We start from the raw sequence: 89667 nt of genomic DNA on the forward strand, positions 1-89667 counted from the left end.
TGGCCGGCTCCCTATCCGCGCGCAAAGTGCTGAACCAACCCGACCCCACCCCGCAGCCGCTCACCGCCTGGCATGCCCTGGATCCGGAGATCGTCTACTCCCGGCTGGCCGGTTCGGCGCGGCCGCTGGCCGCCGAGATCGGTCCACCAACCTGGCGCCGCACTCTGGAAGACTTCGCCGATCATCCGGTGCTGGCACCGCTACGCGCCCCGGCCACCCGGGTGGGCAAACTGCTGGCCGCCACTCGCGAAGAGCTCGCCGATCCGCTGACCCCGATCCTGGCGGTCGGCGCGGCGGCGTCGGCGATCTTCGGCAGCAACATCGACGCCCTGCTGGTCGCAGGTGTGATGGCCGCCAATGCCCTCGTCGGCGGGACACAACGGCTGCGCGCCGAAGCGGCGATCGCCGAACTCTTCGCCGAACAGGACGCGCTGGCCCGCCGCGTGGTGCTACCCCCGGTCGCAACGACGCAGCGGCGCCTGGATACCGCCCGCAACGGCCGGCGCACCGTCACGCTGAGGGCGAAATCACTTCGCCCCGGCGACGTCATCGACCTGGCCGCCTCCGATGTGGTGCCTGCTGATGCCCGCCTGCTGACCGCAGAGGACCTCGAGGTCGACGAGTCGCTGCTCACCGGTGAGTCGCTGCCGGTGGACAAGCAGGTCGACCCGGTCGCCGTCGGCGACCCGGAGCGGGCCAGCATGCTGTTCGAGGGCTCCACGATCGTCGCCGGGCACGCCCGGGCGATCGTGGTCGCCACCGGTGCGGGCACCGCGGCGCGCCGGGCGCTTTCGGCGATCGCCGACGTCGACACCGCGGCTGGGGTGCAGGCCCGGCTGCGCGAGCTGACCGCCAAGGTGCTGCCGCTGACGCTGGCCGGCGGCGCCGCGGTGACCGGCTTGGCACTGCTGCACCGCGCATCGCTGCGGCAGGCGGTCGCCGACGGGGTGGCGATCGCGGTGGCCGCCGTTCCGGAGGGCCTGCCGCTGGTGGCGACCCTGGCCCAGCTGGCCGCCGCCCAACGGCTGTCCAAACATGGGGTGTTGGTCCGAACCCCGCGCGCCGTGGAGGCGCTGGGCCGCATCGAGACCGTGTGTTTCGACAAGACCGGCACCCTGACCGAGAACCGCCTCAAGGTGGTGCGCTCCGTACCACCGACGGCCACAGCCGACGACACCGGCAGCCTGGACACCCGGACGCTGCGGGCCGCGGCGCGGGCGTGCACCCAGCCGCGCGACGGCCAGGGCCACGCCCACGCCACCGATGAGGCCATCCTCACGGCGGCGGCCGCACTAGCCGATGAGGCTGATTCGGCATGGACGGTGCTGGCCGAGGTGCCGTTCGAGTCCAGCCGCGGCTACGCCGCCACCATCGGGCGAACCGACACCGACGCCCCGATGCTGCTGCTCAAGGGCGCCCCGGAGGTCATCTTGCCGCGCTGCCGGTTCGCCGACCCCGACGGCGAATACGACCGGGCCGAGGCGCTGGTGTCCGGCCTGGCTGCGCAGGGGTTGCGCGTGCTCGCGGTGGCTCAGCACCGCTGGGACCTACCGATCGCCGAGGAGTCCGACACCGACGCCGACGCCGTCGACGCTGCCGCACACGATTTGCAGCTGCTCGGCTTCGTCGGGCTGGCCGACACACTGCGGCCCTCGGCGCGACCGCTGATCGAGGCACTGGTCGAGGTCAACCACAAGGTCGTGCTGATCACCGGCGACCATCCGATCACCGCCCGGGCGATAGCCAAGCAGCTGGGGCTGCCGCCGGACGCCCCGGAGGTCACCGGGGCGGAGTTGGCGGTACTCGACGAGGAGGGGTTCACCAAGCTGGCCGCCGGCGCGCAGGTTTTCGCCCGGGTCACCCCCGAGCAGAAGGTGCAGATCGTCGCCGCGCTGCAGCGCAGCGGGCAGGTCACCGCGATGGTCGGCGACGGCGCCAACGACGCCGCGGCGATCCGGATGGCCGACGTGGGTGTCGGCGTCAGCGGTCGCGGTTCGTCGGCGGCGCGCGGGGCCGCCGACATCGTGCTCACCGAAGACGATCTGGGGGTGCTGCTCGACGCGTTGGTCGAGGGCCGCGGCATGTGGACCGGGGTGCGCGATGCGGTCGGCGTCCTGGTCGGCGGCAACGTCGGCGAGGTGTTGTTCACGATCATCGGGACCGCGCTGGGTTCCGGGCGCGCGCCGGTGGGCACCCGGCAACTGCTGCTGGTCAACCTGCTCACCGACATGTTCCCCGCGCTGGCAGTGGCCGTCACCCCGCAGTACCCGCAACCCGACGAAGACGAGGAACCCGACCGGGCGGAGGAGGAGGCCGAACGCGCCCACCAGCGCGCGATCCTCTCAGCGCCGGCGCCCTCGCTGGATGCGTCGCTGATGCGCCACATCATCACCCGCGGCGCGGTCACCGCGGCGGGGGCAACCGGCGCCTGGGCGATCGGGCGGTGGACGCCCGGCACCGAACGGCGCACGGCCACCATGGGGCTGACCGCCCTGGTCGGAACGCAGTTGGTGCAGACGCTGCTGACGCGGCGGCACAGCCCACTGGTGGTGGCGACCGCACTGGGCAGCGCGGTGGTGCTGGTCGGAATCGTCCAGACCCCGGTCATCAGCCAGTTCTTCGGGTGCACGCCACTGGGTCCGGTCGCCTGGGCCGGGGACGGCGCGGCTACCGGCGCGGCCACCGCCCTGTCGCTGCTGGCGCCGGCCGCGCTGGCGAAAACGATCGGAGTCGCCGACGTCGATTCCGGTTAGCGGCCCCGCAGCAAGACAACCGCCCCGCGGCTACCCCAGCACCTTCCCGTAGGTCTGCCGGCCCATCAGATAGGTCGCCTCGACCGCGACGTCGCGCAGGTCGGTCGGGGCGACCCGCCGTGGATTCTGCGAGAGCACCACCAGATCGGCGTACTTGCCCTGCTCGAGGCTGCCGATCTCGGTGTCCAGCCGCAGCTGCCAGGCAGCGTTCAACGTCTGCGCCCTAAGCGCCGCGTCGACACTGATGCGCTGCTCGGGGGCCAGCACCCGGCCGCTGCCCTTGGCGAACCGGTTCACCGCGGTGGCGATGTTGCCGATCGGGTCGGGCGGGGTGACGGTGCCGTCGTTGTGGAACGAGGCGCGCAGCCCGGCGTCGAAAGCCGAGCGCGCCGACATCCAGTGCGCCCCGTGATCGGCCCCGAACAGCTTGTCCACCAAGACATCTCCCCAAAAATAGATGTGCTCGATGAACAGGCTCGGGGTGACACCCAGGCGAGCCGCGCGGGCGAACTGATCGGGCCGCATGGCGCCGACATGTTCGAGCCGGGGCCGCAGCGCCGGCGGCACCTGCGCCTGTTCGAAGGCGTCCAGCACGACGTCGATCGCGGCGTCACCGTGCACATGGCAGGAGACCTGCCAGCGCTGCTCGATGAAAGCCCTCGCCAGCTGCTGGATCTGCTCGGGCGGGTAATTCATGCCGCCGCGGTGGTCGGGGCCCAGCCCCATGCGCGCCGTGGTGGCGTTGGTCAGGTACGGGAACGTGGTGAAGATGTTGCCCTGCCACGGCGATCCGTCCGCCCAGATCTTCATCCCGATCTTGTCGAACAGCACGTCCGCGCCGGCCCGCTTGCCGCGCACATTGTTCGAATCCTCGGCAAGCTCGGCCGTCCCGATCTCGTAGGCACGCACGCGCACCGGGCAGTCGGACTGCTGGGCCAGCTTGGCGAACACCTCGGATTGCGAACGCGCATCGTAGGAATGCTCGGTGGCGGTCGCGATACCCGCGCGGGCCAGCTGGGCGTAGGCCCAGCGCAGGTTGTCGCCGGCATTGGCCATGATCGCACCGGAGAACGGCGCGGTCAGCGCCATCAGCGCCGCCGCCTCGCGCACCTCGCCGCTCAGCTGCCCGTCGGGGCTGTGCAGATACTGCGCCCCGGCCGGGTTGGGGGTGGTCTTGGTGATCCCGGCGGCGGCGAACGCGGCGGTGTTGGCGTAGCCGGCGTGGCCGCTGTTGGTGATGATGACGACGGGGTTGTGCGGGGCCAGCCGGTCCAGCTCGGTGCGGGTGAACGGTCTCAGCCCGGTCTGCAGCAGCGGATCCACCCCGTTGAGCAGGATCGGCTGGCCCTTGGGGGTGTCGGCTACGGCCTCGTTGAGCTTTTCGAACACGCCGCCGGCGGTCGAGACCGTGAACGGCCGCACATCGATGGCCGGCGGGGCCAAGGTGGTGCCCATCTCGAATGGGTGGCCGTGCGGTTCCACGAATGCCGGCAACAACGCCCGCCCGCGCAGGTCGACGACCTTGGTCTCCGACCCTCGCAGCCCCAGCACCTCATCGGCCGTACCGACCTTGCTGATCCGCGCTCCGGTAACCGCGAGTGCCTCGGCCTCAGGACGCCCCGGCGCCACTGTCACCACCGGACCGCCGATGAAGATGGTGTCGGCGCCCGGGCCGCGCGATCCGCATCCCGCGAGCCCGCCGACTGCCGTGCCGGCCGCCGCAGCGGCCATCCCCGCCAGGAACCGTCGCCTGCTCGTCGTCACCGTGTGTCTGTTCTTCCTCAGTCGCAGTCGACCGCCGCCGCCCACGGCCTTACGCGGTTCACGCGACGAGTATGGCAGCGACCCGCCTGCTTCCACCGACCAGCCACCTGGGGGCGGCATCAGGTCAGGTCGTCGTGGTCACCGCGCGCCCACGCGGCGTGCCGGTCCGCCGAGAACCGGACCGCGGCGGCGCCGTCGGTGTCGATAGCGTTGTCCACCAGCCCGTAAATGCGGTCGAAGCGCAGGTCTGCCAGGGTGTCGGCCATCCGGTGCGCCACCGCCGCCGACAACGGAATCCGGTTCGGATAGCTGCGCAGGAAGGCCACGGTGCGCCGGTCCGGGTTCGGGAAGATGGTGTCGCCGACCAGCAGCACGCCGCGCCCGTCGGCGCCGTCGTCCCAGCAGGCCACCGCACTGCCGGGAAAGTGGCCGCCGACCTGCACCACCGCCAGCGTCGGCGTGAGCTGCAACCGGCCCGACCAGTAACTGATCACCGGGTCCGGTCGCATCACCCACTGCGCGTCGGCGGCGTTGACGTACACCGGCACCCCACCGAGCCGGCGGCTCCACTGGACCTGCGCGCCGAACATGTGCGGATGGCTCGCGACGATTCCGGCGACCGGGCCGCGCTCGGTCACCGCGGCCACCGCGGCATCGTCGAGGAAACCCGAGGGATCCCACAGCACGTTTCCGCCCGCCGTGCACACCAGCTTGCCCAGCTGGCCGATACCGACCGGCGGGGTGCTGCCGATCGCGATCAGCCCGGGTTCCAGGGTGGTAACGGTGGATCGCACACCCTCGGCGGCCAGCTCCTCGAGCGTGGCCCACTGCTGACCCGCCGCCGGCACCCACTGCCGCTCGTCGGCGCAGATCGCGCAGACATCCGGCGTGGCATCGTGCTCGACGCCGCATGTCCGGCACAGCCAGAACACGCGGCCGGCTCCGCTTTAGACCGTGAAGCCGACGGCGCGCATCATCTCGCGGCCCTCGTCGGTGATCTTGTCCGGTCCCCAGGCCGGCTCCCACACCCAGGACAGGTCGAGCTTTTTGACCAGGCCCGCGCCGACGGTCGCGTTCTCGACCTGCTCGGCGATCATGTCCTGCAGCGGGCAGGCCGGCGAGGTGAGCGTCATGGTCACCACGGCGGCTGACCCGTCCTCATCCTGGCGGATCGACAGGTCATAGACCAGTCCCAGGTCCATGACGTTGATGCCGATCTCGGGGTCGATGACATCGTGCATCGACTCTTCGACCTCGGCGAGCAGCTCCTCGGGTGCGGTTTCGCTCATTGCTTCATCTCCTGGGTTGTCACACTGACGGATGCCAGCGCGTGTTCTTCCGTATTCGTAAGCGCCTGCGCCAGCGCGTCTTTGAACGCCATCCAGCCCAGCAGCGCGCACTTGACCCGCGCCGGGTACTTAGCCACCCCGGCGAACGCGACGCCGTCGCCGAGCACGTCCTCGTCGCCCGCCACGGTCCCCCGCGACGAGATCATCTCGTGGAACGCGTCGAACTTCGTCAACGCTTGGGGCACAGTCAATCCGATCACCTCGGAAGCCAGCACCGAGGTGGCCGCCTGCGAGATCGAGCAGCCCTGGCCGTCATAGGAGATGTCGGCGATCTGCTCACCGCCGGCCGACAGCGCCACCCGCAGCGTCAACTCGTCACCGCAGGTCGGGTTGACGTGGTGCACCTCGGCTCCGTACGGCTCCCGCAGACCGCGGTGCTGCGGGTGCTTGTAGTGATCGAGGATCACTTCCTGATAGAACTGCTCCAGACGCATCCGGTCACGCTCCGCCGAAGAATTTCACGGCCCGGCGGATTCCCGCCAGCAGTCGCTCGACCTCGTCGTGGGTGTTGTACACCGCGAACGACGCCCGGGCGGTGGCCGCCACATTGAACTTGCGGTGCAACGGCATGGCGCAGTGGTGGCCCACCCGCACCGCGACACCGTCGTCGTCGAGCACCTGCCCGACATCGTGGGCGTGCACGCCGTCGATCACGAACGAGACGGGCGACCCGCGGTCGGTCATCGTCGTCGGCCCGACGATGCGCACCCCGTCGATTTCAGCGAGGCCGTCGAGGGTGGCGGCCACCAGCTCGTGCTCGTGAGCCTCCACCACGTCCATCCCGATCGCGTCCAGGTAGCGCGCGGCCGCGGCCAGCCCGACCACCTGCGAGGTCATCGGCGTACCGGCCTCGAAACGTTGCGGCGGCGGCGCGTAAGTGCTAACCGACATCGTCACGGTCTCGATCATCGATCCGCCGGTGAGGAACGGCGGCAGCGCCGCCAGCAGCTCGCGGCGGCCGTAGAGCACCCCGATGCCGGTGGGGCCCAGCATCTTGTGACCCGAGAACGCCGCGAAATCGACACCGAGTCCATGCAGGTCGACCGGCTGGTGCGGCACCGACTGGCAGGCGTCCAACACGGTCAGCGCGCCGACGGCCTTGGCCCGCGACACCAGTTCGGCGACCGGCGCCAGCGCGCCGGTCACATTCGATTGATGGGTGAACGCAACGACTTTCACCCGCTCATCGAGCTTGAGCGAATCCAGGTCGATACGGCCGTCGGGCGTCACCTCGTACCACTGCAACGTCGCACCGGTGCGCCGCGCCAGCTCCTGCCACGGAATCAGGTTGGCGTGGTGCTCCAGCTCGGTGGTGACGATGACGTCGCCCGGGCCGACCGCGTTCTCCAAGCGGTCGTCGCCGAGCGCATACGACACCAGGTTCAGCGATTCGGTGGCGTTCTTGGTCAACACCAACTCGTCGGGGTCGGCGCCGACGAAACGCGCGATAGCCGACCGGCCGTCCTCGTAGGCGTCGGTGGCCTCTTCCATCAGCTGATGCGCCCCGCGGTGCACCGCGCCGTTGGAGTTCAGCAGAAACTCCCGCTCGGCGTCGAGCACCTGCAGCGGACGTTGCGAGGTGGCCCCGGAATCCAGATAGGCCAGCCGGCTTCCGCCGCGCATGACCCGATTCAGGATCGGGAAATCCGCCCGAATCGCGTCCAGACCCGGCGGCGCCGGACGGCTGACCGAAAGTGTCATATGTCAGGACTCCGCCACTGCCGCCTCGGCGGTGAACCGCTCGTAGCCGTTCTCTTCCAGCTCGTCGGCGAGCTCCGGTCCGCCCGACTCGACGATCCGCCCACCGGCGAAGACGTGCACGAACTGCGGCGCGATGTAACGCAGGATCCGGGTGTAGTGCGTGATCAGCAGGATGCCGGCGTTCTCCGCCTCTTTGAAGCGGTTCACCCCTTCGCTGACCGCGCGCAGCGCATCGACGTCCAGGCCGGAGTCGGTCTCGTCGAGGATCGCGATCTTGGGCTTGAGCATGCTCAGCTGCAGAATCTCGTGGCGCTTCTTCTCACCGCCGGAGAAACCCTCGTTGACGTTGCGCTCGGCGAAGCCGGAGTCGATACCCAACTCGGTGAACGCCGCGCGCTGCTCCTTGATCCAGGCCCGCAGCTTCGGGGCCTCGCCGCGCACGGCGGTCACCGCGGTGCGCAGGAAGTTCGACATCGAGACCCCGGGCACCTCGACCGGATACTGCATGGCCAGGAAGAGACCCGCCCGGGCCCGTTCGTCGACGGTCATGTCCAGCACGTTCTGACCGTCGAGGGTGATCGACCCCGACGTCACGGTGTACTTGGGGTGACCGGCGATCGCATACGACAGGGTGGACTTGCCGGATCCGTTCGGCCCCATCAGGGCGTGCGTCTCACCGGAGTTCACCGTCAGGTCGACTCCGTGCAGGATCGGGATCGCGGCCGTGACCTCATCCCCGACGCCGCCCGGCGCCACACTCACGTGCAGGTCCTTGATTTCCAGTGTGCTCATTGCTGATTCGTGTCCTTAACTGATGCTTTCGGGTTTATTTGTTCTCGGTGACCGCGAGCTCCCGCTCGACGGCATCGGTGAGGCGCTCCTGCACGAACGGCACCGGGATCCTGGAGATGATCTCCCCGAAGAAGCCCCGCACGATCAGGCGCCGGGCCTGATCCTCCGGGATGCCGCGGGCCTGCAGGTAGAACAGCTGCAGGTCGTCGAACCGCCCGGTCGCGCTGGCGTGGCCGGCTTGGATGATCTCCCCGGTCTCGATCTCCAGGTTGGGGATCGAATCCGCCCGGGCACCGTCGGCCAGCACCAGGTTGCGGTTCACCTCGAAGGTGTCGGTGCCCACGCCGGCCGCGCGGATCACCACGTCCCCGACCCAGACGGTGTGGGCGTCCGGCAGTGCCGAATTCGGTTCGCCCTGCAGGGCGCCCTTGTAGAGCACGTTGGAGCGGCAGTTGGGCCGGCTGTGGTCGACCAGCAGCCGCGACTCCAGGTGCTGACCGTCGTCGGCGAAGTACAGGCCGAGCAGCTCGGCGTCACCGCCCTGCCCGTCGAAGCGGACCCGCCCGGTGAGCCGCACCAGCTCGCCGCCCAGCTGGACGGCGGTGTGGCGCAGCACCGCATCCTTGCCCAGTGCCGCGTGATGCATGGTGACGTGAACCATGTCCGCGGCGGCGTCGGCGATCCACACGACGGTCAGCTGCGCACTGTTGCCGACAACGAATTCGACGTTGTCGGCGTAGGTTCCGCTGCCCCGCACGTCGATCACGACGGTGGCCTGTGACAGTTCCTCGGCGCGCACCTGCAGATGGCCGTAGGCGGTCGCGTCCGGACCCGGCCCGGTGATGGTGATCTGGATGGGCTCCGCGACGGCAACCGCTTTGGGCACGGTGACCACCGTTGCCTCGGGGAAGGCCGAGAATGCCTGGGCGGCAACCCGATCCGCGGGAACACCGGCGGCGCCCAGCCGATCGTCGCCGCGCTGCACGGTCTCGGTCCGCACCGCCGCGTCGGCCGACACCTCGATGGAGGGGGCCCCGTCGGCGACCGCCGAGCCGTCGTGCAGGCCGCGCAGCCGGCGCAGCGGAGTGAACCGCCACGCCTCGTCGCGGCCGTGCGGAACCTCGAATGCCGCCACGTCGAACGAGGTGAACTGCTCTCCCTTGTTGAGGCCTTCGGCCGCCTCGGTCAGGTTGGCAGCCGGGTTTGGACTCAAACCAGTCGAAGCCACTAGCCCACCGAGCCTTCCATCTGCAGCTGGATCAGCTTGTTGAGCTCCAGCGCGTATTCCATCGGCAGTTCCTTGGCGATCGGCTCGACGAAGCCGCGCACCACCATCGCCATTGCCTCGTCCTCGGAGATTCCCCGGCTCATCAGGTAGAACAACTGGTTCTCGCTGACCTTGGACACGGTGGCCTCGTGGCCGACGGTGACGTCGTCCTCACGGATGTCGACGTAGGGATAGGTGTCGCTGCGGCTGACGTCGTCGACCAGCAGCGCATCGCACTTCACGCTGGACTTCGACCCGTGCGCGCCCTTGTGGATCTCGACCAGCCCCCGGTAGGAGGACCGGCCGCCGCTGCGCGCCACCGACTTCGAGACGATGTTGCTCGACGTGTTCGGCGCCAGGTGCAGCATCTTGGCCCCGGTGTCCTGATGCTGGTCCTCGCCGGCGAATGCCACCGAGAGCACCTCGCCCTTGGCGTGCTCGCCGGTCATCCACACCGCCGGGTACTTCATGGTGACCTTGGAGCCGATGTTGCCGTCGACCCATTCCATGGTGGCGCCCTCTTCGGCGCGGGCCCGCTTGGTGACCAGGTTGTAGACGTTGATCGACCAGTTCTGGATGGTGGTGTAGCGGCAGCGGCCGCGCGGCTTGACGACGATCTCCACCACCGCCGAGTGCAGCGAGTCGCTCGAGTACACCGGGGCGGTGCAGCCTTCGATGTAGTGCACGTAGGCGTCTTCGTCGACGATGATCAGGGTGCGCTCGAACTGGCCCATGTTCTCGGTGTTGATCCGGAAGTAGGCCTGCAGCGGGATGTCGACGTGCACACCCTTGGGCACGTAGATGAACGATCCGCCGCTCCATACCGCGGTGTTCAGCGCCGAGAACTTGTTGTCTCCGGCCGGAATCACGGTGGCGAAGTACTCCCGGAACAGCTCCTCGTGCTCTTTGAGCGCGGTGTCGGTGTCCAGAAAGACCACGCCCTGGGCTTCGAGGTCCTCGCGAATCTTGTGGTAGACCACCTCGGACTCGTACTGGGCCGCCACCCCACCGATGTAGCGCTGCTTCTCGGCCTCCGGGATGCCCAGCCGGTCATAGGTGTTGCGGATGTCCTCGGGCAGGTCCTCCCAGGTCTGGGCCTGCTTCTCGGTGGACCGGACGAAGTACTTGATGTTGTCGAAGTCGATGCCGGACAGATCCGACCCCCAGTTGGGCATCGGCTTCTTCATGAACGTCCGGTAGGCGCGCAGCCGGGCCTCGAGCATCCACTCCGGCTCGTTCTTCTTCGCCGAGATGTCGCGCACGACGTCCTCGGAGATGCCACGCTGGGCGACGGCACCGGCGGCGTCACTGTCCGCCCAACCGTATTCGTAGCTGCCCAGCGACGCGATGGTCTCGTCCTGGGTGCTCGGCTCGACCGCTGCTGCGGTGGCTTCCGGTGTGAGTGTCATGGTGACGCTCCTTCAGTGCTCGTGATGGCTTCGGCGCAGGCGGTGCGCCGAAGGTCGATCGGTGCTACTAGTGCTGTTTTTCGGCGGTCCCCGCCTTGCCGGCTTTGGCGGTCTTGCCGGCCCGGACGGACTTGGCGCTCTTGTTGATCAGCGGTACGTGGGTGGTGCAGACGTAGCCGCCGTCGGCGATGGTCGCCAGCCGCTGCACGTGAGTGCCCAGCACTTCGGCCATCGCCTGCCGCTCGGCCCGGCACAGTTCCGGGAACTCCTTGGCGACATTGGCCACCGGGCAATGGTGCTGCAGGATCTGCACCCCCGGCACACCGCCCTCCACCCGCGCGGTGGAGGCGGCGAAGCCCGCCTCGGTCAGCGCCGGGGCGATCCGGTCGGCGGTGACCTCCAGATCCTCGTCGGCGTCGGTGTCAGCACCGGCGGCAACCTCGGCGACCTCGGACAGGATGGTGTCGATGCGCTGGCGGGCGAAGGCGACCACCGCGTCCTCGCCGCCGATCTCGCGCAGCTGACGCATCGCGGCCACCGCGAGGTCGTCGTAGCGGTGGCCGAGCTTGCCTCGGCCGGCGGCGGTGAGCTGGAACCGCTTGGCCGGACGCCCGCGTCCCACTTGCTGCCAGGACGCCGGCGCGTGCGCCTCGGCGTCACCCATCTCGATCAGGGCATCGAGGTGGCGCCGCACCCCGGCGGCCGACAGCCCCAACCGGGCGCCGATCTCACCGGCGGTGATCGACCCGGACTCCATCAGCAGACGCACCACGGCCTGGCGGGTGCGGCCCTCGGGTGAATCATGGCTACCGGTGAGGTCCGCCGCCGGCTGAGGCGCAGGCAATACCGCACCGCCGGGACGGTGCCCGGCGGATTCGGTGGCGGCCTTCGCCTCAGCTTTGAATTTCACAACACCAGTGTGACGCAATTCGGCGGCCGGGTCCAGAAAGGGTTACCTCAGTTCGGCCGGAATCGGCCGTTGCGCTGGTCACACCCGCTGTTATCGGACGGGCCCGAGGATCTCGGAGACGGGCCGTTACGCTGCTGGGATGGCAGCCCGCCGGCACTCGCTGAGCACGTCGATCGCGCATTTGCACGGCGACGAGCGCACCGTCGGCACCCCCCTCAACGCCGCGGAACTGGTCGCGCTGCGGCGCACTCGCCTGTTCGGCGCGGCCGGCACCGTGCTGATGGCGATCGGTGCGCTGGGAGCCGGCGCGCGCCCGGTGATCCAAGACCCAACCTTCGGGGTACGGCTGTTGAACCTGCCGTCGCGGCTGCAGACGGTGGCGCTGACCATGACCACCACCGGGGCGGTGATGATGGCGCTGGCCTGGCTGATGCTGGGCCGGTTCGCCTTCAGCGGACGGCGCCGGATGTCGCGCAGCCAGCTCGACCGCACGCTGCTGCTGTGGATGCTGCCGCTGCTGGTCGCGCCACCGATGTACAGCAAGGACGTGTACTCCTACCTGGCGCAGAGTCAGATCTCCCGGCTGGGACTGGACCCCTACCGGGTGGGCCCGGCGCCGGCCCTGGGGCTCGACCACGTGTTCACCCTGTCGGTGCCCAGCCTGTGGCGGGAGACACCGGCTCCCTACGGGCCGCTGTTCTTGTGGATCGGCCGCGGAATCTCCGCGCTGACCGGGGAGAACATCGTCACCGCGGTGTTGTGCCACCGGGTCGTGGTGCTGCTCGGTGTCGGGTTGATCGTGTGGGCGGTGCCGCGTCTGGCCGCACGCTGCGGAGTGGCCGAGGTCAGCGCCCTGTGGCTGGGCGCGGCCAATCCGCTGCTGCTGATGCACCTGGTCGCCGGTATCCACAACGAAGCGTTGATGCTCGGCCTGATGCTGACCGGCACGGAGTTCGCCCTGCGTGGGGTCACCGTGGCCAAACCCCTGCTGCCGGGTCTGCGCCGGCCGCCGCGAGAGTGGGTGCCGCTGGCCGAGTTGATCCTCGGCGCGGTGCTGATCGCGCTGTCGTCGCAGGTCAAGCTGCCGTCGCTGCTGGCGCTCGGGTTCGTGGCGATGGCCCTGGGCTGGCGCTGGGGCGGCGACGTGCGGGCGTTCGTGCTCGCCGGGGCCGGGAGCAGCGCGCTGGCGGTGGCGGTGATGGGCCTGGTCGGCTGGGCCAGTGGGCTGGGCTTCGGCTGGGTGTTCACCCTGGGCACCGCCAACGTGGTCCGCAGCTGGATGTCACCGCCGACCCTGCTTGCACTGGGCACCGGTCAGGTCGGGATCCTGCTGGGCCTGGGCGACCACACCACCGCGGTGTTGTCACTGACGCGTGGCATCGGTGTGCTGATCATCGCGGTGATGGTGATCTGGCTGCTGCTGGTGGTGTTCCAGGGCCGGCTGCACCCGGTCGGTGGGCTCGGCGTCGCACTGGGCATCACGGTGCTGCTGTTCCCGGTGGTGCAGCCGTGGTATCTGCTGTGGGCAATCATCCCGCTCGCCGCCTGGGCGACCCGCCCCGGCTTCCGGATCGCGGTGATCGCGGTGACGCTGGTGGTCGGCATCTTCGGCCCGACCGCCAACGGCGACCGCTTCGCGCTGTTCCAGATCGTCGACGCCACCCTGGCCAGCGCTGTCGTGGTGCTGGCGCTGTTCCTGCTGACCTACCGGCATCTGCCGTGGCGGGAGTTGCCGGACGAGCCCGGTGGTTCAGCGAGGCGCGACGGAGGAGATGCGAAGCTGGAACCGTCGCATGGATCCGGCCGCGCCGGCGATGCGCCGACGCCGGGACAGACCCCGCGCTCCGCCACCGTCGCCGACGCTTACGCTGATTCCCCGTGAGCTCAGCTGTCGCGGTGCGGTTGCGCGGAGTGCGCAAGCGTTACGGGGCCGGTCCAGCAGCGACCGAGGCGGTCGCCGGCCTTGATCTCGAGGTGCACACCGCCGAAATCTTCGCGCTTCTCGGCCCCAACGGCGCCGGCAAGACGACGACGGTCGAGATGTGCGAGGGCTTCGTACGCCCGGACGCCGGCAGCATCGAGGTGCTCGGGCTGGACCCGGTCGCCGACAACGCCCGGCTGCGGGAACGCATCGGGGTGATGCTGCAGGGCGGCGGCGGCTACCCGGCGGCCCGCGCCGGCGAGATGCTCAACCTGGTCGCGTCCTACTCGGCGAACCCGCTGGACCCGCAGTGGCTGCTGGAAACTCTCGGCCTCACCGACGCCGCCCGCACCACCTACCGCAGGCTCTCGGGCGGCCAGCAGCAGCGGCTTGCCCTGGCCTGCGCCCTGGTCGGGCGCCCCGAGCTGGTGTTCCTCGACGAGCCGACCGCCGGCATGGACGCCCACGCGCGCCTGCTGGTGTGGGAGCTGATCGACGCCCTGCGCCGCGACGGCGTGACCGTGGTGTTGACCACCCACCATCTTCGGGAGGCCGAGGAGCTCGCCGACCGGCTGTTGATCATCGACCACGGCGCGGCGGTCGCCGCCGGGACGCCGCAGGAGTTGACCCGCAGCGGCGCCCAGGGTCAGGTGCGGTTCACCGCCCCGCCGCGCCTGGACCTGTCGTTGCTGCTCACCGCGTTGCCGGAGGGCTACCGAGCCAGCGAGGTGCAACCCGGCGAATACCTCGTCGAAGGGCGGGTCGACCCGCAGGTGCTGGCCACGGTGACCGCCTGGTGCGCCCGCCTCGACGTGCTGGCCACCCAACTGCGGGTGGAGCAGCGCAGCCTGGAGGACGTGTTCTTGGAGCTGACAGGACGGGAGCTACGCGCATGACCACCTCGTTCCCGCCCGGAACCTTCACCCCCGACCCGCGGCCGGCCAGCGTGCCGGCCATGCTGGCCGCCCAGTACCGGCTGGAGCTGACCCTGCTGCTGCGCAACGGCGAGCAGCTGCTGTTGACCATGTTCATCCCGATCACCTTGCTGATCGGGATGTCGCTGCTGCCGCTGGGCCCGTTCGGCGAGGGCCACGCCCAGCGCGCCAGCACCCTGCTGCCGGTGATCATGTCGCTGGCCGTGATCGCCACCGCCTTCACCGGCCAGGCGATCGCGGTGGCATTCGACCGCCGCTACGGCGCACTGAAACGCCTGGGCGCCACCGCACTGCCGGTGTGGGGCGTCATCACCGGCAAATCACTGTCGGTGGCGACGGTGGTGCTGCTGCAGTCGGTGCTGCTCGGGCTGATCGGCGTCGCGCTGGGCTGGCGGCCGACGCTGATCGGGCTGGGCCTGGGGGCGGTGGTCATCGCGCTGGGCACGGCGTGCTTCGCGGCGTTGGGCCTGCTGCTCGGCGGCAGCCTGCGGGCCGAGATCGTGCTGGCCGTGGCCAACCTGCTGTGGTTCGTCTTCGGCGGGTTCTCGGCGCTGACGGTGGAGACCGACCTGGTCGCCGACCCCATCCGGTGGCTCGCCCGGCTCACTCCGTCGGGGGCGCTCACCGAGGCGCTGGCGCAGGCCCTGACCGTCTCGTTCGACTGGTTCGGCATCGCGGTGGTGGCGGTGTGGGGGCTGCTGGCCGGCGTCGGCGCGCTGCGCTGGTTCCGGTTCAGCTGAGCCGCCCACGCCCGAGCTACTACATGGTGTAGTTCCCGATCCTCTACGATCAGCCCGTGCGACGCTTCCTGATGCGCCTGGTGGACCTGCTGCCGGACCCGAGCCTGCGCACCCAGCGACTGCTGGCCGCCGCTGTCGTCTTCACTCAGGGCTTCATCTCTGTCACCGGTGTGATCGTCCGCGTCACCGCCTCCGGGCTCGGTTGCCCGACCTGGCCGCAGTGCTTCCCGGGCAGTTACGTCCCGGTGGCGGTCTCCGAGGTACCGCGAATCCATCAGGCCATCGAGTTCGGCAACCGGATGGTGACCTTCGCGGTGGTCATCACCTCGGCGCTGGCGGTGCTGGCGCTGATCCGGGCGCGGCGGCGGCGCGAAGTGCTGGTCTACGCCTGGTTGATGCCGGGCTCCACGGTGCTGCAGGCCGTGATCGGCGGTATCACGGTGCGCACCGGGCTGGCGTGGTGGACGGTGGCCGTGCACCTGCTGGTCTCGATGCTGATGGTCTGGCTGGCGGTGCTGCTGTTTGTGAAGGTCGGCGAACCCGACGATGCGGTGGTGCGCCAGCGGGTGCCGGCGCCGCTACGCACTTTGACGGGGCTGTGCGCCATCACGCTGGCCACGGTACTGGTGACCGGCACCCTGGTGACCGGCGCCGGACCGCACGCCGGCGACAAGAGCGCTACCCGCACGGTGGCCCGGCTCAAGGTCGAGGTGGCCACGCTGGCCCACCTGCACGAGTCCCTGCTGATCGCGTTCCTGGGGCTGCTGGTGGGCCTGGCGTTCGGGCTGGTCGCGGTGGGGGCGGCCAAGCCGGTGACCCGCCGGCTTGCCGTGGTCATCGCCCTGACCTTCGCGCAGGGGCTGATCGGCGTCGTCCAATACTTCACCGGGGTGCCCGCAGTGCTGGTCATCCTGCACGTGGCGGGCGCCGTGCTGGTCACCGGCGCCAGCGCAGCCCTATGGGCGTCGCTGCGCGAGCGGACCGAGCCCGAGCCGCTCTAACGCCGCGGAGACCTCGACGGCGAACCGGCGCTGCGCCAGCTCACCTTCGCCGGCCTGGAGTTCGCTGAATCCCAGTTGCGGCGCAACGAGATCCAGGCTGACCAGCCGAGCGTCGGCGGCGGTTCCCGAGATATCGGCGCGCGCGTAGAGCAACTCCTCGATGCGGATGCTCAAGCGTTCGGCAGCCGCGCGCAGGGCGGCGCGGCCGACATCCCACAGCTCGAAGTCCGGGTCGGGCCCGGCAGCGCCGAATGCGTGCGACCGGCCGGCGCCGAAGAACACCAGCGCGGTGTGGCCCGTCCCGCCGGACGCGGTGGGCACCCCGTCGCATTGCAGGTCGGCCAGGTAGCGCGGGTCGGCGTTCCACGCGACCACTTCCGGCGGGTTCAGCAGGTGGCGCACCCGCGTGGTCCAGGCCGCGAACTCGGTGCGCCGGTCCGGGTCGCCGCCGGCCGAACGCAGGATCACCAGGTCGGCCTCGAGGGTTTCCGGGTCATCCCACGGCAGGAGGCGGGACTGCAGCCCCCGGTGCCGCAGCGCGGCGAGCAGGCCGGCGTCGTCGGGGGACTCCTGGTGCCGGCGGCGCGGATCGCCCGCCAACACGATGCGCGGGTGGAAGATATCGGGCCGGGCCAGCTTCATGCAGACCTCACATTCGGAGATGATAGTCACCATGTATGCCGTGGAAATCGCCGCGACCGGCGGCCCGGAAGTCCTGAACCTGGTCGACCGACCGCAGCCCTCCCCCGCCGCCGGCGAGGTGTTGATCCGGGCGGAGGCGATCGGGGTCAACTACATCGACACCTATTTCCGCTCCGGGACGTACCCGGCCGAGCTGCCGTTCGTGATCGGCAGCGAAGCCGCGGGCACCGTGGTCGAAGCGGGCCCAGAGGTGACGACGCTGAGCCCGGGTGACCGCGTGGTGACCGCTGCCGCCAACGGGGCCTATGCGCAATACTTCACGGCGCCAGCATCTTTGGTGGCGCCGATCCCCGCCGGGGTCGACTCGGACGTGGCGGCGGCCGTACTGCTCAAGGGCCTGACCGCGCACTACCTGATCACGTCGGTATATCCGGTGCAACGCGGCGACACCGTCTTGCTGCACGCCGGCGCCGGCGGAGTGGGCCTGATCTTGACCCAGTGGGCCACGGCGCGCGGCGCCCGGGTGATCACCACGGTCTCGACGCCGGAGAAGGCCGAGCTGTCCCGACGGGCCGGCGCTGCCGAGGTGCTCGACTATCCCGGCTCGGACGCCGCCGCGTTCGGCGCCCGCATCCGGGAGTTGACCGACGGCGCCGGCGCTGCCGCGGTATACGACGGCGTAGGTGCGACGACATTCGACGCCAGCCTGGCCAGCCTCGCGGTCCGGGGCACGCTGGTGCTGTTCGGTGCGGCCAGCGGACCCGTCCCGCCGGTGGATCCGCAGCGGCTCAATGCTGCGGGGTCGGTGTATTTGACCCGGCCGAACCTGGCTCATTTCACCCGCTCGGCGCAGGAATTCTCTTGGCGCGCGGGAGAGTTGTTCGACGCGATCGCGGCAGGCTCGATCGAGGTGACGGTGAGTCGGCGATACCCACTGGCTGAGGCGGCCGACGCGCATCGGGATCTGCAGGCCCGCAAGACCACCGGTTCGATCGTCCTGGTGCCCTAGCCGGCCTTCCAGCCTTCGGGCAGCAGTGGCAGCCGCGGGCTTTCGCCGAATTCTGCCCCGGCCAGCCGGGTCAGCCCGGCTGCATTGACGCCCGGCGTTACGCTCCCGCTGCTCCCCAGCGGCCCCGCCCCTTGATCCGAGGCGTCGGCGCCGACTTTGATCACCGCGTCACCGTGGTCGCGCTTGATCGCGCGCCGTCGGCGGCGTGCGCGTGCTCGTGCGGCGGCTTCGGCCGCGACGGTGGCGAGATCCGGCTCCGCTGCTTTTCTGCTGGCGCTCGCCGGGGCGCTCGCCCCCGCGCCGGTACCGACCCGCGGGGTGGCGCCGGGCCCGCCACCGACCAGATACGGGTAAGCGAATGCCTGGACAGCCGGGGGCGGTGTCGGGGCCGGTGGCGGGCTCGCCGGCGGGCCGGCCGGCGCCGCGGGCGAAGCCGTTGCCGGAGCGGCTGCGGCGGGGACCGCCGGGGCGCTGCTGACGACCGTCGGCAGGGCTGACGCCGACGGGACGGGCGCTGCCGCTGCGGCCACTGCCTCGGGAGGTGCGGGCAGGCTCGCCAAGCCGCCGAGCCCGCCGAGAGCGCCGACCGGGGCAGCCAACGCGCCGGTCGCGGCCGCCAGCAGTGGCGCCGACTGGCTCAGCGTTGCGGTGAACTGCGCCACGTGGGTCGGCCAGTCGAGCAGCGCCACGGCCAGCAGGTACTGCCACGCCGCCGCCGGGTCCTGCGTACCGGCGTATTGGAAGTTCGCCACCAGTTCCAGGGCGCGGGCGAGATACCACATTGGGTCGTTGGCGTTGGCGTAGTAGTCGTACACCTGCCCATTGATGGTTCCTGCCGTCGGATCCCAGTTGATACCGACGTTCTTGAGCAGTCGCACGATTTCCAGGTTCAGCGGGTTGTCGACCTTGGGATCGTGCACGCCCGGGCCATCGGTGATGGGCGGCGCGGCGCCGAGGCTTGGGGTCGAGGCCACCGCCGAACTTGCCACCCCCTCATAAGTGGCCATTGTCGTGGCGGCCTGCACCCACATCCGGACGTAGTCGGCTTCGTTGAGCGCGATCGGAATGGTGTTGATGCCGAAGAAGTTCGTCGCGATCAGAACGCCGTGGGTGGCGTGGTTGGCCGCCAACTCCGGCAGCGTCGGCATCGCCGCCAGCGCGGCGCTATAGGCCGCCGCCGCCAGCTGGCATTGCGCTGCGGCCGTCGCACTGTCCGCGCCGGCGCGGCTCAGCCAGGCCAGGTACGGAGTGTGGGCAGCCAGATACGCCTCCGCGCTCGGCCCCTGCCAAGCTCCGGCTTCCACCGATGCCACTACAGCGGTCAGCTCCTGGGACACCGCGGTGTACGCAGCGCTCAGCGACGACCACGCCTCAGCCGCCGCCAGCAGCGGCCCGCCCCCGGGCCCAGCGCTCAACAGCGCTGAATGCACCTCCGGCGGCGACGCCATCCACACCCCTGGCACGCCGAGTAACTTTAGTACAAGGAACTCTGATTTTCGGGTACCCGAACTTAAATGTGTCGGTCGTCGCCCCAGCTGCCCGGCACCATCGGCTCCGTCGGCCCGTTGCCGAACACACCGGTCAGCCGGGTCATCCCTGCCGCAGCGAGCTGCCCTTCGGCCGCGCTGCCGGTGAAACCCAGCGGTCCGGCACCCCGGTCGGCGGCCAGCACCGGCTCCTCCTCGGGCAGCTCCCAGTCCGGGTCGACCCCCACCCCCATCGTCATGAACTGATCGGCGCGATCCTGCCTGGCGGCGCGCCGACGGCGCCGGGCCTGCGCCCGTTCGCGATTGGCCTCGCGCGCCGCCGCCGCGGCAGTGCTGTCGGGTTCGGGCGCCTTGCGTGCCGAACGCGCGGCGGCACCCATCCCCGATCCCGTACCGATACCGGGTCCGCCGATCAGGTAGGGCGGGACGAACGACGCCCCGGCCGGCGGCGGTGGCCCGGCCGCTGCCGGCGCGGTGCCCCCGGCCGCGCTCGCCGGTGCCGGCCGCGCCGGGGCCGATGCGCTGACCGATCCGGAAACCGCCGGCGCGGGCGGGACACTGCCCACCGCCGGCGACGCCTGCCCAGCCGTGTCGGCCGGCAGCGCAGACATCATCGGCGGCGCCGGCGGCAGGACCGCCAGGCCGGCCAGCCCGGCGAAGCCGCCCACGGCGCCAACGGGGGCGACCATCACGCCGACCGCGACGGCGAGCACCTGGGGCGTTTGCCCCAGCGAGGTGGCGATCTCGGCGATGTGGGTCGGCCAATCGAACTCGGCCAGCTGGACCAGATATTGAAAGGCCAGTCCCGGATTGTGTTGGAGATACACGCCGAACTGTTGGAAGTCCTCGAACAACTCCAGCGACCGGACCAGCCAGAACATCGGCTGGCTGGGATCGGTGTACTGGTCGTACGGAATGCCGTTCATCATGGCGTGGGCGGGGTCCCAGTTGATCTGTCCATTGCTGGCGGTGTTCAGCATCTTGGCTATGAGCTGATCCAGCGGATTGTCGACGGTGGGGTCGGTGACATCGCGGTCGTCCTGCGGCGTTGCGGCATCGGTTTTCGCGATCTGTGGCGCCGGCAGGACATCGGGCACCGTGGCCACTGCCGCGCCACTGACTGCTTCATACGTCGCCATCGTCGTAGCCGCCTGCACCCACATCCGCGCATAGTCGGCCTCATTGACGGCGATCGGAATGGTGTTGATCCCAAAGAAATTCGTCGCCACCAGCACACCATGCACCGCGTGATTGGCCGCCAGCTCCGCCAACGTCGGCATCGCGGCCAACGCCGTCGTATACGCGGCGGCCGCCGTCTCAGACTGCGCCGCCGCCGCAGCACCGTCCGCACCGGCTTGGTTCAGCCACGCCAGATACGGAGCGTGCGCGGCCACATACGACTGTGCGCTCGGCCCCTGCCACGTCCCGGCCTGCACGGCCCCCAGTACCGCCATGAGCTCGTCGGCGACCGCTGCGTACTCCGCGCTCAGCGCCGACCACGCCGCTGCGGAGGCCAGCAGGGGACCCGGTCCCGCGCCGGCACTCAACAGCGCCGAGTGCACCTCCGGAGGAGATGCCATCCATACCGGCGACGCGGCGGTCACCGCCGGGCGCCCGCCAGCTTGTTGAATATGATTGTCATTATCGTCGATTGAATAACCGTCGCGGCCACCGGCGCAAGATGTTCCAACCTCGCGTTACCTGGACTAATGCTGTGAGCCTGAACCGAGCTTCCTGGCACGATCGGTCACATGCCGATTCCGCAGTTCGACCTCCGGGCCGCCATCGGCCACGCCCCGCTCTGGCTGATCGGCGTGACGGCAGTAGTGATCCGCGACGATGAGGTGCTGCTCATCGAGCGGGCAGATAACGGCATCTGGGCGCCGGTCACCGGGATCGTCGACCCCGGTGAGGAGCCGGCCGACGCCGCGGTCCGCGAAGTCGCCGAGGAGACCGGTGTCACCGCGGTGCCGGAACGCCTGGTCTGGGTGCACGCCACCGCGCCGGTGACTCACGCCAACGGGGATCCCGCCCAGTACCTCGACCACGTCTTCGCCATGCGCTGGGTGGCCGGCGAGCCCTACCCGGCCGACGATGAAAGCACCGATGCGCGGTGGTACGCGCTGGCGGCGCTACCGGAGATGCCGGAACGGATGCGGCAACGCATCGCGGCGGTGCTCAACGTGCACGGCGAGACACGCTTCGAATGGGACGGTGGGTCTTAGAACAGCGTGGGCAAGCCGATGGCCGAGTCCACCGCCAGTGCGCAGAACACCACCGCGAGGTAGTTATTCGACTGCAGGAACAGCCGCAGCGGCTTGACCGGCTCCCCGCGGCGCACCCCGGCATAGAGCTGGTGGGCCATGGCCAGGAACCAGACCCCGGCCAGGAACGCCACTGCGGCGTACAGCCAGCCGGCGGCGGGCACCAGCGCCAGTGTGGCGGCCACCGTCGCCCAGGTGTAGACCACGATGCGGTGCGTGACGACGCGCTCGGTGGCGACCACCGGCAGCATCGGCACCCCGGCCGCGGCGTAGTCGTCCTTGTAGCGCATCGCCAGCGCCCAGGTGTGCGGCGGAGTCCAGAAGAAGATCACCAAGAACATCACCAGCGCCGGCCAGCCGATGGTGCCGGTCACCGCCGACCAGCCAATCACCACCGGCATGCAACCGGCCGCCCCGCCCCAGACCACGTTCTGCGAGGTGTGCCGTTTGAGCAGCATCGAATAGACCAGCACGTAGAAGGCGATGGTGGCCACCGCCAGCAGGCCCGAGACCAGGTAGGTGGTGCGCCAGAGCCAGACGAAGGAGACGGCGCCGAGCACCAGACCGAACACCAGCGCGTTGCGCGTCGGGACGGCATCGCGGGCCAGCGGCCGGCGAGCGGTGCGCTTCATCACCTTGTCGATGTCGGCGTCGACCACGCAGTTCAGGGCGTGCGCGCCCGCGGCGGCCAGCATCCCGCCGATCAGCGTGTTGAAGATCAGCAGCGGATTCACCGTGCCGCGGTCGGCCAACAGCATCGCCGGAATGGTCGTCACCAGCAGCAACTCGATGATCCGTGGCTTGGTCAACGACAGGTACGCCAGGAAGGTGGAACGTATTGCGCGTATTCGGCGCGGCGCGGCGCGCTCGCGAATACTCACGTGATGACTCCTCAGATGGCAGCAGCGACGCCAGCGTCTACTACGGACGATGGTAGACCGCGCAGCCGGGTCGACCGAATCGCAGGGTCGATTCATGGGTAATACACACGCCGACCGGACCTGCAACACTACCCGGCCCCCCACTAGGGTGAGAACCAACCAGGCTTGCCTAAACACATCCCGAAGATGAGGACTTCACGTTCGTGACCACTGCTGCAGAGATCTCCGCCCTCACCCAAGCCCACCACCCCGACGACTGGGCCGAGATCGACTCGGTCGCCGTCGACACCGCCCGGGTGCTGGCCGCCGATGCGGTGCAGAAGGTCGGTAACGGCCACCCCGGCACCGCGATGAGCCTGGCGCCGCTGGCGTACACGCTGTTCCAGCGGGTGATGCGCCACGACCCCTCCGACACGCACTGGCTGGGCCGCGACCGGTTCATCCTGTCCTGCGGGCATTCGAGTCTGACGCTCTACATCCAGCTCTACCTGGGCGGTTTCGGGCTGGAGCTGTCCGACATCGAGTCGCTGCGGACCTGGGGTTCCAAGACGCCGGGGCACCCGGAGTTCCGCCACACCAAGGGGGTGGAGATCACCACCGGTCCGCTGGGGCAGGGTCTGGCCTCCGCGGTTGGGATGGCGATGGCCGCCCGCTACGAGCGCGGGCTGTTCGACCCCGACACCGCCCCCGGCCAGAGCCCGTTCGATCACTACATCTACGTGATCGCCTCGGACGGCGACATCGAAGAGGGCGTCACCAGTGAGGCGTCGTCGCTGGCCGCGGTCCAGCAGCTGGGCAACCTGATCGTGTTCTACGACCACAACAAGATCTCCATCGAAGACGACACCAACATCGCGCTGTGCGAGGACACCGCGGCCCGCTATGAGGCCTACGGCTGGCACGTGCAGCGAGTCGAGGGCGGCGAGAACGTGACCGGCATCGAGGAGGCCATCGCCAAGGCAAAGGCCGTCACCGACAGGCCCTCGTTCATCGAGCTGCGCACGATCATCGGTTATCCGGCGCCGAACCTGATGAACACCGGCAAGGCGCACGGCGCGGCACTCGGCGACGACGAGGTGGCCGCCACCAAGTCCGCGCTCGGATTCGACCCGGACAAATCCTTCGACGTTCGCGAGGACGTGATCACCCACACCCGCGGGCTGGTGGGCCGCGGCAAGGCGGCGCGGGACGAGTGGCAGGCCCAGTTCGAGTCATGGGCCGCCCGGGAGCCGGAGCGCAAGGCACTGCTGGACCGGTTGACCGCTGGTGAGCTGCCGGACGGTTGGGACGCCGACCTGCCGTACTGGGAGCCCGGCTCCAAGGAGATCGCGACCCGCGCCGCGTCCGGCAAGGTGCTCAATGCGGTGGGGCCGAAGCTTCCCGAATTGTGGGGCGGCTCAGCCGATCTGGCCGGCAGCAACAACACCACGATGGACAATGTCAAGTCGTTCGGCCCGGCGTCGATCTCCACCAAGGACTACACCGCCGACCCGTACGGGCGCACCCTGCACTTCGGGGTCCGCGAGCACGCGATGGGCGCGATCCTGTCGGGCATCGTGCTGCATGGCCCGACCCGCGCCTACGGCGGCACCTTCCTGCAGTTCTCCGACTACATGCGGCCGGCGGTGCGGCTGGCCGCGTTGATGGACATCGACACCATCTATGTGTGGACCCACGATTCGATCGGCCTGGGCGAAGACGGCCCCACCCACCAGCCGATCGAGCACTTGGCGGCGCTGCGTGCCATCCCCCAGCTGTCGGTGGTGCGTCCGGCCGACGCCAATGAGACCGCTTACGCCTGGCGCACCGTGCTGGCCCGCGGCGCCGACAGCGGACCGGTCGGGCTGATCCTGACGCGTCAGGGCCTGCCGATCCTGGAGGGCACCGACCCCGAGGGGGTCGCGCGCGGCGGTTATGTACTCGGCGATCCCGGCACCGAGCGGCCCGACGTGCTGCTGATCGCCACCGGGTCGGAGGTACAGCTCGCCGTGGCAGCGCAGAAGCTGTTGGCGGACAAGGGCATCACTGCCCGCGTGGTGTCGATGACCTGTCTGGAATGGTTCGAGTCGCAGCCGGTCGAGTATCGCGACACGGTACTGCCGCCCGCGGTGTCGGCGCGGGTCGCGGTGGAAGCCGGTGTCGCGCAGTGCTGGCATAAACTGGTAGGTGACACCGGGGAAATCGTCTCGATCGAGCACTACGGCGAGTCCGCCGACTACAAGACGCTGTTCCGTGAATTCGGTTTCACTCCGGAGGCCGTCGTCGCCGCCGCCGAACGAACCCTGGAGCGATGAAGCAAACCGTGGCCGCATGACGGCCGATTGAGAAGGAGCGCAATATGACTCAGAACGAAAGGCTTGCCGCTCTGAGCGCCGCCGGCGTATCGGTGTGGCTCGACGATCTGTCCCGCGACCGGCTGACGTCGGGCAACCTGGCCGAGCTGGTCGCCACCCGCAGTGTCGTCGGGGTGACCACCAACCCGACCATCTTCCAGAAGGCCCTGGAGAAGGGCCACGCCTACGACAAGCAGCTGGCCGAACTGGCCGCGCGCGGCGCCGACGTCGACGCGGTGATCCGCACTGTCACCACCGACGACGTACGCAACGCGTGTGACGTGTTGACGAGGGCGTGGGAGACCTCCGACGGCGTCGACGGCCGGGTGTCGATCGAAGTCGACCCCCGCCTGGCCCATGACACCGACAAGACCGTCGCCCAGGCCGTCGAGCTGTGGAAGATCGTCGACCGGCCGAACCTGTTCATCAAGATCCCGGCCACCAAGGCCGGACTGCCGGCCATCACCGCGGTGCTGGCCGAAGGCATCTCGGTCAACGTCACGCTGATCTTCTCCGTCGAGCGGCACCGAGAGGTGATGGACGCCTACCTGGCCGGCTTGGAAGCGGCCAAGGCCGCCGGGCACGATCTGGCCAAGATCCATTCGGTGGCGTCGTTCTTCGTCTCCCGGGTGGACACCGAGGTGGACAGCCGGCTCGAGAAGATCGGTTCGGCGGACGCCCTGGCGCTGCGCGGAAAGGCCGGCGTGGCCAACGCCCGACTGGCCTACGCCGCCTACGAGGAGGTCTTCGCCGGTGAGCGCTTCGCGGCGTTGGCGGCGCACGGCGCCCGGGTGCAGCGCCCGCTGTGGGCCTCGACCGGGGTCAAGAACCCGGACTACCCGGACACCCTGTACGTCACCGAGTTGGTGGCCCCGCACACCGTCAACACCATGCCGGAGGCGACGATAGAGGCGGTGGCCGACCACGGTGATGTCACCGGCAACACCATCGCCGGTACCGCTTCATCGGCCCAGCAGGTCTTCGACCAACTCTCGGCGGTGGGCATCGATCTGACCGACGTGTTCTTGGTGCTGGAGAACGAGGGCGTGGACAAGTTCGAGGCCTCCTGGGGAGAACTGCTGGACGCCACCGCGTCGCAGCTCGACGCCGCCAAGTGACCTGATGGTGGGCGCAGGCGCAGCGCAAAGCAGTGCCGCGGGGTGGCGCAATCCCCTGCGGGACAAGCGGGACAAGCGCCTGCCTCAGATCGCCGGCCCGTGCGGCGTGGTGATCTTCGGGGTGACCGGAGACCTGGCCCGGCGCAAGCTGATGCCGGCCATCTATGACTTGGCCAACCGCGGGCTGCTGCCTCCGACATTCGCACTGGTCGGCTTCGCTCGCCGGGACTGGGCCGACCAAGATTTCGTCGACGTCGTCTACCAGGCCGTCAAGCAGCACGCCCGGACACCGTTCCGTCAGGTCGTGTGGGACCGGTTGGCTGCCGGATTCCGTTTCGTGACAGGCACCTTCGACGACGATGCCGCTTTCGCCCAGCTGGCCGAGACGCTGGAGAAGCTGGACGCCGAACGCGGCACCGGCGGCAACCACGCTTTCTACCTGTCGATCCCGCCCGACGCGTTCCCGGTGGTGTGCGAGAAGCTGCACGCCAGCGGGCTGGCCCGCCCGCGGGAGGGCCGCTGGAGCCGGGTGGTGATCGAAAAGCCGTTCGGCCACGACCTGTCCAGCGCGGTCGAGCTCAACAGCGTGGTCAACAGCGTCTTCCCGGAGGAGTCGGTGTTTCGCATCGACCACTATCTGGGCAAGGAGACGGTCCAGAACATCCTGGCGCTGCGGTTCGCCAACCAGCTGTTCGACCCGATCTGGAACGCGCACTACGTCGACCATGTGCAGATCACCATGGCCGAGGACATAGGCCTGGGCGGTCGGGCCGGCTACTACGACGGCATCGGCGCCGCCCGCGATGTGATTCAGAACCACCTGCTGCAGTTGCTGGCCCTGACCGCCATGGAGGAGCCGGTGAGCTTCTCCCCCGCCGAGCTGCAGGCCGAGAAGATCAAGGTGCTCTCGGCGACCAAACTGGCGCTGCCGCTGGATGAAACCACCTCCCGCGGGCAGTACACCGCCGGCTGGCAGGGCGGCGAGCACGTCGTCGGTCTGCTCGAGGAGGAGGGGTTCGCCGCGGACTCCCGCACCGAGACCTATGCGGCCATCACGCTGGAGGTCGACACCCGGCGCTGGGCCGGTGTGCCGTTCTATCTGCGCAGCGGCAAGCGGCTGGGGCGCCGCGTCACCGAGATCGCGCTGGTGTTCAAGCAGGCGCCGCACCTGCCGTTCGATGCCACCATGACCGACGAACTGGGCAAGAACGCCCTGGTGATCCGGGTGCAGCCCGACGAGGGGATCACCCTGCGATTCGGGTCCAAGGTGCCCGGCCATCTCATGGAAGTCCGCGACGTCAACATGGATTTCTCCTACGGCTCGGCGTTCTCCGAGGATTCACCGGAAGCCTACGAGCGGCTGATTCTCGACATGCTGCTCGGTGAGCCGTCGCTGTTCCCGGTCAACGCCGAAGTCGAATTGTGTTGGCAGATACTCGATCCCGTTCTCGAGAACTGGGAGCAGCACGGCAGACCCGAGCCCTATGAGGCCGGTACCTGGGGTCCGCGGTCGTCGTTCGAGATGCTGGAGCGCTCCGGGCGGGAATGGCGGCGCCCGTGATTGTCGAACTGTCGGACACCACCACCAACGCAATCAACAAGAAGCTCGACGAGTTACGCGAGCAGATCGGCGCGGCCACCACCGGCCGGGTGCTGAGCCTGATCATCGCGATCGAGAACGACACGCTGCTCGACGAGTCCATCGCCGCGGCCAATATGGCCAGCCAGGAGCATCCCAGCCGGGTGATCGTGGTGATAACCGACGACACCGATGCCCGCGACGCCCGCCTGGACGCCCAGCTGCGGATGTTCGGCGACGCCGGCGCCGGCGAGGTGGTGGTGCTGCGGCTGTCCGGCCCGCTCGCCGGCCACGCCGATGCGGTCGTGGTGCCGTTCCTGTTGCCCGACATCCCGGTGGTCGCCTGGTGGCCCGAGATCGCGCCGTCGGCACCGGCCGTCGACCCGCTGGGCGCCCTGGCGGTGCGTCGGATCACCGACGCCACCAACAGCCCGGATCCGCTGGCGGCGATCAAGGGCCGGCGGGGCGGCTACACCGCCGGCGACACCGACCTGTCCTGGAGTCGCATCACCTATTGGCGGGCGCTGCTGGCGTCGGCGGTGGATCAGCCGCCATATGAGCCGATCCGCTCGGCGCTGGTATCGGGACTGTCGACCGAACCGGCGCTGGACATCCTGGCCGGCTGGCTGGCCAGTCGCATCGATGGGCCGGTACGCCGCGCGGTCGGCGAGCTGAAGATCGAGCTGGTGCGCGACAGCGAAACGGTGGTGCTGAGCCGGCCCCAGACCGGGATAATCGCCACCTTGAGCCGGACCGCCGGCCCGGACGCGCTGGTTCCGCTGCCGCGCCGGGTGACCGCAGAGTGCCTGGCCGAAGACCTGCGCCGACTGGACCCCGACCCCATCTATGGCGCCGCGTTGGTCGGCCTCGAGGAAGTGGAGTATCTGTGACTGTAACGACCTACCGCGACACCGATGAACTCATCGCCGCCGCCGGTGACCGGCTGGCCGATGCCATCGAGGCAGCCGTCGCCGCCCGGGGCCGCGCGCTGATCGTGCTGACCGGCGGCGGCAACGGTATCGCGCTGCTCAAGCGCCTCGGCGAGCACGCCGCACGCATCGACTGGACCCGCGTGCACCTGTTCTTCGGCGACGACCGCTTCGTCCCGGCCGACGACGGCGAACGCAACGACAAGCAGGCCCGCGAGGCGCTGCTGGGCCGCATCGACATCCCGGCCGCCAATGTGCACGCCATGCCGGCGAGTGACGGCGAATGCGGCGACGACCTCGACGCCGCCGCGCAGGCCTACCAGGAGGTGCTGGCCGCCAACGCCGAGCCGGGCCAGCCGGCACCGGATTTTGATGTGCACCTGTTGGGAATGGGCCCCGAGGGCCACATCAATTCGCTGTTCCCCGATACCCCCGCGGTGCGCGAGACGACCCGCCTGGTGGTCGGGGTGCCCGACTCACCCAAGCCGCCGCCGCGGCGCATCACGCTGACGCTGCCCGCGGTCCGGCGTTCCCGCCAGGTGTGGCTGGTGGTGTCCGGGGAGGCCAAGGCCGAGGCGGTGGCCGCCGCGGTCGGCGGCGCCGACCCGGTCTCGGTGCCGGCGGCCGGGGCCGTCGGGCGCGAAGAGACGGTGTGGCTGCTCGATGCCGGGGCGGCCGCGCAGCTGCCCGCGCAATCTCGCTGACCGGCGCCCGGCGCTGCCCGCCGTCGCGTCATAATGAGCGGCATGGCAGACAGAGGCTCGGGTACTGGCGGGGAACGCAATCGGCTCAAGACATTGGCGCAGGCGGCGCTGAACGCCGACGTGACCGTCGGGCAACTCGAAGACGTCCTGAGCGGCCTGGGCGACACGATGAACGCCTTGAACAGTTCCCTGGTCGGCCTCAACGCCACCGTCGCACGCCTCGGTGACGGCCTGGACCACCTGGATGAGACCATGGCCAGTCTCGACGACCTGGCCGGCCGACTGGTTGCCCTGATCGAGCCGGTGGAGACCATCGTCAGCCGGATGGACGACATCGTCAGCGTCGGCGAGACCGCGATGGCGCCGCTGACCGCGACCGAGAACATGGTCCGGGGCATGTTCAACGCCATGCGCAACCGGGTGGTGCGTTAGGCGTCGCCGTGCTCAGGCGTATTTGATGAGCAGGCCCACCGCGATGATGGACACCAGCCAGATCGCGATGACGAAGTAGGTCAGCCGGTCGAGGTTCTTCTCCACCACCGTCGAGCCGGACAGGCTGGACTGCACGCCGCCGCCGAACAGGGTCGACAGGCCGCCACCCTTGGCGCGGTGCAACAGCACCAGCAGCACCACCAGCAGGCTGGTGATCACCAAGAGGATCTGCAGCGTCAAGATCATGGCCGCTACCCTACCGTGCCGTTGAGGGCCATCACGGCGCGCCTAGACAAGGGGCCCGCCGGCCGCCAGCGCCGCCAGGGTGGCGAACTGCTCGCCGTCCAGCGACGCCCCGCCGACCAGACCGCCGTCCACGTCGGGCTGCCCGATCAGTTCACCGATGTTCTTGGCGTTGACCGAGCCGCCGTAGAGCACCCGCACCGCCTCGGCCACCTTCGGCGAGGCGAGCTTGCCCAGCTCGGCGCGCACCGCGGCACACACTTCCTGGGCGTCGGCGGCACCGGCGACCCGGCCGGTGCCGATCGCCCACACCGGCTCGTAGGCGATGACGGTCGCGCCGATCTGCTCGGCACTGAGCCCGGCCAGTGAGCCGCGCAACTGCTCCAGGCAGTGCTCGACATGGTTACCGGCCTCCCGGATCTCCAGGTGCTCGCCGATGCAGACGATCGGGGTCAGTCCGTGCTTGAGGGCGGCGGCCGCCTTGGCCGCCACCAGCGCGTCGTCCTCGCCGTGGTAGCTGCGCCGCTCGGAGTGCCCGACGACGACGTAGCTGCAGCCCAGCTTGGCCAAAAACGCCCCGCTGATCTCGCCGGTGTAGGCGCCCGAGTCGTGCTGCGAGAGGTCCTGGGCGCCGAAGGTCAGCCGCAGCTTGTCCCCGTCGACCAGGGTCTGCACGCTGCGCAGGTCGGTGAACGGAGGCAGCACGGTCACGTCGACCTTGTCGTAGTACTTGTCCGGCAGCGAGAATGCCACCTTCTGCACCAGCGCGATCGCCTCGAAGTGGTTGAGGTTCATCTTCCAGTTGCCGGCGATCAGCGGTTTGCGACTCATTGCGCCCCTTCGGTCTCCAGTGCCTGCAGGCCTGGCAGTTGTTGTCCCTCAAGGTATTCCAGCGACGCCCCGCCGCCGGTGGAGATGTGCGAGAAACCGCGCTCGGGCAGGCCGAGTGCTCGCACCGCCGCGGCGGAGTCCCCGCCGCCGACCACGCTGAACGCGCCCTTGCCGGTGGCCGCCGCGATCGCCTCGGCCAGGCCCTTGGTGCCGGCGGCGAACGCCGGGAACTCGAACACCCCCATCGGCCCGTTCCAGAAGATGGTCCGGGCATTCGACAGCAGGGCGGCGAACCGCTCCACCGAACCGGGACCGATGTCCAGGCCCATCTTGTTCTCCGGGATGGCGGCGGCCGCGACCAGCTCGCCGGTGGCGGCGGCGTCGAACTTGTCGGCGACCACGATGTCCACCGGCAGCCGCAGCACGTCGCCGTAGTCGTCCAGCAGCTGCCGGCAGGTGTCGACCATGTCGGCTTCCAGCAGCGAGGTGCCCACCGGCAGCCCTTGGGCGGCCAGGAAGGTGAAGCACATGCCGCCGCCGATCACGATGGAATCGGCCTTAGTCGCCAGCGACTTGATCACGCCCAGCTTGTCGGAGACCTTCGACCCGCCCAGCACCACCGCGTAGGGGCGCTCGGTGGACTCGGTCAGCTGCTGCAGCACCTGGATCTCCGCGGCGACCAGCTTGCCGGCGTACGACGGCAGCAGGGTCGCGACGTCGTAGACCGAGGCCTGCTTGCGGTGCACCACGCCGAACCCGTCGGAGACGAATGCCCCCGGCGTGCCGTCCGGTGCGGCGACCAGCTCGGCCAGCGCCCGGGCCAGCGCGAGGCGCTCCTTGTCGTCCTTGCTGGTCTCCCGCGGGTCGAAGCGGATGTTCTCCAGCAGCAGCACGTCACCGTCGGTGAGGCCTTCGGCGCGGGCCAGCGCATCGGTGCCGACCACATCACCGGCCAGCTGAACGTGTCGGCCCAGCTGTTCGCCGAGCGCGGCCGCGACCGGCGCCAGCGACAGCGCCGGGTCGGGCTTGCCCTTGGGCCGGCCCAGGTGGGCGGTCACCACCACCTTGGCGCCGGCCTCGAGCAGCGCGCGCAGCGTCGGCACCGACGCGGTGATCCGGCCCGGATCGGTGATGTTGCCGTCGTCGAGGGGGACGTTGAGATCGCTGCGCACCAGCACGCCGCGCCCACTCACCCCCTGCGCCAGAAGATCTTCCAGAGACTGGATGGTCACGGCGGCCGGACTTACAGGGACTTGCCGACGAGGGCGACCAGGTCAACCAGCCGGTTGGAGTAGCCCCACTCGTTGTCGTACCAGGAGACCACCTTGGCCTGGTTGTCGATCACCTTGGTCAGGCCGGCGTCATACAGCGAGCTGTGCGGGTCGGTGACGATGTCGCTGGAGACGATCGGGGCGTCGTAGTACTTCAGGATGCCCTTCATCGGTCCCTCGGCGGCGGCCTTCATCGCGGCGTTGATGTCGGCGATCGAAGCCGACTTGCTCAGCTCGGCGGTCAGGTCGGTGACCGAGCCGGTGGGGATCGGCACCCGCAGCGCGTAGCCGTCCAGCTTGCCCTTCAGCTCCGGCAGCACCAGGCCGATCGCCTTGGCGGCACCGGTGGAGGTCGGCACGATGTTGATCGCGGCCGCGCGCGCCCGGCGCAGGTCGGAGTGCGGGCCGTCCTGCAGGTTCTGGTCCTGGGTGTAGGCGTGGATGGTGGTCATCAGGCCCTTGACGATCCCGAACTCGTCGTTGAGCACCTTGGCCAGCGGCCCCAGGCAGTTCGTGGTGCACGAGGCGTTGGAGATGATCTTCTGGCTGCCGTCGTACTTGTCGTCGTTGACGCCCAGCACGATGGTGATGTCCTCGTCGGAGGCGGGCGCGGAGATGATCACCTTCTTGGCGCCGGCGTCCAGGTGGCCCTGGGCCTTGTCGCGCTTGGTGAAGATGCCGGTGGACTCGACGACGACGTCGACGCCCAGGTCGCCCCAGGGCAGCGCCGCCGGGCCTTCCTTGACCTCCAGCGCCTTGATCTTGGTGTTGCCGACGACGATGGTGTCGTCGCCCTCGAGGCTGACGTCGTGGGGCAGCCGGCCCAGGATGGAGTCGAATTTCAGCAGGTGCGCCAGGCTGGCGTTATCGGTCAGGTCATTGACCGCGACGATCTCGATGTCGGTATTGGCGCCCTGGGCCTTCTGCGCGTCCAATGCCCTGAAGAAGTTGCGCCCGATGCGGCCGAAGCCGTTCACGCCTACCCGGACCGTCACTGGTCTCTCCTCGTGTCGCCTAGTTTGCTGGTGTATTCGACGCCAGCCTAATGCGTGACCGAACCCACAGGTCCTTCGGTACGGCGGACCGGGAACTCGTCACCGGGCTCGGCCACGGCTGACGGCTGAGCATGTCGGCTACCGCCACATAGCCCGCTTCGATCAGTCCGGATTTGGCGTCGACGATGCGGTAGGCCTGTTCCTTGCGGTGAATGGGCTGACCTTCGAGCATGATCACCCGCAGGTCGCCGTCTTCGAAGTGGCAGCGGCGCTGCACCGCGGCCAGCAGCTGCTCGTTGTGCAGGTGGCCTTCGCCGAAGTTCCACCCGATCAGCGGGCCGGCGATGATCTCGCCGTCGCGGATGCTGTAGTCGGCTTGGTTCTTGATGGCGCGCGGCAGCAGCCCGTTGAGTGCGCGACCGTGCAGGTGCATCGCGCGGAAGGCCCCCGGAACCTTGTCGGCCACGAGTTCGGCGGTGGCGCGGTCGTAGAGCTTGGCGAGCTGGTTGATGACCAGCGCCGAACTCTTGACCGTGCGCGCCTCGAGGGTGTCTTCGGCGCCGTCGCGGAAGCACCACAGGCTCGAGGCCCAGTTTCCGGCGTAGTAACGCATCGCCGGCAGGAACGAGATCTGTTGGGGAAACATGTTTCCCGCCATCGGCATGACCACCAGGCCGGCGACCAGTATGACCCCCAGCAGTGGTGAGCGCAGGTCGTACACCTGAATTTCGGCGTGCTGGCCGAAGAGATAGAACAGCGAGAAGATGAAGAACACGTTCCATTCCAACGGAACTCCCATCGGAAGGTTGGAGATGATGTTGAGGTGGAAGACCACCATGAACGCGATCAGGGCCCACCGCCAGGGCTGATCACCGGCGACCAGCACCAGCAGCGCCGGCACGATGAATTCGGCGGTGGTGCCGCCGACGTGTGCCATCAGTTGCGGTATCCGGGTGGGCCGTAGGTCGTTGGCGTGATCGCGGTAGAGCAAGTGCTTGAACCGGGTGAACATCCTCGGCCGTAACAGGGCGTTGTTGCTCATCATCACGGCCACCACGTACGGGAAGTGATGGTTGAGCTTGGAGGTCGCTGCGCCCCACCACAAACCGAGCAGGATGAGCTTGAACGCGGCCATCTGGTCGACGTAGGGAAAGAAGAACACCAGCAACGTCAGCCCGTAGTGCTCGGCGCGGGCCGCCAGAAAGATCGTCTTGTCCCGCAGCCCCAGCAGCGCCAGTGCCGCGATGATCAGGACCACCCGGATCGGGTCGATCAGGCCGATCTCGCCGGCGCCGCCGGTGCCGGTGTCCGGGACCCCGGGCGAGAGCAACAGCCAGATTCCGGAGGCCAGCACCGCGGCGTACAGCGCGACGTCGAGGAGGGTCCGGGTGTCGCCGCCGGTGAGCGGGACCCGGCCCGGCCAGGGCGGCAGCCGAATCGTCTTGGGCCGCAGCCAGTATAGGAATCCGCCGATCGGCGGCCAGAATCGTCCGGTCAGCGGGCCGGAGCCGCAGCCCAGTCCCAGGATCTCGAACAGCAAGCTGAAGACGACGACCTTCTGGTAGACGATCGGCTGCGTCCACCATTCGGTGATCCGGCCCAGCCCGCCCAGGCCCGGGGTCAGCGCGATGACCGCCGCGGCGCCGACGGCGTAGGCCGCGATCTTGAGCAGATACAGCAGATAGATCGCCGACGGGGTGCCGAATCCGTGTTCGGCCCAGTGCCGGCTGCAGAGCTGCGTCCGGGTGGCCCACGGCATACCGCGCCAGGTCTCGGGATCCGCATCGGGAACCGTCGGTGCGATGAACCCCATCTTGGCCTCACTCCCCTGGCTTGTGCATGTTCAGTTATAGCGATACGCGTCATGCCGCGACGCGGTTTCGGGTCCGCTCAGGTGTAGGCCGCGCGCAGCAGCGCCGGCGGCCGGAATGGGCGCCAGACCCCGGTGGTTTGCGCCAGCCGGTCGGCGATCGCGAAGATCACCGCGGGATGGTAGGCGAACCCGATGTGACTCGCGGCGACGCCGATGTTCTCCGCTTGCGGTGCGGCGTCGGTGAGGCAGACCCGCCAGCCCACGATGCCATCAAGGACGGAGTAGATCGAGGTGCTCGGCACCGGCAGCGCAGCGTCGCCGCCGGGAGCCGGTTCATCGGGCACCCGGGCCTGGAAGTCCCCGTACCAGCGGGCCCACTGCGACCAGCGGGGCCACTGCGGGAAGCCGGACAGGTCGCTGGGATGGCCGGCGGAATCGCGTTGGCGTGCCATGGTGGCGGCGAGCCGTACCGGTGTGCCGAGGGTGATCACCTGGCGGACGGATTCGGGGCTGTAACAAGCCAATTGGCGTGCATAAAACCCGCCGAGGCTCCAGCCGATCACCGACATCGGTTGCTGGTAGCGATCGGCCAGCTCCTCGACGCGGGAGGCCATCCCGTCGAGTACCCGCGGCGTCGGCCCAAGATTGGTGCCCAGCCGCCACCCGTGCATCCGGTAGCCCAGGCGTCGCAAGACTCGTCTCAGTACCAGCGTCGAAGTATCGGCCGCGCCCAGGCCGGGCAACACCAGCACCGGGTGGCTGTCACCGCGTGGCAGCAGCAACAGCAGTGGTGCTGTGGACGTGAGCAATCCGACGTCGACTGCGGCCCGGGCCGGTTCGCTGAGGTAGAGCAGCCGGCCGGGGACGGTGCGACGGCGATCGGGCCGTTGCGTTCTCGTCAACAGTGGCTCCTCTACCCCTGAATCCAACCGAGTTTGGTGCTCTCGGTCGGAGACGGTCGTTAACGTTTGGCATGGCAGGGCGCAACAAGCAGGTTTACAAGATCACCTATCCCAACGGGAAAATCTACGTCGGTATGGACCTCACCGGGTCAACTTCCTACTTTGGTAGCCCGAGCGCTAAGGAGCGCATAGCCGCCGATCTCGCCGAATATCGCATGGACCTGATCGCGCGCAAACAAATCTTGTGGGAATCGGAAACGGCCGCCGACGCCGAAGTACGGTGCCGACAAATCGATCTCCAGGACGCGCGTAGCAATTCTGCTACCCTGGGCAGATGACCGTGATTCCGCAGAAGGAGCTGCGCAACAACGTGGCCGAGGTGCTGCGCCGAGCGGAAGCCGGCGAGGAGATCACCATCACCGTGGCCGGCAGGCCGGTGGCACAGCTCGGACCGACGACCCCCCGACGATGGGTGTCCGGTCAGCCGTTGCGGTCGATATGGGTCACTCCCGCGCCGATCACACTCGACACGGACCTTGAGCAATTCGCGGCCCCGCTGGCCGACCCGTTCGAATGATGCGCGCACTGCTGGACACCTCCGTACTAATTAGTGCAGATCCACCGCCGGACGTCGAGGCGGCGATCGGCGTCGCCTCGATTGCTGAACTCCAGTTCGGTGTACTGATGGCCGTCGACGACGAAGAGCGCGCTCGTCGCGCACTACGATTGGGCACAGTCGAAGCGACCTTCGACCCGCTTCCTGTCACCGTGGCAATCTCTCGCGAATGGGGTCATCTGTCCGCCGCCGTACGCAACCGCGGCGGCCGGCCTCGACGGCGCGCCATTGATCTGGCAATCGCCGCAACTGCCAACGTCCATGGGTCCCACTGCTAACCCACAACTTGGGCGACTTCCGCATCATCGACGACCTGGTCGACGTGCGCAGTCCCGCGGAGTTCACCCGCGAATAAACCCCTAGCGCTCAGGCGTCTTCCAGCAACTCCGGGGTGACCGCCGACTCGGTATCGGGGATCCCGTCCTGCTTGGCCTTGCGGTCGGCCATCGACAGCAGCCGCCGAATGCGGCCTGCCACCGCGTCTTTGGTCATCGGCGGATCGGCCAGTCGGCCCAGTTCCTCCAGCGACGCCTGCCGGTGCTCGACGCGCAGCTTGCCCGCCGAGGCCAGATGATCGGGCACGGTGTCCCCGAGGATGTCCAACGCGCGTTCCACCCGGGCCGCCGCGGCCACCGCGGCGCGGGCCGAGCGGCGCAGGTTGGCGTCGTCGAAGTTGGCCAGCCGGTTGGCGGTCGCGCGTACCTCGCGGCGAATCCGCCGCTCCTCCCAGACCAGCCGGGTGTCCTGGGCGCCCATCCTGGTCAGCAACGCACCGATCGCCTCGCCGTCGCGCACCACCACCCGATCGGCGCCGCGCACCTCGCGGGCCTTCGCACTGACCCCGAGCCGACGCGCCGCGCCGACCAGCGCCAGGGCCGCCTCCGGACCGGGGCAACCGACCTCCAGCGCCGAGGACCGACCGGGCTCGGTCAGTGATCCGTGCGCCAAAAACGCGCCGCGCCAAGCCGCTTCGGCGTCGGCGACGCTGCCGCCGACGACCTGGGCGGGTAGGCCGCGCACCGGCCGGCCACGCATGTCCAGCAGGCCGGTCTGGCGGGCCAGCGCTTCGCCGTCCTTGGCGACCCGCAGCACGTAACGGGTGCTCTTGCGCATCCCGCTGGCCGACAGCACATGCACGATCGCGTTGTAGCCGTACAGGTCGAAGATGTCCTTGCGCAGCCTGCGCGCGATGACGCCCAGGTCCACCTCGGCTTCGACCACGACCCGGCCGGCCACGATATGCAGCCCACCGGCGAAGCGCAGCAGCGCCGCGACCTCGGCTCGACGGGCATTGACCGAACTGACCACGAGACGGCTCAATTCGTCCTTGACTTCAGCCGTCATCGCCACGACTTGTCACCTCCCGGCCCGAGCCCGCTCGGTCCACTCACGCCGGTTTGCCGGCCCCCGCCCTCGGCCGGCGTCGCGACGGGTGTCGGGAGCGTCAGCGGCGACCCGCCGGCGTCCCGAACCCCGTCCAGCGCTGCCGCCAACTTTCCTGGGTCATGTAAAGGTGTACCAGGTCGGGCCACGTCGACGAACCGAACCTCCGCCGCGAAGAGATTCGCAGCCCGGCGCAGCTGCTCGCGTTCGCGCTCACTGGGCACCCGTCCCGCGTCGATGATGATGTGGTCGACGGTGAAACCGGGGGCATGCTGGGCCAACACGTGCAGGTGACGCTCCACCGAGAAGCCGGCGGTCTCCCCCGGCTCGGCGACCAGGTTGAGCACCAGGGCGCGCCGGGCCGTGGTGTTCTGCAGTGCGGCGGCCAGCCCGGGCACCAGCAGGTGCGGGATGACGCTGGTGAACCACGATCCCGGCCCCAGCACCACCAGGTCCGCCGACATGATGGCGTCGACGGCCTGGCGGGTGGCCGGTGGATTGCCCGGCAACAGCCGCACCCGGCGCACCTTGCCCGGCGTCGTCGCGATCGCCACCTGGCCGCGGATCACCCCGAACAGCCGCGGGTCGGCGTCGAGGCCGGAGACGTCGGCTTCGATCTGCAGGGCGATCGGGCACATCGGCAGCACCCGCCCTTTGACGCCGAGCATTCGGCCGAGCTCATCGAGTGCGGCCACCGGGTCGGCCAGCACCTCGTTGAGGCCGGCCAGCAGCAGGTTGCCGATCGGGTGGCCGGCCAGCGCGCCGGTGCCGCCGAACCGGTGCTGCAGAATGGTCGCCCACAGCCGCCCGGCGGGACTGTCGGAGGCCAGCGCCGCCAGCGCCATCCGCAGGTCCCCCGGCGGCACCACATCCAGCTCGCTGCGCAACCGGCCGGAGGAGCCGCCGTCGTCGGCGACGGTGACCACGGCGGTGACGTGCGGCGTCAGCCGACGGGCGGCCGACAGTGTCGCGTACAGGCCGTGCCCGCCGCCGAGCGCCACGATGCTCGGGTTGCCGTGGGCTGGCTCGATGCTCATTGGCGCCGCCCTCCCCCGCCAGCGGGTGGGGGTACCCCCGGCCGCCCCGCGGCCAGGGGGCGTGCCCCCACCTCATCGCTCCGCTCTGCATCGTCGCCGGCGCAGCTCATTCGCGGCCCAGATCCCGGTGCAGCACCCGCACCGACAGCTCGTCGTTGTCATCGGCGGTGTCCAACAGCCTCGCCAGCGCCTCGGCGATGGCGACGCTGCGGTGCTTGCCGCCGGTACACCCGATGGCCACGGTCATGTATCGCTTTCCTTCTCGTCGATAGCCGCCCACCACCAGAGACAGCAGCCGATGGTAGGCCTCGAGGAATTCGTCCGCACCCGGCTGGCTCAGCACGTAGTCGCGCACCGCCGGATGCTGTCCGGAGTGCGGGCGCAGTTCGTCGACCCAGTGCGGGTTGGGCAGGAACCGCACGTCCATCACCATGTCGGCGTCCATCGGCAGGCCGTACTTGTAGCCGAAGGACTCGACCGTGATCGAGGTGGGAGCCGTGACGGCGTCTCCACCGAACATCTCCTCGATGCTCTCGCGCAGCTCGCGCACGCTGAGCACCGAGGTGTCGATGACCAGGTCGGCCACCGCGCGGACCGGCGCCAACATGACCCGCTCGGCGGTAATGCCCTCGGTGAGCGTCTGCTGGCCCTGCAGCGGATGGCTGCGGCGGTTGTGTTCGTAGCGGCGGATGAGTACGTCGTCGCCGGCGTCCATGAACAGCACCCGCGGGTTGATGCCCCGCGTCGCCAGCTCATTGCGTACCGAGTCCAGGTCTCCGGTGAATCCGGCCGAGCGCACGTCCATCACCACCGCCAGCTGGGTGATCCGGGAGCCCGCCGCCAAGCCCAGGTCCACCATCCTGGTGATCAGGTCCGGCGGCAGGTTGTCGGCGACGTACCAGCCCAGGTCCTCGAGCACCTTGGCGGCGGTGCCGCGCCCGGCGCCGGACAGCCCGGTGACCAGTACGACGTCGATACCGGCGCCGTCTCCGGGGCCGGCGACGTCGCGTTCCCGCACGCCCTTCGGTGATTCCGTGGTCATCCCGACATCCGTTGCTGTTCAGCGGCACCCGTCGCGCCGTCGGCCCCCAGCGCCTCGAGAACCGCAGCCGCGGTCGCCGCGCCGATTCCCGGGATCGAGGTGAGCTCTTCGACGGTAGCCTTTTTCAGTCGTGCCACCGAGCCGAAATGCGAGATCAACACCTTGCGCCGGTGCTCACCGAGGCCGGGTACCGCATCCAGCACCGAGGCGGTCATCCGCTTGGACCGTTTGCTGCGATGGTAGGTGATGGCGAACCGGTGCGCCTCGTCGCGGATCCGCTGCAGCAGATACAGGCCTTCGCTTTGCCTCGGCAGGATGATCGGGTCCGGCTCCGAGGGCACCCACACCTCCTCCAGGCGCTTGGCCAGCCCGATGGTCGCGACGTCGGTGATACCGAGTTCGGCGAGCGCGGCGGCGGCGGCGTTGACCTGCGGAGCGCCACCGTCCACCACGTAGAGATTCGGCGGATAGGCGAATTTTCGTGATTTGCCTTCCGGAGAAAGCACTTCCGCGTCCAGGTGACGACGGAACCGGCGGCGGGTCACCTCGGCGATCGAGGCCACATCGTCGGAGCGACCCTCGCCGGCGGCCTCTCGGATCGCGAAGTGGCGGTAGTCGGACTTGCGGGGCAGCCCGTCCTCGAACACCACCAGGGATCCGACCACATCGGTGCCCTGCACATGGCTGATGTCCACGCATTCGATGCGCAGCGGTGCGTCGGGCAAGCCCAGAGATTCCTGAATGTTCTGCAGCGCAGCGGATCTGGCGGTGAAATCTCCGGCTCGTTTCAACTTATGTTGCTGCAGTGCATGTTTGGCGTTTCGCTCCACGGTCTCGGCCAGTGCGCGCTTATCACCGCGCAACGGCACCCGCAGTGATACCCGCGAGCCCCGCAGGTCCGACAGCCAGCTGATCAGCTCGTCGGCGTTGGCCGGCAGACAGGGCACCAGCACCTCGCGGGGCACCGGATTGATCGGCTCGTCGGCCGAACCCTCCAGTTCGGCCTGATCACCGTAGAACTGGGTGACGAACTGTTCAACGAGACGCTCCAGGGCGTTCTCGGAATCGCCGGGGTCTCCGGGCTTTTCGACGATCCAGCCGCGCTGACCGCGTACCCGGCCGCCACGCACGTGGAACACCTGGACCGCCGCCTCCAGCTCGTCGTCGGCGAACGCCACCACGTCGGCGTCGGTGCCGTCCCCGAGCACCACGGCCTGCTTCTCCAGGGCTCGTTTCAGCGCCGCGACGTCGTCGCGCAGCCGCGCGGCCCGCTCGAAGTCGAGCTGATCGGAGGCGGCCAGCATCTGCTGCTCGAGGCTGCGGACCAGCCGGTCGGTCTTGCCGGCCAAAAAGTCGCAGAAGTCGTCCACGATCTGCCGGTGTTCCTCGGCGCTGACCCGCCCGATACACGGTGCCGCGCACTTGCCGATGTAACCCAGCAGGCAGGGCCGACCGATCTGCTGGTGGCGCTTGAACACCCCGGCCGAGCAGGTGCGGGCCGGAAACACCCGCAGCAGCAGGTCCAGGGTTTCGCGGATCGCCCAGGCGTGCGAGTACGGCCCGAAGTAGCGCACCCCTTTGCGTCGCGGCCCGCGGTAGACCATCAGCCGCGGGTACTCCTCGTTGAGGGTGACCGCCAGCACGGGATAGGTCTTGTCATCGCGGTAGCGGACGTTGAACCGCGGGTCGAACTCCTTGATCCAGTTATATTCCAGCTGCAGCGCCTCGACCTCGGTGTTGACCACCGTCCACTCCACCTTGGCGGCGGTGGTCACCATCTGGCGGGTGCGCGGGTGCAGGCCGGCGACGTCGGCGAAGTACGACGTGAGCCGCGACCGCAGGCTTTTCGCCTTGCCCACGTAGATCACCCGGCCGTGCGGGTCGACGAATCGGTAGACGCCGGGCTCGACGGGAATGGAGCCGGTCGCCGGGCGATAGGTCGCGGGGTCTGGCACGGTAACCAGGCTACTTTCTACGGCGAACAGACGTGAAAGCCCCTTTTTTCATGCAAAACAGGGTGCTTTCATGTCTGCTCGCCGGGGGGACGGTAGCGCGCGATCAGGGCCCGCATGGTGCGCATGGCCTGCACCGCGCGCTCCTTATCGGCGGACTGGATGGCCACCAGCGGAATGTATTCGTCGTCGGGCAGCTCCAGCCGGGCCCAGCGTTTGCCCGGCGGGAAGGACACGCCGCGCACGTGCGCCCACGGGATCAGCCGGTCGCCGAGCGCGTTGCGCACCGACACCCCGGACGCGCCCGCCCGTACCCGGGCGCGCGCGAACAGCAGCAGCGACCCGGCCACGATGATGCCCAGCGCCACGACGGCCACCCGGTCGTAGGTGCGAAAGATCACCCCGCTGGAGCGGATCGTCAGCAGAAAGCTCACCACGACGTGGATCGCGACGATCAGGACCGCGGCGCTCCATAAGCCGATCCGCATGAGCCGCGGACGCACCTGCAGATCCCACTGCTGGGACCCGGACGGGCCCGTCACAGCGCGGCGCGAAGGTCGCGCAGGGTCAGTGCCGTGCTCAGCGCGGCGGCGGCCGCCTGGGCGCCCTTGTCCTCGGCCGAACCGGGCAGCCCGGCGCGATCCAGCGCCTGCTGCTCGTCGTTGACGGTGAGCACCCCGTTGGCCACCGGTGTCGCCGCGTCCAGTGACACCCGGGTCAGACCCTGGGTCACCGCGTCGCACACATAGTCGAAATGCGGTGTGCCGCCGCGGATCACCACACCGAGCGCGACGACCGCGTCGTGGTTGCGGGCCACCTCCTGGGCCACTACCGGAATCTCGATCGCCCCGAGCACTCGAACCACCGTGGGTTGGGCGACGCCGGCATCGGCGGCCACCTGGCGGGCACCGGCCAGCAGGGCGTCACAGATCCGGGTGTGCCAGGTGCTGGCCACGATCGCCAAGCGCACACCCGAGGCCTCAAGCGCCGGCATGTCCGGCACCCCGACGCCGCTCACTGGCGCTGCTCCTCAGCCTCGCTGCGTCCCCCTCGCCGCTGCGCGGCTGGGGGCGCCCCCACGGCATCGTCGACAGCGCGGCTCACAGCGCCCCGCCGAATTCGCCGGGCAGGTGCGAAGCATCGTCGAAGTCCTCCAGCCCGGTCAGCTCGTGGCCCATCCGGTCCCGCTTGGTCATCAGGTAGCGGATGTTCTCGGCGTTGGCCCGCACCGGCAGCGGCACCCGCTCGATGATGTGCAGCCCGTAGCCGTCCAGCCCGACCCGCTTGGCCGGATTGTTGGTCAGCAGGCGCATCGAACGCACCCCGAGATCCACCAAGATCTGCGCACCGATGCCGTAGTCGCGCGCGTCGGCCGGCAACCCCAGCTTGAGGTTGGCGTCGACGGTGTCGTCGCCGGCATCCTGCAGCTGGTAGGCCTGCAGCTTGTGCAGCAGCCCGATGCCGCGGCCCTCGTGCCCACGCATGTAGAGCACCACTCCGCGGCCCTCGTGGGCCACCATCGCCAGCGCCGCATCCAGCTGTGGCCCGCAGTCGCAGCGCCGCGAACCGAAGACGTCGCCGGTCAGGCACTCGGAGTGCACCCGGACCAGCACGTCATCGCCGTCATTGTGCGGCCCGGCGATCTCGCCGCGGACCAGCGCGACATGCTCGACGTCCTCGTAGATGCTGGTGTAGCCGACGGCACGGAACTCGCCGTGCCGGGTCGGGATGCGGGCTTCGGCGACCCGCTCGATGTGCTTCTCGTGCTTGCGGCGCCACTCGATCATGTCGGCGATGGAGATCAGCGCCAGGCCGTGTTCGTCGGCGAAGATCCGCAGCTCGTCGGTCTGGGCCATCGCGCCCTCGTCCTTCTGGCTGACGATCTCGCAGATCGCGCCGGCCGGCTGCAGGCCGGCCATCCGAGCCAGGTCGACCGCGGCCTCGGTGTGACCCGGCCGGCGCAGCACGCCGCCGTCCTTGGCGCGCAACGGCACCACGTGCCCGGGCCGGGTGAATTCGTCGGCAGCGCTGCCTGGATCGGCCAGCAGCCGCATCGTCGTCGCCCGGTCCGAAGCCGAAATCCCGGTCCCCACATTGTTCTTGGCGTCGACGGTGACGGTGTAGGCGGTGCCGTGCTTGTCCTGGTTCACCGCATACATCGGCAGCAGGCCCAGCCGGTCACAGATCGCGCCGTCCAGCGGCACGCACAGATACCCGGAGGTGTAGCGCACCATGAACGCCACCAATTCGGGGGTGGCCTTCTCGGCGGCGAAGATCAGATCGCCTTCGTTCTCCCGGTCCTCGTCGTCGATGACGACGACGGCTTTACCGGCGGCAATGTCGGCAACCGCCCGCTCGACGGTGTCCAACTTCGTCATCTATGCCACCTTGGGTTCGCCTCCGGGCCGCCCGATCGGCGCAACCCGCCCATCCAGTATGAACCACCCCGGGGCCATGATTTGCCGCCCGACTCATCCAGCGGGATTTGTCACCAGCCGCTCGACATACTTGGCGATGACGTCCACCTCGAGATTGACCGGCGTGCCGACCGGAGCGCGGCCCAGCGTGGTCAGCGCCAGTGTGGTCGGGATCAACGACACCTCGAAGAAGTGGTCCGGGTCACACCCCAGTCCGGCGACGGTCAGTGAGATGCCGTCGACGGTGATCGAGCCCTTCTCCACCACGTAGCGGGCCAGCGACTTCGGCAGCGAAATCCGCACCACCTCCCAGTGCGGTGCGGGTGTGCGGGCCAGCACGCGCCCGGTGCCGTCGACGTGACCCTGCACGATGTGCCCGCCCAGACGGCTGCCCAGCGCGGCCGCGCGTTCGAGGTTCACCGGTCCCCCGACCTGCACCGAGCCCAGGCTGGAGCGATCCAGCGTCTCGCGCATCACGTCGGCGGAGAACCGGCCGCCGGGCAGCACCTCCACCACCGTCAGGCACACCCCGTTGACGGCGATCGAATCACCGTGGCGGGCGTCGGAGACGACGGTGGGGCCGTGGATGACCAGGCGCGCGGCGTCGGTCAACTCGTCGCGGCTGACCAGCTCGCCCAGTTCCTCGACGATTCCGGTGAACATCACATCAGGCTAGCGACGATCGCAAGCGCGACGGAGTCGGGCGCTGCGGGTCGTCGCCATCGGTTATGTCCACGCTGGACCGCCGGGACGGACCGGCCTCTATACGATGTCCCCCATGCGCAGACTTCTGATCGCTCTGGCCACCGCCACGACCGCCGCCGCCCTGTTCGCCGGCTGCTCGAGCAAGGACTCCGGCGCCCCGTTGCCGGACGCGGCGACCCTGGTCAAGGAATCCGCCAGCACCACCGCGGACCTCAAGAGCGCGCACCTGGCACTGTCGGTGACCGGCCAAATCAAGAACCTTCCGGTCAAGACCCTCGAGGGTGACCTGACCAACGAGCCGACCACCGCGGCCAAGGGCAGCGCGACGATCACCATGCTCGGCAGCGACGTCGACGCCAAGTTCATCGTCATCGACGGCGACCTGTACGCGGCGATCACCGGTGACGACTACGACAACTACGGCGCCGCCGAGAAGATCTACGACGTCGCCGCCATCCTGAGCCCGGACAAGGGATTGGCCAACATGCTGGCCAACCTCAAGGAGCCGAAATCGCAAGGGCGCGAAACCATCAACGGCCAGAAGACGATCCGGGTCACCGGCGATGCGCCGGCCGACGCGGTGAACGCGCTGGCACCGCAGCTCAAGGCCACCGCGTCGACGCCGGCCACGGTCTGGATTCAAGAAGACGGTGACCACCAGCTGGTTCAGGCCAAGCTTGACCCCAGCGCGGGCAACTCGATCCAGATGACGTTGTCGAACTGGAACTCCCCGGTCACCGTTGAGAAGCCGGCAGGAGCGTGATGCGGGTCAATCGCCGACTCGCGATCAGCGCAGGTAGCCTCGCGGTCCTGCTCGGGGCGCTCGACACCTATGTCGTGGTCACGATCATGCGCGACATCATGGCGCCGCAACCGGCCGGTGTCGGGATCCCGATCAACAAGATCCAGCAGCTCACCCCGATCATCACCTGCTACCTACTCGGCTACATCGCCGCGATGCCGCTGCTGGGCCGGGCCTCCGACCGGTTCGGCCGCAAGCTGCTGCTGCAGGTCAGCCTGACCACGTTCGCCATCGGCTCGGTGGTGACCGCGTTGTCGATGGATCTGTCGATGCTGGTGGTGGGCCGCACCATTCAGGGCATCGCCAGTGGCGCCCTGCTGCCGGTGACCCTGGCGCTGGGCGCCGACCTGTGGGCGCAGCGCAATCGGGCCGGAGTCCTCGGCGGGATCGGCGCGGCCCAGGAGCTGGGCAGCGTGCTCGGCCCGCTGTACGGCATCTTCATCGTCTGGGCGCTGCGCGACTGGCGCGACGTGTTCTGGATCAACGTGCCTCTGACCGCGATCGCGATGGTGATGATCCACTTCAGCCTGCCGTCGCGGGCCGACTCCGCCGACGACGGGACTCCGCCCGAACGCGTCGACGTCGTCGGCGGGCTGCTGCTGGCGGTCGCGCTGGGCCTGGCCGTCATCGGCCTCTACAACCCCGAACCCAACGCCAAGCAGGCGCTGCCGGACTGGGGGCTGCCGGTGCTGGGAGCCGCGCTGGTGGCCATCGTGCTGTTCGCGGTCTGGGAGCGCTTCGCCCGCACCAAGCTGATCGACCCGACCGGCGCCCGGTTCGGGCCGTTTTTGGCGGCGTTGGGCGCCTCGGTGTGTGCCGGCGCGGCACTGATGGTGACGCTGGTCGATGTCGAGCTCTTCGGGCAGGGCGTGCTGGGGATGACCCAGAACGAGGCCGCCGGGCTGCTGCTGCGCTTCTTGGCCGCGCTGCCGGTGGGCGCCCTGGTGGGCGGCTGGATCGCGACCCGGGCCGGCGACCGGGGGGTGACCTTCGTGGGCCTGCTGCTCGCGGCCGGCGGCTACTGGCTGATCTCGAAGTGGCCGGTCGATCTGCTGGCTTACCGGCACGATTTCTTCGGGTTGTTCTCGCTGCCGGCCCTGGACACCGACCAGATGCTGGCCGGCTTCGGGCTGGGACTGGTGATCGGCCCGCTGACGTCGGCGGTGATGCGGGTGGTGCCGCCCCGCGAGCACGGCATCGCCGCGGCCGGTGTGGTGGTCGCCCGGATGACCGGGATGCTGGTCGGGATGGCCGCTCTGTCGGCGTGGGGGCTGTATCGGTTCAACCAGATTCTGGCCGGGATACCCAAGGTTCCCGGGGGCAGCCTGGCCGAGAAGATGGCGGCGACGGCGCACAACTCGAAGTTGGCGTTCGCGATGATGTACGGCGAGATCTTCGGGATCACCGCAATCGTCTGCGTGGTCGGCGCCGTACTCGGGCTGTTCATCGGCAGCAACAAGGATTCCGTCGAGGATCCGGAGGCCTCTGCCGCGGGCGTGCGTGTCCCCGAGCGCCACGCCGGTTAAAAGCCCGGGATTACGCACGCTCAGCACAGTCAGTTCAGTGCGGCACCAGGCTCAGCAGCAGATCCGGGCCGATCGGCTCCACCGTGTCGAATCGCCACCGCAGTGCCCGGGCGATGCTGGGCACCCCGACATCGTCGACGGCGGTGATCGGCCCGCCCAGCAGGATCGGCGCCACATAGGCCAGGATGCGATCGATCGCCCCGGCCCGCAGGAACGCTCCCGCCAGTGTTGGACCGCCTTCCAGCAGCACATCGGTGCGGTCCGACAGCGCCCGCAGCACCTCGGCCGGATCGTGGGTGCGGATCACCATGGTGCGCGAGTCGTCATTGAGCACCTGCGCGTCCGCCGAGATCTCGCGCTGCCCCACCACCACCCGCAGCGGCTGCCGGTCGGCCAGGGTGCCGTCGGGCAGCCGGGCGGTCAGCGTCGGGTCGTCGATGAGCACGGTGCCGGTGCCCACCACGATGGCGTCGGCGGCCGCCCGGCGGCGGTGCAGATCGGCCCGGGCGGCCTCGCTGGTGATCCATTGACTGGATCCGTCGGCGGCCGCGCTGCGCCCGTCAATACTGGTGGCGTACTTCCAGGTGACGTGCGGTAGGCCGGTGCGCTGCTTGTGCAGCCACTCCCGCAGCGGCCCGGCGATCACCGCGTCGGCCTGCACGCCGGCGAGCACCTCGACTCCCGCCGCGGCCAGGCGCGCCGCCCCGCCCGCCGCTTCGGGGTTGGGGTCGTCGACGGCGTAAGCCACCTTCGCGACACCGGCGGCCAGTAGCGCGTCCACGCATGGCGGGGTTCGGCCGTGGTGATTGCAGGGCTCCAGCGTGACCACCACCGTGCCGCCGGCGGCCAGCGCACCGGCGCGGCGCAGCGCCACCACCTCGGCGTGGGCCTCGCCGGTCGGTCCGGTGCCGCCGACGCCGACTACCCGCCCGTCGCGGTCCAGGACGACGGGGGCCACCGGGGGGTTGGGGTAGGTCCTGCCCTTGACCCGCTGCCCCTGCTCGATGGCGAGCAGCATCGCGGCGTCGTGGCCGGCGGCGTCTGTCGCGGCCGGGGCGGTGCTCATGCCGCTGCGCTCATGCGCGCAGATGCGGCGACGCGGCACGGGCTTGGCGGCGCAACGATTCCACCGCGGCGGCCGGGTCCTCGGCGCTGTAGACGGCCGAGCCGGCGACGAAGCAGTCGACGCCGGCCTCAGCGGCCTGTTCGACGGTGTCGGCGTTGATGCCGCCGTCGATCTCCACCAGGATGCTCAGCTCCCCGGCGTCGACGAGATTGCGCACCGTGCGCACCTTGCCCAGCACCTCCGGGATGAAGGACTGTCCGCCGAATCCCGGTTCCACCGACATCACCAGCAGGGTGTCGAAGTTCGGCAGGATCTCCAGGTAGGGCTCCAGCGGCGTACCCGGTTTGATGCTCAGCCCGGCTTTGGCGCCGGCGGCCCGGATGTCGCGGGCCACCGCGATCGGGCTGTCGGTGGCCTCGGCGTGGAAGGTGACGTTGTGGGCGCCCGCCTCGGCATAAGGCGGCGCCCAGCGGCCCGGGTTCTCGATCATCAGGTGGCAGTCCATCGGGATGTCGGTGGCTTTGAGCAGGCTTTCCACCACCGGTAGGCCCAGCGTCAGGTTGGGCACGAAGTGGGCGTCCATCACGTCGACGTGCAACCAGTCCGCCCCCTTGACGGCGGCGGCCTCCTCGGCGAGCCGGGCGAAGTCCGCCGACAGGATCGACGGGGCGATCATGGGTCGTGGCATGGGCTCAGATTACTTGTAGCGCCGCTGCGAACATGGCGTCGGTGCCGTGCCGGTGCGGCCACAGCTGCACGTGCCGGCCATCTCCGAGCGCATCGACCGGCGCGAACAGTTCTCGAGTGTCCAACGCCCGCATCGGATGCCGGCGCAGCGCATCGGCCACCACCCCGACCGTTTCGGCCAGGTGCGGCGAGCACGTCGCATACATCACCACGCCCCCGGGCCGGGTCAGTCCGATCGCCGCGGTCAGCAACTCACGCTGCAGTTTCGTCAGCACCGGGACATCGGCGGGCAGTCTGCGCCACCGGGCTTCGGGCCTGCGCCGCAGGGCGCCGAGACCGGTGCAGGGCACGTCGACCAGCACCCGGTCAAAGCCGGGTTGCAGACCCGAGTCGCGGCCGTCGGCGGTCAGCACCTGCACGTCCAGGCCGCGGGTGTTCTCGGCGACCAGGGCGGCACGCTGGGGCGACTGCTCCACCGCGGTCACCCGGGCCCCGGCCTGCGCCCCGAGCGCGGCCAGCAGCGCGGTCTTGCCGCCCGGGCCGGCACACAGGTCCAGCCACCGCCCGCTGTCACCGTCCACCGGGGCCAGCGCGCACGCGCGGGCCACCAATTGGCTGCCCTCGTCCTGGACCAGGGCGTGGCCGTCGCGCACCGGTTGCAGCCGACCGGGGTCGCCGCCGGGCAGGTACACCGCGTACGGCGAGTACCGGCCAGGAGTGCCGTCCACCGCGGCAGCCAGTTCGGCAGCGGTCAGCACGCCGGGACGGGCGGCCAGATGCACCTGGGGACGCTCGTCGTCGGCGGCCAGCAGCGCGTCGAGTTCGCCGGCGGCCGATCCCAACGCGTCGGCGAAGGCCTGCGCGATCCAGCGCGGGTGCGCGTGGGTGAACGCCGCGTGGCCGATCGGGTCGGCGGCCGGGTCCGGTGCGAGCTCCGCGGTCCAGGACGCTTCGTCGCGGGTGCTGATGGTGCGCAGCACGCCGTTGACGAAACCTGCTCGGGCCGAGTCGAATTCGATGGCCGCCTGCTCGACCGTGGTGGACACCGCGGCGTGCGCGTCGACCCGGGTGCGCAGTAGCTGGTAGCTGCCCAGCCGCAGCAGGTCCAGCAGCACCGGGTTGATCGCATCGGGCGAGCGCTGCGCCGCCGCTCCGATGATCGCGTCGAGCAGTCCGCGGACCCGACAGGTTCCGTAGGTCAGTTCGGTGGCGAAAGCCGCGTCGCGGCCGGTGATCCCGCGCTCGGACAGCAACGCCGGCAGCGCCAGGTTGGCATAGGCGTCACGTTGCGAGACCGCCCGCAGCACGTCGAATGCGGCACGACGGGCCGGATCCAGCGGTTTGCGACGCGGTTGGCGCGGCCCGCTTTGCGGCCGCCGGCGCGACGGTCCGGTCATGACGCCCGCAAACCCGGGTCTAGCCGGGCGCCGCGCGCCCAGTCGGCAGCGTTCATGGGCTTCTTTCCGGGCGGCTGGATCTGCCCCAAACGCACCGGCACCGATCCGGTGCCGATCCAGACGCTGCGCCGGTCGACGTGAATGTTCCCGGCCGCCAAGTCTTGTGGACCGTCGTCGGTGACGGCCACCGGGCCGAGCTTGACACGCAGGTCACCGATCACCGTCCAGGCCCCCGGCGCCGGGGTGACGGCACGGATGCGGCGCTCGATCACGGGAGCGGGCAGATCCCAGCGCACCCGCGCGTCGTCGACGCTGATCTTCGGGGCGTAGCTGACCCCGTCGCGCGACTGCGGCACCGCCTTCAGCGCGCCGTCGGCGATCCCGTCGAGGGTGGCCGCCAGCAGTTCGGCGCCCGCGACCGCCAACCGTTCCAGCAGCTGCCCGGCGGTGTCGTCGGGCCGGATCGTCTCGGTCAGCACCCCGTACACCGGCCCCGAATCGAGTTCCGGCTCGATCTCAAACGTCGTCGCGCCGGTCACCTCGTCGCCGGCGGCGATGGCCGCCTGCACCGGGCCGGCGCCCCGCCAGGCCGGCAGCAGCGAGAAGTGCAGGTTGACCCAGCCGTGCTGCGGTACCGCCAACAATCCGTCGCGCAGCAGCGCCCCGTAGGCGACGACCGGGCAGCACTCCGGTGCGAGCTCGGCCAGCTCGGCGACGAACTCGGCCGAGTTCGGCTGGTGCGGCCGCAGCACCGGGATGTCGTGGTCCAGGGCGCGTTGCGCCACCGGAGACGGCTGCAGGTGCCCGCGCCGGCCGGAGGCCGCGTCGGGCCGGGTCAGTACCGCGACCACCTCGTGGCGGGGCGAGTCGATCAGCCGTTGCAACGATGGCAACGCGGTGTCCGGAGTGCCGGCGAAGACGATGCGCACCGGCACAGTTTAAGGAAGCCGCGGGACGGCCCCGAGTACCAACGACCCTTTCGCCGGCTTCGGAGTCGCGCCATCATGGAAGGCGGGGTAGCGATCGGAGGTCACCTTGTCTGCCGTGATGGTGGAAGCCCAGACCGTCCGGGATGCGGTCGAGGCAGCCTGCCGTGCCCCGTCGCTACACAACATCCAGCCGTGGCGGTGGGTGTTCGACGGCGCTGCGCTGCAGTTGTTCCTCGACCCGCACCGGGTGTTGCCGACCGACCGGGCCGGGCGTGAGGCGATCATCGGTTGCGGCGCGGCGCTGGGCCACCTTCGGGTGGCGCTGTGCGCAGCGGGCCTGCGCGCCGACATCGAGCGGTTTCCCAATCCCAACGACCCCAACCATCTTGCGTCGATCCGATTCGCCCGGCTCGATCACGTCACCGAGGGACACCGCCGCCGGGCCGCAGCGATCCGGGAACGCCGCAGTGACCGCTTGCCTTTGCAGTCTCCCGCAAACTGGGAACTGTTCGAACCGGTGCTGCGTGACCGCCTCGATCAGCACGCCGTGCACCTGGATGTCCTGCCGGAGGACGCCCGGCCCCGCCTGGTGCAGGCCTCACAGCTCGCCGAGTCGTTACGGCTCTACGATTCCACCTACCACGCCGAATTGCGCCGGTGGACAGTTCCTTTCGCGGAATCGGCGGGTATCCCCTACAGCGCGTTGGCCTCAGCGGCCGAAGGTGACCGGGTCGATATCGGCCGAGCGTTTCCGCCCGCCCGCCACCCTGAGCAACGTGTCCGGATCCTCCAGGATCAGGCGGTGATCGTGGTGCTGTCCACCGATACCGACTCCCGCGCCGCGGCGTTGGCGACCGGTGAAGCACTCTCGGTGGTTCTGCTGGAGGCCACGATGGCCGGTCTGGCCACCTGCCCGCTGACCCACCTCACCGAGGTTCAGGTCGCCAGGGAGATCGTCGAGACGCTGGTGGGCGGCGACGGCGTACCGCAGATCCTGATCCGGATCGGGCACGCTCCGGCGGGCGAGGAACCACCGCGCCTCACCTCGCGGCGCCCGCTCGACGACGTCCTGCAGATGCCGGGCGGATAACCACCCTCAGCCGATATGCAGCGGGTCCAGTTGTACCCGCACCGGATGATGCGACCCGCGGGCGCTGAGCACCCCGACGCCGTGGCGCAGCGCCGCGGCCAGTGCCAGGCCGTGATCGCGGCCGACCCGGGCCAGCATCCGGATCACCGGCAGCTCGGCCGGGACGCCAGCCGGGCGCCGCACCCCCGGCGGTAGCGGCACCGGGCCGAGCACGTCGGCGCCGTCGGGTAGTCGCGCCTGCTCCAGCAGCGCGGCCACCGAATCCGGGTCGCCGTCGAGGGCCGCGATGTGCACCGCCGGTGGCAACCCGACTTCGGTGCGGGTGGCCAGCTCGGCGTCGGCGTGGCCGACCGGATCCCACCGGATGAGGGCCTGCACGGTCGGAATCGACGATTCCGCGACCACCGTCACCACCCCGCCGGACTCCCGGTCGCGCACCAGGGCGGCGGCCGCCATCCAGCGCCGCAAGGTGTCCTCGGCGGCCCGCAGGTCCTGGCGGCCCAGCAGCGCCCAGCTGTCCAGCAGCAGTGCTGACCCGTACCCCTGCGGAGCGCGTGGCTCGGCGCCGGGCGTGGCGATCACCAGGGCGGGGCCGTCGCCCGTGCGATCGACGATGGTGTCCCCGGCGGACGTGATGACCGCCGTACCCGGGAAAGCCCGGCCGAGTTCTTCGGCGGTGCGCCGGGCCCCGACGACCACCGCCCGCACCGTATCCGATCCGCAGCGCGCGCACCGTAGCGCCGGCTCGGCCCGGCCGCACCAACGACAGCCGGCGGCGCCACCGCGTTCGGGCAGCGCCAGCGGACCGGTGCAGTGCCGGCATCGGGCGATGGCGCGGCAGCGCCCGCACGCCAGCGACGGCACATACCCACGCCGCGGCACCTGCACCAGCACCGGCGCACCGGCGGCCAGCGCACTGCGCGCGCTCTGCAGCGCCACCGAGGGCAGCCGGGCGGTGCGCGCCGCGGCGTCACGCTCTTCGGCGTATCCGGTGTCATCGAGGGCCACCACCCGCGGCGCCGCCGCCCGCAGCACCGTCCGCGACGCCACCACGTCATGCGCCCAGCCGGCGCGGACCAGCGCGTGCGCCTCGGCGGTGCGCGCGTAGCCGCCGATCAGTGCGGCGCAACCCGACAGGTGCGCCCGCAGCATCGCCACCTCGCGGGCGTGCGGGTAGGGCGCCCGCGGCTCGGCGAGGTTGTCATCGCCGTCGTCGAAGACCATGACCAGTCCCAGGTCGGCAAGCGGGGCGAACACCGCACTGCGGGTGCCGATCACCAGGCGGGCCCCGCCGCGTAGCACCGACAGCCAGCGCCGGTAGCGGGTGGCCGGCCCCAGACCCGCCGACAGCGCGACGACCGCGGACTCGTCGATCCGCGCCGTTGCGGCGCTCCACACTGCGTCGATGTCTCGCTGGTCGGGAACGATCGCCAAGGCCGTGCGCCCCGCGCGAATGGTCTGTGCGGCGGCCTCCGAAATCCGGTCTACCCAGGAATCGCCGGGCAGTACCTGCCACACCGCCCGCGCGGCCCGGCCTTCGCCGAGCGCCGCCAAAAGCGGCCCGCCCGCCCGGTAGCGCTGCCAGCCCGCCGGATCGACCGGTGCGGGCAGCGGTGCCTCGGCCGGTGTCACCGTCTCGCGTTCCACCCGGGCGTGCCGCGGCGGTACCGCCAGCCGCAGCACGTCGGCCCGGGTCCCGGCGTAGCGGGCGGCCACCGCCTCCACCAGCCGGCGGACCTCGGCGGTGAGCACCGGTTCGCTGGAGATCACCCGCTCGAGCCGGCCCAGCCGGCCGGCATGGTCGGTATCGGCACGGCGCTCCCAGATGAAGGCGTCGACCAGCCGGCCGTGAAAGCGCACCCGTACCCGTGCGCCGGGCCGAGCGTCCTCGGACTGCTCGGGGGTGACCAGGTAGTCGAACTCGCGGTCCAGGTGCGGCACCGAGAGCATCGGCAGCACCCGGGCTATGGGTTCGGGTTCATGCGGCGGTCCCAGCGTCGGCTCTCCTTCGTCGAGCCTCGCTGAACCGCCGGGTTCGACGCTCACCACGCAGGTCTAGCAGACTCCGCCGACCGCGGCAGCCGCCGGATCACAACCGGGGCGGTCTGTGGATCGACGACCGCGCCGTCGGCGGCGCTGAATTAGCTTGCTGCGGTATGCCCGACGAGCGCGGCGCCCATGCGGAGGCGGCACGAGCCCGCGAGGTGTTACTCCGGTCCCGGCAGCAGTCCGCGGCGCGCACCGATCAGCTGCTGTCCGCGACGCTGCGTGATGCGGTGGCGCACGCCCGCGACGGCCGTCGGCGCCTGGACGCCATCGGCGCCGAGATCCGGGAGGCGTTGAGCGATCAGCCGGCATTGGACACCGCGGCCGGCGCCCGCCAATTCCAGCTGTTTCTGGCCGCCAAGACCCGAGACATCCGCCGGGTGGTCGCCGCCGCCGCCGCCGACGACCGGGCCCGCACGGCGCTGCTGGGGCAGCTGGCTGCCGGCTACCACGGCGTCCCGGCCGGCGTTCGCGATCGGGTCAACCGGCAGCTGCTCGCCGACGACATCGACCGGGTGGAGAACGCCACCGAGACGATCAGCGCCGCGGACATGATCCGCTACTACAACGCCCTACGGGTTCGGGACGGCCTGCGGGCCAACGGGGGTGACGGCCCGGTGCTGCTGATCACCTACGACCCGGCGGCGTTCGGTGGCCGGGGACGGGCCGCCATCGCGATCGGTGATCCCGACACCGCCGACAACACCACGGTGCTGGTGCCGGGGGCACACAGCAGCGTCCGCGACGGCTACCTGTCGCATCCGGACGGGGTGAACGTCTACCGCGAGGTCGTCCGCGCCGATCCGGCGCGATCGAATTCGGTCATCGTGTGGATGGGCTACCGCGCTCCGGACAGCTTTTTCGATCCCGCGGTGGCACAACCGAATTCCGCAAGATCCGGCGGCAGCCTGCTGGCTGCGGAGGTCAGCGCCCTGCGGGCCGCACACCGCGGGGCCACGCATATCACGGTGATCGGGCATTCCTACGGCTCGACGGCGGTGGCTGATGCCGCGGCCGGCTTCGGGATGCGGGCCGACGACGTGGTGCTCGTCGGTTCGCCGGGAACCGACCTGGCGCACAGCGCCAAGGACTTTCACCTGCCCGCGACGGGGCACGTCTATGTCGGGGCGGCCTCCTCGGACCCGATCACCGCATTCGCCGGTGAGCCGCAACTACCGGTGCCCGGCACCGCGGCGACGGTCGGGCTCGGCCGCGATCCGGCCGGCGACGGCTACGGATCTACCCGGTTCAAGGCCGAGACCCCGGGCCCGTCCTGGCCGATGGCCGGCCACAGCTCCTACTTCGCACCGGGCACCGAGTCGCTGTTCAGCATCGGCGACATCGCCTCCGGCCACGGCGATGCGCTGGCGCGCGACCACATGACCGCACCGCATCGCCGTCGGCTTCCGGCATTCGACCCCGAACGGATACGTTTAGGCACCGGTGGTCACCGGCATTGAGTGCCAGCAGATTTCAGCCGGCGGGTGCGCCGGCATCGGAGCGGCCGAAGAAGAAGCCGGCGGTGATGAGCAGTTGCGCCGCTGCGTACGTCCACCAGATCGGCACCGCAAGCACCTCGTTGCCCAATACGAACCGGCTGATCGCGATCATGGCGTCCGACACGGCGAAGAACACCGCGCCCACCGCGGTCCATCGGGTGGGCAGCTTCGCCAGCAAAGCCGCGCACACCATGGCGCCGAGCACCACGACGTAGACGGTCACCGGAACCGTCATACCGTCGCGGGCCAGGCCGGGCCAGAACCACACCAGCAGCGCCAGGCAACTCACGCCGGTCAGTGCCACCCCGATGAGCCTGCCCCGGGAAACCACTGCCAGCGGAATCAGTGCCCCCAGAAAACACAAGTGCGCCAACAGGAATGCTGTCAGTCCGGCGACGAAGGACGGCTCCCACCACGGGATCGCCAGCAGCCAGTCACCGGCGGCCGACAGGATCAGTGCGGGGATCAGCCAGCGCGCCTCGCGCAGGATCGGGTGCGCGACCGCGGCGACGGCCAGCAGCACCGCCATCGACGCCTTGAACGCCGGCTGGCCCACCCAGTGCCCGGTCAACTCCTCCCCCGGCGCCGACCGCAACGCCAGCACGGTCAGAAAGATGCCGTAACCCACACCAGCCCAACCGGCCGCAGCCCAGGCGGTGGGGACCAGGCGCGTTGCGTACGGTGGTCTGATGTCACTCACCGACGATGACTCCGCTATCGACCCCATAGTGCTGAAGGTACTGGACGTCGTCCCCTTCCGACTGACACTTGCCGACGGCGTCGAGGCGGCGCGCCGCCAGATGCGTGACCTGCCACGCCGGCCGGTCTACCCCGACCTGCCCAGCGAGGACCGCGTCATCGACGGCCCCGGCGGGGACCTGCCGGTGCGCATCTACCGGCCACCGAGTGCGGCCAACGGCCCCGCCGCCGTGGTGGTGTTCTTCCACGGCGGCGGTTTCGTCGCCGGCGACCTCGACACCCACGACGGCACCGCCCGCCAGCATGCGGTCGACGCCGATGCGGTGGTGGTGTCGGTGGACTACCGGTTGGCCCCCGAGCATCCGTTCCCGGCCGCCGTGCAGGATGCGCTGGCGGCCACCGAGTGGGTGGCGGGGCATGCCGCCGAGCTCGGCGTCGACCCGGCCCGGCTGGCGGTGGCCGGGGATTCGGCGGGCGGCAACCTGGCCGCGGTGGTGTCTCAGCTGGCCCGCGATGCCGGCGGGCCGGCCATCTGCTTTCAGCTGCTGTGGTATCCGGCCACCACCTACGACATCACGTTGCCGTCGTTCAGCGAGAACGCTGATGCGCCGATCATCGACCGGGACGCGATCGCCGCGTTGACCCTGGCCTATGCCGCCGGCGTCGACCTGAGCGATCCGCCGCCGACGCTGGCCCCCGCACGTGCGGCGAACCTGGCCGGCCTGCCGCCGGCGTACATCGCCGTGGCCGGCCATGACCCGCTACGCGACGACGGCCTCCGCTACGGCGAACTGCTGTCCGCGGCCGGGGTGCCGGTTCAGGTGCACAACGCCACCACGCTGGTGCACGGTTACCTGGGCTACGCCGGGGTGATCCCGGCGGCCACCGAGGCCACCGACCGCGGCCTGGCGGCGCTGAAAACGGCCCTGCACGGTTGATCCGATGCGGCTGAACCAGGTCACCGTCGGCTCGACCGACATCGACCGGTCGGAGCGGTTCTACCGGCTGCTGGGTCTGCGGCTGATCGTCAAGACCGACGACTACCTGCGCTTCGAATGTCCCGCCGGGGGCAGCACCTTTTCGGTGGAACGGGTCAGCGCCATCCCGGCCGGCGAGCAGGTGACGGTCTACTTCGAAACCGACGACCTCGACGGCCAATACCAGCGCCTACGGGGCTTGGCCGAATTCAGCCAGCCGCCGACGGATATGCCCTGGCTGTGGCGCGAGGCCAGGCTGCGTGATCCCGACGGCCATCCGCTGTGCCTGTTTCACGCCGGGGAGACCCGCCGTAACCCGCCGTGGCGGCTCGACCCGCCGGATTCGCGCTAACGCGCCACCGGCGCGCTGATCGACGCGCTACCGTCGACCGGTATCGCCCGACGAGGAGCCGCCGTGACCGACAACCCCGACCACGAGGTCCTGATCGTCGGCGCCGGCTTCTCCGGCATCGGTGCCGCGATCGGCCTCGACCGAGCCGGCATGACCGACTATCTGATCATCGAGGCCGGCGACGGCGTCGGCGGGACCTGGCACTGGAACACCTATCCAGGTATCGCCGTGGACATTCCGTCCTTCTCGTATCAGTTCTCCTTCGAGCAGAGCACCGAGTGGTCGCGCACCTACGCGCCGGGCCGGGAGTTGAAGAACTACGCCGAGCACTGCGTCGACAAGTACGGGCTGCGTTCCCGGATCCGGTTCGCCACCAAGGTGCTTGCGGCCGAGTTCGATGATCGGGCCGATCTGTGGCGGGTGCAGCTAGATGCGGCCGGCGGAGTGCTCACGGCGCGGTTTCTGATCAACGCCAGCGGCGTGCTCACCACACCGAAGCTGCCCGAGATCGACGGTGTCGACACGTTCGGCGGGGTGACCATCCACACCGCGCGCTGGGACCACTCGCAAAACCTAACCGGCAAGCGCGTCGCGGTGATCGGCACCGGGGCGTCGGCGGTGCAGGTGATACCCGAGATCGCGCCGAAAGTCGCGCAGCTCACCGTTTTTCAGCGCACCCCGATCTGGTGTTTCCCGAAGCTGGACCTGCCACTGCCGGCGCCGGTCCGCTGGTCAATGCGGTTGCCCGGCGGCAAGGCACTGCAGCGGCTGACCAGCCAGGCCTACGTCGAGGCGACGTTTCCGATCGCGGCGCAGTACTTCACGGTGTTTCCACTGGCCAAACGCATGGAGTCCGCCGGTCGGGCCTACCTGCGCCGGCAGGTGCGCGATCCGGTGGTGCGTGCGCAGCTCACCCCGCGCTACGCGGTGGGCTGCAAGCGGCCCGGCTTCCACAACACCTACCTGTCGACGTTCAACCGCGACAACGTCCACCTTGTGGTCGATCCCATCGCGCGGATCACCCCCACCGGCGTCGTCACCGCCGACGGGACCGCACACGACGTCGACGTCCTCATCCTGGCCACCGGGTTCAAGGTGATGGACAGCGACAACATCCCCACGTTCGCGGTCACCGGCGCCGGCGGCCAGTCGCTGAGCCGGTTCTGGGACGAACACCGCCTGCAGGCCTACGAGGGCGTCAGCATCCCCGGATTCCCCAACCTGTTCAGCATTTTCGGGCCGTACGGCTACGTCGGGTCGTCGTATTTCGCGCTGGTCGAGGCGCAGACCCATCACATTGTGCGCTGCCTGACCCGCGCCCGGCGGCGCAGCGCCACCCGGGTGGAGATCTCCGAGGCGGCCAACGCCCGCTACTTCGACGAGATGATGAGCAAACGGCACCGGCAGGTGTTCTGGCAGGACAGCTGCCGGCTGGCCAACAGCTATTACTTCGACAAGAACGGCGACGTCCCGCTGCGGCCCACCACCACGGTGGAGGCCTACTGGCGCAGCCGGCGCTTCGATCTCGACGACTACCGGTTCACCGCCTGATTTTTTACGGCGCGAGCAGACACAAAAGCCCCCAAATCCGGTCGGAAACGGGGGCCTATGCGTCTGCTCGGCGAAGCTAAATGGCGCGCTTGAGGTCGTCGACCTTGTCCAGCTGCTCCCACGGCAGTTCGATGTCGGTGCGACCGAAGTGGCCGTACGCGGCGGTCGGTGCGTAGATCGGGCGCAGCAGGTCCAGGTCGCGCACGATAGCGCCCGGGCGCAGGTCGAAGACCTCGGGCACGATCTTCTCGATCTTGACCGGGTCGACGGTGGCGGTGCCGAAGGTCTCGATGAACAGACCGACCGGGGCGGCCTTGCCGATCGCGTAGGCCACCTGCACCTCGACGCGCTGCGCCAAGCCGGCGGCGACGATGTTCTTGGCCACCCAGCGCATCGCGTACGCGGCCGAGCGGTCCACCTTCGACGGGTCCTTGCCGGAGAAGGCGCCGCCGCCATGCCGTGCCCAGCCGCCGTAGGTGTCGACGATGATCTTGCGGCCGGTCAAACCGGCGTCACCCATCGGGCCGCCGACGACGAACTTGCCGGTCGGGTTGATCAGGATGCGGGTCGAGGAGGAGTCCAGGGTCTCGTGGGCGAGTTCGGCCAGCACCGTGGAGATCACGTGTTCGCGCAGATCGGGGTCCAGCGTTTTCACCAGGTCGATGCCGTCGGCGTGCTGGGTGGAGATCACCACGGTGTCCAGCCGGGTCGGGACGTCGTCCTCGTACTCGATGGTGACCTGGGTCTTGCCGTCCGGGCGCAGATAGTCCAGCGTGCCGTTCTTGCGCACCTCGGTCAGCTTCCGCGACAGCCGGTGGGCCAGCGCGATCGGCAGCGGCATCAGCTCCGGGGTGTCGGCGATGGCGTAGCCGAACATCAGGCCCTGGTCGCCGGCGCCCTGGGAGTCCAGCGGATCGGCCGCCCCCTCGACGCGGGCCTCGTGGGCGGTGTCGACGCCCTGGGCGATGTCGGGCGACTGCGCCCCGATCCCGATGTTGACCCCGCAGGTCTCACCGTCGAAGCCCTTGTCCGAGGAGTCGTAGCCGATGTCGAGGATGCGCTTGCGCACTGTGTTGGTGATGTCGGCGAAGGCCTCCCGGGCGCTGGTCGTCACCTCGCCGACCACATGTACCTGCCCGGTGGTGACCAGGGTTTCCACTGCGACCCGCGAACGGGGGTCATCGGCGAGCAGTGCGTCGAGCACCGAGTCGCTGATGGCGTCACAGATCTTGTCGGGGTGTCCCTCGGTCACCGACTCACTGGTGAACAGCCGACCCTTTTCGCTCACAATGTCACCCTTCCGTGCGTCTCCGCACTATCAAAAAAGTTAGGCCGGGAAAATATATCGCCTGCATCTCGAGCGCTGCCCCCGCCTGCGTCACAACCCCCCGGCTCGCTACCGTAGCAGCGTCCTCATCGGCCCCGCCCCTGCAGGAACGCCGCGATCGCATCCACGATCCGACTGGCCATCAGCGTCTTGGAGCCGGGCTCCAGCGCGGACTCGGTTCCATCGGCGGCCAGAAGCCAGCCGTCGTTGTGGTCCACCTCGAAGGCCCGGCCGTCGCCGACGGCGTTGACCACCAGCAGATCGCATCCTTTGCGCTGGAGTTTCGCCCGGGCGTGGAACAGCACGTCGCCGTTCTCATCCCCGGTCTCGGCGGCGAAACCGACGATGGCGGCCAGGTTGGGCAGCTGCCCGTCGTCACGCGCCCGGACCGCGCCGGCCAGCACGTCGTCGTTGCGGACCAGATCGATCGTGGGCGGCCGGTCGTCCTCCCCCGGCCCCTTCTTGATCTTGGACTGCGCCATCCGGGCCGGGCGGAAGTCGGCGACGGCGGCGGCCATCACCAGCACCTGCGCCTCGGGGGCGTGTTTGGTGACCGCGTCCTGCAGCTGTGGGGCCGAGCTGACGCGCACCACGTGGACTCCGGCCGGATCGATCAACCCGGCGGTGTGGGCGGCGATCAAAGTGACCTCGGCGCCGCGCTGGGCGGCTACCCGGGCCACCGCGTAGCCCTGCTTGCCCGAGCTGCGATTGCCGATGAAGCGGACCGGGTCGATCGGTTCCCGGGTGCCGCCCGCGGTCACCAGCACCTTGTGGCCGGCCATGTCGTAGGGCAGCGCGTCCGCGCGCTCGAGCAGCAGCGAGGCGAAGGTGTTGATCTCCTCGGCCTCCGGCAGCCGGCCGGGCCCGGTGTCGGCGCCGGTCAAGCGTCCCGACGCGGGCTCGAGAACCACCGCGCCGCGGTCCCGCAGGGTCGCGACGTTGGCGACGGTGGCCGGATGCTGCCACATCTCGGTGTGCATCGCCGGCGCGAACAGCACCGGGCAGCGGGCGGTGAGCAAGGTGGCGGTGAGCAGGTCGTCGGCCCGCCCGGCGACCGCGCGGGCCAGCAGGTCGGCGGTGGCCGGCGCCACCACCACCAGGTCGGCCTGCTGGCCGATGGCGACGTGCGGAACATGCGGAACGTCATCGAACACGCCGGTGTGCACCGGCTGGCCCGAGAGCGCTTCGAAGGTGGCGGCCCCGACGAACCGCAGCGCGGATTCGGTCGGCACGACCTGCACCGAATGGCCGGCCTCAGCCAGCTGGCGGACCACCGTGCACGCCTTGTAGGCGGCGATACCGCCGGAGACGCCGACGACGATCCGCTTGGCAGTCACGGGTACCGGCCCCGAACCTCTGCTACTCGCCTTCGGTGTACTCGAGCAGGTCGCCGTGGATCTCACGCAGTGCGATCGACAGCGGCTTCTCCTGCAGGCCGGGCTCGACCAGCGGCCCGACGTATTCGAGGATGCCCTCGCCGAGCTGGTTGTAGTAGTCGTTGATCTGGCGCGCCCGCTTGGCCGCGTAGATCACCAGGGCGTACTTGCTGGACGCCCGCTGCAGCAACTCGTCGATGGGCGGATTGGTGATGCCCAGCGGCGTGTCGTAGCCGCCGATCAATGCCGGGTCGAAGTCATCGGCGTCGGTCACCGCGGCCGCGTCGGTCTGCGAAGTACTCACTTAAGACAATCTCCTGAAGCTGTTTTGGCTGGGTTGATCACGCCTGAGGCGGTGGTCCAGTCGATCAGACCGCGTCCGATGCGGATTCCACCAGCAAGGATACCAATTCTGAGCAGGCGGTTTCCAATCGACTGTTGACCACGACCGCGTCGAAGTCCCCCTGCGCCGCCAGCTCGGTGCGCGCGGTGGCCAGTCGACGTTCCATGACCTCCGCGGATTCGGTGCCTCGCCCGACCAGCCTGGCCTGCAGCGTCTCCCAGTCCGGCGGCGCCAAAAACACCGTGACGGCCTCCGGCAGGGCCTTCTTGATGGCCCGGGCGCCGGCCAGGTCGACCTCGATCAGCACGGGTCGGCCCGCCCTGGTCGCCTCCGCGACCGGAGCCGCTGGGGTTCCCGATCGCTGCAGGCCGCCGTGGATGTCGGCCCACTCCAGCAGTGCGTCGGCCTCGATCAGCCGGTCGAACTCCTCTGGCGTCACGAACCGGTAGTCGACGCCGTCGACCTCTCCGGGCCGCGGCGCCCGGGTGGTAGCCGACACGCTGAAATACAGGCCCGGTACCCGCTCGCGCAGGCACCGGACCAGACTCGACTTACCGACCGCGGATGGACCGGACAGCACCACCACGCGTCCCGCGTGCCGGCTGTCCGGTCCTCCACCGGCATTCACTGACAGGTCAGGAGAAGTCGAACTTTTCCAGCAGCGCCTTGCGCTGCCGGTCGCCCAGGCCGCGCAACCGGCGGGTGGGGGCGATCTCCAGCTCAGTCATGATCTCCTGCGCCTTGACCTTGCCGACCTTCGGCAACGCCTCCAGCAGCGCAGAGACCTTCATCTTGCCCAAGACCTCGTCGGTCTCGGCATCCTTGAGCACCTGCTTGAGGTTGGTGCCGCCACGCTTCAGCCGGTCCTTGAGCTCTGCTCGGGCCCGACGCGCGGCCGCCGCCTTCTCCAACGCGGCGGCGCGCTGCTCGTCGGTCAACTGGGGAAGGGCCACGATTCCTCCGTCTCGTCATCATCGACAACGCCGATGTTTTCCTTGTCTCGGCCGGGTACTCCCGCCAGAGACGACGACCGTACCCACGCCGTCTGACGAAATCTAACCCCACCCCCCGCTTCCGGCTACAAATGCCCAGCGTGCGGCGGCTGAGCACGGCAGTCCGACCGGAGCCGCCGGTGACTATGCGCCCGGGTCCACCGCAACCGCTCACACCCGGGCGGGGACCGGAAAAACCACGTGTGAGCTGGGGTTTCACCTGGGGGCGGCGGGCCGGACGGGCGACCCCGCCGGGCCCCTTCCGGCGCTTGGGAGACCGGTAGGACCCCGGCAGCATTGAATTCGCACTTCACGGCGTGTCGGGCGTGTCGAAGCTGTTCCGATGACGTCCGAGCGGGCAGGACCGGCGTTCGCACCGCGGGCCGCTGCGCGGCTACCTACCGCTGCGCCACGTCCGGTCGAACGGTAGCCGCCAGGCGTGCGGCGCGATGAGCTGGTGGACGGCGTTGGGCCCCCAGGAGCCGATGTCGTAGCAGCGTACCGGCGGCGGATCGTCCAGCAACGGCGCCGAGACCTGCCACAGCCGCTCGATGCCCTGCGCGTGCGTGTAGAGCGTGCGGTCGCCGCGCATCGCGTCCAGGATCAACCGCTCATAGGCTTCGAGCACATCGCCGGCGGTCTCGGTGTCGGCCATCTGGAACTGCATGCTGTGCTTGTCCAGCTTCATTCCCGGTCCGGGACGCTTGCCGTAAAACGACAGCGACAGCTTCGCCTGGTCCGCCAAGTCGAAGGTGAGGTGGTCCGGGCCGTGCGCTCCGACCCCCGAGCCGGCCGGGAACATGCTCCGGGGCGGCTCGCGGAAGGCGATCGAGATGATCCGCTGACCCTCGGCCAGGCATTTGCCGGTGCGCAGGTAGAACGGCACCCCCGCCCAGCGCCAGTTGTCGATCTCGCACTTGAGTGCGACGAATGTCTCGGTGTCCGAGTCCGGCGCCACCCCCGGCTCGTCGCGGTAGCCGCGGTACTGGCCGCGGACCACGTTGTGCGGATCCAGCGGCACCATGGACCGGAAGACCTTGTTCTTCTCCACGCTGATCGCATCGGAGGCCAGCTCTGTCGGCGCCTCCATCGCGACGAACGCCAGCACCTGGAACAAATGGGTGACCACCATGTCCTTGAACGCGCCGGTCGGCTCGTAGAAGGCGGCCCGGCCCTCCAGGGACAGCTTCTCCGGGATGTCGATCTGGATGTGGTCGATGAAGGTGCGGTTCCAAATGGGTTCGAACAGGCCGTTGGCGAACCGGAACGCCAGAATGTTCTGCGCCGCCTCCTTGCCGAGGAAATGGTCGATGCGGAAGATCTGCGATTCGTCGAAGGTCTGGTGGATCGAGGCGTTGAGTTCGACCGCACTGTCCAGGTCGGTGCCGAAGGGTTTCTCCATGACGACCGCCGCGCCGTCGACCAGGTTCGCCTGCTCCAGCATCCGGATCGCCGGGATCGCCGCTGACGGCGGAACACTCAGGTAGTGCAGCAGCTGCGGCTCCTGGCCGCCGGGGAGGTCGAGCTGTGCCGCTTGCGAGCGCACCGCCGCTGCCAGCGCCTCGGGCCCGCCGTGCTGCGGCACATAGGTCAGGTTCTGCGCCCAGTTCTGGCTCTCGTCCGGCGAAGCCGCACCGTGCGACGACTGTTCGCATGCGGCGACCGCGATCTTGCGGAAGGCGCCGTCGTCCAGGTCGTCGAGCGAGGTGCCGACGATGCGCAGCTGAGGCGCCAGCTTGGACCGCGACAGGTGAAACAGGCCCGGGAGCAGCTTGCGGCGGGCCAAATCGCCGGTGGCGCCGAACAACACCACCACGTGCGGTGCCGCGTCGGGTGCGGCGTGGTCAGAACTGCGCATCTTCTCCCCCGTCAGTTCGCCGGCAGGAATTCGCCTGCCACGAACGACCTACCGGGCTTTTTTCTGGTGGTGCCCATCGTTTCATCCTGGTCTTGCTAGCGCGGGTTTCTCCGGATAACCGGGCATAGCCTGAAGGGAAAAGCGCGGCTGACAGCCTGGTCACAGCTTACCTTCGAGTTTTCCTGAGACTCGTATCTCCTACTGCCGGTTAATGTTTCACAGTGACCAGACGTTGCGTTCACAGCCGCTTCGAGGGTTCGATCGATTACCTTCGAGCAAGATCGGCCGATGCGGAGCCGCGTCGCCCCAGTACCTGATGCGCAGCGGCGGGTCACCGAATCGGTGGCCCGCCGCTGGATTTTCGGCTCGCTAACCTGCCAGATACGCAACGGCGTCGCGGAGCCGTTCCCCGGCCGCACGCAGCGCCCCGACGTCGGGGCCGGCGCGCAGCACCTCGCGGGAGACCGCGGGCAGCAGGGTGCCCCAAGCGGCCCCGCCGAGTCCGGCCAGCTGCTCGGGGCGTCCGCCCTGCGCCCCGATGCCCGGCACCAGCACCGGGCCGCCCAACCTACTCAGATCGGGCACCTGCCGCAGCGTTGCGCCGACCACCACCCCGACCGAGCCCGGCTCGCTGCCGGCCGCCCGGTTGGCTTCACCCGCGGCGTCGATGATCGACTGCGCCACACTGCGGCCGCCGGTCAGGGCGCGCTGCACACCGGCCCCCTCCGGGTTGGAGGTGGCGGCCAGCACGAAAACGCCCCGCCGATGGGCGGCGGCGGTATCCAGCAGCGGGGCCAGCGAGCCGAAGCCCAGGTACGGCGAGGCGGTCACCGCATCGGCGGCCAGCGGTGACTCACCGGCCCAGGCGGCTGCGTAGGCGGCCATCGTCGAGCCGATGTCACCGCGCTTGGCGTCGGCCAGCACCAGCACGCCGGCCTCGCGCAGCGCCGCGATCGTGCGCTCCAGCACCGCGTAACCGGCCGAGCCGTAGGCCTCGAAGAACGCCACCTGCGGTTTGACGACGGCGAAGCCGGCGAACGCCGCGACGCAGGTCTCGCTGAATGCCGCCAGCCCGTCCGGTGTCGAGGCCAGGCCCCAGGCGCTCAGCAGTTCCGGGTGCGGGTCGATGCCCAGGCACAGCGGTCCGCGGGTCGCGGTCGCCTCGGCCAGCCGGGCGCCGAAACCCCCGCCGGCCACTAGTGCCCGCCGAGCGTGCTGTGCAGCTCCTGCAGCGAACGCACCCCGATATCGCCGCGGATTCCGGCTTCGATACCCTGCACCGCCGCGGCCGCACCCTGGACGGTAGTCACGCAGGGGATGTTGACGCTCACCGCGGCCGCGCGGATCTCGTAGCCGTCCACGCGCGGTCCGGAGTTGCCGTAGGGGGTGTTGATCACCAGGTCGACCTCACCGGCCCGGATCACGTCCACCGCCGACGGCGACGGACCGCTTCCACTGGCTTCCTCGAAGTGCTTGCGCACCACCTCGCAGGGAATCCCGTTGCGGCGCAGCATCTCCGCGGTCCCCTCGGTCGCCAGGACTCGGAAGCCCAAATCCGCCAGTCGTTTGACCGGGAACACCAGCGAACGCTTGTCGTGGTTGGCCACCGACACGAAAACCGTGCCGTCGACGGGCAGCGAGCCGTAGGCGGCGGTCTGGCTCTTGGCGAACGCGGTGCCGAAGTCGCGGTCGATGCCCATCACCTCGCCGGTGGATTTCATCTCGGGGCCGAGCAGCGAGTCGATGCCGGATCCGTCCGCGCGGCGGAAGCGGTGGAAGGGCAGCACCGCCTCCTTGACCGCGATCGGGGCGTGCGGGCCGACGCTGGCGCCGTCACCGGAGGCCGCCAGCAGGCCCTCGGCGCGCAGCTCGGCGATGGTGGCGCCCAGCATGACCCGCGCGCAGGCCTTGGCCAGCGGCACCGCGGTGGCCTTGGACACGAACGGGACCGTGCGACTGGCCCGCGGATTGGCCTCCAGCACATAGAGCACGTCGTCTTTGAGGGCGAACTGCACGTTGAGCAGCCCCACCACCCCGACGCCATGGGCGATGGCCTCGGTGGCGCTGCGCACCTTCTCGATGTCGCTGCGGCCCAGTGTCACCGGCGGCAGGGCGCACGCCGAGTCGCCGGAGTGGATGCCGGCCTCCTCGATGTGCTCCATGACCCCGCCGATGTAGACCTCGACGCCGTCGCACAGGGCGTCGACGTCGATCTCGATGGCGTCTTCCAGGAACCGGTCGACCAGCACCGGATGTTCCGGTGTCAGCAATGCCGCCCGGGTGATGTAGCCGCGCAGCGTCTCCTCGTCGTAGACGATCTCCATGCCGCGCCCGCCCAGCACGTACGACGGCCGGACCAGCACCGGGTAGCCGATGTCGGCGGCGATCCTTCTGGCCTGCTCGAAAGTGGTGGCGGTGCCGTAGCGCGGCGCCGGCAGCCCGGCGGCTGCCAGCACGTCGCCGAAGGCGCCGCGGTCCTCGGCCAGGTCGATGGCCTCCGGGCTGGTGCCCACGATGGGCACCCCGGCATCGGCCAGCCGCTGGGCCAGCCGCAAGGGTGTCTGCCCGCCCAGTTGCACGATGACGCCGACCACCCCGGGGCCGCCCTGGCCGGACTGCTGTTCGGCGTAGTACACCTCGAGCACGTCCTCGAACGTCAGCGGTTCGAAGTAGAGCCGGTCGGCGGTGTCGTAGTCGGTGGAGACCGTTTCGGGGTTGCAGTTGACCATCACGGTCTCGAACCCGGCCTCGCTCAAGGTGATCGCGGCGTGCACACAGCTGTAGTCGAACTCGATGCCCTGACCGATCCGGTTCGGGCCAGAGCCCAGGATGAGCACCTTGGGTTTGGTGTCCTGGGACGCCACCTCGGTCTCGGCGGCCGGGTCGAGCTCGAAAGTGCTGTAGTGATACGGCGTTTGGGATTCGAACTCCGCCGCGCAGGTGTCGACGGTCTTGAAGACCGGGTGAATCCCCAGCCGGGACCGCAACAGCCGCACGCCGTCCTCGCCGGCCAGTTCGGGCCGCAGCGCGGCGATCTGATGATCGGACAGCCCGTTGTATTTGCAGCGCCGCAGCAGATCCGCGTCCAGCACCGCGGTGTCGACGACCTCGGCGCGCAGCGCCACCAGGCCGTTGATCTGCTCGACGAACCACGGGTCCACCCCGGAGGCCTCGGCGACCTGCTCGACGCTGGCGCCCAGTCGCAGCGCCAGCTCGATGTCGTAGAGCCGGCCCTCGGTGGGCGTGCGCAGCCGGGCCAGCGCATCGTGGGCCGTGCCGTCCGGGTCGGGCTGGGTCCAGAACCCGGCCCGATCGGTCTCCAGCGACCGCATCACCTTGCCGAGTGACTCGATGAAGTTGCGGCCCAACGACATCGCTTCGCCCACTGACTTCATCGTGGTGGTCAACCGCGGGTCGGCGCCGGGGAACTTCTCGAACGCGAAGCGCGGGGCCTTGACCACGACGTAGTCCAGTGCCGGCTCGAAACAGGCCGGGGTCTTTCCGGTGATGTCGTTGAGGATCTCGTCGAGGGTGTAGCCGATGGCGAGCTTGGCGGCGATCTTGGCGATCGGGAAGCCGGTGGCCTTGGACGCCAGCGCGCTCGACCGGGACACCCGCGGGTTCATCTCGATCACGATGAGCCGGCCGTCTTTCGGGTCCACCGCGAACTGGATGTTGCAGCCGCCGGTGTCCACCCCGACCTCGCGCAGAATCGCGATGCCCAGGTCCCGCATCGTCTGGTATTCCCGGTCGGTCAGCGTCATCGCCGGGGCGACGGTCACCGAGTCACCGGTATGCACGCCCATCGGGTCGACGTTCTCGATCGAGCAGACCACGACGACGTTGTCGTTGCCGTCGCGCATCAGCTCGAGCTCGAATTCCTTCCACCCGTAGATGGATTCCTCGATCAGCACGTTGGCCGTCGGTGAGGCCGCCAACCCGTCGCCGGCCATCCGGGCCACCTCCTCGAGGCTGGCCGCCAGCCCGGAACCCAACCCGCCCATGGTGAAAGAGGGCCGCACCACGACGGGCAGACCCAGTTCGGCGACGGTCTCCTCAACCTCGGCCATGGTGTAGCAGACTCGGGAGCGGGCCGATTCGCCGCCGACGCGGGCGACGATGTCCTTGAACTGCTGGCGGTCCTCGCCGCGCTGAATGGCATCGAAGTCGGCACCGATCAGCTCGACGCCGTAGCGTTCCAGCACCCCCTGCTCGTGCAGCGCCACGGCGGTGTTCAGCGCGGTCTGCCCGCCCAGGGTGGCCAGCAGCGCGTCGACCTTGTTGCCGCGTTCGGCCTGCTGGGCGAGCACCTTCTCGACGAACTCCCAAGTGATGGGCTCGACATAGGTGTTATCGGCGTACTCCGGGTCGGTCATGATCGTCGCCGGATTGGAGTTGACCAGGCTCACCTGCAGGCCCTCTGCCTTGAGCACCCGGCACGCCTGGGTGCCGGAGTAGTCGAACTCGCAGGCCTGGCCGATCACGATCGGCCCGGAGCCGATCACCAGCACGTGGTGCAGGTCGGTACGGCGCGGCATTACTTCTCTCCTGCCATCAGGTCGACGAACTGGTCGAACAGGTATTCCGCGTCGTGCGGTCCGGCCGCGGCCTCCGGGTGGTACTGCACCGAGAAAGCCCGGCCGTCAGCCAGTTTCACGCCCTCGACGACCCCGTCGTTGGCGCAGGTGTGGCTTACCACCGCCGCACCGAAATCGGTGTCGAAGCGCTGGCCTGCTTCACCCTCCAAGGCGAAGCCGTGGTTCTGCGCGGTCACCGCCACCCGGCCGGTGGCGTGGTCGATCACCGGGATGTTGATGCCCCGGTGACCGAAGACCATCTTGTAGGTGTTCAAACCCAGGGCCCGGCCCAGGATCTGGTTGCCGAAACAGATTCCGAACAGCGGGATCCCGGCGCCCAGGACTTCGCGGGTCACCGCGACCACGTGGTCGGCGGTGGCCGGGTCACCGGGGCCGTTGGACAAGAACACCCCGTCGGGCTTCAGCGCGGCGATCGCAGCGAAGTCCACCGACGACGGCAGCACATGGCTGCGGATCCCGCGCCGGGCGAAGTTACGCGGTGTGTTGGTCTTGATGCCCAGATCCAGTGCGGCGACGGTGAACCGGTGTGACCCATCGGGCTCCACGACGTACTCGGTGTCGGTACTGACCTGCCCGGCGAGGTCGGCGCCGAGCATCGACGGCTGCTCTCGCACCCGGCTCACCAACTCCTCGGGCGTTGCCAGCGCGTCACCGGAGAACACCCCGGCTTTCATCGTGCCGTGGTTGCGCAGGTGGCGCACCACGGTGCGGGTGTCGATCCCGGCCACCCCGACGATGTCCTGGCGCACCAGTTCGTCTTCCAGGGTGCCGCTGGCGCGCCAGTTCGAGGCCAGCGGCGACGGGTCGCGGACCACGTAGCCGGCCACCCAGATCTTGTCGTCGCGGCTCTCACCGTCCTCGCGGTTCCACCCGGTGTTACCGATCTGCGGGGCGGTGGCCACCACGATCTGGCGGTGGTAGCTGGGGTCGGTCAGCGTCTCCTGGTAGCCGGACATGCCGGTGGAGAACACCGCCTCGCCCAGGCTCTGGCCCACGGCTCCGAACGGCCTTCCGGTGAAGATCCGGCCGTCCTCGAGGACCAGGGCGGCACGCGCGTTGCTCATCGGTCTCCGTCCTCATCGGTTCGTTCAGCATCGTCGCCGGTGCCCAGCCAGCGGCGGTGGTCGGTACGGTCGTCGGCACGGAAGCCGGTGTCCATCTCGGTGCCCGACGGCAGTCGCCAGCGGATCGCCAGCACGCCGTCGTAGGGTCGGGTGGGCAAGGAAGGAATCGTGCGGCCGGCGATGCCGCGTTCCGTGCGGACCGCGACCACCGAGTCCTGCGGAATCCAGATCGGCCGGGCGCCACTGCGCTGCACCATGATTCCCTCCGGGTAACGGGTCAGCACCGCCTTGGTGCGATAACCAAGGTCACCGACCACCACCCGGTCGTTCCACTTCGGCGCCAAGGTGCAGCCCAGATACAGGCCGCGGGTCGGGGCGACGGTGGGCGGTCCTACGGTGTCGGGCACCGGCGGCAGCGTGCCGATCAAGGCCTCCTGCAACTGGCCGCGGTGCCGCCAGCCGCGCATCATCAACCGGATCACCAATCCGATCAGCACCACCAGCACGAACGCGAAGATCAGCGAGGCGACCATCGTCGGGGTGTTCATGCCGGACACTTCCCATCCCGGGCGGTCACCCGGCCACGCAGCAGCGTCGCGGTGACGGTGGCGGGAAGGGTCATCGCCTCATACGGGGTGTTGGCCGAGCGGCTGGCCAGCTGCTCGCCGGTCACCACCCAACTCGCTTGCGCGTCCACCACCGTCAGGTTGGCCGGCTCGCCCACCTCCAGCGGCCGGCCCTGATCGGGCAGGCCGACGATCTCCGCGGGCCGCTCGCTCATCACCCGAGCCACGTCGCGCCAGGTCAGCAGACCCGGCTCGACCATGGTGGTCACCACCACCGACAGGGCAGTCTGCAGCCCGAGCATCCCGGGCCGGGCGGCGGCGAACTCGCAGGTCTTCTCGTGATCGGCATGCGGGGCGTGGTCGGTGGCCACGCAGTCGATGACACCGTCGGCCAAGGCCTGACGCAGCGCGGCCGCGTCGGAGGCCTCACGTAGCGGCGGGTTGACCCGGTTGCGCCCGTCGTAGTCGGCCAGCCGGCTGTCGTCAAGCATCAGATGATGCGGGGTGACTTCGGCGGTCACCGAGATTCCTTGCGCTTTCGCCCATTTGAGGAGCTCTACGGTGCCGGCGGTGGACGCGTGGCAGATGTGCAGGCGAGCACCGGCGTCGCGGGCCAGCAGGGCGTCGCGGGCCACGATCGACTCCTCGGCGACGCGCGGCCAGCCGGACAGTCCCAGCCGGGCGGCGTTGGGCCCCTCGTGGGCGACCGAGCCGACGGTCAGCCGGGGTTCCTCGGCATGCTGGGCGATCAGCACGCCCAGGCCGGTGGCGTACTCCAGGGCGCGGCGCATCACCAGCGGATCGGCCACGCAGACACCGTCGTCGGAGAACATCCGTACCCCCGCGGCGCCGGCGGCCATCATGCCCATCTCGGTCAGCTGGGTGCCACCGAGTCCGACGGTGACGGCGCCGACCGGGTGCACATCGACCAGGCCGATCTGCTGACCGCGCGCCCAGACATGGTCGGTGACCACCGGGGAGTCGGCCACCGGCGTGGTGTTGGCCATCGCGAACACCGCGGTGTAGCCACCCAGAGCCGCTGCCACCGAGCCGGTTTCGATGTCCTCGGTGTATTCGCGACCCGGTTCCCGCAGGTGGGTGTGCAGGTCCACGAATCCGGGCAGCAGCACCTGACCGGGTGCGTCGATAACGTCACAACCGGCCGGTGCAGCCAGGGCGGCACCGATCTCGGCGATCTGGCCGTCTTGCACCAGCACGTCGACGGGGGCGCCTTCGCCATAGCACCGCACCCCGCGGATCAGCACGCTCACAACTCCACCTCCCCAGACGACGCCGCCGACCCCGCGGATTCGCTGCCCACCAGCAGATGGAACAGCACCGCCATTCGCACGTGCACGCCGTTGGAAACCTGTTGCAGCACCGCAGATTGTGACGAGTCCGCCACCGACGAGGCAATTTCCATGCCGCGCAGCATCGGACCGGGGTGCAACACCACTGCGTCGTCGGCTAACATCGTCCGGCGCTTCTCCGAGAGCCCGTAACGCACCGAATACTCGCGCGTCGACGGGAAGAAGCCGCCGGTCATCCGCTCGGCCTGCACCCGCAGCATCAGCACCGCGTCGGCAGCGGGCAGCTCAGCGTCGAAGTCGTAGCTCACGGTCACCGGCCAGTCGGCCACCCCGACCGGCAGCAGCGTCGGCGGGGCGACCAGCACCACCTCGGCGCCGAGGGTGGCCAGCAGTTGCACGTTGGAGCGGGCCACTCGGCTGTGCACGATGTCGCCGACGATCACCACCCGCCGGCCCTCGATGCCGCCTAGCCGCTGGCGCAGGGTCAGCGCGTCCAGCAGGGCCTGGGTCGGGTGTTCGTGGGTGCCGTCGCCGGCGTTGATCACCGACGGGCCGGTTTCCTCGGCGCCCGTGGTCCACTCGGCGAGCAGGTGTGCCGCCCCCGAGGACGGGTGCCGGATGATGAGCGCGTCGGCGCCGGCGGCGCGCAACGTGAAAGCGGTGTCGCGCAGCGACTCTCCTTTGTTCACCGAGGATCCCGACGCGGACACGTTGATCACGTCGGCGCTCATCCACTTGCCGGCGACCTCGAACGAGACCCGGGTGCGGGTGGAGTTCTCGTAGAACATAGTGATCACGGTGCGTCCGCGCAGGGTGGGCAGCTTCTTGACCTCGCGCCCGACCAGGGCTTCGGCGAACCGGTCGGCGTCGTCGAGGATCGCGGTGGCCTGATCAAGGCTCAGGTCGCCGGCGGCCAGCAGGTGCCGGGCGGTCATCGGGTGATCACCACCTGATCGCGGCCGTCGTGTTCGGCCAGCAGCACGTGCACGCTCTCGCCGCGCGCGGTCGGGACGTTCTTGCCGACATAGTCGGCGCGCACCGGCAGTTCGCGGTGGCCGCGGTCGACCAGCACCGCCAGCTGCACGATCCGGGGCCGGCCCACGTCGCGCAGCGCATCGAGGGCGGCCCGCACCGACCGGCCGGCGTAAAGCACATCGTCGACCAGGATCACCAGTGCGTCGTCGATGCCGCCGGCCGGGATGGAAGTGGTCTCCAGGGGCCGCGGTGGCTGGCGCATCAGATCGTCGCGGTAGAGGGTGATGTCCAGGGCGCCGTGGCCGATGTCGACCCCGCAGAATTCGCTGATCTTGGCGGCCAGCCGAGCGGCCAGCGTTACTCCGCGGGTCGGGATGCCCAGCAGCACCACCTTCGGCGCGTCGGAGCCGTCAAGAGCGGTCTTCTCGATGATCTGGTGCGCGATACGCGAAATAGTGCGATTCACATCCGCCGAGGACATCAACTCTCGGTCGGTGCTGGAATTACCGGCAGCGCCCATGGGAAACCGCTGGACCTCCTTCTCCGCCTCGCGGGACGGATCGTTAAAGGATGTCGAACTGCCGGGTAGCCTAGCACCCGCCGCGTCCCTGGCCCGCGCGAGCTTCGTCAGTTTCCGATCGGGACGAATCCGCTGCCCGGTCCGTCGCCGGCGTTGACGTCATCGAGGATCGCGCTGGCCTTTGTCAGGTATGTAACCGCCCGAGGAGGGGTGTACCTGCCGCCCCAGACGATGCCGCCGGCGTCGACCATGCCGACCAGCAGGCCGTCCATGGTTACCGGGGCTCCGACATCGCCCGCCTCAAATTGCCCCCACATCTGCATGCGCGGCCAGCCGTCGCTTCTTATGCCATCGCAGATGCCTGGGGTGGCGGGCCCGTATTTGCAGACGAGCGAATTGAACTCCGGGTCTGGACCGATGCCGTTGATCACGGTGCCGCCGTAGTCGGACACCGGGATGAGATCGGGCGCGTCGAACTTGATCACCGCGTAGCGAAGGTCGCCGTTGACGGCCACCACGGTGCCCACGGTGGAGTCTCTTCCCGCGACTGCGACGGCTGCCCCTGGCCCGCCGCACTGCGCTCCGGTGAAGCCCACCACGTCACCGGCCCGGTCGCGTCCGATGGTGGTCAAGGTGCAGTAGTTGTTGCCGTCGACGACGATCACCGCCCCACCGCCCAAGATCACCATGGCAGCCGCGGGAGGGGCGACCGGCAGCACGACACAGAGGAGCAGTACGAGCACAGCGGTGAGCCGCCAACGAGCGATCTGCACGGCGCCGCTCCATTCGCTTCGGCTGTTCGGTCAGCCGACCGGGTTCGGGGCGGACGCGCCATCAACTCCAGGCGTTCCTGGCGTTCCGTCGGCACCGCCGTTGCCGCCGTTGCCGCCGGGGTGCTGGGAATTCCATCCGCCGTTGCCGCCGTCGCCTCCGGCGCCGTTGCCCTCGGGGCCGACCTGGCCGCCGTTTCCGCCGTTGCCACCGCTGCCGCCCGGGGCGCCGAGCGGGTTGGAGCCGCCGTTGCCACCATTGCCGCCGACGCCTCCGACTCCGCCGTCGGCGCTTCCGCCGGTCCCGCCGGTTCCGCCGGTCCCGCCCAGGCCATCGGACCCATTTGGAGATGCAGCTCCAATGCCGCCGTTGCCGCCGTTGCCGCCGTCACCACCCTGTCCTGCGGTGCCGGCACCGCCGCCGCCACCACCTCCCCCGCCGGCGTGCATCGAGCCGGCGGTGCTGTTGCCTTCTCCGCCCCGGCCACCCGTGCCGCCGACGCCCCCGTCGCTGACGCCGCCGTTGCCGCCGGCACCACCGTTGCCGCCATGACCGGTGGCCCCCAAGCCGGCGCCGCCGCCTATGCCGCCCGCACCACCATGGCTGGCGGCCCCGCCATCAGTGCCATCTCCACCGTTGCCGCCGATGCCGCCGTCGCCACCGTTACGGCCGCCAGTCAGAGGGCTGGTCATGCCGCCGGCGCCACCGTTGCCCCCGGCCCCGGCGACGCTGCCGGCACCGCTGGCCTCACCACCACCACCGCCGTTGCCGCCCGCTCCACCATCCCGGCTGTTGCCCAGAGCGCTGCCGAGGCCGCCGCTACCACCGTTCCCTCCATTACCCGCGGTGCTGTCGATGCCGCTGGCCGCGCCGCCGGTACCGCCGTTACCGCCGACGCCGCCGTCGCGGCCGCTACCCAGGGCACTGCCGGGGCCTCCGATACCGCCGTCACCGCCATTACCGGCGGTGCTGCCGACACCCTGGGCCGAGCCACCATTGCCGCCGGTGCCACCGACGCCACCATCGCGGCCGCCACCCGAGGCGCTGCCGGCGCCGCCTTGGCCACCGACACCACCATTGCCGGCGGTACTGCCGTCGCCGATGGCTGCGCCGCCATTGCCACCGTTGCCGCCGGTGCCGCCGTCAATGTTTCCGAGGCCGGCGGAGAACCCACCCCTACCGCCATTGCCGCCGTTACCAGCGATGCTGTCGGCGCCGGTGGCAGCACCGCCGTTGCCACCATTGCCGCCGGCGCCGGCGTCTCTGGTCAGCCAATAGCCTGACTGACTGCTCATGCCGCCGTCCCCGCCGGCACCGCCGGTGCTGCCGACACCGTCAGCGCTGCCGCCGTTGCCACCGTTTCCGCCATTGCCGCCGGCAGTACCGATCGCATAGATCCCCGGGGCGCGACCGCTGGCTCCACCGTTGCCGCCGGCACCACCGGTTCCGCCGTCGCCCACCGAGGCACCGCCGTTGCCACCGTTGCCGCCATCGCCGTTGGTGCTGAACAACATTCCGCTACGGCCACCGGCGCCGCCGTTGCCGCCGTCGCCCGCGTGCAGCCCATCCAGACCGGTCCCGCCGTTACCGCCGGCGCCACCGTTGCCGATCCAGTTCCCAGCCCCGCCGGCACCGCCGTCGGCCCCGGCGCCGCCGTCACCTCCCGCGCCGCCGTTGCCCAGCCAGCCGCCGGCACCGCCGGCGCCGCCCGCAACGCCGTCCTCCGTGCTGCTCCAGCCGGTGCCGCCGTCACCGAAGATCCAGCCGCCATTGCCGCCATCAACATCAGTTTCAGTGCCATCGACGCCGTTGCAGATCAGGCCACAAGAGCCCCCGAAAGCAAACAGTGGGTTGATGAAGTCGCTGAGCTGTCCACCGGACGGGCTGTCGATCCAGTCCTGCATCGCAGCATGCAGCGGCAGATAGAAGTCGTTCTGGAACCAGTCGGCGAATTCAGTATCGACGGCCGCGCCGGGTAGGTCATCGCCGGCGAACAACGACGCGAGGTCGAGCGTCGAAGCCGGGTCCGGCCCGTCCCAGTACCCAGGGTCGAACAGGGTGCCCCACGCGGTCGGGTCCAGCAGGTCGGCCATAAAATCATCGAAGTCGGCGTGGGCTGTCGGCGCCAATCCGAACGCCGCCAACGCCCCGACGGATGCTCCCGCAGCAGCCACTCGCCGAGCCGACGCGGACCCATTCACCTTAAGCCAACCTGAGATCTTCACGCCGCTTTCCTATCACGGAAGTGAGGCCACTGCATTTCGAGCGCCGGCCCGGTGCCCGTACACGGCGGGCGTGGCGACCGGGAACACGCCCGCGCGCGGGGAAAGTGAGCACCGCTAGCCTGGGCCGGGTGAATCTCGACCCGAACCAGGCGTCCCTCCGGGAGGCCTGCGACGCCGGCCTGCTCGCCGGGGTGGTGACGCTGGTGTGGCAGCGCGGGCAGGTGCTGCAAGTCAATGAGATCGGCTACCGCGATGTCGGGGCCCGCCTTCCGATGTCCCGCGACACGGTGTTCCGGATCGCCTCGATGACCAAACCGATCACCGTCGCCACCGCCATGACCCTGGTCGATGAAGGCCGGCTGCGCCTGACCGACCCGGTCGCCCACTGGCTGCCGGAGTTCGCCGCGCCAAGCGTCCTGATCGACCGGGCCGGGCCGCTGGATCGGACTACTCCGGCCCAGCGAGCGCTCACCATCGAGGATCTGATGACGCACCGCTGCGGGATCGGCTACGGATTCTCGGTGTCCGGCCCGATCGCGCGTGAGTATCAGCGGCTGCCGTTCGGGCGCGGTCCGGAGGCCTGGCTGGCGGCGCTGGCCGCGCTGCCGTTGGTGGATCAGCCCGGCGAGCGGGTGACCTACGGGCACGGCATCGACGTGCTGGGTGTGGTGCTGTCCCGGATCGAGGGCAAGCCGCTGCCGCAGGTGCTCGACGAGCGGATCCTGGGACCGCTGGGGATGGCCGGCACCGGGTTCTGCGTCTCCCCGGAGCTCCGCGGGCGCAGCGCCACCATGTACCGCCTCGACGGCGACACGCTGCGCGACGACGCGATGGGTCCGATGCCGATCACCATGCCGGCGTTTCCCAACGCCGGGGGCGGGCTGATGTCCACCGCCGACGACTACCTGGCTTTCGCGCGAATGTTGCTGGCGGACGGCGTGTTCGACGGCACCCGGGTGATTTCGGCGGAATCGGCGCGAGCGATGCGCACCGACCGGCTCACCGACACCCAGAAACGACACCCGTTTCTGGGCGCGCCGTTCTGGGTCGGCCGCGGCTTCGGACTCAATCTGTCGGTGGTGACCGATCCGGCCAAGTCACAGCCGCTGTTCGGGCCGGGCGGCGCGGGGGCGTTCAGCTGGCCGGGCGCCTACGGCACCTGGTGGCAGGCCGATCCGGCCGCGGACCTGATCCTGCTGTACCTGATTCAGAACGCACCGACGTTGTCCACCGAGTCGGCCGCGGCCGTCGCGGGCAACACCTCGGTCGCCAAACTGCGGGTCGCGCAACCGAAGTTCGTGCGCCGAACCTACCGCGCGCTGGGTTTGTGACCCTGACCTAGCTTACGGTCAGCCGCGTTCCCGGCCTGCCGGCCGCGAGTCGGAATTTCACGACGCGACACGCCCATGTCATGTCGTCAGATTCCGACTGGGCATCCCATTTCCGAGCGACAACAAGTGGCTCGTCCACGCCCCCGCAGTTGTCGCTCAGAGGCGGGCAACTCTCGTATTCCTCTGAGCCGACCTGAGCCCGGGCGAGTTCTGGGCTAGCGGCTCTCCCCCGCGAGCTGCCGGCCCGCCAGGTGTGCCCGCTCCAGGGCGGCCTCGCGCAGCTGCGTCCGCTCCTCGGCGGTCCATCGAGTCGTCGGCTCGAACACCAGGGTCTCGACCCGGTAGCCCAGCATGGTGAACACGTACTCCAGGTAGGGCCGCTGAAAATCCTGCAGATCGTGGCGGCTGCCGTCATAGGCGCTGGAGCGGGTCAAGATGAGCTGGACCGGTTTGCCGTCGCCCAACGTGCCCACGTGCTCACCATGTTCGTTGACCGTGAAGCTGGCCATCGGTTGGACAATGACGTCGATCCACGCCTTCAAGGCATGCGGCACATGCCAATTCCACATCGGCGAGGACACCACCAGCCGGTCGAACGACCGTACCCGCTCGATCTCAGCCAACACGTTCGACCAGATCTGGTTCTGCTCGGGTGTACGTCGTTCGCCGTAGAGCGGTGCGAACTTGGCAAGAGCGGCCTCCCGCCCGAACATGACCATCTCGTCGGTCCACACCGAGAACCGTTCGACGTCGCCGACCGCGGCGGCGGGCGCGGCGTCCAGGAACGCCCGGGCCAGCGACGACGACAGCGAGTGTTCTTGCTTGGGACTGGCCTCCACCCAGAGAGTCTTCATGACGGACATCAGATCATCGAGATCGGCGAGACCTTCACGCCGACCTCCAGCGCGCCGGCCAGCTCACGCGCCACGTCGTAGTCGAAGACGACGTGACCGCAGATGATGTCGACGTCACGTTTGATCCGTTGCAGCGGGTTGTCGACGAAATGCACGCTCGCCCCGGAAGCTTCGAGCAGATCGGCGATCACCGCGCGGGATTCGTGCACGATATGCGCGGCTGCGGCGCGCGCTTCGGCCCGAACCGCTCGGCCGATCCGTTCGCCACGGTCGACCGCTTCCTGAAACCGGGCCACGGTGATATCGCGCAGCCCGCGCAGCGCGCTCAACCGCACCCGTGCGTCACCGAGGCGGATCTGCGCGGCGGGCTGATTCTTCTGTGCCGCACCGGAATACGCCAGTACGCGCTCCCCGAGCCGCTGAGCGTAGAGGTCGGCGACCCGTTCGGCCGAGCCCAGCGCGGGCATCGCGGCCACCAGTGCCAGCGCCGGGACCATCGGCCACCGGTAGGCCGAGGCGTCGTGCAGGGCGGCTCCCGGCGCGGTCCCGGAGTAGATGTCGACGACTTTGACCAGCCGGTGCTGCGGTACCCAGACATCCTCGACGACGACGTCGTTGGAACCGGTCGCCCGCATTCCCGCGGTGTGCCATACGTCCTCGATGCGAATATCGGATGCCGGCAGCAGCACCAGCGCCGGGTACGGCGCGTCCTCAGTCCCGCAGATCGCGCCGACCAGAGTCCAGTCGGCATCGGCCACCCCGGTGGCCCAGGACCACCGCCCGGAAAGCCGGATCCCGTCGCCGTCGGGGGTGCCGCGGCCGGTCGGCGCCAACGGCGCGGGACACAGCACCGGCCCGGAGGCGAAGACTTCGTCCTGCGCCCGCTCGCCGAAGAGCGCGAGCATCCAGTTGTGCAGGGTGTAGAACCCCAGCGTCCAGGCACTGGATGCGCAGCCGTGCGCCATGCGGCGGATCGGGTCGAGAATCTCCGGAAACTCCGCCTGCTGCCCGCCGTAGCGGGCCGGTAGCAGCAGACCGGCCAGCCCGGAGCGCCGGTAGTCCTCGATGGTGGCGGTCGGCAGCCGGCGCAGTTCCTCGGCTGCCGCGGCGCGTTCGGCCAAGCGCTCGATGAACTCCGCGGTCGGCGCCGTCGTCATCCCCGGACCCTACCATACCTTTTAGTATGGAAATCAGTGCCGCAGCATGACGTCCAGGAACTGTTCGCGGCGACCCACGGCGCGCGGGCTGGGCCGAGATCCGGACAGGTGCAGGAACCCGATGCCGGCGGCGAACGTGGCGTTGGCGCGCATGTCGGACTCCTCGGTATCGAAGCCCTCATCGACAAAGACCTGTCGAACCGCCTTGAGCACCCGGCGATCCGACGCGCGCACCGCCTCGGCGACGGCGTCCTCCGAGCGGGCCCATTCGCGCATCGCGCGTTCCAGCATCCAGTGCCGCGGCCCGACCAGCGAGGTCATCATCCGCGAGAGCCGTTCGCGCGGAGGCAGCACCGACAGCGCATCGAAGTCCCCGCGGTCCTCGTCGCGGACCGCGGCCCAGGTGTCGACCAGCACCTGCCGGTAGGTCTTCATATCGGCGAAGTGCCAGTAGAAACTGCCCTTGGTGACTCGCAGGCGTCGGCAGAGCCGGTCGATGGTCAGGGCTTTGAGCCCGTCCTCGGCCAGAATGCCGAACCCGGCCTGCACCCAGTCCTGCACGGACAGCCGCGGATTGGCGGACTCTTCGGCCATGCCGAGTCAGGGTACTGACCCGGCCCGTGCTGCACAGGAGTTTCCCAGTTGCCGATCACCTAGACGTCGGTGTGCAAGCCCGCTTCCTGCAGTGCGCGACGCGCGTAGGCGCGCACATCGGCGTCACTGTCCTTCACCGCGATGCTCAACGCGTCGCGGGCAGCGACGTCCGCTGCGGCCCAGCGTGTCAGCCCCAGCACCGCGGCTTTGCGGACGTCGAGGTGAGGGTCACCGAGAGCCGCGCTCAGGCGTGGCACCGCCACCGTGGCGTGCGACCCGCCCATCGCCCGTACCGCACCCACCCGCACCTGCCACGCCGACTCGACCAGTGCCGGTTCCACCGCGGCGAGATCTGCTTGACCACAACCCACGTCGCCCAGAGCGGCCAGTGCTGCGGCGCGCACCAGCGGATCCGGGTCACCGATCAGCCGACGGAGGGTCTCGCCCCCGGCCCGCAATGTCGCGCACGCGTTGGCGACCGCGATCCGCACCTCCCGGTTGCCGTCACCGGCGGCGGTGGCCACCGCCGACGCGTCGTCGACCGAGACCAGCGCACGCACCGCCTCGATGCGCACCCGATGGTCCGGATCGGCCAACGCACGGCGATATCGCGCTGGGTCACCGACGCGCCGGCTGGCTAACAGATACACCACGCAGGCGCGCACCACCGGATCACCGGAGTCCAGCTGAGCGCTCGCCGCCGCCGGATCGGCCACCACTTCGACCAGTTCCCGCACACCGTCGGCGGCGCTGCGCCGCACGGCGGCGTCCTCGTCGGCGAGCGCGTCGAACAATGCGGATTCGTATCCCTCCGCGGTGTGTTCGGTCAGGGCGGCCACCGCGGTGCGACGCACCCCGGGGTCGGGATCGCCGAGGAAATCGGCGAGTTCGGCCAGCGTCGGTTCCTCCAGGGCGACGACGGCCGCGATCCGCGGCGACGGCGGGTGCGAGGCGCCCGGCGAGGTGACCCGCGACCGTGCGGTCGACGGCGCCTGGCCGCCCAGCAGCGGCGGCTGCGACACCGGGTGCACCGCCTGGTCGGCCGGCGGCAGCCCGTCGAACTCGGGCACCTCGACGAAATACGGTGCAACCGGGCGTTTGAGGAATTCCATTGCGCCGTCGGCACCTTTTCGCACATTGAGGTGATAGCCCCACTGCGAGTCGTCGCGGCCGGGCAGATCGGCCCGCTCGTGGTAAAGGCCCCAGCGCGATTCGGTGCGCGTCAGCGACGTCCGGGCCGCCAGCTCGGCGCAGTCCCGGATGAACGACACCTCGACCGCGCGCATCAACTCATGCGGGCTGCGGGCGCCCATCTCGGCGATTTCGGTGCGCATCCGCTCGAAGGTATGCACCGCCAGCGACAGTTTGGCGGCGGTCTTGGGCGGCGCCACATAGTCGTTGACGAACCGGCGCAGCTTGTACTCCACCTGCGGCTGCGGCGGGCCGTCGGGGTGGCGCAGCGGGCGGTAGATCAGCTCGTGCGCCTCGGCGAGCTGGTCGGCCGGAAGCCCCTGCGGGGCCGCGGTATCGGCCAACGTGGACGCCGCGTGCGCGCCGGCCAGGTCGCCGAACACGAAGGCGCCGATCATGTAGTTGTGCGGCACGCAGGCGAGATCGCCCGCCGCGTACAGCCCGGGCACGGTGGTGCGGGCGTGCTCGTCGACCCACACTCCCGATGCGGAATGCCCAGAGCACAACCCGATCTCGGAAATGTGCATCTCCACGTCGTGGGTGCGGTAGTCATGGCCGCGATTGGCGTGGAAGGTCCCGCGGGTGGGCCGCTCGGTGGTGTGCAGAATGTTCTCCAGCGCCGAGAGCGTCTCATCGGAAAGGTGCGACACCTTGAGGTAGATCGGGCCGCGCGCGGAGTCGATCTCCGATTTGACCTCGGCCATCATCTGGCCGGACCAGTAGTCGGAGTCCACGAAGCGCTCCCCCAGCGCATTGACCTGGTAGCCGCCGAACGGGTTGGCCACATACGCGCAGGCCGGTCCGTTGTAGTCCTTGATCAGCGGGTTGACCTGGAAGCATTCGATGCCGGACAGCTCGGCACCGGCGTGGTAGGCCATCGAATAGCCGTCGCCGGCGTTGGTCGGGTTCTCGTAGGTGCCATACAGGTAGCCCGAGGCCGGTAGGCCCAGCCGGCCGCACGGCCCGGTGGCCAGCACCACCGCCTTGGCTCCTACCGCGACGAATTCGCCGGTGCGGGTGTGCAATGCGGCCGCCCCGACCGCACGGCCACCGTGGGTGAGCACCCGTACCGGCATCAACCGGTTCTCGATGCGGATCTTCTCGCGCATCGTACGTTGCCGCAGGACGCGGTAGAGCGCCTTCTTGACGTCCTTGCCTTCGGGCATCGGCAACACGTAGGAACCGGAGCGGTGCACCCGGCGCACTGCGTACTCGCCGTGTTCGTCCTTCTCGAACTTCACGCCGTAGCGTTCCAGCCGCTGCACCATGGCGAAGCCGCGGGTGGCGGTCTGGTACACGGTGCGCTGGTTGACGATTCCGTCGTTGGCGCGGGTGATCTCGGCGACATAGTCTTCGGGTTCGGCCTTGCCGGGGATGACCGCGTTGTTGACGCCGTCCATGCCCATCGCCAACGCGCCGGAGTGGCGCACATGGGCCTTTTCCAGCAGCAGCACCCGGGCGCCGTGCTCGGCGGCGGTCAGGGCGGCCATGGTGCCGGCGGTGCCGCCGCCGATTACCAGCACATCGCAGTCCAGCCGCAGCGGCCGTGCGGCATCAGGTATCGCAGTCATGAATAGTCCAATGCGGCAAGCAGTTCGGCGCGCAGGTTGGGTTCGGTTCGGCCGCTGCGCGGTTCGGGGACGTTGACCAGGGCTCGCAGCGGCTGCCCGGCGCGGCCCAGCACCGCCACCCGATCGCCGAGCGCCAGCGCCTCGTCGACGTCGTGGGTGACGAACACGATCGTGGTCGGGTGGGTGCGCCAGGTGCCGATCAGCAGCGCCTGCATGGCGGCGCGAGTCGCGCTGTCCAGCGCCCCGAACGGCTCGTCCATCATCACCGCGCGTGGCGCGCCGGCCAGCCCGCGGGCCAACTGGACCCGTTGGCGCATCCCGCCGGAGAGGCTTTTGGGCAGATAGCCGCCGAACCCGTCCAGCCCCAGCTCGGCGATCCAGCGCTCAGCCTGGGCCCGCCGCCCGGTGCGGGGCACACCGCGCAGCCGCAACGCCAGCTCGATGTTGGACCGCACCGAACGCCAGGGCAGCAATGCGTTGTCCTGGAAGACCACACCACGGTCACCCGAGGTGGTGCTCACCAAGGCGTCGTCGGCCAGCACCTGTCCGCGCTCGGGTGCCAGCAGCCCGGCCAGGGCGCGCAGCACCGTCGACTTGCCGCATCCGGACGGTCCGGTCAGCACCAGGATCTCGCCGGGGCGCACGGCCAGGCTCAGCTCGTCGATCACCGGGGAACCGGTGTAGGACAGCCGGACCCGGTCCAGGGTCAGACTCATGCCGGACGTCATCGCGCGTTCTCCTCACTCCGGGGCAACCAGCGGGTCAGCCGGCGTCCGACCACCTCCACCGCCGCCGAGGTGGCGAAGCCCAGCACACCGATGGTGATGATCCCGACGAACACATCCGGGTAGGCCAGCACGGTGTAGGCCTGCCAGGTGCGATACCCGATACCGAGGCGGCCGGAGATCATCTCTGCGGAGATCACACAGATCCACGACACCCCCATCCCGACCGACAGACCGCCGAACATGCCCGGCAGAATCCCCGGAACCACCACCTGGCTCAACACATCCCAACGCCGGCCGCCCAGGGTGCGGACCGAGTCCTCCCACAGCGTCGGCAGCGCGCGCACCGCGTGGCGGGTGCTGACCAGGATCGGGAAGAACGCGGCCAGGAACGTGATGAACACGATGCCCTGCTCGCTGGCCGGAAACAGCAGGATCGCCACCGGAACCAAAGCGATCGCCGGGATGGGCCGGACCAGTTCGGTGAGCGGTCCAACCACGTCGGCCGCTACCCGGGAGCGGCCCAGCAGGATGCCGGTGGCCAACCCGGCCGCCGCGGCCAGCCCGAAGCCGGTGAGGATCCGGATCAGCGACTGCGCCAGGTCCAACCAGTACACGTCCGTGCCCAGCCGGCGGACCAGAGTCGTGAAGATCTCGTCGACGGTGGGCAGGGTGTCGAATCGCAGCCACCACCGCACGTCGGCGGCGGTCAGCAACTGCCACAAGCCGATTGCGGCGGCCACCGAGGTCAGCCGCAGCAGCCAGGACCGCCGGGCCGAGCGCGGCCGGTGTGGTGCCGCGTCGGCCGGGACCGTCGCCGCGGGGGCACCGGCACCGGCGATGACCGCGGTCATGCCGCGCCCGCCAGGGCCTGCTGGTAGTCCAGCACGACGGCGCCGGGGTGCGCGGCGAGGTAGCGTTGCGCGCCCGCGGTGGTGTCGAACGGGAGGTAGCGCCCACCATCGCGGACCCACGCGGACTTGTCGGCGAACCAGCGGGTTCCCAACTCGGCATCGTGGATGTAGGCCGCCCGGACGTGGTCGCCGCGGGCGTTCGCGGCCCGCGCTGCCTCGAGCAGCGCGGTCGGATCGGCAACCGTCACAGTGGTGTCCGATTTCTGCAGCCAGAGCTCGCCACCGGTCGTCGGGGGTGTGTCGAGGGCGGCGACCGCCTTGTCGTAGTCGACTTTTCGCTCGGCGAACGCCGCACGCAGCGGCTCGTCGGAGACGAAGCCGTCCACGTCGAGGTCGGCGAAGTCGCCGATCGACTTCAGGTAGGGCACGTCGTTCTTCAACGCCTCCACCAGTGCCGGCTTGAGGGTGGTGTCGAACGACGTTCCGCCCGGCCCGTTGTAGAGGTAGACGACCTCTTGCGGCAGCCCGCTGTCCGCGGCGACGATCCGGGCAGCCTCCAACGGTTTGCGGTTGAGGAATTCGGTGGCGTCAAACTGAGCCTGCAGAAACGCGCCGAGCACTTCGGGGTGGTTCTGCGCGTAGGCGCGACGCACCACCACCCCGTGCAGGGTCGGATAATTGAGCTCGGCACCGTCGTAGAGAAGTTTCGCCCGGCCCTGATAGACCAGTAGTCCGGGCCAAGCCACGAACTGGGACAGACCCTGCACCTGACCGGATTCCAGCGACGAGGCGCCGACCTGGGGTTGCTGGTTGAGCACCTCGACGTGGGCGCCGGTGCCGGCCAGGGCACGCAGCAGGGTGCCATGCCCGGCTGATCCCACGCTGGCCGAGACCTTGGCCCCCGCCAGGTCCGTCAGTGTGTCGGCCGGTGAATCCGGTGCCACCACCACCATGTTCAGCGCGCCGGCGGGGTGGTAGCCGGTCACCGAGACCAGCTGGGTGCGGGCCTGCGCATTGGTCTGGGTCCTGACCCCGTTGACGAGCATCGGGTAGTCGCCCATCGAGCCGATGTCGATCTTCTCGGCGAGCATCTGCGCGGTGATCGGTGCGCCGGTGTCGTAGTCCTGCCATTCCACCCGGTATTTGGTGCCGGTGCGCGCGGTGATGTCGGCGAGCCGGTGCTCCAGGTAGCCGCGGGCGCGCAGCAAGGTTCCGGCGGTCGCGGTGTTGATGGTCTTGGACTGGTAGCCCACCACCACGTCGACGGAATCACCCGGGGCGGTGGAGTCCAGCGAGCAGCCAGCCGCGATGACGGCGGTGAAAGCCAGTGCGATCACGGTTCTCTTCATGTAACACCTTGGTGGTCAGTGCATTCAGCGGAGGAGGTAGGGCATATTGACGGTGACCGCACCGGTAGGGCACCGGGCGGCGCACGGTCCGCAGTACCAGCACTCGTCGACGTGCATGAAGGCCTTGCCGTTGTCCGGGTTGATCGCCAACGAATCCAGCGGGCAGATGTCGACGCACAGCGTGCAGCCCTCGATGCACAGCGACTCGTCGATGGTCACCGGAACGTCGGACCGGCCGTTGATCAGCGTCATGGAGTGCTCCTTGTCAGGTTGCCGCGCATGGTGACCCGGTCACCGCGCATCCGGATATATTCGAGGTCGACGGGCCTGCCGTCGGCCAGGCTGGTGAGGCGCTCCAGCATCAGCAGCGCCGCGCCGTCGGGAATCTGCAGCAGTGCCGCCGAGTGCGGGTCCGCCGGAATCGCCTCCAGCGCCAGGCCGGCGGCTCCGAGATGCTGGCCGCTGATCCGCTCGAGCAGCGGGAAGACATCGTTGGTCTCCAGCGGGTGGGCCAGCACGGCGGCGCCGATATCGGGTGCCAGATAGGTCTGATCCAGGCTCAGCGGCACGTCATCGAGGTAACGCAGCCGTTCGATGAACACCACCTGCGCGCCGGGGTCGAGCAAGAGCCGCCGGGCCACCGACGGAGGGGCCGACACCGTGGTGGCCACCCGCACTTCGTTGCGCACCTCTTGACCGTGGAAGGTCTCCTGCAGGCCGAGCAGTGCGTCCAGGCCATGATCCAATTTGTGCTGCGCCACACGAGTGCCGGTTCTGGGTCCCCGGTGAATCAGCCCTTCGGCCTTCAGGACGGCCAGTGCCTCACGAATGATGTTGCGGGAGGCGGCGAATTCGGCGGCCAGCTCCGGTTCCCCGGGCAGACCGTCGTCGTAGGCACCGCCGTGGATCTGGTGGCGCAGGACGTCGGCGACCTGCCGCGCCCGGTCCGCGCGGCGGATCGGCTGTGCTGCGAGTCGGGCTTCGGCCATGCAGACACGCTAAGGGTGCCGCGCCGGTCACGGCAGCACAGCGAATCCTGCTGATCAGCGGGCTGATTCATTACGCCACCAGGCAACACCCGACTGCCAGCGGAAACCGGTCGCCGCATCGGCATTGCGCCGCAGCGGCGCCGTCGGGCCGGTTAACAATCGTGGTGAGGCGAACCGCTGCCGGGAGCTTGCGCATACCGCGCCAGGGCTTCTGGGGTGAACACGGCCAGCCCCAGCTCGGGGTTGTAGCCGTGGATCTCCTTGATGTCGATTTCGGCCAGGAAATACAGGATGTCCTTGGAGATCACCTGTCCGGGGACCAACACCGGGAAGCCGGGCGGATACGGCACCACGAAGGTGGTCGACACCAGAGCCTTGCCGTCGGCGACCCGGCGGCCGGCGTCCCCGAGCAGCACATGCTCGCGGTCGGACTCCTCGTAGCCGCCGTAGAACGCCGACCGCATATCCCCGAAAGGGCTTGCGGCGTCGGGCCGAAACGCGTGATCGAACTCGCTGAAGTCGGGCAGCGGCGGCAGATCCTCGGTGATCTCGACGATTCGGCGCTGCTGCAGCGCACGATCGTCGGTGCTGGCCGCATTCCAGACCCGGTCCAGGTCGATAGCGACCCGGCGCAGGGCGTCGAGCAGGTAGTGCACGGACGACCAGGTGACGCCGATGGTGAAGATCAGCAGCACCGAGTTGATCGAGGTCTTGTTGATCTGAATTCCGAATCTGTTCATGAGGATCTTCTCGCGGAAGTCGTAGCCGCTCATGCCGGTCTTGCCGACGAACAAGGTGACCCTGGTCGGGTCGAGCACGAACTCGTCGGAACGCCAGGCCTCATTCCACTCCGCCAGTGCACCCTGGCGGACCTGCCGGTAGGAGCTGACCGTGGATGTCCGGAACCGGTCGGGCACCAGATCGTCCTCGTCGAGGATGCGAAACCACTTGCTGATCAGCCGGTCCTTGCGGACCCGGTGGCGAAACACCAGCGCCATGTCGTAGACCCGGCGCACCATGTGGAAGCCCTCGATGTCGACCTGCCGGCGGGCCAGGTCCAGCGATGCCAGCAGCTGCTGATTCGGCGAGGTGGAGGTGTGGGTCAGAAACGCCTCGGTGAACGATTCACGGGCCAGCGCGTTGAAATCCTGGTCCCGCACATGGATCATCGACGCCTGGCGCAGCGCCGACAGCGACTTGTGGGTGGAGTGGGTCGCATAGACCCGCACCCGCGCCGAGGGTTCCGGCAGCAGACGGTGCTCGCTCCACTGGTCCCGGTCGACGCCCGCCCAGCCCGCGCCCCCGCCGCCCCCCGCGGCGGCCCCCGCCCCCCGCCCCCCCCTTGCCCCCGCCCCCCCCGCGCCCGCCCCCCCCTTGCC

79 protein-coding genes and 3 pseudogenes (1 of these 82 running past the window's edge) are annotated in these 89667 nt (G+C 69.6%); 24 read left to right on the plus strand and 58 right to left on the minus strand.

The genetic code is table 11. From position 1 onward, the window contains the following. Nucleotides 1-2753, plus strand: a pseudogene (locus A5771_RS03860) (HAD-IC family P-type ATPase); its annotated part reaches 1561 nt to the left of the window's first position; the annotation flags it as partial. Between the two features lie 30 nt (nt 2754-2783). Here the strand turns inward: A5771_RS03860 and A5771_RS03865 are convergent. The 9 genes from A5771_RS03865 to A5771_RS03905 all read right to left on the minus strand — a co-directional run bounded on the left by A5771_RS03865 (nt 2784) and on the right by A5771_RS03905 (nt 11879). Continuing rightward, on the minus strand, nt 2784-4517 hold the full coding sequence (locus tag A5771_RS03865) for an amidohydrolase (protein WP_064853873.1): 1734 nt from the start codon (nt 4515-4517) through the stop codon (nt 2784-2786). Nucleotides 4518-4636: 119 nt separating this feature from the next. Continuing rightward, the gene (locus A5771_RS03870; RefSeq protein ID WP_064853874.1) at nt 4637-5449 is read right to left on the minus strand and encodes an MBL fold metallo-hydrolase; all 813 of its coding nucleotides are present in this window, start codon (nt 5447-5449) and stop codon (nt 4637-4639) included. 15 nt (nt 5450-5464) lie between these two features. Then, the gene (locus tag A5771_RS03875; RefSeq protein ID WP_064853875.1) at nt 5465-5806 is read right to left on the minus strand and encodes a metal-sulfur cluster assembly factor; all 342 of its coding nucleotides are present in this window, start codon (nt 5804-5806) and stop codon (nt 5465-5467) included. Further along, nucleotides 5803-6300: a Fe-S cluster assembly sulfur transfer protein SufU gene (sufU, locus tag A5771_RS03880; RefSeq protein WP_064853876.1), complete on the minus strand. Its 498-nt coding sequence runs from the start codon at nt 6298-6300 to the stop codon at nt 5803-5805. Before sufU ends, A5771_RS03875 begins: the two co-directional genes overlap by 4 nt. Before the next feature lie 4 nt (nt 6301-6304). After that, nucleotides 6305-7567 (minus strand): cysteine desulfurase, encoded by a 1263-nt coding sequence (locus A5771_RS03885; protein ID WP_064853877.1) that lies wholly within the window; start codon nt 7565-7567, stop codon nt 6305-6307. Nucleotides 7568-7570: 3 nt separating this feature from the next. Then, a complete protein-coding gene (sufC, locus tag A5771_RS03890) occupies nt 7571-8359 on the minus strand; it encodes a Fe-S cluster assembly ATPase SufC (RefSeq protein ID WP_064853878.1) in 789 nt (262 codons plus the stop codon). Between the two features lie 34 nt (nt 8360-8393). Continuing rightward, entirely contained in the window at nt 8394-9587 is a 1194-nt protein-coding gene (sufD, locus tag A5771_RS03895; protein ID WP_082947044.1) for a Fe-S cluster assembly protein SufD, read from the minus strand. After that, the gene (sufB, locus tag A5771_RS03900) at nt 9587-11035 is read right to left on the minus strand and encodes a Fe-S cluster assembly protein SufB (protein ID WP_064853880.1); all 1449 of its coding nucleotides are present in this window, start codon (nt 11033-11035) and stop codon (nt 9587-9589) included. Before sufB ends, sufD begins: the two co-directional genes overlap by 1 nt. Before the next feature lie 67 nt (nt 11036-11102). Then, nucleotides 11103-11879 carry a helix-turn-helix transcriptional regulator gene (locus A5771_RS03905; protein WP_064853955.1) on the minus strand — a complete coding sequence of 259 codons (777 nt, stop codon included), beginning with the start codon at nt 11877-11879 and terminating at the stop codon, nt 11103-11105. Nucleotides 11880-12084: 205 nt separating this feature from the next. Here A5771_RS03905 and mptB point away from each other — a divergent pair, with 205 nt between their 5' ends. The 4 genes from mptB (at nt 12085) to A5771_RS03925 (ending at nt 16542) form a co-directional block, all read left to right on the plus strand. Next, complete coding sequence (gene mptB, locus A5771_RS03910) at nt 12085-13827, plus strand: polyprenol phosphomannose-dependent alpha 1,6 mannosyltransferase MptB (protein WP_064853881.1); 1743 nt, start codon at nt 12085-12087, stop codon at nt 13825-13827. Then, complete coding sequence (locus A5771_RS03915; RefSeq protein WP_109401012.1) at nt 13824-14762, plus strand: ABC transporter ATP-binding protein; 939 nt, start codon at nt 13824-13826, stop codon at nt 14760-14762. Before mptB ends, A5771_RS03915 begins: the two co-directional genes overlap by 4 nt. Next, a complete protein-coding gene (locus A5771_RS03920) occupies nt 14759-15541 on the plus strand; it encodes an ABC transporter permease (protein WP_064853882.1) in 783 nt (260 codons plus the stop codon). The genes A5771_RS03915 and A5771_RS03920 overlap by 4 nt, the downstream gene beginning before the upstream one ends. Nucleotides 15542-15612: 71 nt before the next feature. Then, nucleotides 15613-16542: a COX15/CtaA family protein gene (locus A5771_RS03925; RefSeq protein ID WP_064853883.1), complete on the plus strand. Its 930-nt coding sequence runs from the start codon at nt 15613-15615 to the stop codon at nt 16540-16542. On the opposite strand, the gene A5771_RS03930 is transcribed toward A5771_RS03925, so the two are convergent. After that, nucleotides 16498-17184, minus strand: coding sequence for a hypothetical protein (locus A5771_RS03930; RefSeq protein WP_064853957.1), 687 nt, complete (start codon nt 17182-17184; stop codon nt 16498-16500). The genes A5771_RS03925 and A5771_RS03930 overlap by 45 nt on opposite strands. Before the next feature lie 31 nt (nt 17185-17215). Here A5771_RS03930 and A5771_RS03935 point away from each other — a divergent pair, with 31 nt between their 5' ends. After that, nucleotides 17216-18193 carry a quinone oxidoreductase family protein gene (locus tag A5771_RS03935; protein WP_064853884.1) on the plus strand — a complete coding sequence of 326 codons (978 nt, stop codon included), beginning with the start codon at nt 17216-17218 and terminating at the stop codon, nt 18191-18193. Here the strand turns inward: A5771_RS03935 and A5771_RS03940 are convergent. Together A5771_RS03940 and A5771_RS03945 are read right to left on the minus strand one after the other, a co-directional pair. Further along, a complete protein-coding gene (locus A5771_RS03940; RefSeq protein ID WP_064853885.1) occupies nt 18190-19641 on the minus strand; it encodes a PPE family protein in 1452 nt (483 codons plus the stop codon). The two genes, A5771_RS03935 and A5771_RS03940, sit on opposite strands and share 4 nt — an antisense overlap. Before the next feature lie 62 nt (nt 19642-19703). Next, on the minus strand, nt 19704-21260 hold the full coding sequence (locus tag A5771_RS03945) for a PPE family protein (RefSeq protein WP_064853958.1): 1557 nt from the start codon (nt 21258-21260) through the stop codon (nt 19704-19706). A 171-nt stretch (nt 21261-21431) separates the two neighbouring features. Here A5771_RS03945 and A5771_RS03950 point away from each other — a divergent pair, with 171 nt between their 5' ends. Further along, nucleotides 21432-21905, plus strand: a complete 474-nt coding sequence (locus A5771_RS03950; protein ID WP_064853886.1) for an NUDIX hydrolase — start codon at nt 21432-21434, stop codon at nt 21903-21905. On the opposite strand, the gene A5771_RS03955 is transcribed toward A5771_RS03950, so the two are convergent. Then, entirely contained in the window at nt 21902-22825 is a 924-nt protein-coding gene (locus A5771_RS03955) for a heme o synthase (protein WP_064853887.1), read from the minus strand. The genes A5771_RS03950 and A5771_RS03955 overlap by 4 nt on opposite strands. A gap of 203 nt (nt 22826-23028) precedes the next feature. On the opposite strand from A5771_RS03955, the gene tkt reads away from it, so the two are divergent. Genes tkt through A5771_RS03985 form a run of 6 tightly spaced genes read left to right on the plus strand, consistent with a single transcriptional unit; the run spans nt 23029 to nt 29920 of the window. Continuing rightward, nucleotides 23029-25119: a transketolase gene (gene tkt / locus A5771_RS03960; protein WP_064853888.1), complete on the plus strand. Its 2091-nt coding sequence runs from the start codon at nt 23029-23031 to the stop codon at nt 25117-25119. Nucleotides 25120-25163: 44 nt separating this feature from the next. Next, the gene (gene tal / locus A5771_RS03965) at nt 25164-26276 is read left to right on the plus strand and encodes a transaldolase (protein WP_064853889.1); all 1113 of its coding nucleotides are present in this window, start codon (nt 25164-25166) and stop codon (nt 26274-26276) included. Between the two features lie 4 nt (nt 26277-26280). Next, a complete protein-coding gene (gene zwf, locus A5771_RS03970) occupies nt 26281-27837 on the plus strand; it encodes a glucose-6-phosphate dehydrogenase (protein WP_064853890.1) in 1557 nt (518 codons plus the stop codon). Then, on the plus strand, nt 27834-28745 hold the full coding sequence (opcA, locus tag A5771_RS03975) for a glucose-6-phosphate dehydrogenase assembly protein OpcA (RefSeq protein ID WP_064853959.1): 912 nt from the start codon (nt 27834-27836) through the stop codon (nt 28743-28745). The genes zwf (A5771_RS03970) and opcA overlap by 4 nt, the downstream gene beginning before the upstream one ends. Continuing rightward, the gene (pgl, locus tag A5771_RS03980; RefSeq protein ID WP_064853891.1) at nt 28742-29488 is read left to right on the plus strand and encodes a 6-phosphogluconolactonase; all 747 of its coding nucleotides are present in this window, start codon (nt 28742-28744) and stop codon (nt 29486-29488) included. Before opcA ends, pgl begins: the two co-directional genes overlap by 4 nt. A 33-nt stretch (nt 29489-29521) precedes the next feature. After that, nucleotides 29522-29920: a hypothetical protein gene (locus A5771_RS03985; RefSeq protein WP_064853892.1), complete on the plus strand. Its 399-nt coding sequence runs from the start codon at nt 29522-29524 to the stop codon at nt 29918-29920. Nucleotides 29921-29932: 12 nt separating this feature from the next. Here A5771_RS03985 and secG read toward each other — a convergent pair whose 3' ends face one another. The 6 genes and pseudogenes from secG to A5771_RS04015 all read right to left on the minus strand — a co-directional run bounded on the left by secG (nt 29933) and on the right by A5771_RS04015 (nt 35975). Continuing rightward, a complete protein-coding gene (secG, locus tag A5771_RS03990) occupies nt 29933-30166 on the minus strand; it encodes a preprotein translocase subunit SecG (RefSeq protein ID WP_064853893.1) in 234 nt (77 codons plus the stop codon). A 42-nt stretch (nt 30167-30208) separates the two neighbouring features. Next, complete coding sequence (gene tpiA / locus A5771_RS03995) at nt 30209-30994, minus strand: triose-phosphate isomerase (protein ID WP_064853894.1); 786 nt, start codon at nt 30992-30994, stop codon at nt 30209-30211. Then, complete coding sequence (locus A5771_RS04000) at nt 30991-32226, minus strand: phosphoglycerate kinase (RefSeq protein WP_064853895.1); 1236 nt, start codon at nt 32224-32226, stop codon at nt 30991-30993. The genes tpiA and A5771_RS04000 overlap by 4 nt, the downstream gene beginning before the upstream one ends. Before the next feature lie 11 nt (nt 32227-32237). After that, nucleotides 32238-33260: a type I glyceraldehyde-3-phosphate dehydrogenase gene (gap, locus tag A5771_RS04005; RefSeq protein WP_064853896.1), complete on the minus strand. Its 1023-nt coding sequence runs from the start codon at nt 33258-33260 to the stop codon at nt 32238-32240. 47 nt (nt 33261-33307) lie between these two features. Next, nucleotides 33308-35073, minus strand: a pseudogene (locus A5771_RS04010) (DUF3556 domain-containing protein). Between the two features lie 77 nt (nt 35074-35150). Beyond that, nucleotides 35151-35975, minus strand: a complete 825-nt coding sequence (locus A5771_RS04015; protein WP_234782935.1) for an alpha/beta hydrolase — start codon at nt 35973-35975, stop codon at nt 35151-35153. Nucleotides 35976-36046: 71 nt separating this feature from the next. On the opposite strand from A5771_RS04015, the gene A5771_RS04020 reads away from it, so the two are divergent. From A5771_RS04020 to A5771_RS21625, 3 genes are read left to right on the plus strand one after another with little or no spacing between them, the layout of a single operon-like run. Next, nucleotides 36047-36313 (plus strand): hypothetical protein, encoded by a 267-nt coding sequence (locus tag A5771_RS04020; RefSeq protein ID WP_064853897.1) that lies wholly within the window; start codon nt 36047-36049, stop codon nt 36311-36313. Further along, a complete protein-coding gene (locus tag A5771_RS04025; RefSeq protein WP_064853898.1) occupies nt 36310-36552 on the plus strand; it encodes a type II toxin-antitoxin system Phd/YefM family antitoxin in 243 nt (80 codons plus the stop codon). The genes A5771_RS04020 and A5771_RS04025 overlap by 4 nt, the downstream gene beginning before the upstream one ends. Next, nucleotides 36552-36869, plus strand: coding sequence for a PIN domain-containing protein (locus A5771_RS21625; protein ID WP_234782936.1), 318 nt, complete (start codon nt 36552-36554; stop codon nt 36867-36869). The genes A5771_RS04025 and A5771_RS21625 overlap by 1 nt, the downstream gene beginning before the upstream one ends. A gap of 88 nt (nt 36870-36957) precedes the next feature. Here A5771_RS21625 and whiA read toward each other — a convergent pair whose 3' ends face one another. The 8 genes from whiA to A5771_RS04065 form a co-directional block, all read right to left on the minus strand. Then, on the minus strand, nt 36958-37935 hold the full coding sequence (gene whiA / locus A5771_RS04030; RefSeq protein WP_109401015.1) for a DNA-binding protein WhiA: 978 nt from the start codon (nt 37933-37935) through the stop codon (nt 36958-36960). Beyond that, nucleotides 37932-39011, minus strand: coding sequence for a YvcK family protein (locus A5771_RS04035; protein WP_064853900.1), 1080 nt, complete (start codon nt 39009-39011; stop codon nt 37932-37934). The genes whiA and A5771_RS04035 overlap by 4 nt, the downstream gene beginning before the upstream one ends. 106 nt (nt 39012-39117) lie before the next feature. Further along, entirely contained in the window at nt 39118-40053 is a 936-nt protein-coding gene (gene rapZ / locus A5771_RS04040) for an RNase adapter RapZ (RefSeq protein ID WP_064853901.1), read from the minus strand. Continuing rightward, nucleotides 40050-42008, minus strand: coding sequence for an excinuclease ABC subunit UvrC (gene uvrC, locus A5771_RS04045; protein ID WP_064853902.1), 1959 nt, complete (start codon nt 42006-42008; stop codon nt 40050-40052). Before uvrC ends, rapZ begins: the two co-directional genes overlap by 4 nt. 68 nt (nt 42009-42076) lie before the next feature. Next, nucleotides 42077-42547, minus strand: a complete 471-nt coding sequence (locus A5771_RS04050; protein WP_064853903.1) for a PH domain-containing protein — start codon at nt 42545-42547, stop codon at nt 42077-42079. Next, the gene (ribH, locus tag A5771_RS04055; protein WP_064853961.1) at nt 42544-42999 is read right to left on the minus strand and encodes a 6,7-dimethyl-8-ribityllumazine synthase; all 456 of its coding nucleotides are present in this window, start codon (nt 42997-42999) and stop codon (nt 42544-42546) included. Before ribH ends, A5771_RS04050 begins: the two co-directional genes overlap by 4 nt. Before the next feature lie 106 nt (nt 43000-43105). Continuing rightward, a complete protein-coding gene (locus tag A5771_RS04060) occupies nt 43106-44383 on the minus strand; it encodes a bifunctional 3,4-dihydroxy-2-butanone-4-phosphate synthase/GTP cyclohydrolase II (protein ID WP_064853904.1) in 1278 nt (425 codons plus the stop codon). Between the two features lie 93 nt (nt 44384-44476). Beyond that, entirely contained in the window at nt 44477-45085 is a 609-nt protein-coding gene (locus A5771_RS04065; RefSeq protein WP_064853905.1) for a riboflavin synthase, read from the minus strand. A 106-nt stretch (nt 45086-45191) separates the two neighbouring features. On the opposite strand from A5771_RS04065, the gene A5771_RS04070 reads away from it, so the two are divergent. Both A5771_RS04070 and A5771_RS04075 read left to right on the plus strand, forming a co-directional pair. After that, nucleotides 45192-45890 carry an LppX_LprAFG lipoprotein gene (locus tag A5771_RS04070; RefSeq protein WP_064853906.1) on the plus strand — a complete coding sequence of 233 codons (699 nt, stop codon included), beginning with the start codon at nt 45192-45194 and terminating at the stop codon, nt 45888-45890. Next, nucleotides 45890-47455: an MFS transporter gene (locus tag A5771_RS04075; protein ID WP_064853907.1), complete on the plus strand. Its 1566-nt coding sequence runs from the start codon at nt 45890-45892 to the stop codon at nt 47453-47455. The genes A5771_RS04070 and A5771_RS04075 overlap by 1 nt, the downstream gene beginning before the upstream one ends. A gap of 34 nt (nt 47456-47489) precedes the next feature. Here A5771_RS04075 and ribD read toward each other — a convergent pair whose 3' ends face one another. From ribD to fmt, 4 genes are read right to left on the minus strand one after another with little or no spacing between them, the layout of a single operon-like run. Then, entirely contained in the window at nt 47490-48521 is a 1032-nt protein-coding gene (ribD, locus tag A5771_RS04080; protein WP_064853908.1) for a bifunctional diaminohydroxyphosphoribosylaminopyrimidine deaminase/5-amino-6-(5-phosphoribosylamino)uracil reductase RibD, read from the minus strand. A gap of 10 nt (nt 48522-48531) precedes the next feature. Then, on the minus strand, nt 48532-49209 hold the full coding sequence (gene rpe, locus A5771_RS04085; RefSeq protein ID WP_207545383.1) for a ribulose-phosphate 3-epimerase: 678 nt from the start codon (nt 49207-49209) through the stop codon (nt 48532-48534). Between the two features lie 4 nt (nt 49210-49213). Beyond that, on the minus strand, nt 49214-50605 hold the full coding sequence (locus A5771_RS04090) for an RsmB/NOP family class I SAM-dependent RNA methyltransferase (protein ID WP_064853910.1): 1392 nt from the start codon (nt 50603-50605) through the stop codon (nt 49214-49216). Continuing rightward, nucleotides 50602-51534, minus strand: coding sequence for a methionyl-tRNA formyltransferase (gene fmt / locus A5771_RS04095; RefSeq protein ID WP_064853962.1), 933 nt, complete (start codon nt 51532-51534; stop codon nt 50602-50604). Before fmt ends, A5771_RS04090 begins: the two co-directional genes overlap by 4 nt. 106 nt (nt 51535-51640) lie before the next feature. Between fmt and A5771_RS04100 the strand changes: the two genes are divergently transcribed. Continuing rightward, entirely contained in the window at nt 51641-52624 is a 984-nt protein-coding gene (locus A5771_RS04100; protein WP_428844382.1) for an Acg family FMN-binding oxidoreductase, read from the plus strand. 6 nt (nt 52625-52630) lie between these two features. On the opposite strand, the gene A5771_RS04105 is transcribed toward A5771_RS04100, so the two are convergent. Continuing rightward, entirely contained in the window at nt 52631-54574 is a 1944-nt protein-coding gene (locus tag A5771_RS04105) for a primosomal protein N' (protein ID WP_064853963.1), read from the minus strand. Nucleotides 54575-54780: 206 nt separating this feature from the next. On the opposite strand from A5771_RS04105, the gene A5771_RS04110 reads away from it, so the two are divergent. Beyond that, the gene (locus A5771_RS04110) at nt 54781-56130 is read left to right on the plus strand and encodes a DUF4226 domain-containing protein (protein ID WP_064853912.1); all 1350 of its coding nucleotides are present in this window, start codon (nt 54781-54783) and stop codon (nt 56128-56130) included. Between the two features lie 13 nt (nt 56131-56143). On the opposite strand, the gene A5771_RS04115 is transcribed toward A5771_RS04110, so the two are convergent. Continuing rightward, complete coding sequence (locus tag A5771_RS04115) at nt 56144-56860, minus strand: lysoplasmalogenase (RefSeq protein WP_234782939.1); 717 nt, start codon at nt 56858-56860, stop codon at nt 56144-56146. Between A5771_RS04115 and A5771_RS04120 the strand changes: the two genes are divergently transcribed. The 3 genes from A5771_RS04120 (at nt 56859) to A5771_RS04130 (ending at nt 59748) form a co-directional block, all read left to right on the plus strand. Continuing rightward, entirely contained in the window at nt 56859-57806 is a 948-nt protein-coding gene (locus A5771_RS04120; RefSeq protein ID WP_064853913.1) for an alpha/beta hydrolase, read from the plus strand. The two genes, A5771_RS04115 and A5771_RS04120, sit on opposite strands and share 2 nt — an antisense overlap. Before the next feature lie 4 nt (nt 57807-57810). Further along, the gene (locus tag A5771_RS04125; protein WP_064853914.1) at nt 57811-58197 is read left to right on the plus strand and encodes a VOC family protein; all 387 of its coding nucleotides are present in this window, start codon (nt 57811-57813) and stop codon (nt 58195-58197) included. A 63-nt stretch (nt 58198-58260) separates the two neighbouring features. Further along, nucleotides 58261-59748 (plus strand): flavin-containing monooxygenase, encoded by a 1488-nt coding sequence (locus A5771_RS04130; RefSeq protein WP_064853915.1) that lies wholly within the window; start codon nt 58261-58263, stop codon nt 59746-59748. 76 nt (nt 59749-59824) lie between these two features. Here the strand turns inward: A5771_RS04130 and metK are convergent, their stop codons facing one another. The 15 genes from metK to A5771_RS23250 all read right to left on the minus strand — a co-directional run bounded on the left by metK (nt 59825) and on the right by A5771_RS23250 (nt 77622). After that, the gene (gene metK, locus A5771_RS04135; protein ID WP_064853916.1) at nt 59825-61036 is read right to left on the minus strand and encodes a methionine adenosyltransferase; all 1212 of its coding nucleotides are present in this window, start codon (nt 61034-61036) and stop codon (nt 59825-59827) included. Nucleotides 61037-61161: 125 nt separating this feature from the next. After that, nucleotides 61162-62412, minus strand: coding sequence for a bifunctional phosphopantothenoylcysteine decarboxylase/phosphopantothenate--cysteine ligase CoaBC (coaBC, locus tag A5771_RS04140; protein WP_064853917.1), 1251 nt, complete (start codon nt 62410-62412; stop codon nt 61162-61164). A gap of 22 nt (nt 62413-62434) precedes the next feature. After that, nucleotides 62435-62755, minus strand: a complete 321-nt coding sequence (gene rpoZ / locus A5771_RS04145; protein ID WP_064853918.1) for a DNA-directed RNA polymerase subunit omega — start codon at nt 62753-62755, stop codon at nt 62435-62437. A 64-nt stretch (nt 62756-62819) separates the two neighbouring features. Then, entirely contained in the window at nt 62820-63422 is a 603-nt protein-coding gene (gene gmk, locus A5771_RS04150; protein WP_064853919.1) for a guanylate kinase, read from the minus strand. A 7-nt stretch (nt 63423-63429) separates the two neighbouring features. Next, the gene (mihF, locus tag A5771_RS04155; protein WP_003932123.1) at nt 63430-63747 is read right to left on the minus strand and encodes an integration host factor, actinobacterial type; all 318 of its coding nucleotides are present in this window, start codon (nt 63745-63747) and stop codon (nt 63430-63432) included. Between the two features lie 433 nt (nt 63748-64180). Beyond that, nucleotides 64181-65644, minus strand: a complete 1464-nt coding sequence (gene zwf / locus A5771_RS04160; protein ID WP_064853920.1) for a glucose-6-phosphate dehydrogenase — start codon at nt 65642-65644, stop codon at nt 64181-64183. Between the two features lie 369 nt (nt 65645-66013). Beyond that, entirely contained in the window at nt 66014-66841 is an 828-nt protein-coding gene (gene pyrF, locus A5771_RS04165) for an orotidine-5'-phosphate decarboxylase (protein ID WP_064853921.1), read from the minus strand. After that, nucleotides 66841-70182, minus strand: coding sequence for a carbamoyl-phosphate synthase large subunit (gene carB, locus A5771_RS04170; protein ID WP_064853922.1), 3342 nt, complete (start codon nt 70180-70182; stop codon nt 66841-66843). Before carB ends, pyrF begins: the two co-directional genes overlap by 1 nt. After that, a complete protein-coding gene (gene carA, locus A5771_RS04175; protein ID WP_064853923.1) occupies nt 70182-71306 on the minus strand; it encodes a glutamine-hydrolyzing carbamoyl-phosphate synthase small subunit in 1125 nt (374 codons plus the stop codon). Before carA ends, carB begins: the two co-directional genes overlap by 1 nt. Next, nucleotides 71303-71854, minus strand: a complete 552-nt coding sequence (locus A5771_RS04180; protein WP_064853924.1) for a hypothetical protein — start codon at nt 71852-71854, stop codon at nt 71303-71305. The genes carA and A5771_RS04180 overlap by 4 nt, the downstream gene beginning before the upstream one ends. Further along, nucleotides 71851-73143, minus strand: a complete 1293-nt coding sequence (locus A5771_RS04185) for a dihydroorotase (RefSeq protein ID WP_064853925.1) — start codon at nt 73141-73143, stop codon at nt 71851-71853. The genes A5771_RS04180 and A5771_RS04185 overlap by 4 nt, the downstream gene beginning before the upstream one ends. Beyond that, nucleotides 73140-74117, minus strand: coding sequence for an aspartate carbamoyltransferase catalytic subunit (locus A5771_RS04190; RefSeq protein ID WP_064853926.1), 978 nt, complete (start codon nt 74115-74117; stop codon nt 73140-73142). Before A5771_RS04190 ends, A5771_RS04185 begins: the two co-directional genes overlap by 4 nt. Beyond that, nucleotides 74114-74677, minus strand: coding sequence for a bifunctional pyr operon transcriptional regulator/uracil phosphoribosyltransferase PyrR (gene pyrR / locus A5771_RS04195; RefSeq protein ID WP_064853927.1), 564 nt, complete (start codon nt 74675-74677; stop codon nt 74114-74116). The genes A5771_RS04190 and pyrR overlap by 4 nt, the downstream gene beginning before the upstream one ends. Nucleotides 74678-74784: 107 nt before the next feature. Then, a complete protein-coding gene (locus tag A5771_RS04200; RefSeq protein WP_064853928.1) occupies nt 74785-75450 on the minus strand; it encodes a hypothetical protein in 666 nt (221 codons plus the stop codon). Between the two features lie 30 nt (nt 75451-75480). Continuing rightward, nucleotides 75481-77622 (minus strand): PGRS repeat-containing protein, encoded by a 2142-nt coding sequence (locus A5771_RS23250; RefSeq protein ID WP_165612850.1) that lies wholly within the window; start codon nt 77620-77622, stop codon nt 75481-75483. Between the two features lie 179 nt (nt 77623-77801). Between A5771_RS23250 and A5771_RS04210 the strand changes: the two genes are divergently transcribed. Then, nucleotides 77802-79004, plus strand: a complete 1203-nt coding sequence (locus A5771_RS04210) for a serine hydrolase domain-containing protein (RefSeq protein ID WP_064853930.1) — start codon at nt 77802-77804, stop codon at nt 79002-79004. A gap of 215 nt (nt 79005-79219) precedes the next feature. Here A5771_RS04210 and A5771_RS04215 read toward each other — a convergent pair whose 3' ends face one another. From A5771_RS04215 to A5771_RS04260, 10 genes and pseudogenes are all read right to left on the minus strand, one after another. Further along, a complete protein-coding gene (locus A5771_RS04215; RefSeq protein WP_064853965.1) occupies nt 79220-79858 on the minus strand; it encodes an NAD(P)H-dependent oxidoreductase in 639 nt (212 codons plus the stop codon). An 8-nt stretch (nt 79859-79866) separates the two neighbouring features. Beyond that, the gene (locus A5771_RS04220) at nt 79867-81015 is read right to left on the minus strand and encodes an acyl-CoA dehydrogenase family protein (RefSeq protein ID WP_064853931.1); all 1149 of its coding nucleotides are present in this window, start codon (nt 81013-81015) and stop codon (nt 79867-79869) included. Between the two features lie 33 nt (nt 81016-81048). Beyond that, nucleotides 81049-81609 (minus strand): TetR/AcrR family transcriptional regulator, encoded by a 561-nt coding sequence (locus tag A5771_RS04225; RefSeq protein WP_064853932.1) that lies wholly within the window; start codon nt 81607-81609, stop codon nt 81049-81051. A 59-nt stretch (nt 81610-81668) separates the two neighbouring features. Continuing rightward, on the minus strand, nt 81669-84371 hold the full coding sequence (locus tag A5771_RS04230) for a fumarate reductase/succinate dehydrogenase flavoprotein subunit (RefSeq protein ID WP_064853933.1): 2703 nt from the start codon (nt 84369-84371) through the stop codon (nt 81669-81671). Then, entirely contained in the window at nt 84368-85099 is a 732-nt protein-coding gene (locus A5771_RS04235) for an ABC transporter ATP-binding protein (RefSeq protein ID WP_064853934.1), read from the minus strand. Before A5771_RS04235 ends, A5771_RS04230 begins: the two co-directional genes overlap by 4 nt. Further along, nucleotides 85096-85950: an ABC transporter permease gene (locus A5771_RS04240; RefSeq protein WP_064853935.1), complete on the minus strand. Its 855-nt coding sequence runs from the start codon at nt 85948-85950 to the stop codon at nt 85096-85098. Before A5771_RS04240 ends, A5771_RS04235 begins: the two co-directional genes overlap by 4 nt. Next, nucleotides 85947-87299, minus strand: coding sequence for an ABC transporter substrate-binding protein (locus A5771_RS04245; RefSeq protein ID WP_064853936.1), 1353 nt, complete (start codon nt 87297-87299; stop codon nt 85947-85949). The genes A5771_RS04240 and A5771_RS04245 overlap by 4 nt, the downstream gene beginning before the upstream one ends. Before the next feature lie 24 nt (nt 87300-87323). Then, entirely contained in the window at nt 87324-87551 is a 228-nt protein-coding gene (locus tag A5771_RS04250; protein ID WP_064853937.1) for a 4Fe-4S dicluster domain-containing protein, read from the minus strand. Next, a complete protein-coding gene (locus A5771_RS04255; RefSeq protein ID WP_064853938.1) occupies nt 87548-88288 on the minus strand; it encodes a GntR family transcriptional regulator in 741 nt (246 codons plus the stop codon). Before A5771_RS04255 ends, A5771_RS04250 begins: the two co-directional genes overlap by 4 nt. A 152-nt stretch (nt 88289-88440) precedes the next feature. Then, nucleotides 88441-89667: pseudogene (locus A5771_RS04260) on the minus strand (aminotransferase class I/II-fold pyridoxal phosphate-dependent enzyme); the annotation flags it as partial.

Origin of the sequence: Mycolicibacter sinensis (genome assembly GCF_001667375.1) — a bacterium.
Taxonomy (GTDB): domain Bacteria; phylum Actinomycetota; class Actinomycetes; order Mycobacteriales; family Mycobacteriaceae; genus Mycobacterium; species Mycobacterium sinense_A.

Bases quoted from the DNA above. Each gene is read 5' to 3' on its own strand.
- sufU (WP_064853876.1), bottom strand. From the start codon at position 6,300: ATGCGTCTGGAGCAGTTCTATCAGGAAGTGATCCTCGATCACTACAAG.
- A5771_RS03950 (WP_064853886.1), top strand. From the start codon at position 21,432: ATGCCGATTCCGCAGTTCGACCTCCGGGCCGCCATCGGCCACGCCCCG.
- tpiA (WP_064853894.1), bottom strand. From the start codon at position 30,994: ATGAGTCGCAAACCGCTGATCGCCGGCAACTGGAAGATGAACCTCAAC.
- A5771_RS03930 (WP_064853957.1), bottom strand. From the start codon at position 17,184: ATGAAGCTGGCCCGGCCCGATATCTTCCACCCGCGCATCGTGTTGGCG.
- A5771_RS03885 (WP_064853877.1), bottom strand. From the start codon at position 7,567: ATGACACTTTCGGTCAGCCGTCCGGCGCCGCCGGGTCTGGACGCGATT.
- A5771_RS04250 (WP_064853937.1), bottom strand. From the start codon at position 87,551: ATGACGCTGATCAACGGCCGGTCCGACGTTCCGGTGACCATCGACGAG.
- A5771_RS04060 (WP_064853904.1), bottom strand. From the start codon at position 44,383: ATGACGAAGTTGGACACCGTCGAGCGGGCGGTTGCCGACATTGCCGCC.
- mptB (WP_064853881.1), top strand. From the start codon at position 12,085: ATGGCAGCCCGCCGGCACTCGCTGAGCACGTCGATCGCGCATTTGCAC.
- A5771_RS04075 (WP_064853907.1), top strand. From the start codon at position 45,890: ATGCGGGTCAATCGCCGACTCGCGATCAGCGCAGGTAGCCTCGCGGTC.
- sufC (WP_064853878.1), bottom strand. From the start codon at position 8,359: ATGAGCACACTGGAAATCAAGGACCTGCACGTGAGTGTGGCGCCGGGC.
- A5771_RS04235 (WP_064853934.1), bottom strand. From the start codon at position 85,099: ATGACGTCCGGCATGAGTCTGACCCTGGACCGGGTCCGGCTGTCCTAC.
- A5771_RS04065 (WP_064853905.1), bottom strand. From the start codon at position 45,085: ATGTTCACCGGAATCGTCGAGGAACTGGGCGAGCTGGTCAGCCGCGAC.
- A5771_RS04020 (WP_064853897.1), top strand. From the start codon at position 36,047: ATGGCAGGGCGCAACAAGCAGGTTTACAAGATCACCTATCCCAACGGG.
- zwf (WP_064853920.1), bottom strand. From the start codon at position 65,644: ATGCGCAGTTCTGACCACGCCGCACCCGACGCGGCACCGCACGTGGTG.
- A5771_RS04255 (WP_064853938.1), bottom strand. From the start codon at position 88,288: ATGGCCGAAGCCCGACTCGCAGCACAGCCGATCCGCCGCGCGGACCGG.
- ribD (WP_064853908.1), bottom strand. From the start codon at position 48,521: ATGAGCACCGCCCCGGCCGCGACAGACGCCGCCGGCCACGACGCCGCG.
- A5771_RS04245 (WP_064853936.1), bottom strand. From the start codon at position 87,299: ATGAAGAGAACCGTGATCGCACTGGCTTTCACCGCCGTCATCGCGGCT.
- A5771_RS04230 (WP_064853933.1), bottom strand. From the start codon at position 84,371: ATGACTGCGATACCTGATGCCGCACGGCCGCTGCGGCTGGACTGCGAT.
- A5771_RS04110 (WP_064853912.1), top strand. From the start codon at position 54,781: ATGCCCGACGAGCGCGGCGCCCATGCGGAGGCGGCACGAGCCCGCGAG.
- A5771_RS03925 (WP_064853883.1), top strand. From the start codon at position 15,613: ATGCGCCTGGTGGACCTGCTGCCGGACCCGAGCCTGCGCACCCAGCGA.
- A5771_RS03935 (WP_064853884.1), top strand. From the start codon at position 17,216: ATGTATGCCGTGGAAATCGCCGCGACCGGCGGCCCGGAAGTCCTGAAC.
- A5771_RS04035 (WP_064853900.1), bottom strand. From the start codon at position 39,011: ATGAGCATCGAGCCAGCCCACGGCAACCCGAGCATCGTGGCGCTCGGC.
- A5771_RS04025 (WP_064853898.1), top strand. From the start codon at position 36,310: ATGACCGTGATTCCGCAGAAGGAGCTGCGCAACAACGTGGCCGAGGTG.
- carA (WP_064853923.1), bottom strand. From the start codon at position 71,306: ATGAGCAACGCGCGTGCCGCCCTGGTCCTCGAGGACGGCCGGATCTTC.
- A5771_RS21625 (WP_234782936.1), top strand. From the start codon at position 36,552: ATGCGCGCACTGCTGGACACCTCCGTACTAATTAGTGCAGATCCACCG.
- tal (WP_064853889.1), top strand. From the start codon at position 25,164: ATGACTCAGAACGAAAGGCTTGCCGCTCTGAGCGCCGCCGGCGTATCG.
- A5771_RS04215 (WP_064853965.1), bottom strand. From the start codon at position 79,858: ATGAAGACTCTCTGGGTGGAGGCCAGTCCCAAGCAAGAACACTCGCTG.
- A5771_RS04240 (WP_064853935.1), bottom strand. From the start codon at position 85,950: ATGACCGCGGTCATCGCCGGTGCCGGTGCCCCCGCGGCGACGGTCCCG.
- A5771_RS04125 (WP_064853914.1), top strand. From the start codon at position 57,811: ATGCGGCTGAACCAGGTCACCGTCGGCTCGACCGACATCGACCGGTCG.
- carB (WP_064853922.1), bottom strand. From the start codon at position 70,182: ATGCCGCGCCGTACCGACCTGCACCACGTGCTGGTGATCGGCTCCGGG.
- A5771_RS03875 (WP_064853875.1), bottom strand. From the start codon at position 5,806: ATGAGCGAAACCGCACCCGAGGAGCTGCTCGCCGAGGTCGAAGAGTCG.
- rpe (WP_207545383.1), bottom strand. From the start codon at position 49,209: ATGCCACGACCCATGATCGCCCCGTCGATCCTGTCGGCGGACTTCGCC.
- A5771_RS03945 (WP_064853958.1), bottom strand. From the start codon at position 21,260: ATGGCATCTCCTCCGGAGGTGCACTCGGCGCTGTTGAGTGCCGGCGCG.
- zwf (WP_064853890.1), top strand. From the start codon at position 26,281: ATGGTGGGCGCAGGCGCAGCGCAAAGCAGTGCCGCGGGGTGGCGCAAT.
- whiA (WP_109401015.1), bottom strand. From the start codon at position 37,935: ATGACGGCTGAAGTCAAGGACGAATTGAGCCGTCTCGTGGTCAGTTCG.
- A5771_RS03985 (WP_064853892.1), top strand. From the start codon at position 29,522: ATGAGCGGCATGGCAGACAGAGGCTCGGGTACTGGCGGGGAACGCAAT.
- A5771_RS04070 (WP_064853906.1), top strand. From the start codon at position 45,192: ATGTCCCCCATGCGCAGACTTCTGATCGCTCTGGCCACCGCCACGACC.
- A5771_RS04225 (WP_064853932.1), bottom strand. From the start codon at position 81,609: ATGGCCGAAGAGTCCGCCAATCCGCGGCTGTCCGTGCAGGACTGGGTG.
- sufB (WP_064853880.1), bottom strand. From the start codon at position 11,035: ATGACACTCACACCGGAAGCCACCGCAGCAGCGGTCGAGCCGAGCACC.
- secG (WP_064853893.1), bottom strand. From the start codon at position 30,166: ATGATCTTGACGCTGCAGATCCTCTTGGTGATCACCAGCCTGCTGGTG.
- A5771_RS04090 (WP_064853910.1), bottom strand. From the start codon at position 50,605: ATGACCGGACCGTCGCGCCGGCGGCCGCAAAGCGGGCCGCGCCAACCG.
- A5771_RS04105 (WP_064853963.1), bottom strand. From the start codon at position 54,574: ATGCTCTCGGTGCCGCACCTGGACCGCGAGTTCGACTACCTGGTCACC.
- rapZ (WP_064853901.1), bottom strand. From the start codon at position 40,053: ATGACCACGGAATCACCGAAGGGCGTGCGGGAACGCGACGTCGCCGGC.
- ribH (WP_064853961.1), bottom strand. From the start codon at position 42,999: ATGCCGGCGCTTGAGGCCTCGGGTGTGCGCTTGGCGATCGTGGCCAGC.
- A5771_RS04180 (WP_064853924.1), bottom strand. From the start codon at position 71,854: ATGAACACCCCGACGATGGTCGCCTCGCTGATCTTCGCGTTCGTGCTG.
- A5771_RS04220 (WP_064853931.1), bottom strand. From the start codon at position 81,015: ATGACGACGGCGCCGACCGCGGAGTTCATCGAGCGCTTGGCCGAACGC.
- A5771_RS03940 (WP_064853885.1), bottom strand. From the start codon at position 19,641: ATGGCGTCGCCGCCGGAGGTGCATTCAGCGCTGTTGAGCGCTGGGCCC.
- A5771_RS03920 (WP_064853882.1), top strand. From the start codon at position 14,759: ATGACCACCTCGTTCCCGCCCGGAACCTTCACCCCCGACCCGCGGCCG.
- A5771_RS04120 (WP_064853913.1), top strand. From the start codon at position 56,859: ATGTCACTCACCGACGATGACTCCGCTATCGACCCCATAGTGCTGAAG.
- pyrR (WP_064853927.1), bottom strand. From the start codon at position 74,677: ATGGGCGCTGCCGGTAATTCCAGCACCGACCGAGAGTTGATGTCCTCG.
- A5771_RS04190 (WP_064853926.1), bottom strand. From the start codon at position 74,117: ATGACCGCCCGGCACCTGCTGGCCGCCGGCGACCTGAGCCTTGATCAG.